The organism is Microcoleus sp. B4-C1 (assembly GCF_036705285.1).
GTDB lineage: Bacteria > Cyanobacteriota > Cyanobacteriia > Cyanobacteriales > Microcoleaceae > Microcoleus.
The window spans coordinates 36,950-139,157 of record NZ_JAUBUC010000004.1 but is presented as its reverse complement, the minus strand read 5'-3'; the positions used below and the strand labels follow the sequence as shown (position 1 = coordinate 139,157).

69 protein-coding genes, 1 pseudogene and 1 CRISPR repeat array are annotated in these 102,208 nt (G+C 45.6%); of the genes and pseudogenes, 19 read left to right on the top strand and 51 right to left on the bottom strand.

Features of this window, described 5'->3' with window-relative positions:
- Nucleotides 1–92: 92 nt before the first annotated feature.
- A complete protein-coding gene (locus tag QUB26_RS02900; protein WP_333212627.1) occupies nucleotides 93–626 on the bottom strand; it encodes a dual specificity protein phosphatase family protein in 534 nt (177 codons plus the stop codon).
- Nucleotides 627–683: 57 nt separating this feature from the next.
- Between QUB26_RS02900 and QUB26_RS02895 the strand changes: the two genes are divergently transcribed.
- Complete coding sequence (locus QUB26_RS02895) at nucleotides 684–1,322, top strand: pentapeptide repeat-containing protein (protein WP_333239222.1); 639 nt, start codon at nucleotides 684–686, stop codon at nucleotides 1,320–1,322.
- Between the two features lie 97 nt (nucleotides 1,323–1,419).
- Here QUB26_RS02895 and QUB26_RS02890 read toward each other — a convergent pair whose 3' ends face one another.
- Nucleotides 1,420–2,484 carry a TIGR03032 family protein gene (locus QUB26_RS02890; RefSeq protein ID WP_333239220.1) on the bottom strand — a complete coding sequence of 355 codons (1,065 nt, stop codon included), beginning with the start codon at nucleotides 2,482–2,484 and terminating at the stop codon, nucleotides 1,420–1,422.
- Between the two features lie 284 nt (nucleotides 2,485–2,768).
- Between QUB26_RS02890 and QUB26_RS02885 the strand changes: the two genes are divergently transcribed.
- Nucleotides 2,769–7,052 (top strand): FG-GAP-like repeat-containing protein, encoded by a 4,284-nt coding sequence (locus QUB26_RS02885; protein WP_333239217.1) that lies wholly within the window; start codon nucleotides 2,769–2,771, stop codon nucleotides 7,050–7,052.
- Between the two features lie 88 nt (nucleotides 7,053–7,140).
- Here the strand turns inward: QUB26_RS02885 and cruG are convergent, their stop codons facing one another.
- The 9 genes from cruG to QUB26_RS02840 form a co-directional block, all read right to left on the bottom strand.
- The gene (gene cruG / locus QUB26_RS02880; RefSeq protein WP_333316492.1) at nucleotides 7,141–8,343 is read right to left on the bottom strand and encodes a 2'-O-glycosyltransferase CruG; all 1,203 of its coding nucleotides are present in this window, start codon (nucleotides 8,341–8,343) and stop codon (nucleotides 7,141–7,143) included.
- A gap of 232 nt (nucleotides 8,344–8,575) precedes the next feature.
- Nucleotides 8,576–9,517 (bottom strand): gamma-carotene 1'-hydroxylase CruF, encoded by a 942-nt coding sequence (cruF, locus tag QUB26_RS02875; protein WP_333239214.1) that lies wholly within the window; start codon nucleotides 9,515–9,517, stop codon nucleotides 8,576–8,578.
- Nucleotides 9,518–9,759: 242 nt separating this feature from the next.
- Complete coding sequence (locus QUB26_RS02870) at nucleotides 9,760–12,375, bottom strand: CHAT domain-containing protein (RefSeq protein ID WP_333316490.1); 2,616 nt, start codon at nucleotides 12,373–12,375, stop codon at nucleotides 9,760–9,762.
- A 119-nt stretch (nucleotides 12,376–12,494) separates the two neighbouring features.
- Complete coding sequence (locus tag QUB26_RS02865) at nucleotides 12,495–15,392, bottom strand: two-partner secretion domain-containing protein (protein ID WP_333316488.1); 2,898 nt, start codon at nucleotides 15,390–15,392, stop codon at nucleotides 12,495–12,497.
- A gap of 65 nt (nucleotides 15,393–15,457) precedes the next feature.
- A complete protein-coding gene (locus tag QUB26_RS02860) occupies nucleotides 15,458–18,349 on the bottom strand; it encodes a two-partner secretion domain-containing protein (RefSeq protein ID WP_333316486.1) in 2,892 nt (963 codons plus the stop codon).
- A 65-nt stretch (nucleotides 18,350–18,414) separates the two neighbouring features.
- Nucleotides 18,415–21,366 carry an S-layer family protein gene (locus QUB26_RS02855; RefSeq protein WP_333316484.1) on the bottom strand — a complete coding sequence of 984 codons (2,952 nt, stop codon included), beginning with the start codon at nucleotides 21,364–21,366 and terminating at the stop codon, nucleotides 18,415–18,417.
- 106 nt (nucleotides 21,367–21,472) lie between these two features.
- Nucleotides 21,473–22,090, bottom strand: a complete 618-nt coding sequence (locus tag QUB26_RS02850) for a Uma2 family endonuclease (RefSeq protein ID WP_333316482.1) — start codon at nucleotides 22,088–22,090, stop codon at nucleotides 21,473–21,475.
- A gap of 244 nt (nucleotides 22,091–22,334) precedes the next feature.
- Nucleotides 22,335–24,500: a ShlB/FhaC/HecB family hemolysin secretion/activation protein gene (locus tag QUB26_RS02845; RefSeq protein WP_333316480.1), complete on the bottom strand. Its 2,166-nt coding sequence runs from the start codon at nucleotides 24,498–24,500 to the stop codon at nucleotides 22,335–22,337.
- Nucleotides 24,501–24,758: 258 nt separating this feature from the next.
- Nucleotides 24,759–24,917: a hypothetical protein gene (locus QUB26_RS02840; protein WP_333302889.1), complete on the bottom strand. Its 159-nt coding sequence runs from the start codon at nucleotides 24,915–24,917 to the stop codon at nucleotides 24,759–24,761.
- A 1-nt stretch (nucleotide 24,918) separates the two neighbouring features.
- Here QUB26_RS02840 and QUB26_RS02835 point away from each other — a divergent pair, with 1 nt between their 5' ends.
- Complete coding sequence (locus tag QUB26_RS02835) at nucleotides 24,919–25,080, top strand: hypothetical protein (RefSeq protein WP_333302891.1); 162 nt, start codon at nucleotides 24,919–24,921, stop codon at nucleotides 25,078–25,080.
- Nucleotides 25,081–25,103: 23 nt separating this feature from the next.
- Here QUB26_RS02835 and QUB26_RS02830 read toward each other — a convergent pair whose 3' ends face one another.
- From QUB26_RS02830 to cas5d, 9 genes are all read right to left on the bottom strand, one after another.
- Nucleotides 25,104–26,111, bottom strand: a complete 1,008-nt coding sequence (locus QUB26_RS02830) for a protochlorophyllide reductase (RefSeq protein WP_333239199.1) — start codon at nucleotides 26,109–26,111, stop codon at nucleotides 25,104–25,106.
- 259 nt (nucleotides 26,112–26,370) lie between these two features.
- A complete protein-coding gene (locus tag QUB26_RS02825) occupies nucleotides 26,371–27,489 on the bottom strand; it encodes an alkene reductase (protein ID WP_333316478.1) in 1,119 nt (372 codons plus the stop codon).
- Between the two features lie 115 nt (nucleotides 27,490–27,604).
- Entirely contained in the window at nucleotides 27,605–27,766 is a 162-nt protein-coding gene (locus QUB26_RS02820; protein WP_333239195.1) for a transposase, read from the bottom strand.
- A gap of 124 nt (nucleotides 27,767–27,890) precedes the next feature.
- Nucleotides 27,891–37,253: a CRISPR direct-repeat array (repeat unit 37 nt; unit sequence GTTTCAATCCCTGGTAGGGGTTTAGGTTGATTGCAAT).
- A 304-nt stretch (nucleotides 37,254–37,557) separates the two neighbouring features.
- The gene (gene cas2, locus QUB26_RS02815) at nucleotides 37,558–37,830 is read right to left on the bottom strand and encodes a CRISPR-associated endonuclease Cas2 (RefSeq protein WP_333121065.1); all 273 of its coding nucleotides are present in this window, start codon (nucleotides 37,828–37,830) and stop codon (nucleotides 37,558–37,560) included.
- Nucleotides 37,831–37,851: 21 nt separating this feature from the next.
- Nucleotides 37,852–38,856, bottom strand: a complete 1,005-nt coding sequence (gene cas1d / locus QUB26_RS02810) for a type I-D CRISPR-associated endonuclease Cas1d (RefSeq protein ID WP_333239742.1) — start codon at nucleotides 38,854–38,856, stop codon at nucleotides 37,852–37,854.
- A 22-nt stretch (nucleotides 38,857–38,878) separates the two neighbouring features.
- The gene (gene cas4, locus QUB26_RS02805; protein ID WP_333316476.1) at nucleotides 38,879–39,472 is read right to left on the bottom strand and encodes a CRISPR-associated protein Cas4; all 594 of its coding nucleotides are present in this window, start codon (nucleotides 39,470–39,472) and stop codon (nucleotides 38,879–38,881) included.
- 345 nt (nucleotides 39,473–39,817) lie between these two features.
- On the bottom strand, nucleotides 39,818–40,660 hold the full coding sequence (gene cas6 / locus QUB26_RS02800; protein ID WP_333316474.1) for a CRISPR-associated endoribonuclease Cas6: 843 nt from the start codon (nucleotides 40,658–40,660) through the stop codon (nucleotides 39,818–39,820).
- A gap of 3 nt (nucleotides 40,661–40,663) precedes the next feature.
- Nucleotides 40,664–42,958: a type I-D CRISPR-associated helicase Cas3' gene (gene cas3 / locus QUB26_RS02795; RefSeq protein ID WP_333316472.1), complete on the bottom strand. Its 2,295-nt coding sequence runs from the start codon at nucleotides 42,956–42,958 to the stop codon at nucleotides 40,664–40,666.
- Complete coding sequence (cas5d, locus tag QUB26_RS02790; RefSeq protein WP_333316471.1) at nucleotides 42,939–43,727, bottom strand: type I-D CRISPR-associated protein Cas5/Csc1; 789 nt, start codon at nucleotides 43,725–43,727, stop codon at nucleotides 42,939–42,941. Before cas5d ends, cas3 begins: the two co-directional genes overlap by 20 nt.
- 25 nt (nucleotides 43,728–43,752) lie before the next feature.
- Between cas5d and QUB26_RS02785 the strand changes: the two genes are divergently transcribed.
- Nucleotides 43,753–44,328, top strand: a complete 576-nt coding sequence (locus tag QUB26_RS02785) for a Uma2 family endonuclease (protein ID WP_333316469.1) — start codon at nucleotides 43,753–43,755, stop codon at nucleotides 44,326–44,328.
- 40 nt (nucleotides 44,329–44,368) lie between these two features.
- Here QUB26_RS02785 and cas7d read toward each other — a convergent pair whose 3' ends face one another.
- The 5 genes from cas7d to QUB26_RS02760 all read right to left on the bottom strand — a co-directional run bounded on the left by cas7d (nucleotide 44,369) and on the right by QUB26_RS02760 (nucleotide 49,400).
- Nucleotides 44,369–45,382 carry a type I-D CRISPR-associated protein Cas7/Csc2 gene (cas7d, locus tag QUB26_RS02780; RefSeq protein WP_333316467.1) on the bottom strand — a complete coding sequence of 338 codons (1,014 nt, stop codon included), beginning with the start codon at nucleotides 45,380–45,382 and terminating at the stop codon, nucleotides 44,369–44,371.
- An 11-nt stretch (nucleotides 45,383–45,393) separates the two neighbouring features.
- Nucleotides 45,394–48,120, bottom strand: coding sequence for a CRISPR-associated protein Csc3 (locus tag QUB26_RS02775; protein WP_333316465.1), 2,727 nt, complete (start codon nucleotides 48,118–48,120; stop codon nucleotides 45,394–45,396).
- A 43-nt stretch (nucleotides 48,121–48,163) separates the two neighbouring features.
- Nucleotides 48,164–48,607, bottom strand: coding sequence for a type VII toxin-antitoxin system HepT family RNase toxin (gene hepT / locus QUB26_RS02770; RefSeq protein ID WP_333316463.1), 444 nt, complete (start codon nucleotides 48,605–48,607; stop codon nucleotides 48,164–48,166).
- Nucleotides 48,604–49,056, bottom strand: a complete 453-nt coding sequence (gene mntA, locus QUB26_RS02765) for a type VII toxin-antitoxin system MntA family adenylyltransferase antitoxin (RefSeq protein WP_333316462.1) — start codon at nucleotides 49,054–49,056, stop codon at nucleotides 48,604–48,606. The genes hepT and mntA overlap by 4 nt, the downstream gene beginning before the upstream one ends.
- A gap of 137 nt (nucleotides 49,057–49,193) precedes the next feature.
- On the bottom strand, nucleotides 49,194–49,400 hold the full coding sequence (locus QUB26_RS02760; RefSeq protein ID WP_333316460.1) for a hypothetical protein: 207 nt from the start codon (nucleotides 49,398–49,400) through the stop codon (nucleotides 49,194–49,196).
- A gap of 407 nt (nucleotides 49,401–49,807) precedes the next feature.
- On the opposite strand from QUB26_RS02760, the gene QUB26_RS02755 reads away from it, so the two are divergent.
- Nucleotides 49,808–50,683, top strand: coding sequence for a WYL domain-containing protein (locus QUB26_RS02755; RefSeq protein ID WP_333316458.1), 876 nt, complete (start codon nucleotides 49,808–49,810; stop codon nucleotides 50,681–50,683).
- Nucleotides 50,684–50,857: 174 nt separating this feature from the next.
- On the opposite strand, the gene QUB26_RS02750 is transcribed toward QUB26_RS02755, so the two are convergent.
- The gene (locus QUB26_RS02750) at nucleotides 50,858–51,073 is read right to left on the bottom strand and encodes a hypothetical protein (RefSeq protein ID WP_190731630.1); all 216 of its coding nucleotides are present in this window, start codon (nucleotides 51,071–51,073) and stop codon (nucleotides 50,858–50,860) included.
- Nucleotides 51,074–51,324: 251 nt separating this feature from the next.
- Here QUB26_RS02750 and grxC point away from each other — a divergent pair, with 251 nt between their 5' ends.
- Complete coding sequence (gene grxC, locus QUB26_RS02745) at nucleotides 51,325–51,639, top strand: glutaredoxin 3 (protein WP_333239750.1); 315 nt, start codon at nucleotides 51,325–51,327, stop codon at nucleotides 51,637–51,639.
- 121 nt (nucleotides 51,640–51,760) lie between these two features.
- Here the strand turns inward: grxC and menD are convergent, their stop codons facing one another.
- Nucleotides 51,761–53,965 carry a 2-succinyl-5-enolpyruvyl-6-hydroxy-3-cyclohexene-1-carboxylic-acid synthase gene (gene menD / locus QUB26_RS02740; protein WP_333316456.1) on the bottom strand — a complete coding sequence of 735 codons (2,205 nt, stop codon included), beginning with the start codon at nucleotides 53,963–53,965 and terminating at the stop codon, nucleotides 51,761–51,763.
- Between the two features lie 15 nt (nucleotides 53,966–53,980).
- Complete coding sequence (locus QUB26_RS02735; protein WP_333239715.1) at nucleotides 53,981–55,414, bottom strand: isochorismate synthase; 1,434 nt, start codon at nucleotides 55,412–55,414, stop codon at nucleotides 53,981–53,983.
- 385 nt (nucleotides 55,415–55,799) lie between these two features.
- On the opposite strand from QUB26_RS02735, the gene menA reads away from it, so the two are divergent.
- From menA to QUB26_RS02715, 4 genes are all read left to right on the top strand, one after another.
- Nucleotides 55,800–56,696 carry a 2-carboxy-1,4-naphthoquinone phytyltransferase gene (gene menA / locus QUB26_RS02730; protein WP_333239712.1) on the top strand — a complete coding sequence of 299 codons (897 nt, stop codon included), beginning with the start codon at nucleotides 55,800–55,802 and terminating at the stop codon, nucleotides 56,694–56,696.
- A 133-nt stretch (nucleotides 56,697–56,829) separates the two neighbouring features.
- Complete coding sequence (menH, locus tag QUB26_RS02725) at nucleotides 56,830–57,630, top strand: 2-succinyl-6-hydroxy-2,4-cyclohexadiene-1-carboxylate synthase (protein ID WP_333239710.1); 801 nt, start codon at nucleotides 56,830–56,832, stop codon at nucleotides 57,628–57,630.
- Nucleotides 57,631–57,641: 11 nt separating this feature from the next.
- Nucleotides 57,642–58,676: an o-succinylbenzoate synthase gene (locus QUB26_RS02720; RefSeq protein WP_333316454.1), complete on the top strand. Its 1,035-nt coding sequence runs from the start codon at nucleotides 57,642–57,644 to the stop codon at nucleotides 58,674–58,676.
- Nucleotides 58,677–58,752: 76 nt separating this feature from the next.
- The gene (locus QUB26_RS02715) at nucleotides 58,753–60,174 is read left to right on the top strand and encodes a 2-succinylbenzoate--CoA ligase (RefSeq protein WP_333239706.1); all 1,422 of its coding nucleotides are present in this window, start codon (nucleotides 58,753–58,755) and stop codon (nucleotides 60,172–60,174) included.
- Between the two features lie 120 nt (nucleotides 60,175–60,294).
- Here the strand turns inward: QUB26_RS02715 and QUB26_RS02710 are convergent, their stop codons facing one another.
- The 4 genes from QUB26_RS02710 to QUB26_RS02695 all read right to left on the bottom strand — a co-directional run bounded on the left by QUB26_RS02710 (nucleotide 60,295) and on the right by QUB26_RS02695 (nucleotide 64,046).
- Entirely contained in the window at nucleotides 60,295–61,266 is a 972-nt protein-coding gene (locus tag QUB26_RS02710) for a putative 2-dehydropantoate 2-reductase (RefSeq protein ID WP_333239704.1), read from the bottom strand.
- Between the two features lie 212 nt (nucleotides 61,267–61,478).
- The gene (locus tag QUB26_RS02705; protein ID WP_333239748.1) at nucleotides 61,479–61,904 is read right to left on the bottom strand and encodes a thioesterase family protein; all 426 of its coding nucleotides are present in this window, start codon (nucleotides 61,902–61,904) and stop codon (nucleotides 61,479–61,481) included.
- 152 nt (nucleotides 61,905–62,056) lie between these two features.
- Complete coding sequence (locus tag QUB26_RS02700) at nucleotides 62,057–62,503, bottom strand: tellurite resistance TerB family protein (RefSeq protein ID WP_333052618.1); 447 nt, start codon at nucleotides 62,501–62,503, stop codon at nucleotides 62,057–62,059.
- A 238-nt stretch (nucleotides 62,504–62,741) separates the two neighbouring features.
- A complete protein-coding gene (locus tag QUB26_RS02695) occupies nucleotides 62,742–64,046 on the bottom strand; it encodes an ATP-binding protein (RefSeq protein ID WP_333239702.1) in 1,305 nt (434 codons plus the stop codon).
- A 126-nt stretch (nucleotides 64,047–64,172) separates the two neighbouring features.
- Between QUB26_RS02695 and QUB26_RS02690 the strand changes: the two genes are divergently transcribed.
- Nucleotides 64,173–64,496: a TMEM14 family protein gene (locus QUB26_RS02690; RefSeq protein ID WP_190735279.1), complete on the top strand. Its 324-nt coding sequence runs from the start codon at nucleotides 64,173–64,175 to the stop codon at nucleotides 64,494–64,496.
- Nucleotides 64,497–64,829: 333 nt separating this feature from the next.
- Here the strand turns inward: QUB26_RS02690 and QUB26_RS02685 are convergent, their stop codons facing one another.
- A complete protein-coding gene (locus QUB26_RS02685; RefSeq protein WP_333239700.1) occupies nucleotides 64,830–65,855 on the bottom strand; it encodes a hypothetical protein in 1,026 nt (341 codons plus the stop codon).
- A gap of 77 nt (nucleotides 65,856–65,932) precedes the next feature.
- Here QUB26_RS02685 and QUB26_RS02680 point away from each other — a divergent pair, with 77 nt between their 5' ends.
- Entirely contained in the window at nucleotides 65,933–67,345 is a 1,413-nt protein-coding gene (locus tag QUB26_RS02680; protein ID WP_333316452.1) for a hypothetical protein, read from the top strand.
- 368 nt (nucleotides 67,346–67,713) lie between these two features.
- Here QUB26_RS02680 and QUB26_RS02675 read toward each other — a convergent pair whose 3' ends face one another.
- Together QUB26_RS02675 and QUB26_RS02670 are read right to left on the bottom strand one after the other, a co-directional pair.
- Nucleotides 67,714–70,215, bottom strand: a complete 2,502-nt coding sequence (locus QUB26_RS02675; protein WP_333316450.1) for a protein kinase domain-containing protein — start codon at nucleotides 70,213–70,215, stop codon at nucleotides 67,714–67,716.
- The gene (locus QUB26_RS02670; protein ID WP_333302550.1) at nucleotides 70,209–70,643 is read right to left on the bottom strand and encodes a hypothetical protein; all 435 of its coding nucleotides are present in this window, start codon (nucleotides 70,641–70,643) and stop codon (nucleotides 70,209–70,211) included. Before QUB26_RS02670 ends, QUB26_RS02675 begins: the two co-directional genes overlap by 7 nt.
- 603 nt (nucleotides 70,644–71,246) lie before the next feature.
- Here QUB26_RS02670 and QUB26_RS02665 point away from each other — a divergent pair.
- Together QUB26_RS02665 and QUB26_RS02660 are read left to right on the top strand one after the other, a co-directional pair.
- A complete protein-coding gene (locus tag QUB26_RS02665; protein WP_333239691.1) occupies nucleotides 71,247–71,615 on the top strand; it encodes a glycosyltransferase family 2 protein in 369 nt (122 codons plus the stop codon).
- 93 nt (nucleotides 71,616–71,708) lie between these two features.
- Complete coding sequence (locus QUB26_RS02660) at nucleotides 71,709–71,978, top strand: hypothetical protein (protein ID WP_333239688.1); 270 nt, start codon at nucleotides 71,709–71,711, stop codon at nucleotides 71,976–71,978.
- On the opposite strand, the gene QUB26_RS02655 is transcribed toward QUB26_RS02660, so the two are convergent.
- Together QUB26_RS02655 and QUB26_RS02650 are read right to left on the bottom strand one after the other, a co-directional pair.
- Nucleotides 71,968–72,171, bottom strand: a complete 204-nt coding sequence (locus QUB26_RS02655) for a hypothetical protein (protein WP_333239686.1) — start codon at nucleotides 72,169–72,171, stop codon at nucleotides 71,968–71,970. The two genes, QUB26_RS02660 and QUB26_RS02655, sit on opposite strands and share 11 nt — an antisense overlap.
- A gap of 32 nt (nucleotides 72,172–72,203) precedes the next feature.
- Nucleotides 72,204–74,477, bottom strand: coding sequence for an FdhF/YdeP family oxidoreductase (locus QUB26_RS02650; protein ID WP_333239683.1), 2,274 nt, complete (start codon nucleotides 74,475–74,477; stop codon nucleotides 72,204–72,206).
- 227 nt (nucleotides 74,478–74,704) lie between these two features.
- Here QUB26_RS02650 and QUB26_RS02645 point away from each other — a divergent pair, with 227 nt between their 5' ends.
- Nucleotides 74,705–74,917 carry a hypothetical protein gene (locus QUB26_RS02645; protein WP_333239681.1) on the top strand — a complete coding sequence of 71 codons (213 nt, stop codon included), beginning with the start codon at nucleotides 74,705–74,707 and terminating at the stop codon, nucleotides 74,915–74,917.
- Nucleotides 74,904–75,176, top strand: coding sequence for a type II toxin-antitoxin system RelE/ParE family toxin (locus QUB26_RS02640; RefSeq protein WP_333239679.1), 273 nt, complete (start codon nucleotides 74,904–74,906; stop codon nucleotides 75,174–75,176). Before QUB26_RS02645 ends, QUB26_RS02640 begins: the two co-directional genes overlap by 14 nt.
- Nucleotides 75,177–75,247: 71 nt before the next feature.
- Here the strand turns inward: QUB26_RS02640 and QUB26_RS02635 are convergent, their stop codons facing one another.
- From QUB26_RS02635 to QUB26_RS02595, 9 genes are all read right to left on the bottom strand, one after another.
- Nucleotides 75,248–80,458, bottom strand: a complete 5,211-nt coding sequence (locus QUB26_RS02635; protein ID WP_333316448.1) for an nSTAND1 domain-containing NTPase — start codon at nucleotides 80,456–80,458, stop codon at nucleotides 75,248–75,250.
- A 475-nt stretch (nucleotides 80,459–80,933) separates the two neighbouring features.
- Complete coding sequence (locus tag QUB26_RS02630) at nucleotides 80,934–81,293, bottom strand: hypothetical protein (protein ID WP_333316446.1); 360 nt, start codon at nucleotides 81,291–81,293, stop codon at nucleotides 80,934–80,936.
- A 1,112-nt stretch (nucleotides 81,294–82,405) separates the two neighbouring features.
- Nucleotides 82,406–83,098, bottom strand: a complete 693-nt coding sequence (locus QUB26_RS02625) for a response regulator transcription factor (protein ID WP_333052586.1) — start codon at nucleotides 83,096–83,098, stop codon at nucleotides 82,406–82,408.
- Between the two features lie 205 nt (nucleotides 83,099–83,303).
- Nucleotides 83,304–84,131, bottom strand: a complete 828-nt coding sequence (map, locus tag QUB26_RS02620; RefSeq protein ID WP_333052584.1) for a type I methionyl aminopeptidase — start codon at nucleotides 84,129–84,131, stop codon at nucleotides 83,304–83,306.
- A 451-nt stretch (nucleotides 84,132–84,582) separates the two neighbouring features.
- Nucleotides 84,583–86,622 carry a response regulator gene (locus QUB26_RS02615; protein ID WP_333316444.1) on the bottom strand — a complete coding sequence of 680 codons (2,040 nt, stop codon included), beginning with the start codon at nucleotides 86,620–86,622 and terminating at the stop codon, nucleotides 84,583–84,585.
- A gap of 7 nt (nucleotides 86,623–86,629) precedes the next feature.
- On the bottom strand, nucleotides 86,630–87,355 hold the full coding sequence (locus QUB26_RS02610; RefSeq protein WP_333240473.1) for a chemotaxis protein CheB: 726 nt from the start codon (nucleotides 87,353–87,355) through the stop codon (nucleotides 86,630–86,632).
- Entirely contained in the window at nucleotides 87,309–88,136 is an 828-nt protein-coding gene (locus QUB26_RS02605; protein ID WP_333239670.1) for a protein-glutamate O-methyltransferase CheR, read from the bottom strand. The genes QUB26_RS02610 and QUB26_RS02605 overlap by 47 nt, the downstream gene beginning before the upstream one ends.
- A gap of 165 nt (nucleotides 88,137–88,301) precedes the next feature.
- Nucleotides 88,302–94,118: a HAMP domain-containing protein gene (locus tag QUB26_RS02600; RefSeq protein WP_333316442.1), complete on the bottom strand. Its 5,817-nt coding sequence runs from the start codon at nucleotides 94,116–94,118 to the stop codon at nucleotides 88,302–88,304.
- A 292-nt stretch (nucleotides 94,119–94,410) separates the two neighbouring features.
- A complete protein-coding gene (locus tag QUB26_RS02595; RefSeq protein ID WP_333316440.1) occupies nucleotides 94,411–96,669 on the bottom strand; it encodes an FAD-dependent oxidoreductase in 2,259 nt (752 codons plus the stop codon).
- A gap of 245 nt (nucleotides 96,670–96,914) precedes the next feature.
- Between QUB26_RS02595 and QUB26_RS02590 the strand changes: the two genes are divergently transcribed.
- The 3 genes from QUB26_RS02590 (at nucleotide 96,915) to QUB26_RS02580 (ending at nucleotide 99,053) form a co-directional block, all read left to right on the top strand.
- Nucleotides 96,915–97,343, top strand: coding sequence for a hypothetical protein (locus QUB26_RS02590; RefSeq protein WP_333239746.1), 429 nt, complete (start codon nucleotides 96,915–96,917; stop codon nucleotides 97,341–97,343).
- A gap of 88 nt (nucleotides 97,344–97,431) precedes the next feature.
- Nucleotides 97,432–98,196: an aldolase/citrate lyase family protein gene (locus QUB26_RS02585; RefSeq protein ID WP_333239662.1), complete on the top strand. Its 765-nt coding sequence runs from the start codon at nucleotides 97,432–97,434 to the stop codon at nucleotides 98,194–98,196.
- 188 nt (nucleotides 98,197–98,384) lie between these two features.
- Nucleotides 98,385–99,053 (top strand): 2OG-Fe dioxygenase family protein, encoded by a 669-nt coding sequence (locus QUB26_RS02580; protein ID WP_333156802.1) that lies wholly within the window; start codon nucleotides 98,385–98,387, stop codon nucleotides 99,051–99,053.
- Nucleotides 99,054–99,542: 489 nt separating this feature from the next.
- On the opposite strand, the gene QUB26_RS02575 is transcribed toward QUB26_RS02580, so the two are convergent.
- The 5 genes and pseudogenes from QUB26_RS02575 to QUB26_RS02555 form a co-directional block, all read right to left on the bottom strand.
- On the bottom strand, nucleotides 99,543–99,956 hold the full coding sequence (locus QUB26_RS02575) for a nuclear transport factor 2 family protein (RefSeq protein WP_333183336.1): 414 nt from the start codon (nucleotides 99,954–99,956) through the stop codon (nucleotides 99,543–99,545).
- A gap of 188 nt (nucleotides 99,957–100,144) precedes the next feature.
- A pseudogene (locus QUB26_RS02570) lies at nucleotides 100,145–100,270 on the bottom strand (Uma2 family endonuclease); the annotation flags it as partial.
- A gap of 74 nt (nucleotides 100,271–100,344) precedes the next feature.
- Nucleotides 100,345–101,340 (bottom strand): AEC family transporter, encoded by a 996-nt coding sequence (locus QUB26_RS02565; RefSeq protein WP_333316438.1) that lies wholly within the window; start codon nucleotides 101,338–101,340, stop codon nucleotides 100,345–100,347.
- 374 nt (nucleotides 101,341–101,714) lie between these two features.
- Complete coding sequence (locus tag QUB26_RS02560) at nucleotides 101,715–101,921, bottom strand: glycogen debranching protein (RefSeq protein WP_333038077.1); 207 nt, start codon at nucleotides 101,919–101,921, stop codon at nucleotides 101,715–101,717.
- A 94-nt stretch (nucleotides 101,922–102,015) separates the two neighbouring features.
- Nucleotides 102,016–102,208, bottom strand: a 193-nt coding sequence (locus QUB26_RS02555) for a hypothetical protein (protein ID WP_333316436.1), incomplete at its 5' end; no start/stop codon positions are given.

Sequence of the window (102,208 nt, the reverse complement as noted above, 5' to 3'; positions counted from 1 at the left end):
CCGCCCAGAAAGGACGGGCGGGACGCCCATCCCACAACAGTCATGAAAAGTGGATTTTATTTAATTCTCATCCCTAACGGTGCAACCGGAGTTCATATAACAGGACGACCATCATCTAAAAGAGCATTAAGTTCTCCGGCAACTTGCCAAGGGTTTCGACCTTTGAACAAAGCAGCAAACACGGCTTCATAGGGATTTCTACCAGTTTTTTTTACTGCTGCGATCGCCTGTTTGTTAGATAATCCCCGCCCGCTAACCAACCAAGCAGCCAAAACCTGTCCTGTACGTCCGATCCCCCCAGAACAGTGAACTACGACCCGTTCGCCTTTGCTATTTGCAGATGCCAAAAATGGTAATATGCGATCGAGCAAAATATCCCTATCTACCAATTCAAAATCGGCAATCGGAGCCCAGCAAACTCGATCGCACCCAAAGATATTCCGATACGTTCCCAGTAAGTCCCCGTAGCGGATGAGTTGGGAATCGGGAAGCAAACAGCAAACTTGCTTGATATTGTGCCCCTGCATAAATTCAATCCACTCAGCAATTTCTGCATCGCGATATCCAGGTCTCGCTGCACCAAATACAATTAATTCAGTCTCCGAAGCCGCCGCAAATTTGTGCATAATGTTTTCAATAATTTTACCTATAATTAAGAAATACCAACAAATCCTGAATCAACAGTGAAAAACAAGAGTTCGATCGCCCTAATGAACTGGCTGCAACCCAAACCAGAAACCGTTTTGCTATGCGACTCAAGTGCAGCAGCTTCTGACATGGCATTTATGCTCAACGGTGAGTGGGATGGGTGCAATAGTTTGGTGCTCCCTAAATCCGACAAGGTAGCAATTGAAGCAGCCGCTAGTTTGCTGGAGACATCGTGGTGCTACCAAAATACTTGCGAACCGGTTTTAATTCGGCTGGAAGTTGACGAATTGCTGCGCCGTTATGGGATTGGAGACAGGTTTTTTATTAATGCTAACTTGCGATGCGCGCAATTGAGCGAATTTTGCTTGGAAAACATTGATTTGAGTTATGCTAAATTAAATTTGGCTAACCTCAGTGGCACTAATTTAAGCAAAGCAAACTTAATGGCGGCACAGATGCAGTCGGCAAATTTGAGTGGCTGTAACTTGAGTAAATCGCAACTTGTGAGGGCGAATTTATTAGGAGCAAATTTATCGGATGCTAATCTCAGAGGTGCCGATCTGAGTTATGCAGATTTAAGCAATGTTTGCTTAACAGGTGCTGACTTAAGAGGTGCAAATTTAGCGAGAACAGACTTAAGAAAAACAAGCTTAGATGGGGCGATTTTTGAGTAATACCAAATCCCGCTTAAATACTTTCTCTCACACCCCGTGGGTAAATCCTGTAAACATTTATCTGCGTTAATCCGCGTATATCCGCCCCCATCTGCGGTTAAAGTTCCAAAGTAATTAACTGAGCAATTTCATCCGTTTGAAAACCCAACGCCATCGGCTTTTGTACTTGAGGAATCACCTGAACATCATAGAGTTCTGTGACAATTCCTTCAAAGCGCAACCAGTGAACGATCGCCCCATTCGTCAAATCAATCACCATCATACCACAGCGAGCCTCAGCATCCTTGGCCAGCAACAGCTCATCCAATTCTAAACCGCTAAAAGTGTTGTCACCTCCCCGAGGTTTCGAGAGTCCGACAATTGCCCAATTTTGCCAAAAAGCTAGTCCTCGCACGTATCCCGGACAAAACGTAATCGCCTCAAATTTCCCTGTATCTAAATCCACATAACCGAATTCTCCTCTCCCCGAATTCAGCAACCACAACTTGTCTTGATACCAGCGGGGTGAGTGCGGCATTGACAATCCCGTAACGATAATATCATTAGATTCAATATCAATAACTATACCGCCGTTTTGTCTGCGATCGCGCCAGCCATCCACCACATCCGACTGACTCGACGCTGTGACATATTTCGCCTCCCCAGCTACCATAGCCAAACCGTTGAGGTGACAGCGGTCTTCGTTGATGTATTGTGAGATAAAACCTGGTTTCCAGACAGGTTTGCAACTGTGGCGATCGCTCAAAGTAGCGATACAATTAAACAAAGTGCTAATAAAAATGATTTGATTATTTTTATCGACTGCGATATCGTGAATGTCGATATCTCCTGTAGTATAGCCGATTCTTGGTATATATAATTTATCGTATCCTTGGTATAATTTCCCGGCTTCTAAGACATTATCTAATTGCCAAAGTTGATATTTTGAACTTAAATAAATGCGTTCCGGCGTGTAGTAAAGCCCCATTGCGCGATCGAATATTCGCCAAAAAGCCGAGATTCTGTTGGTTTCTGGCACAGCACCAATTAACATTAACCTACTGGTTTGATAGGTAGTGCAAGCGAGGCTGATTTGTTGTTGGGTTAACCAAGATGGCAAATCGCGATCGCCAAAAATCTCGTGTTCGGAGACTTTATTGAAATTTGTGCGATCGTTATTCATAGAATCACTGAGCGTAATTGCCTAAAATCAATAATCTCATAAAGCCGTCGCCGCGCCACTGTAAATAGCTGCGGGTTTTGATGATTCGTGTAAAATTACTTAGAAAAACATAAAAATTTGTAAATAAGGGAACTAAAGCATTGACAGTGCGCTCCAATCCTACTAAGTAGTAGTTAAAAATCTAGCCTGCGATCTGCCACCCGGTAGAAATCCCGCATCTCAACTCAAATCAGGTGAGAGAGCCTTTGGTGCTGGCCAAAGCATTTTAGTGGAAGTAAAAAGATATGAAAACTCTCGTTCAAATTAAGTCTCAAAAAAAAGTTTTTCCCAAGGCTTGTGACATTAGCAACCAACAAAGGGAAATAGTCATCCTTGACCCCACAATACCCGACAGCAACCACATAGCCTCTGGTATCAAAAGGGGTACTGCAACCTACATCCTCAAAAGCCAGCCGGATGCCCTAGAGCAAATCACCACACTTTTAGCTCAGCATACAAGCATCGAAGCGCTACACATCATCTCACATGGTACCCCTGGCAGCCTATACCTAGGCACAACAGAACTTAACAGCAGCAACATACACAACTACGCCCAACAGTTGCAACAGTGGCGAAACAGCCTCATTGCCAATGCCAGCATCATCTTATATGGATGTAACGTAGCAGCAGGCGACAGAGGACACCAATTCCTGAATCAACTTTACCAACTCACAGGCGCAAACATCGCCGCTAACCCCACTACCACGGGTAACAGCAAACTAGGCGGCAACTGGGATATCTCTCAACTCATCCCCCCATCCCCGCAAGCGCCCAAACTTGCTCTGACAAAAGCCACCCTCAAAACCTATACCGGCGTACTAGGCTTTCCCACCCATGTCACCTTCGCAACTGGCATTAGCCCCATCTCCCTCAGCATCGGCGACATCAACGGCGACGGTAAACCGGATTTAGCTGTGGCCAACAGAGACAGCAACAACGTCTCGATCCTGCTCAACACCACCGCCCCCGGAGCCACCACCCCCACTTTCACCACCAAAGTTGACATCCCTACTGCCACTACCTCCACCTCCGTCAGCCTCGGGGATTTCAACGGCGACGGCAAACCGGATTTAGCTGTGGCCAACAGAAACAGCAACACTGCCTCGATCCTGCTCAACACCACCGCCACCGGAGCTACCACCCCCACTTTCGCCCCTAAAGTTGACTTCCCTACTGGCACTAACCCCTGGCCCCTCAGCATCGGCGACATCAACGGCGACGACAAACCAGACTTAGCAGTGGCGAACTATATCAGCAACAACGTCTCCATCCTGCTCAACACCACCGCCACCGGAGCCACCACCCCCACTTTCGCCACCAAAGTTGACTTCCCTACTGGCACTAGACCCGAATTCGTCACCATCGGCGACCTCAACGGCGACAACAAACCAGACTTAGCAGTGGCAAACGAGAGGAGCGCTAGCGTCTCCATCTTGCTCAACACCACCGCCACCGGAGCCACCACCCCCACCTTCGCCACCAAAGTTGACCTCCCTACAGGCTCTCAGCCCAGATCCGTCAGCATCGGCGACATCAACGGCGACGGCTTCCCAGACTTAGCAGTGGGAAACTGGGGCAGCAACAACGTCTCCATCCTGCTCAACACCACCGCCACCGGAGCCACCACCCCCACTTTCGCCACCAAAGTTGACTTCAGTAGTGGGGGTGGCCCCAGATCCGTAAGCATCACCGACATCAACGCTGACGGTTTACCAGACTTAGCAGTGGGAAACCAGGGCACCAGATCCTCCATCCTGCTCAACACCACCGCCACCGGAGCCACCACCCCCACTTTCGCCACCCCAGTCACCTTCCCTACTGACACTGACTCCAGATCCGTCAGCATCACCGACATCAACAGCGACGGGAAACCTGACTTAGCTGGGGCGAACCTTGGTAGCAACAACGTATCCATCCTGCTCAACAACACCGCCAAAGTTACTGCTGTCAGCGCTACTACCGCCAACGGCACCTACGGCGTAGGTACGACAATCCCCATCACCGTTACCTTCGATGAAGCTGTCACCGTCACCGCTACTCCCCAACTGCAGCTAGAAACCGGTACAACAGATCGCTTTGCCACTTATGTTAGTGGTAGCGGGAGTACAACCCTCACCTTCAACTATGTAGTGCAAGCAGGAGACACCTCCGATGACTTGCAATACCTCGCCACCAACGCCCTCACCCTCAACGGCGGCACCATTAAAGATAATTTGGATGTAGATGCTCTCTTAACTCTCCCCGCCTTAGCCTCAGCTAACTCCCTAGGCGGTAGTAAAGCCATAGTTATCGATGGTGTTGCACCCACTGTTACTATCAACCAAGCAGCAGAACAAACCGATCCGACACCTTCTGAACCCATCAACTTTACCGTCACTTTTAGCGAACCAGTCACAGGTTTTGATTTCCGTGATATCGACTTAACTGCAAGTACAGCACCGGGAACATTAAGGCCAATCATCACAGGTAGTGGCCCTATTTACACCGTCGCTATTAACGGGATGACAGGTAGCGGTAATGTGATTGCTAGTATCAAAGCTAACGGCGTTACTGATATAGCACGCAATAACAATACTGCCAGTACAAGTACAGACAATATTGTTGTTTATAACAACACATTCCCCACAGTTACATCCATCAACCGCCTTGATCCATCTCCCACTGCGGCAGCTACTGTTAATTACGAAATTAAATTCTCTGAGGATGTTACAGGGGTTGATGTTTCTGACTTTATTTTAGTACCACCTGTTGTAACTGGTGCAACTATTGGCACTGTAACTGCTGTTGATGCTAACACTTACCAACTGCAAGTTAATACAGGTACGGGAAGTGGCGCGATCGAGTTAAAGTTGAAAGATGATGACAGCATCAAAAATAGCTTGGGAGTTGCATTAGGCGGTGCAATTACTGGTAATGGTGATTCAACAGGAGAAGTTTATAGCATTGACAAAACTGGGCCCGGTGCGAGTTTAAATGGTGTGGCTGGCATTACTAACACTGGAGGATCGAGTGAAAGTTTGAGGCTCACTTTCAGCGATAATAATGGTGTCGATGTTTCAAGTTTGGATAGTGCTGATGTTGTGCTAACTTGGTCTGGGGGTGAGATTCCTGGAGAATTTGTCAGTGTCGATACTAATACTAATGGTACGCCTCGGACAGCGACTTATTTGTTTACTCCCCCAGGGGGCAATTGGGAGAATAATGAAACTTACACTATTCAGTTGCAAGCAAATCAGGTTAAAGATAGTTTTGGCAATTTGAATGCTGCCACCAATTTCGGGACTTTAAACGTTAATATTGGCGCGGAAACACCGACACCAAGCCCTGCGGAAACACCGACACCTGCACCCGCACCCGCACCCGCACCCGCACCTGCACCCGCACCTGCACCCGCGCCTGCACCCTCACCTGCACCTGCGCCCGCACCCGCACCCGCACCCGCACCCGCACCTGCACCTGCACCCGCGCCTGCACCCGCACCCGCACCCGCACCCGCACCCGCACCCGCACCAAGCCCTGCGGAAACACCGACACCCGCACCAAGCCCTGCGGAAACACCGACACCCGCACCAACGCCGACACCGACGCCAACACCATCGGTAACGCCAATAACTAATAACATCCCGAATGATGACTGCATCTGTGATGAGATTGCCTATCCTAATTTAAACCAACCGAATAGGGTTGAAAACACCATACTCGGTGTATCGGGAATTCAAATAGGCACTGCCAAAAACGATGAATTACTGGGTAGCAACTTTGGCAATATATTCGATGCTTCTTCTGGGGATGACAACTTATATGGTGGCGACAGCAGCGACATCCTCAACGGCAACACAGGCAATGATTTTATCAGCGGTGGCACAGGGGATGATATCTTATTTGGAGATGAAAATAATGACATTATTCTTGGCAACTTGGGCAATGATTTAATCTTTGGCGGCAAAGGCAATGACTCTATCAATAGCCGCGAAGGTGATGACATCATTTATGCTAATAGAAATGATGACTTCATCGATGGTGGCAAGGATAATGACACTTTATTTGGAGGCAAAGGAAATGACATAGTGCTTGGTAGTCAAGGTGATGACTACCTGTTTGGAAACCAGGGCTCGGATACCATCTGCGGCGGTGAAGGTAATGACTTAATCAGTGGTGACGAAGGAGCAGATATCCTGGGAGGATGTGAAGGAAATGATACTCTTTACGGAGGCGAAGACAACGATACTCTCACTGGTGGGAAAGGCGATGATATTCTGTACGGAAACATGGGGAATGATAGTTTGATTGGCGGTAGCGGCAACGATATCTTTGTCTTAACAACTGGTCAAGGATTTGATATCATCGCTGATTTTACAATCGGCCAAGACTTGATTGGATTAACAGGTGGTTTGACTTTTAGCCAGTTAGCAATCACTCAAAATTCTCAGGGAAGTCTCATCAAAAATGTCTTGACAGGAGAGGAGTTAGGTGTGATGATTGGAGTGAGTGCCAATTCGATTACATCGGCGAATTTCCGGTTGATTTAGGAAATTAAGAAAAGTACGATCGCCCATTCGATCCAAAAGGGCGATCGCACTTCTACCAATTTTAAAAGAACTAGCAAAAATTTAATGATTATTCATACTTTCTGCCGCGCCACTGAGTAGGCTGATTTAAAGCCGAAATTAGAATTCGCAAAAACGCCAGCGGATCGGCTAAAGGTGACAGCCAAAACAGCCATTTACCAGATGCCCCAGTTGTATCGTAAGAAGGTGCGATCGCCAAACACAAAGCCGATCGCACTGCAACCAAAAATACATTCAATCCCAACAGCCAAAAGTGCGGAAATACACCAACCGGCGGCAGCGAACCAAACAGCAAATAGCACAACACAATCGGCACCGGCAAACCTTGAACCGCCAGCAACAGCCATAAATCGCCCCAGATTTGACCGCCCGAAGCAGCATCTTTCAAATCGAGCGATCGACCCCATTCATTCCAAGTCTCGATCGCCCCCTCATACATCCGCACCTTCAACACCTTAGCCCCATCCAAAAAGCCCACCTTAAAGCCCTTAGCAGCCGCATAGCGAGCCAAAGTCACATCATCGCAAAACGAACCTTTTGCGACCTCATAGCCCCCTAATGCCACCAAAACCTCGCGCTTACACAAGAAACACTGACCGTTCGCCATCACCCGTTCCGGCACATCCCCGCCAGTCCCCGTCGGCCCGAACCGATAAACCAAAGTCATTAACAAAGCCGGTTGCAGCCACAACTCCCCCGGATATTTGAGGATAAACTGTGGTGACAGCGAAATCAAATCGTAATTTCCAGCCGCCGCCGTCTTCAGCAAACTCGCAATCAAACCCGGATGCGGCACAGTATCCGCATCAATCCCCAAAATCCACTCGCACTTCTCCGAACTTGCCAAAAAACCCGCATTCAGCGCCCACGGACGCCCTACCCAACCCGCCGGCAGCGGATCGTCGTTAATCAAGCGAAACCGGGGGTCTTTTTGTGCTGCTGCTTTGACTAAATCTCCGGTTCCGTCTACCGAATAGCTGTCAACCACGATCGCTTCTCGGAGTTCGTAACTTTGGCTGGTTAATCCTTCCAAACAAGGCGAAATTCGATCGGCTTCGTTCAAAGTCGGTACTACCGCAGTACAACTACCCAACAAATCCAGCGTCGGCGAATCCGGTTCCAGGGGCGGGATGCGCGATGGGCCTTTAATCAAACGCGACATCAGAAGGGCGGCGGCGGGCAATTGTAGCAGCAGGAGTGCGACAGGGATGATACTTGTCAGCGATTGGGGGAACAGGTGAGGGGCGATCATGGGATTTTAGATTTTAGATTTTAGATTTTAGATTTTCAATTGAAGAATTGGGAATTACGGTTGGTGTCAATTTAAAAATTTAATAAAATTTTGACCTCAAACATATTACAGGAATTGGGAATGAAAAAATCGCCATTGAAAAACCCGGTTTCTTGTAGAAACCGGGTTTTTAAACTAGCTCAAAATTTAGTGTAAATTTTTGCTAAATCAGCCGGGGTTGCTCGCTAGTAACTTACTTACGCAAAACGCCCACGGGCTCAGGTGGAATTTGGGCCGTGATAACAGATGTATCCAAAGACGGCATTGTTTCGGTTACGTCACCTGTTGCGGGTTTAGCGATCCAGCATAACGCGATCGCCGGAACTACACCCAGAAGCACCGCTAGCGATGTCGGGAACCAGAACCGAGAATCCAAGGAAACTACAGTGATAATTGCTCCGAAAGCAAAGTTTACCAAATAAACAATTAAGGGCAAACCCAATTCCGATCGCTCTAATTTAATCGGTGTTTTTTTCCACAAGAAAGCTGCTACAGACATAAATAGCGCCCCCGTACCCATCCAACCAGCCAAATTGCGGTAAGGCATTCCAAAGAAAGCCCCAAGTTCCTCAAACTCCCAAAAAGGCACAGCAGTTTGACTCATCGCCGGATCTAGTACAAAATCCCAAGCTGTTAGCAGCAAAGCACCAAGGGCGATCGCCCCTATTTGGCGCACCCAGTTGAGTTCACCTTTACCGCCACCTACTCCAGCGCGAGCAATTATGTATGAAACCAGTCCCAAATAAAACCACGAGAGGGGGATTGTAAACGGAACCAGCCCTGCAATTTTGTAACCCAAACCGCTCAAATAATGGTAGTGGCCGAAGGGAAAACCCGTACTCGTTCCCAACAACTCGCTACTCAAGGACAAAAACACAGAAGGCACTAAAAAGGCCAGAGTTGCACCCCAACCCAACGTCCGCAAGGAATAGAGAGCAACTGCTGCTGCACCAAAGATGATATAAACTACTCCACCCCCAGCCATCCCCCACTGGAATAGCGTTTGCCCTGCTGGTGGCAAATTCATCACCAATTCGGGACGGGGTAAAATCAGCAGCAAGCCTGCCAATCCAAAAGCCATTGACAAGACGTGGGCAATTAAGCAAAAGCGCTCAGCAATCAAAAGTTGCTTCATGGGACTCCTCGAAAAAATATTAGATGCAAAAAGCACTCTTAACAGTTTACAAACTTTAACAAAAAACCAACTGCATTTCAGTTAGTTGTCTGTTGTCTGTTTTCTGTTGACTGTTGACTGTTGACGGTTGACGGTTGTCCACCGCCCGCCGATTCCCAATGCCCTGAGCAATCTAAAATCTAAAATCTAAAATCTAAAATTGTCAGATGCCCCATGCCCCATGCCCGATGCCCCATCTTAAATTACTGCCAATTGCCCACAAGCACAAAAGGTGCCCAGAAATACGGATTCTGATACTGTGGGTTTTGCAACAGCGTTAATTGAGCGTTGCGGAGGGCTTCAGCTTTGCTGGTTTTAGAAGAAGCCAGTTGCTTGTAAAACTCAGTCATAAATATAGCTGTAGATTCGTCGTTGACTTGCCAAAGGGTGGCGGCGGTGCTGCGGGCACCCGATCGAATTGCGGCCCCGGCCAAACCCAAAGCTGCGCGGTTATCGCCCGAAGCAGTTTCGCAAGCACTCAAAACCAAAAGTTCGATCGCCTGTTGTTCCTCACCAGTGCGGGCTCGCAGCAGTCGATCGAACTCCTTAACATTCACCCGATCGTCCCAAGTCACAATAAAAGTATCCGCCGCGTTCGAGCTAAATTGACCGTGAGTTGCCAAATGGACGATCGGGTAAGACAAAGCTTTAATTCGATCGTGCAACCGCCCGCTGACAAAATCTTCATTCAGCAGCGAACTCGCCGGCATCTCGGCTGCAATTTGCTGAACTTCCTCCTTCACCCCCGGCAAAGCCGAGAAGCCTTGACGCGCTTCCGAGAGGCCAGCGGTGAGCACTTTTAACTTGACTTTGTTCAGCGGTTTCGGTGCCAGCAATTGCAATCCCGGCGCCAAAGCAATATTGTATTTTTCTACCAAAAACTTTTCACCGTCGTGCAGCACAGCCATCGGCAGATTTCGCAAGTAACCGTCGAGCACAAATACCAGGGTTTTAATCCCGGCGGCGGTCAAATCCGCCTCTGCGGGGCGGATTAACCAGTCATAAACCTGTTCGACGGGTTGCCTCCTGTTGCGGGGGAAAGCAGCAGGCCTGATGAGATTTTTGGCTTGTCTGAAGGCAGTTTCCAACTCAGCTTGAGACTTCACAGTAGTGTAGCGGCGCAGGGGTTTGCCGGGAATTGACAAAATTACCTCCAAACGATCGCTCAAAATAATCGGATAAATCACCGCTGCAGTCGGATCAATTTCCTCGATCGACTTTGGTTTAGCATCAGCGCAAGCATCCCGAAAAAAGTTGTCCAATTCCGCCAACTGCAAAGATTCCACAGTTTGGCGCGCCAGTTTCAATTTAGCTTGACTGGGAGATTCCTCTTGCAAAAGCAGCCCGACTAATTCCCGATAAACCGGTTCGGCACTTTCCCGAAACGAAAATTGCACTTCGGGATTGACTGTCACCAAATCGCCCCGCAAAGAAGATAGTACATTCACAGCTTGAGTATATTGAACGATCGCCCCTTCTGTATTTCCCTGAGCTTTCCGAATCCGTCCGAGTTGCCAAAACAATTGGTAAGCAATATCGGGAGATTGAAAAGCCGGTGCTAAAGTCAAAGCCTCTGTTGTGAGATTTTCTGCTTTCTGATACTGCTGTTGGATTTCCGATAGTTTGCCTTTTGCTGCCAGAATATAAGCTTGTATCCGTTTATCGCCCAAACTGTTTGCTTTTTCGACAGAGCGATCGAGCATTGTGTCAATATCGCTTAAACTCACAGTTTTCGCAGGCGACTGAGCTAATTTCATCAAGCTTTGAGCTAGATTAATTTGAGCGTAAAGTCCGGCGCGATTCGAGCCAAATTGATCGGTTTGAGATTCGAGAGAACGCCACAAAGCCTCTGCTTCCGACCAATCTTGGCGATCGACTAACAAACTCAATTGATTTAACTTTGCCTGAATTTGTAGGGGCGATCGATCCGGCATCGCCTGGATCGATCGACCATAATACTCTAGGGCAAAGCGTTCCCAATCCGCCCGCTGTTCTGGTGTCAAACCCGGTTTATTGCTTTTAGCCCGTACCGTATTGCCCAGATTAAGATAAATTGCAGCCTCCTCTGGCCGGCTACCTAATTTTTGGGCTGCTTCGAGTCCCGCCGAAAGCACATCCTGCGATCGTTCCAGTTGTCCCAAAACCCGCAGTACCCGCCCTAAAGCATGAGTTGCCCGGACTTGTTCGAGAGAAACAGGCTGATTTTTCAAAGTTTCCAAACCCGCTGCCGAAATTTCGCAAGTTTGGTTTTCCAGCTTGAAAGAAGCTAACAGCATTTTGCAAGCCCTGGGATAAAGTCCGAGAGTTTCCCAAGCCCGACTTTGATTAATTTGAACTTGAAAAAGTTGGTTCTTTCTATCAATTTGCTCGAAAATTTTAGCAGCTTGCGTCCAAATCTCGATCGCATCTTGAGTCTGCCCCCGTTCGAGTTGCAACTGTCCTTGAATGTTGAGAGTTTCAGCTAAAATCCGCTGCTGTTCGGGAGTTTTGGCTTGTGTTCGCACAGCAGACAAACTCGAATTTACAGCTTTTTCTGCTTCTTCCCAAAGCCCCAACTGCCCATAGGTTGCAGCTAAATTGCTCAAAGCTGTGGCGCGATCGAGATTTTCGCCTTTTGCCTCAAACTGCGCCGCCGCTTGCTGCAACAAAGGTACAGCTTCCGAAAAACGTTCCTCTTGGTACAGAGTTCGAGCTTGTCGAACAAGCTGCACCGCTGGTGGTGGATTAACCTGAGCCATTCCAGGAGGAATCGCAACGGATAGCAGACAGGAAATCACAAATAACAGAATTACTTGTCGGAGCGATCGGGTAAACTTCATAGTTAGAAAATAAAATTACAAGCGCAGACACACCTACTAATTAACCCAAATACATCTTATTTTTGATCTGCGTTAATCCGCGTTAATCCGCCTACATCTGCGGTAAAAAAAACCTAATTTCAACGCGGCACACAAACAGAACTAGGTCGAGGATTGCGAGAGTCAGCAGCATTACCCGGATTATATCCAACAAGCATAACTTCTCCTTGAGCATTCACCACCCAACCTTGCGCCGGCACAACTTCGCGATCGGGGATTTCTCCTTCTTCCTTCTTCTTCCCTCGATCGGTTACATCGGTTAAACCCTCTACATTCGTTGCCGAACTTCCTGCCTCTTCCACCCAATTAAACTGGCTAGAATTGCTGCTGAGGGCATCATTGGGACTGGGTGGCACTCCTCCTTTCCCAGTGACGGTAAATGCGCTCTCGGCCTCTTGCGTGCAGGGATTTGCCGCAATTAACGCAGCCGAATCGACCACATTTTGCGGCAGTTCCACTAAACCTTGAGCCGGATTCACTCCAGAAGCACTAAATGTTACAGTACCTTGCAAAGCCGGGCCGCTACTTTGGGAAATCGCCGCAATATCGCTGGTAGGATTTAGAGAAGTAGGACTTACTTGCAACGCTGCAAATTGAGCATCTGTTAATCCCAAAGTCGCTCGAACCTGTTCGCGAGTGACTGATGTAAACCCGAAAACATTGGGGACATTAATATTAACCCGCCCACCTTGGGCCGATCGCGCATTAGCCGTAATATCGCTATTTTCGTTGGGAAGAGTAACCAGAATATCGCTTTTAATGTTGATATTGCCGCCGTCGGCAGCGCCCGCATCGGTGGTGATGCGGCTCCCCCGGCGCAATTGGATGTCGCGCGATCGCAAGTTAATATTAGCCCCGATACCCGATACAGTCGTGCCGTCAATACTGCCTTTGTTGTTGAGGGCGATCGAATCTGCGACAACATTGATGTTGCCAGCCGGCCCGGTTCCATAACTCTGGACGCTAACCGCTGCGCCGTCTCGGACACTCAATCGGCCCGCCGCAATGCTCAAGCTTCCCGCCGCACCAGATGGAGGTTGCAGCCCCAACAAAGTCTGGTACAGCAAATCTCCCGAAGCTGTGCCGATCGTGCTGGGAAAGATCCCGTCTCTGGTAGTTCCGGCTATTTCCATCGATTCCGAAGCAGCGACAGTCACATTTCCCCCTTGTCCCGCACCGAGAGTTGAGGCTCCGATAGCTCCTCCGTCTCGGACAATCAACCGTCTGGCATTCAACGTCACATCACCGCCTTTGCCGCCCCCAGCCGTTCCCGCAGCGATTAGACTTCGGGAAGGAATTTCGCCCGGTGCGGTGCCGATCACTTCCACCGAGTCTGAGGCGTTGACGGTGATGTTTCCGCCGGGCCCCCCCGCAGGAATCACCTGCTCTGCAGTTCTCACCCCGCTCGAAGAAGTGATGCTAGCCCCTGCTTCTACGCGCAGGGAGCGAGTATTAATTTCAATGTTTCCTGCCCTTCCCGTGCCGCCAATACTGTTAGCGGCTAGAGCCGTACTCAGGGGGCTATCCGATCGCTCTCTCGCTACTATTACCGAGTCAGAAGCTCTCACGCTCAGATTTCCGCTGTTCCCGGCACCAAAAGTCGAGGGCGAGATAATGGCTCCGTCGCTGACACTCAGTTGACCGGTTTCGATGGCTATACTGCCTGCATTTCCGCTGTTAAAAGTTGTGGTGAACAGCCCGGAGGCGTTGATTTCTACCGATTCAGAGGCTCTAATTGTCACACCCCCGCCGTCTCCCGTACCGACTGTAGGGTTGAGTATTACCGCTCCGTCTCGGATAGTTAATCGTTTGGTGTCGATCGCGATATCCCCGGCTCTGCCGGCACCGAGGGTTCCGGTAATGATGCTGCTTTCGCGGGAGGCGACATCTGGCGGCTCTTGTGCTGCACCAGGATCGAGAATCCGTCGCCGAAAGTTCTCAAATCCTATTCCCTTGAGTTCTACATCCTCGGCGGTTCGGACATTGATCGGGCCTCCGGCTCCGCTTCCGGTAGTGCTGGAGCCGACAAAGGCTTGGTCTAAAAGGCTAAAGCGCACTGCTTCGATATTGATGCCCCGGCCGTCAATGCTTCCCAAGGTATCGGATACTAGGCTCGATCGATCGCGCAAAATCACATTTCCTCCCCGGAGTGCGATCGCTCCTCCTCCTGGCCCACTGGCTGTCACCGCCGATAAACCTGATAATTCAATGTTGCCAAAATTGGCAACATTTGTATAATCTAAACCTAATCCTATGGGCGTGATGTTGAAGCTTACAAAACCCGGACTTGCCACACTTCCTAATTGAATGTTGCCACTAAAAGCGCTGGCAAAACCATTGTTAAAGATTAAATCTCCTCCTACCAGTGCTAAGGTTTGACCGGGAGGAACTGCTAAACCTACGGGGATTGTTGTGCCTTCAATAACTTGGCTGACACTGGAAGAGTTAACAATTGTGCCAGGATTTTCTCTAAAGCTTAAACCCACAGGAATATTAATCGCTAACAATGGCACTGCATTAGAATTAGCTGCACTAAATTCAAAGCCATTATCAAAGAGAACGCCGCTACCAGTAGAACCGATAAATGAGCCGCGCAAATCTAACCGAGCATTGGGGCCAAAGACAATCCCTTTGGGGTTAATTAAGAATAAATTGCCGTTTCCCAAAACTCCCAGAGTTCCTAAAATATTAGAAGGGTTGCCACCAGTAACGCGGGTGAAGATATTCGCAATCCCGTTAGGATTGGCAAAATATGCTCCCCGCCCCTCACGGATGTTAAATTCGCGCAAGCTGTGAAATAGGTTAACGCCACGAGTTGCACCGCCTTCTATTCTGTCCGATGGTAAGTTATTAATCGTGTCGGGAACTGTGCGCGAACTTTCCGCGCCCAAGCTGCTATCGGGGATGATTTGGGCGACGGCGGGGATAGGAAACAGCAGTAAAAATGCAAAAAATAGGGCGGAAGATTGGCGGGGCATCTTTTAATTCCTGTTAATTTACTCTTAGGAAAATACCGACGGGTTAGCTAAAAACTGAAGAGTACCTATTGAGGTACGCAAACACCCGTCGGTTTCGGACTGCGAAGAGATGCACCATTACTTGAATTATACGCTACCAGCGTTACTTTTCCTTGCTCATCTATTACCCAACCTTGAGCGGGAATAATTTCTGTTGGTCGAATTTCTATGGATGCTCTTGGGCTTTCTACTTGCTGACTTCCACCTACCGCTGGTTCCACCCAAGGCAACGGCGATAGAGGGCTGCTGAGGACATCATTAGGACTGAGTGGCACTCCTCCTTTCCCGGTAGCTGTAAACTCGCTCTCGGCTCCTTGGATGCAGGGATTTGCCGCAATTAAAGCAGCCGGATTCACCACATTTTGTGGCAGTTCCACTAAACCTTGAGCCGGATTCACTCCAGAAGAACTAAATGTTACAGTACCTTGCAAAGCCGGGCCGCTACTTTGGGAAATCGCCGCAATATCGCTGGTAGGAATTAAAGATGTAGGACTTACTTGTAAGGCCGCAAATTCAGCATCAGTCAGTCCTAAACTACTTATAGCTTGGTCGCGGTTAAGGCTTGTAAAGCCAAAGATATTTGGTACATTGACCGTAACTTGACCACCTCTAGCTGTGCGAGCGTTAGCTGTAATATCGCTATTTTCTCTTGGTATAGCTACCAAAATATCGCTATTAATTTTGATATTTCCACCGTCAGAAATACCTGCATCCGTTGTAATTCTGCTACCGCGCCGCAACTGTACATCTTGCGCCCTGATATTAATATTTCCACCCCCGCCAGAGTCAGTTGTACCGTCAATACTAGCTTTATTATCCAAGGCAATTGAGTTAGCTATAACATTAATATTTCCAGCCCTTCCCGTTCCCAAAGCCTGAACATTCACCGTTGCCCCATCTCTGATAATCAATTGATTAACATTCAAATTTAACGAACCGGCATTCGCCGTAGCATTAGGATTGACAAAGATAGATGTACTGCCAGCCGAAGCTTCAATTCTACTCCTGAAGCGACCGTTATTCCCAAGTCCTTGTACTTCTAAGCGTTCGGCATCAATTGTAATATTTCCCGCATCTGCTGCACCCAAAGAAGCAGCCGTAATTATTCCCCCATCCCGCAAAGTCAGTTTTGGTGTCGAGAGGTGGATATCTCCACCTGGAGCAGAGCTAAAAGTTTGAGTGGAAAAACCACTAGGTGCGAAACCCGCAGTGCCCAAAACTCCAGAAACGCCAATCGCTTCTATTGACTCTGAAGCTCTCACAGTTAAATTTCCTCCTGGGCCTCCACTCGTAGAGCGCACGGATTCGCCAATATTCGCACCCGTGGATAAAGCAATTCCGGCTCCATTAGAAACAGTCAATCGTTTAGTTTCAATCGTAATATCTCCGGCTTTCCCATTCCCATTGGCAGTGGTAGTGCCAATTATAGTTTGCGTTGTAGTTCCAGGGATTCCTCCCGACAATTCTACAGATTCATTCGTTTTAATGACGATATTCCCTGATGCTCTATTACTACGGCTGAGGCTGAGGAGATAGCTACCATCGCGCATGATTAACCGCTGTGCTTCAAGATTGATGTTTCCGCCTTGACCGGTACTTACCTTTGTTGTTTCGTTGTTTAACAAGGAACTGACAAACTCCACCGTGTTGGCGCGGATATTCAGATTTCCGCCATTTCCTGCACCCAGGGTGGCGGTACCGCCAACCACTCCATCGCGCAGCAGTAGCCGTCCAGTGTGAATGTTAATGTCTCCGGCGGCTCCCCTGCCAACGGTACCAGAGTTCATAACAATTTGCGGGTCAAAAGGGTTGACTGTTCCTGAAGTCAAATATTGGTTGTAAAGCTTCTGATAGCCCTGAATTCCCAGCCCACTCATTTGTAATGAGTCAGTAGCGTGGAGGTTGATATCACTCCCCTTGCCATCTCCCACTGTCGGGGTGAAAATTTGTGACCCTCTATCTACTCCCAAATTTTGAGCATTGATGTCAATGCCTCTACCATCAATATTTCCCAGTGTTAGGCTATAAATTCCCGAACTACTGACGGTGACATTCCCACCTCGGATGTCAATTTTTCCACCTCCTAATCCACTGGTATTTATCAATGCACCGTTCATTTCTATATTGCCGAAGTTCTGAATATTTCCGTAGTTTAAATTCAGACCTAAAGCTGTTGGCTCAAATTGCACTAAACCTGGACTTTTCACACTTCCCAGTAATATTTGTCCGGTATAAGCTGTTAAAATTCCACCTGGGATTTGAATGTCTCCGCCAATTAATGCTAAAGTTTGGCCGGGGTCTACTGCTAAACCAAGTTTGTTAGAAACAGGAATTTCTACGGGCAAGGGCGGTAAGGTTGGTGTGGGGCCGATTGCTTGGGAAGAGTTAACAATTGTGCCGGGATTTTCTCTAAATCTTAAACCCACAGGAATATTAATCGCTAACAATGGCACTGCATTAGAATTAGCTGCACTAAATTCAAACCCATTATCAAAGAGAACGCCGCTACCAGTAGATCCAATAAATGAGCCGCGCAAATCTAACCGAGCATTGGGGCCAAAGACAATTCCTTTGGGGTTAATTAAAAACAAGTTACTGTTTCCCAAAACTCCCAGAGTTCCTAAAATATTAGAAGGGTTGCCACCAGTAACGCGGGTGAAGATGTTGGCAATCCCGTTAGGACTGGCAAAATATGCTCCCCGCCCTTCACGGATGTTAAATTCTTGGAAACTATGAAATAAATTTACTCCGCGAGTTGCACCGCCTTCTATTCTGTCCGATGGTAAGTTATTAATCGTGTCGGGAACTGTGCGCGAACTTTCTGTTCCCAAGCTATTATCGGGGACAAATTGAGCGACGGCGGGGAAAGGAAACAGCAGTAAAAATACAAAAAATAGGGCGGAAGATTGGCGCTGCATCTTTGAAGTGTGGTTAATTTAATATTATAAAAATAGCGAGGGATTAGCTAAAACGTGAAGATTACTTATTGAGGTACGCAAACACCCGTCGGTTTCGGACTGCGAAGAGATGCAACACCACCAGCATTATAGGCTACCAGCGTCACTTGTCCTCGATCGTCCATTACCCAACCTTGAGCGGGCATAATTTCTCTTGGCCGAATTTCTATGGCTGTTCTTTGGCTTTCTACTTGCTGACTTTCACCTACCGCTGGTTCCACCCACGGAAACGGCGAGGGAGCGCTGCTGAGAACTTCATTAGGACTCGGTGGCACTCCCCCCCGACCAGTCACAGTAAACTCGTTGTCGGCCCCTTGGATGCAGGGATTTGCCGCAATTAACGCAGCCGGATTGACCACATTTTGCTGCAGTTCCACTAAACCTTGAACAGGATTAACTCCAACAGAACTAAATGTTACGGCTCCTTGCAACGCCGGGCCACCACTTTGGGAAATCGCGGCGATGTCGCTGCTATTAAGCAGAGATGTAGGACTTACTTGCAACGCTGCAAATTCGGCGTCACTGATCCCCAATCTGTTTCTGACTTGTTCGCGACTCGCTGCTGTAAAGCCGAAAACATTGGGGACATTGATATTGACGCGGCCGCCGCCTGCTGTGCGGGCGTTGGCTGTGATGTCGCTGTTTTCTTGCGGGAGGGCGACAAGAATGTTGCTGTTGATGTTGATATTGCCGCCGTCAGAAGTGCCTGCATCGGTGGTAATTTGGCTGTTGCGGCGCAATTGGATGTCTCGCGCTTGCAGGTTAATATTTGCTCCAGTACCGGATACAGTCGTACCGTCAATACTCGCTTTGTTATCAAGAGCGATCGAATTTGCGACAATATTGATATTACCAGCGCGTCCGGTTCCCGTAGCCTGCACCGTGACTGTAGCTCCATCTCTGACAATTAGTCGATCGGCATTCAGATTCAACGAACCGGCATTTGCTGTAGCATTAGGATTAGTACCAAATATCTTGCCCACGGAAGCATCAATTGTACTGACAAACAAACCATTATTTCCGCTGCCGCTGACTGAAATGCGATCGGCATTAACAGTAATATTCCCCACATCTCCAGAGCCCAAAGAACTCGTAGAAACTATCCCCCCATCCCGCACAGTCAGGCTGGGCGTATCAATCCGAATATCCCCGCCCCGACTCGAACTCAAAGTTCCAGAAGTCAGCGCGCTAGCATTCTGAATTCCGCTGGTCAAAACTTGGGAAATACCAGAAATTTCTACTGATTCACTAGCCCTAACAGTTAAATTTCCCGCAGGCCCGCCCTCCTGAGAAAACAAAAACCTGCCAATTAAAACACCCGTTCCTAAAGTAAAAGCAGAACCATCAGAGAGAGTCAACCGCTTCGTATCAACGTTAATATTCCCCGCCCTTCCGTTAGAACCGATACTCAGCGTGCTGATTCCAGTTGACACAACAGTTCTCGGGCCGGTGTTAGACAATTCTACTGATTCAGCAGCTTTAATGTTGATATTCCCCGACGGGCCACTGCTGTAGCTTGTGGTACCTAGAAGAGAACCGTCGCGCATAATTAATCGATTGACATCAACACTAATACTTCCTCCCGCACCGGTACTTTCTTTAGCCGTCCCGTTGTTAATTCCAGAACCTACCATCTCAAAAGTATTGGCGCGAATGATTAAATTGCCGCCCCTTCCACCGCCAAAAGTGATACCGCTACCTACTACGCCATTGTTGAAGAGCAGGCGGCCAGTGTCGATCGTAATATTCCCCCCCGAACCAGCACCAGCACTAGCATTAAACAGCACAAATAGGGGGTCAAAGGGGTCTGCGGTTCCCGATACCAGATACTTAATTACAACTTGTTGATAGCCATCAACTCCCAGCCCGCTCATTTCTACAGAATCAGCAGCGCGCAAGTTGATATTACCTCCTGCACCATCTCCTAGAGTCAAAGTAGAAAATTGCGTGCCGTTTTCCACTCGCAACTTTTGAGCGCTGATATCGATACCTCTACCATCAATATTTCCCAGTGTCAGCCCATAAAGTCGCGCATTGCTGAGGGCGACATTTCCACCTTTTAACTCTATTCGGCCACCACCGATTCCGCTAGTGTTGATAAGTGAGCCATCGGATATTTGAATATTGCCGAAGTTTTGAATATTGTCATAATTTAAAGTTAAATTTCCCTTTTCCCCCGCTGTCATTGCAAAATTAACTAAACCGGGACTCGTTGCGCTACCGAGTAAAATTTGTCCGCCGCTGGCGGTTAAATTGCCGCCTTGAAGTTGGATATCGCCGCCAATGAGTGCTAAAGTTTGACCTGGTTCTACTGCTAAACCAACTCGATCGCTAATCGGGATGGGCACAGCAGAGGCTGGCAGGTTTACCTTTCCTAAAGCCGTCGATTGGTTGACAATTGCACCGGGATTGTCTCTAAATCTTAAACCAACGGGAATATTAACGGTTAACAGCGGGGATGTTTGCGGGTTTGTGCTGCTGAATTCAAAGCCGTTATTAAACACAATACTGTCAGCCGTTAAACCGATAAACGAACCGCGCAAATCTAACCGCGCATTCGGCCCGAATATAATTCCTTTTGGGTTAATTAAAAATAAGTTGCCGTTGCCTAAAACTCCCAGAGTTCCTAAAATATTTGAAGAGTTTGGGCCCGTAACGCGGGTGAAGATGTTGGTAATTCCGCTGGGATTTTCAAAATAAGCTCCCCGCCCTTCACGGATGTTAAATTCGCGCAAGCTGTGAAATAGGTTAACGCCGCGAGTTGCACCGCCAGTGATTCTATCTGAGGGTATGTTATTGATAGTATCGGGAACTGTGCGCGAACTTTCCGGGCCCAGGGTATTATCGGGAATGATTTGGGCAAAGGTTTTCGAGGGAAATAGCAATAAGAAAACAAACAGTAGGGAATAACTTACGGGCGGCCAAAATGCCCAACCCCTACTCCCCACAATAAAATCTACTCTTTGTGGAACAGGCATCTTGCCTGTTCTTGAGAATGGTGAAAATAGTAAAGAGTAATGGACGGGAGGCATAAAAACACTCTTTCCAGGATAAAATTTATCGAGGTAATCTCATCTCGTTTCTCTAAATGTTTTGAATTTGGCTGCTGAGTACAAGTTGCTCGACTGTGATTTCTAGTTCGGGAAAAGTTTTAGAGATAATGCGCTCATTACCTGTAAAACTTTGAACTAAATAACTGCCATTTTCCAACGAGTAAACGAAAACTGTGGGAATTTTGGGATTTCCTAGATAAGCCCTAGAAGCGATCGCTAAATAGTCCACAATCCAATACTCACAAATGCCGAGCCTTTGATACTCGTCTAGCTTATCAACATAGTCGTCTTCCCAGTTAGTTGAGGTAACTTCTACTGCTAATTGGATAGGTTCGGTAAGGGCTCCGTAGCCACGTACATTACTGTTCCATACTGATGCCTTAACCACGCCAACATCAGGATTTCTGCCTTGTTCTTGTCCTGAAGCTGTGACAGTTCTGAAAACTATATCTTTGTCAACGATATAGTCAAGTCCCAAGCGCCTGATTTCATCGTTAAAGCCAAATACTAGAAATCGTGCCACATTTTTATGAGCTCTGGTTGCTTCCACTTTGACAATCTCTCCCTTTACAAGTTCGTAGATGCCCGATCCGTCTGGGTAATTTTGCAGGAAGTCTGCAAATGTTAGTTTAGTTTTTGTCTGAACCATAAGACAAGCCCTCTTTGGTTAACTAGATTTTAGATTTTAGATTTTAGATTGAAGGAGAGCAGGGAATTATATCAAATCCGGTAGCATCGCAATTATTTATCTCTCTGTTCTCTGACTCTGTGTTCTCTGTGTCCTCTGCGGTTTAATCATTCCAATGAAACCGGAATTGATATTAGCTAACCTATATTTAGTCCTCGGTTAAGGACTGTCGCGATTAGACGACTTTAATCGCCGACAGAATTAGCTAGAAAGCAAAGTAATTAATCCGAAAGTATAGGCCTTTTTCCTGCAAAGTTCGATCGCCCGATCGAGCATTTATCAAAGGAATACCATAGTCTAAACGCACATTCAACCGATCGCCCATCTGCCAAACTAAGCCCAAACCCGCACCCAGAAGTTTATCCGACTCAGGATTCGGCTTTTCCTCCGACTGGTTCCACCCTAGCCCAAAATCGATAAACGGAGCCACTTGCAACAATCCTTCGACTTCCGGGACACGCCAAACCGGAATTCGCACTTCAGCAGACGCGATCGCACCGCTATCAGTTAACAGCAAATCTTGGCGGTATCCGCGCACGCTTTGAACGCCACCGATCCCAATTTGTTCGAGGGAAAGCAGCGGGCGATCGGCTAATTGAATGTCTGAACGCACTATCAGCAAGGTTTCTGGCGCTAACAGCCGCACGTATTGGGCTTGTCCGCGCCACGCCAGAAAACTGCTGTCAGGGCCGCTATCGTTCGCAGTAGCGCCGAACAGATTAGTGCCGAGGGAAAACTGCGATCGCGCCGCGAACACTTGGCTGGAACTCCGCTGCACGTATTCTTGAAAAAACCGCACAGCCGAAACCCGCGTTTCGCCGCGCTCATTTGCTCCCGCCGAAAGCGCAAATCGTTCCCCTGACAGGAATGTATCGCTTTCTTGCCGCGAAAAACTTAGTCCCAAAGCCAAAGTGCGATCGGGCTTTTCGACAATCGGCTGGCGGTAAGTTAATTCGTAAGTCCGCGATTTCCCCTCAATTTCAGCAGCATCAAACGGTTCCTCGATGATATTGGTGCTAGCAGCACTCGCAGCCAACCCAATCGTGCCGTTGCGCGCGTTGACGGGGACTGTGTAGCTGCCGTTGAATTCATTGCTGCCGTCGGTGTTAGCATAAGATACCTCTAATCCGTCGCCCAAACCGAGCAAATTTGCTTGATTGATGCGAACACCGCGCCGAAAACTGCCGACGCTGGGCGATCGATTGTTGTCTGCGAACACTTCAGCGCTAAAGCTGTCTGCTTCTTTGACGCGCACTTCTAATCGGCTGTTTTCCGGGCGGCTTCCGGCTTGCAATTCGGCGGAAATATTGCCAATTAAGGGGTCTAGTTGCAGCATTTGCAAGGCTTCCAGCAACCGAGATCGGTTGAGGGGCCGTCTGGTGGCGCGTTCTAGGCGCGATCGCACGTAATTTGAATTTAAGCGCCTGTTTCCAGTAATCACAATTTCATCTAATCCGCCTTCTACAATCCGCATTTTCACCACACCTCCTTCTCTCGGAAAGGTTTGGTTGGCGGGAATTACAGCGCCGGAATTGATGTATCCGGCGGCTACATATTTTTGAGTAACGGCTGCTTCGGCTGCGATCAGTTCGGCAAAGGTGATTTCGCGGCCCGCAAACTGTTGCGTAACTTCTGCGAGTTCGCGATCGCTAAAAGCTGTGTTGCCCTCAAATTCAAAGCGATCGACCCTAATTGTACCCATAATCCCCGGTCTATCATCGCCGGGAACAGGTGTTAGCGGGGTTGGTTGGAGGGGAGATGGCGGGGGAGGTTCCGGTGCTGTTGGTGCAGGTAATTCCGGCTCTCTGGGCAGAATTGGGTTGGGCAGTTGGCTTAGTTGCAAAGGTCGATCGATACCCAAATCAATTTTTTGTCGGTCAATATTTTCTTCTAGCTTTTGATCTGAGTTAAAAAGCTCGGTTTCTGGAGTTTTTGTGCTGAATGTGCGATCCTCTCCGAGGGCTTCGCTAACGGGCTGAGATGTTGCACCATTGTCAATCAGCCTTGTACCGGCGGGCACGATGCCCACCCCACAATCAAACTCACTCGTTGTGGAACAGGCATCTTGCCTGTTCTTGAGAATGGTGTAAGATGTCACATCGACTGAATTTGCCGAGGATGGCGGTAAGTCGGGAGTTTCCGCCGCCACCGAGTGTTCTGATTCAGCGGGTAAATGCGTCTTCTCGTCAGCCGTGGCTAAGTCTTCGCGACTGTCAAGATTAGTGTCGCCTGCGCTGCTAACTGCTGCCAAATCCTCAACATTTGAGGTCAAAATTTCAACTGTGCTAGCGGATGTTTTTGCTGGTTTTGCCAACAAAACTAACCCAAAAATTCCAGCGAGTAAAAATAGTTTTTGTGAGGGACCAGCCATAGGATATAATTATTATCTCGCTTAAGTGGGGGAAAATATTTTCAGGAAGTCAGCACCCTCAAGTAAAAATCAATCTTAACAGCAAAAAAGGAAACAGCCGTCCCAGACCACAGTTTCGGCGACGGCTACAAACCAAAAGGTCGATCGACGGCTGTTCATTTCCCAAGACTTACGCTTCAATCGGGTGATTATCCGAAAAAATATCCTGTAAGTCGATCGTAAACGGTAAAAAAAACCAAATTTTTTTGGTTGCAAAACCTACGCTTTCATGGTAATGCAGCGACCAGAAGAGTCCTGGACGCCAGGGTAAACCAGAAACGCGCTACAACTGAGATATTGCACCATTCTCAATAATCTTTTTATGAACAGGCAAGATGCCTGTTCCACAATAAAATTCATCTTTTGTGGAATAGGCATCTTGCCTGTTCTTAAGAATAGTGCAAGATGTGAGTTACAACCCGCAGAGCCACTAAAAAACCCGGTTTCTTTGATTTTGGTGCATCATCCCAAATCCGACTTTATTATTGAGTCAGCGTCTACCCACATCCTGTGCGTAGACGCCGTTTCAACCGCCCTGTGATCAAGGGGGTTTCTAACTATGAATTATGCAGAGTGGCCCGCACCAGCCGCAGCACCCATTTGAGCCCCGTCAGTCAATCCCACCAACTTAGCACTCAACTCCCACATCCGCTCGCCTTTTTCATCATCGCGGGCCTGGGGAGAAACCTTCTGTACAAAAGACTTACCATCTTTTTTCTGGCGGTTCCCCCAACTCCAATAAGCCCCAGATTGCTTGTATTCTGGATCAGCAACCACCATCGCCAGCCTTTCGCCCGCCAACTCCTGCGACACGTAACCGCCGGTGATATTCTTCTGAAACAGCGGGAACAGCTTCTGAAACAAAGGATAGTGGTTGCGGAACAGCGGCGTATCCGCAACGCATCCCGGATACAGCGAAGTGAAAGTAATCCCCGTGGATTCATGAAAACGGCGGTGCAATTCCCGCATCGTCAGCACGTTGCAAACTTTGCTATCTTTGTAAGCCTTGACCGGTTCAAACTTCTTGCCATCAACCATCGAAATCGGGTCTTTGAAACCCGCTTCAAAACCCTCAAACTTGCCTAAATCCGGGCGCGGCGGAATCTTCCCGCCCAACTCGTCTGGATTGTGAGTCACGGTTCCCAAAATCACGATTCTGGCATCGGAATAATAGGAAGGCTTCATATTTTCCATCATCAGGTTGCACAGCAGGAAATGACCCAGGTGATTGGTAGTCATCGTCAACTCGTAACCCTCCGGGCTCCGCAGCGGTTCCTTAATCAAAGGCATATAAATGGCCGCGTTGCACACCAAAGCGTCCAGAGGCCTGCCGCTTGCCTTAAATGCCCGAGCAAATCGGCGCACGCTTTCCAAATCGCCCAAGTCAATCTCCATGATGGAGAAACTGCCTTCAGGTATGCCCAACTCGCGGGCGGCGTCTCCGGCTTTCCGCACGTCCCGACAGGCCATGACTACGTGCCATCCCTTGTCTGCGAGAGCTTTCGCGCCGTACAAACCGACGCCGGAGGAAGCGCCGGTGATGATAACCGTTGATTTGTGATTTTGTGCCATCTTGTTAAAAGCGCTTCCGCTATTGATTATTTTCAGGCACTCAAACGCTGAGCTAGCAGCTTGGATGTTTTAAAGTACCCTATGGTTATTAGGATATGGGGAAACGTTCTCGATCTCAACCGGCGATGACAATTAAATATCGTTTCTACTCCCACTCCTACTTGTGTGAATTAACTATAAATCCCGTTGGGGCGAGTTCACCATTATCTATGATGCACATACTGGGTATTTATTGATAAACCCGCCCCAACCAACTCAACTAAGAAATAGCGGCCGATTCCTGATATCTAGGGAAATCGATATAACCTTCAGGCCCAAAAGAATACCAGACGCCCATTTCAGCCGGCGGATTGAGCGGCCAACCATTAGTAAAACGCTCTACCAAGTCAGGATTGCTGATAAAATCTCGACCAAAAGCTATTAAATCCGCAACTTGGCTGCTCAGAGCCGTTTCAGCTTGTTCTTGAGTATATCCGCAGTTGCCGACGAGCGGCCCTGCAAACACATCGCGAAACTCTCCTATCATCATCGGCGTTCCCAATTCATGAAAACCAAAAGCCAAACCGTCCACCAAGTGAAGGTAAGCTAAATTATAGGCATTTAACTGCCCTGCGAAATACAGAAAATCTTCTCGATAAGTGGGAGAACCCATATCATTGAAATTACCGTTGGGAGAAAGTCTAACTCCGACTCGGTTTGCCGGAAATACTGTGATAATCGCCTCTACAATTTCCTTAAGAAAACGGTAACGGTTTTCAACTGTGCCGCCATAGGAATCAGTGCGATGATTGGTTTTGGTTTGCAGGAATGTGTCAATGAGATAGCCGTTTGCCGCGTGAATTTCTACACCGTCAAAACCTGCCATTTTTGCTCGTTCCGCCGCTTTGCGATAATCTTCTACAACCAGGGAGATTTCATGGGTTTCTAGAGCACGGGGAGTTTCGTAGGGTTGTTTGCCTAGAGGAGTATGAATGCCTTCTCCGTTTATTTTGATGGCAGAGGCTGCAACTGGCAATTGATTGTTTTGATGAAAACTGCTGTGGGAAGCCCGCCCGGTGTGCCAAAGCTGCATGAAAATCGGTGTTTGGTGGGCATGAACCGCAGTCACAATTTGTTTCCAAGCTTCGCCTTGCTCGTCTGAATAAATACCGGGCGTATTGAGCCAACCATTACCTTGAGTAGAAACTACTGTGGCTTCTGTAATGATTAAACCAGCGGAGGCTCGCTGAGTGTAATACTCTGTCATCAAGGCGTTGGGCATCCGCGCTTCACCGGCTCTGGATCTCGTTAGGGGTGCCATGACTACCCGGTTTTTTAAGGGTAAATCTCCGATTTTGAAGGGGCTCAGTAGGAGTGGAGAAGTTGTTTGATTGGTCATGATTTTGGTATTTTCTCAACTGAATAATCTGGGAAATCACATATAGCAACTGCCCGTGTTAGGATGCAAAGCGCAAGACATCCAAGGGTGGCCAAAATGTAAGCAATCAAACTCATCAAGATGTTTGCGAATTTGATTTTTTAGCCAAGACTCTTCTTTGTTCAATTTTGTTAAACTCTGGAGAGTATGGGCGTAAATATAATAGTCTACACCGTGCTGTTTGAATCAATTCCTGAATCCGACCACTTTTATCAAATGTGAGATTATCTATGACCACTGCCTGTGCTGTGACAAGTGTTGGAAGTAAACTTGTTTCCGGCGAAGAAGGAGTCAGGAGTCAGGAGTCAGGAGATGAATACCCTCTTTCTTCCTGTCTCCTCCTCTGGTGAATACTTCCGAAAGTTTCAATCTCTGATAGGGTTTTAGGTTGATTCCGGCGAAGCTGCTGGAGTAAAGTTTGTGTGGGCTTCAGTGATGGTTTCAATCCCTGATAGGGTTTTAGGTTGTTTCCGGCCATCAACGCTGAAGGGTTGGCAAGGCGGGCTAGCAGTGTTTCAATCCCTGATAGGGTTTTAGGTTGTTTTCGGCAAGAAACTTAAGAATCAATTGCTTTGTAAGCTGGTTTCAATCCCTGATAGGGTTTTAGGTTGTTTTCGGCACGCGATCGACAAATCACGGGTACTCGCACAAACCGTTTCAATCCCTGATAGGGTTTTAGGTTGTTTTCGGCAAAGGTATGACGCTGTTCAGAGAGAAATCAAAGGCGTTTCAATCCCTGATAGGGTTTTAGGTTGTTTTCGGCGCAACTCTCGCCAAGCATTATCTCGACTGGATGATGTTTCAATCCCTGATAGGGTTTTAGGTTGTTTTCGGCGAACCAAAGCTTTTAATTGTTCGCCTTGACCTTCTGTTTCAATCCCTGATAGGGTTTTAGGTTGTTTTCGGCCTATAATTTAAAGATTAGCCGCAAGGGTGCTGCAGTTTCAATCCCTGATAGGGTTTTAGGTTGTTTTCGGCATGATACTCAACGACGCCCAAAAAGAGTGGATGCGTTTCAATCCCTGATAGGGTTTTAGGTTGTTTTCGGCTTCCGAAGATGTGCCGCTGGTAATCAAGAATTTTGTTTCAATCCCTGGTAGGGGTTTAGGTTGATTGCAATGGAAAAAAAGGTGACGAGGGGCTACGGATTGACACCGTTTCAATCCCTGGTAGGGGTTTAGGTTGATTGCAATTTGCCCTGTATACCTTTCAGCCATTTGTATCACGTTTCAATCCCTGGTAGGGGTTTAGGTTGATTGCAATGGGTGTAGCTATTGCGATTTTGATGGGGTGTATATTTGTATCACGTTTCAATCCCTGGTAGGGGTTTAGGTTGATTGCAATTCTGCCAAACAAACTGATAGTTAATGAGTTTCTGCGTTTCAATCCCTGGTAGGGGTTTAGGTTGATTGCAATTCAAAATTGTCCTCAGTTTCTAGTGCATAAATCCCGTGTTTCAATCCCTGGTAGGGGTTTAGGTTGATTGCAATACACGATCGACTCGATATATTCGTCAGTCTCAGGCGTTTCAATCCCTGGTAGGGGTTTAGGTTGATTGCAATTCTATAGAGTTGATCCAAAAAATGCGTTCTGAACTGGTTTCAATCCCTGGTAGGGGTTTAGGTTGATTGCAATTGCGCCGTGATTCTGTCCCCTGCTTGCGGGAGCGTGGGTTTCAATCCCTGGTAGGGGTTTAGGTTGATTGCAATAATAGTTCAGCCCCTCGCCGCTGGCGCTCGTGTCGTGTTTCAATCCCTGGTAGGGGTTTAGGTTGATTGCAATCTGTACTTTGATATGTAAAAAATTCGTAAAGTCTGTTTCAATCCCTGGTAGGGGTTTAGGTTGATTGCAATCCAGATGGCTACCCAACGGTTGATAATTCCTGCGACTGTGTTTCAATCCCTGGTAGGGGTTTAGGTTGATTGCAATATCTTGAGTCCCCTTAACAAGGGGTAAAGTGTCTGTTTCAATCCCTGGTAGGGGTTTAGGTTGATTGCAATCTGAGCTTCGTAAGTTAGTGGATAAAGTGTCCGGTTTCAATCCCTGGTAGGGGTTTAGGTTGATTGCAATTTGGCTTTGGCACAATCCGGCCGCGTATTTCATGTTTCAATCCCTGGTAGGGGTTTAGGTTGATTGCAATATTTGATTTTTGAATTACCCCACAACAATCGCCCATAGTTTCAATCCCTGGTAGGGGTTTAGGTTGATTGCAATGCATCCTTACTGACCTACCCTGCTGACTGGATTTTAGGTTTCAATCCCTGGTAGGGGTTTAGGTTGATTGCAATAAGCTGAAAAGTTTGACCCCTAATTGTGAATTGCGGTTTCAATCCCTGGTAGGGGTTTAGGTTGATTGCAATTTGTTACGTCCTGTTTTAATCGCATCATGTTTAGTTTCAATCCCTGGTAGGGGTTTAGGTTGATTGCAATTTCGCATGGATGCCTAGCGCGATTTGCTGCTGGCACGGCGTTTCAATCCCTGGTAGGGGTTTAGGTTGATTGCAATTAGGAGTTGAAAATGATCACCGAAGATACCCGCATTGTTTCAATCCCTGGTAGGGGTTTAGGTTGATTGCAATTTGATTGCAGGCGATTTGAGCTACGGCTATTTTTTGGTTTCAATCCCTGGTAGGGGTTTAGGTTGATTGCAATTCGCCAGTGTTAAAGTTCTTTTGATGGATAATCTCGATGTTTCAATCCCTGGTAGGGGTTTAGGTTGATTGCAATGCAAAAGTAACCGCTACTGCACTTGTACACAGTGAAGTTTCAATCCCTGGTAGGGGTTTAGGTTGATTGCAATCTAAACGTCAGTGTTTTATGGCTACCTGTTTTCAAAGTTTCAATCCCTGGTAGGGGTTTAGGTTGATTGCAATCCAATAGCCAGCGAGGCAAGTACATGGGAGCCTGGTTTCAATCCCTGGTAGGGGTTTAGGTTGATTGCAATGAAGAGGGTAAAAGTTTACAATTAGTAATTGAAGTTTCAATCCCTGGTAGGGGTTTAGGTTGATTGCAATCGAAATTTGCTCACTACTACAAGATATGGGCGTCAGTTTCAATCCCTGGTAGGGGTTTAGGTTGATTGCAATCCAATATCAGATCCTGATTTTGGAAATTTTGGAGAGTTTCAATCCCTGGTAGGGGTTTAGGTTGATTGCAATTTTTTTTTCTACCTCTTGCCAAAAATGCTTGGCATGTTTCAATCCCTGGTAGGGGTTTAGGTTGATTGCAATGGAACCGCAGCGAAAAACCCAAACAATTTACGATATTTGTTTCAATCCCTGGTAGGGGTTTAGGTTGATTGCAATTTGAAGTACAAAGTAATTTCTGGAATACCACTGTGTTTCAATCCCTGGTAGGGGTTTAGGTTGATTGCAATAATTTACAAATTGTTTTTGATTGATCCAACTTTGTTTCAATCCCTGGTAGGGGTTTAGGTTGATTGCAATGCCCGATCGCTGAAAATCCTAGAATTCGCGAAATTGAGTTTCAATCCCTGGTAGGGGTTTAGGTTGATTGCAATTAGCGACGATTTTTGCCTATGTACTCGGTTCGCCGAGTAAGTTTCAATCCCTGGTAGGGGTTTAGGTTGATTGCAATTTTTGTGGTCTGGGGTAATAGGTTGTTACGTGCAGTTTCAATCCCTGGTAGGGGTTTAGGTTGATTGCAATATTGGCTGGATTACTTTTACCGAAACCCCCTACAAAGGTTTCAATCCCTGGTAGGGGTTTAGGTTGATTGCAATCAGTACGAGCAGCCCAAGGAGCCAAGCCAGCAGCAAAGTTTCAATCCCTGGTAGGGGTTTAGGTTGATTGCAATTTGATGCAGTTTTAGGTGGGAATAACCCCCCATGTTTCAATCCCTGGTAGGGGTTTAGGTTGATTGCAATAGAGTTGGAGTATTTAGAGAAATTGAAAGTTGCTCTAGGTTTCAATCCCTGGTAGGGGTTTAGGTTGATTGCAATTAGTCACACTCAGCAGCCGTCACAGATTGCACAGAAGTTTCAATCCCTGGTAGGGGTTTAGGTTGATTGCAATGATATTTACTCGGGCAAAACCGCCAGAGCTATAAGTTTCAATCCCTGGTAGGGGTTTAGGTTGATTGCAATCCAAGTCTGGCGGCATCTTAATGTCTGGGGAAACGTTTCAATCCCTGGTAGGGGTTTAGGTTGATTGCAATATAGCCGCCAGCCCGTCCGGCAGAGGACATTCAAGTTTCAATCCCTGGTAGGGGTTTAGGTTGATTGCAATTCTTGTGTTTCGCGTCTTTTTGGATACAAACTAACTCAAAGTTTCAATCCCTGGTAGGGGTTTAGGTTGATTGCAATTGCGGGTGAGCCATAAGCTGTCCGCTTGGCGATCGGTTTCAATCCCTGGTAGGGGTTTAGGTTGATTGCAATAAATCTGCTTTATCTCGTAAGGGATTTAAGTGGCAATCGGTTTCAATCCCTGGTAGGGGTTTAGGTTGATTGCAATTCTCTCCAATTTCCTCACCGTCAGCATTGAGCTTTGGTTTCAATCCCTGGTAGGGGTTTAGGTTGATTGCAATATTAATAATTGAACTAATGGCTCAATTATTTTTGTTTCAATCCCTGGTAGGGGTTTAGGTTGATTGCAATTATATAGGAGACAAGAAAAAAACAGCAGGCGCTAGTGTTTCAATCCCTGGTAGGGGTTTAGGTTGATTGCAATTTTAGAAATTGCAGACTGCTGGATGGTCGGCGATCGCCCCGAAGTTTCAATCCCTGGTAGGGGTTTAGGTTGATTGCAATTAAGTGATTGCAAGTGATAGCAGTCTCTGCCTTGTTTCAATCCCTGGTAGGGGTTTAGGTTGATTGCAATTCACGCTTAATTGGAACGATATCGCTAATAAATGGGTTTCAATCCCTGGTAGGGGTTTAGGTTGATTGCAATGCTAATCGCAATAAATTAACTTAATTCTTTGCCACGTTTCAATCCCTGGTAGGGGTTTAGGTTGATTGCAATTTTGGTGTTAGTGTTTTGTAGCACTTAGAACCTCTGCTGTTTCAATCCCTGGTAGGGGTTTAGGTTGATTGCAATTCTGCGGCCGTAGCACCAGTTTTAATACCAAAAGGTTTCAATCCCTGGTAGGGGTTTAGGTTGATTGCAATGTTGTTCAATCCGCAACTGATACAATTCCCATTTTGTTTCAATCCCTGGTAGGGGTTTAGGTTGATTGCAATGACCCAGCGACATCCTTAATGTATTCTTGAGCGAGGTTTCAATCCCTGGTAGGGGTTTAGGTTGATTGCAATTTTGGAGTATCCTATAATGGAAGAGTGCCAGGATAAAATTGATTGGCTGTTTCAATCCCTGGTAGGGGTTTAGGTTGATTGCAATGCAATTCTTGCTACTCAGGATTCCGGTCCCCAAATTATCAAGTTTCAATCCCTGGTAGGGGTTTAGGTTGATTGCAATTATCTCGAATATCACATTTGATAATACCAAGTTCGACGTTTCAATCCCTGGTAGGGGTTTAGGTTGATTGCAATTGAAGGATTTGTTACCTGTGCTCACAAGGCTATCAAAGTTTCAATCCCTGGTAGGGGTTTAGGTTGATTGCAATTCCAAGTATCCAACAAGTGCTGGTTAGTGGCGGTGTTTCAATCCCTGGTAGGGGTTTAGGTTGATTGCAATGTCAGGAGTGCGTACTGTTGATTTTTATCCCGATGCTGATGTTTCAATCCCTGGTAGGGGTTTAGGTTGATTGCAATCCAGCAAATCAGGTAAATCCTCGATCATCGACTGGTTTCAATCCCTGGTAGGGGTTTAGGTTGATTGCAATGTACCCGACAATGATGGATTTAACTACAGTGGTAAGTTTCAATCCCTGGTAGGGGTTTAGGTTGATTGCAATTAAATTGTCATTGAGATTAGGTGGTGGTAGGTGGTTTCAATCCCTGGTAGGGGTTTAGGTTGATTGCAATGCTGCTTTTTATGGAGTTAATGCGGAGTTTAAGTTTCAATCCCTGGTAGGGGTTTAGGTTGATTGCAATCTGCCAGAGTTGAATGAATTCATCAAAAAGAAAACTTTAAGTTTCAATCCCTGGTAGGGGTTTAGGTTGATTGCAATGCAGTGATTGCATAAGTGATAGCAGCCTCTGCCTTGTTTCAATCCCTGGTAGGGGTTTAGGTTGATTGCAATTTGAACTTAAAACTACTGCTGGTTTGCGATTGATTGGGTTTCAATCCCTGGTAGGGGTTTAGGTTGATTGCAATTCACGGTCAAAGCAGTTCAGAAAATCTTGGAGGGAAGTTTCAATCCCTGGTAGGGGTTTAGGTTGATTGCAATAGATTAATGTAATTACTCCTTGGGGTCTGGGTGGCGCAATGTTTCAATCCCTGGTAGGGGTTTAGGTTGATTGCAATAACAACAACATCAAGGATAATTATGGATGCTCATTGGTTTCAATCCCTGGTAGGGGTTTAGGTTGATTGCAATTTTTGCGAATGTGTGATTTTTTCATGCCAACTCCTTGTTTCAATCCCTGGTAGGGGTTTAGGTTGATTGCAATTTGGGCTTGCTGGTGTTGGTGCTGTTTCTCTAATTGTTTCAATCCCTGGTAGGGGTTTAGGTTGATTGCAATCGAGTTGCGATCGCAAGTCTGCAATTTGTTTTTCGCGTTTCAATCCCTGGTAGGGGTTTAGGTTGATTGCAATAGCCACAGCGCAATGCCCCCAGTCGGCTCCCAGTGGTTTCAATCCCTGGTAGGGGTTTAGGTTGATTGCAATCTGAACACGCTTACCGCCTCAATTACTCAAATTGCGTTTCAATCCCTGGTAGGGGTTTAGGTTGATTGCAATTTAAGCTACTGCTGCACAGTGCAGGTGTAAATTACCAAGGGTTACGTTTCAATCCCTGGTAGGGGTTTAGGTTGATTGCAATTGCCAGCTCTAATCTTGCGGATAGAAACTGATGGTTTCAATCCCTGGTAGGGGTTTAGGTTGATTGCAATTTCATCGGTAAGCAAGCAGTCGTAAGCGAGTTGCCGTAGTTTCAATCCCTGGTAGGGGTTTAGGTTGATTGCAATCCGATTTTCGGTATGTGGCAAAACCAGGGAGAGGTTTCAATCCCTGGTAGGGGTTTAGGTTGATTGCAATCAAGATTCGGGAAGATTCGATCGCCGGATTCCTCAACGTTTCAATCCCTGGTAGGGGTTTAGGTTGATTGCAATGTGACTTGCTTAGGCAGTGCTTTCACTTCTTTTCGCGTTTCAATCCCTGGTAGGGGTTTAGGTTGATTGCAATCCACGCCATAGATAAATCTCGCGTACTTGCACAAACCGTTTCAATCCCTGGTAGGGGTTTAGGTTGATTGCAATTGGTATGTTACCAGGTTTAGATGGTGTGGTAATGTTTCAATCCCTGGTAGGGGTTTAGGTTGATTGCAATATAAGTAACTTACAGGTAACTGTCAAGGGTTACAGAGGTTTCAATCCCTGGTAGGGGTTTAGGTTGATTGCAATCTAACGGTAAAAATTTTAACTACTAGGCAGCAAGGTTTCAATCCCTGGTAGGGGTTTAGGTTGATTGCAATTTTGGACGGTTGATTAAATGCCCGTAGGTTTGAGCGTTTCAATCCCTGGTAGGGGTTTAGGTTGATTGCAATAGCACTCGCTACCCATTCCAATGAGCACCGCCGTGTTTCAATCCCTGGTAGGGGTTTAGGTTGATTGCAATTTCTCACAAGTTGCCAGCTCCGTTGTTGCCTCTGTTTCAATCCCTGGTAGGGGTTTAGGTTGATTGCAATGTTACTAGGATAAATAAATGAGTGCTGAAATTGGTTTCAATCCCTGGTAGGGGTTTAGGTTGATTGCAATCTCACATTCGTAAGAAAAAACTTGCTAGACTTTTAGTTTCAATCCCTGGTAGGGGTTTAGGTTGATTGCAATTGGATCGGCCCAGCGTAAACGATTGACGTGATTTTTGTTTCAATCCCTGGTAGGGGTTTAGGTTGATTGCAATTTAGTGTTAACAGCTTGCTATTAAATTAATTAAAATGTGTTTCAATCCCTGGTAGGGGTTTAGGTTGATTGCAATGAATTAATGGTGATGGATTGGTTGGATGACCGTGTTTCAATCCCTGGTAGGGGTTTAGGTTGATTGCAATAATCTCAAACGATTTGTCAAAGGCAGGATTATTGTTTCAATCCCTGGTAGGGGTTTAGGTTGATTGCAATTTGATTTTTTTGACATTAATCATCGGCTCATAATCGCGTTTCAATCCCTGGTAGGGGTTTAGGTTGATTGCAATTATAGGATACCAACAAGCAAGCGAGCCTAGTTCTACGTTTCAATCCCTGGTAGGGGTTTAGGTTGATTGCAATCTGAAACCCTTACCCAGTATACATTCTTGCGAAAATGTTTCAATCCCTGGTAGGGGTTTAGGTTGATTGCAATCGAGGGCAGTGCCGTGATGGGTGAGAAGTAGGGCTTGTTTCAATCCCTGGTAGGGGTTTAGGTTGATTGCAATTGGAAGTAACTATGCAACGTACCCGACTTCCTGGTGTTTCAATCCCTGGTAGGGGTTTAGGTTGATTGCAATAATACCCTTTGGAAGGGCCATTTATAGTACCAATGTTTCAATCCCTGGTAGGGGTTTAGGTTGATTGCAATCTTTGCCATCCATTTTGTTTGCTTAGCATACATAGTTTCAATCCCTGGTAGGGGTTTAGGTTGATTGCAATGGTGTGGAATGAGTGAGTGTGTATTCAAGCGCGTGTTTCAATCCCTGGTAGGGGTTTAGGTTGATTGCAATCATGGAAATGCGGATGCACCATTATTTCATCATCAACTTTGTGAGTTTCAATCCCTGGTAGGGGTTTAGGTTGATTGCAATCATCCGCTACCCTGATAGCTTTGCTAGCCACATCGGTGTTTCAATCCCTGGTAGGGGTTTAGGTTGATTGCAATGTGCAAGCATTGATGAGGATGAAGGAATTAGAGGGTTTCAATCCCTGGTAGGGGTTTAGGTTGATTGCAATTGCAGCCTGTGCAAACATTAAATCTTGAATTTCGTTTCAATCCCTGGTAGGGGTTTAGGTTGATTGCAATCTGAAGGTAATTATTATTGCGAAACTTGTCACAAGTTTCAATCCCTGGTAGGGGTTTAGGTTGATTGCAATGTGCTTCTTATGCTGTTTTGGCTACTTTCACTGGTTTCAATCCCTGGTAGGGGTTTAGGTTGATTGCAATTCTATGATAAAGGAACGTCCCATGTTTTATTTTGATGTTTCAATCCCTGGTAGGGGTTTAGGTTGATTGCAATATAAAATATTCTGATGTCGGGGGGGGGGGGAAATATGTTTCAATCCCTGGTAGGGGTTTAGGTTGATTGCAATTTGGATACAAACTAACCCAAAAACAGCGCGATGCTGTGAGTTTCAATCCCTGGTAGGGGTTTAGGTTGATTGCAATGGGTGATACCGTTCATTTTGTATCAGATAATGAGTTTCAATCCCTGGTAGGGGTTTAGGTTGATTGCAATGTGCGGCTATTGCTCCTTTGACTTGAGCGTCGCTGTTTCAATCCCTGGTAGGGGTTTAGGTTGATTGCAATTCCAAAAGTTCCAACACTTCGGGACTTTCGTTAGTCCAGTTTCAATCCCTGGTAGGGGTTTAGGTTGATTGCAATTAGCGATCGCCTTTTTCTTGCAGAGTTCCAAAAGTTCCGTTTCAATCCCTGGTAGGGGTTTAGGTTGATTGCAATAGCAGGTTTCTGGAAGCCTTACTCTATTTAATTTTCAAGGTTCGTTTGCGATGACCTAAACTAAAAGTATCATTTCAGCCTCTGGGTTGTCAAGGGGCTACCGCCCAAAATCTCTGAAATCGTTTCCCAGTAACCCTTTCAGCGTTTGCGACGATCGATTTTGACTCCAGACAGGCTCAACCCCTTATCCCTCATAGAATCCAGCCACTTTTTTTCAGGCCCGCTTTTTTACACCTACCCATCGTCGCAAAATACAAAAGAGGAGCCCCGCGACTCCTCTCTCCAAACCCTCCAAACCAGTCTCTCAAACAAAAAATACCGTATTGTCCCTCGGAGGATCTCCACCAATCCGTTCCACCTTACCCTGACAGCAAGCGCACAGAGAATAGAAGCGGATATTATCTCGATCGCACTTAAGGAGCTTACTCAAGCGCGATCGCAACTTAGCATACTGAGTCGGAGTCAGTTCGCACTCAAAAATACTGTACTGTACCCACTGCCCGTAAGACTTGAGAATGCTGTGTATCTTAGTCCGCCGCTTATCATCGGAAACATCGTAACTCACAACAAAATACATAATAAACCTCCGCGATCGCTCTTATCTGATTACCAAAGGCGGATATTTGTCAATTTCCCCCATCAAATACTTCGCCAACAGCCTCCCCTGAATTTCAAAAGCTTCTTGGTAAGTATGCTGAACACCCATCACCGGATGCTTAAATTTAGATTGCTTCTTTTCTTCGTACAGGCGCAGAAAAATTTTCAACCCATCCTTAGTCAAAGAAACAGCCCCGCTCAAAGGTTCAGTTATAAAATCATCAGGACTCAACTGCCCCTTATTTACAGCCGAAAATACCAATGTATCCACAACCAAAGGTCGAAACTCTTCCATCAGATCCAAAGCCAAAGAAGGGCGGCCGTAGCGTTCCAAATGCAAGTATCCTAAATAAGGGTCAAACCCTACAATATTTACAGCACTTTGAACGTCATGTCGCAGCAACGAATAGCCTAAACTTAACAAAGCATTAACCGGATCGGTTGGAGGACGGCGGCGGCGGGCTTCAAATTGGAACTTTGAGGATTTAATTAACTGGTTGAAACAGCCAAAATAAGCCGCACTGCCAGCCCCTTCCAAACCTCTGAGAGAAGCGATCGAGTTAGTTTTGTCAAGAGGCGCGATCGCTCCATCCAGCCGCTTAACATGAGATTGCAAATCCAGTTGAGAATCTTCCCGTCCTCGTCGCAATAAAATAGTGCGGTAATTTTTTAGCTTCCCGCGTACAAACCCCCTAACTAAATGTATAGCCATCTCGGATTCCCCTGCTGCTTTCCACTGAGCAGATCGCACAAAAATGTTCTTAGTAACTTCAGGCTCCAGCCTGCCTAAATATCGCCCCGTTCCCGTGAGAAAAGTCAAAGGAATGTGACGGCTGAGCAGTTCAAAAACCACAGCAGGCGAGACGGTAGCACGTCCAAAAACAACCACACCATCAACTTTAATTAACGGCACATCCAAAAGATTTTTTTTCTCCGCTTTGACAGTGAGGCGTTCGTCAGTTTTGCCAATAAACGCATCATCTTGAGTAATATAAACAGTCCCCATTTTGAACTCTCCTGTGAATAAATTAACTAACTTCCTGATACCGGCTTACCTTCTCAGTAGCTTGCGGCAAACATTGCGAATAAAGGCTGCATCCTTTGCACCGGGGTTTGTAAACAGGCTGGGGGATAATCCCTTGGGTAAAAAGAGCCGTTATAGCAGAAATAGTTGCGATCGCTTCCTGTCTTAAACCCTCAGAAATCTCGACTAATTGCCGCTGATGCGACTGCGCGTAATACACATATCCAGTGGCAATATTTTTCCCCGTCATCTCCTCTAAACAAAGCGCTTGGGCGCAAACTTGCAACTCGTCGTTATCCCATTCCCCCTTCCGGCCGCGCTTGTATTCCACCGGATAAATCTCACCCTCCGCCGACTCAATCAAATCCGATTTACCAATCAGTTTGTAGCGCTCGGATTTCAGCCAAATCGCCCGCACCTGCCAAGTTTCATCCCGGTTAATCTCGCCCATCGTGTGAACGCGATCGTGCAAACTTGTCCCTTCTATGGTATACTGATTATCGGTGAATTCTCCCGCACAAGACATTCGCCAGCAGCGGTGAGGACAGTAAGAATACTGGTTGAGAGTTGCGATCGAAATGTAATCAAAATCGTTCATGTTTTTGATGGTTTGTAGGAGATTAGTAATTGAGAATTAATTAGTGATGCCCCAGTCCGCCAGGGGTTGAAACCCCTGTCTCATAGCTAAAGTCGGTTGAAACCGACTGAAGAAGTAATTTAATCATTGACGGGAGCGTCTAAGCCCCAAGATGAACTTACCGGTTGAAACCGACTGAGAAAGTAATTTAATCATTGATGATATTTTGAGCTTCTCGGTAACGGTAAGCGCCAAGGTTGAAACCAACTGAAGAAGTAATTTAATCATTCCTACTTCCAGTCCTCTTAAGAGGACTTGAGCTTTGAGGCAGGGGTTTCAACCCCTGGCGGACTATGGGTTTTACGTTCAGTTATCAAGAACTTTTTTAACAACAATCCGCCGAGTCATTCCCATCCCCATCGGAGTTTTCCTCCCCACCCCGCAGTAAACAGCAAAATCAGCCAAAGCATTAATTTGCTTAATCGCTAAAGGCTCGACATCTCCCAAAATCCGATAACTAACCTCCCCAACCATGCCGACAAAATCGCTTTGATAGTTAGTCAATCTTTCACTTTTGATGTTGACAAATGTCGAAAAAAGTGCATCGAATGACTGATCGGGAATTGCGATCGGGCTGTACTTATTCCACCGACTGAGGAGACTGTTAAAAACGCAGTCTCTAGTAGGAATCACTGAATCAAATTTTCCCTGTCGAAAGGTAGTAGGAGTTGCAAAACTGAAGGCAATTAAGCGATTAGTTTCGGAAGCGCGATCGTACAATTGAGAGTAATCGCAAGCATTAGCCCAAGGCTGATCTACTTGGGGCGTTCCGAGAATCTTAGTAATCATCAAATCGGCGGGTCCGAGATGCCACGGCTTCGAGGGATTGAGATTCAGCCAAAGATTAGTTAATTTGCCGAATAGAGTGTCATCAAGCAGAGTAATCCGCCACCAACAGAGGGTATGTTCTGGAATCGGTTCTGTGTGTTCCCATTGCAGGAAATGGTGTTTTTTGAATGGGCATTTTTTAGTTTGCAAAGGGCTGAGGGTGAAGGATTTTTGGGCGGTGGCATCGTGGAGGCGATCGCCGAGTTTTTTGTCAACGGAGCTCACGAGGGTGAGGAACAGGGCGTGCAGGTGTCTTCCGGTGAGGTATCCGGGGGGAATTGGGGCCAGGGGGAGGATGTTGAGGACTAGGCTGTGCGGCATAATTTAAACTACCCAGAATTCTTGATTGTCAGGACATTTTAAGGTGATGCCAGCGGAGGCGATCGCCAAAATGCCGGATAAACTCGGAAAGAATGTATATTCTTGTTCGTTAGCAAAGCTATCTTTGACCATAATCGGATAGCATTCGATTCCTTGTTTTCTGAGTTTGAGAATTGCCCAGCGATTTTTGCGATGTTCTCGGACAATCACACCGGGCATTAAGGGCGGTGTAAGCTGGGAAATTAGCGCTGTTGGACGCACGCAGTTGTCGATCGTCCGTTCGATCGTACAATTTTTAAAAGCATACAGTTTGCAAAGATAGTTGTTTGCAAAATCTTCTAAATCTGCAACTTGCAATGCAAATTTTAGTCCGTAAGTTTCGGTGGCGCGATGGGTAAGTACAATCCCATTTTCATCTGAGGCAAATTCAAAAAATCTCAGCAGGTGAATGGGGTCGAGATTGGTTTCGCCGACTTCATCGAGTAAAAAATTATGGGGGTCGTAAATTTTGACATTTTCAAATAAATTTTGTCGAAATTGGAAAAGGGGAGACCAAACCGTTTTCCAGAAAATCGCAAACTCTTTAAGTTTGGCGGCTGAATTCTCATATTGACGAAAGTCTTTCTCTATCTCATCCATCGTAAGTTCTTTACGATTGAGAATATCTGGATGTTGACACTCCAGAAACTTTTCTATAAACTGCTTTCTCAAAAAAGGAGGCTGTTTAAACAGAACTTTAACAAAAGACCACTCATTTTTGCGTCGAGGTTTCAGTGGGGCTAAGGCAAGTTTCTCTGCCGTCCGAATTAAAGTCATTCGGTATTTATAGTCGTCCCAACGGCGAGAACCACCTAGCAATTTTTGAAGCGTATAATAGAGTTCGTGAACACAACTTTCTTGCTCTAAATTGTGTAGGCTATCTTCAAGTTCTAGTAGAGGTCGAGCAATTTCTAGAAAGGCTTCGGAACGCCAGTAAATATCGAGAAAGGGACGCTTCATGCACTCTAGACTTTCTAACATTTCTGTCAGGGTTTTGCGTCCACCGCTACAGTCAAGTTGTTCGATACCTTGTTCCCAAGCGCGATCGGGCAAATAGGCGATCGCCTCAGAAGGAATTTCGGTTTGCGTTCTCCCTAAAACCCTTCCGACACGCCCGATGCGCTGCCAGAATGAAAAGCGATCGCGCGTGGAAAAAATCAACCAATCGAGATTTTGCCGGGGTGTTTCTTTCTCCCGATCAAAGTTGAAGCCCACATCGACGGTACTCGTAGCTAGAATCACTTGTTTTTGGGCGGCCAGCGGGCGTTCTTCCTTGGGTGTATCCCCCGTAATCCGCCCGCAGAAATCGGCAAATCCGCGATCGCGCAATTGGTCAGAAATGCGCCCTAGGGTATCTTTGGCATCAAGAATTACTGCCCCATTTTGGTCGGGATTTTCTCTGAGTCGCCGCAGAACTTCTTGCACAATTTCTGCGATCGTAGTTTCTTTATCAACCTGCTTGCGAATTTCTAGGTTGACTTCAGTTTGAGAAGGACGTAGATAACTAATTTGACTTTTGCCATCGATTCGAGCAATTTTTACCCCATTTTTTCCTAAGACATTTAAGGCTTCTTCGCAAGCCGGTTCTGGCGTTGCCGTCAACAGAACAATTTTTCGCTTGTGCTGAAAGTAGCCAAACTCTTTCGATAAAGCGAGATAGAAAAACAAGCTAACTAATTGTTTGGCATCGTAAAGATGAAATTCATCGAAAATTACAGTCGAGAAACTGCTGTAAAATTCACTAGCGATATTGCCGCGATCCAGTGGATTGTATTGAAAAAATGCAGCGTAGTAGAAAATATCCGGGTTGGTCACCAGCAAAATAGGTCTACCGCCACCGCATTCGGGAAAAATAGTTGCAGGTTCGCGCAAAACATTATAGATTTTCTCGCCCGAACGTTTCCCAACGCGATCGTCGGGCCAGGAATTGACTTGTCTAGCAGAAGCAGCTTTTACGAGATGAGGTAAACCCGCATCCCGAACAAATTTTTCGGCGGCTTCCGTTTGCTGGTCAATTAAGGCATTTGTCGGGGCGATATAGATAGCATTGCGCTGAGAATTGTGCAGCAAAACGCTCAATCCGGCTTTGGTTTTTCCCGTTCCAGTCGGTGCGAGGTCGAGAATGATATCATTATTTTCAGACGCTTCATAAACATCGACTTGATGCTGCAAGGCTTGTCCCAAAAATTCCAGTTGTTTAGGCAACTTATCACAAGCAGAAATGCTGGCCGGTTCGAGTTTAATTTTCAGATGATCCATTGTTGTTTCCACCACAAAATTCAAGGTTAGCTGGGAAAATGAAATCGCCGACTTGTAGCGCCTCACCGCGAAACGAAAGATTTTTCAATAACGATGCGGGTGGCATCGAAATTAAGTCGAAAGCAAGAAGTTCGATATTTGCAGGCAAATCAGCGGCGCTGAGATAGGTATTGCAGCGATAATCGCCTCTAGGAAGTTGCACCACATCGAATTTTTTAACGATTTCAACGCGGACTTTGCTGGTGAATTTGCCGACGCGGATGTATTCGGGTAATTCGCGATCGCCAAATACTAATGTCTGAAACCGATTTCCCCGTTCAATTACTCGCAATCGCCCGGTTTGGGGGAAGTTGCTAGGGCGATAGGTACTGGGTTTTTTTCCCGTTCTACTGAGGGGTAAATCTTCCCGCGCCGTTGCTACTCGGTTATTTGTCATCGCATACCAATAGGAGTCAGAAAGGGCGTTAAACCGCTCAAATCGGAAGGATAAAGTGCCGCCAGCCGGCCATGCGGGGAGGATGTAGCTATTACCGGAAAGGGGCGTTAAATCTTCTATATACCGAGGTCTGCTGGTGTCTTGGCCGGTGAGGCGATAGGGCGATCGCGCCCAACCTAAAGCATAGGCTAGTGCATAATTGCCGATCGCCCCTTCGGTATAATAAGTATCAGACAATTCCCGCGAGGCAAAAAACACCGGTTCGGCGCACCAGAGTTCGATTAAGCGTGCCGTGGAATGTGTCAAAATGGAGTTGGATGGGTTTTGAGTCATAAATTAATAAGGATGGATTAAGAATATGATTGCAAGTCAAAATTCAGGCTATCTTTCTCCCGAAGAGTATCTGCAATTAGAGGAAACCAATTCGGTTAAACATGAATACAGGCAGGGCGATATATACGCAATGGCAGGGGCAAGTAATACTCATGTGCTAATTACTGGAAATCTGTATGTGTTGCTGAGAAATCATCTGCGCGGACGAGGTTGTCTTCCATATATTTCCGATACCAAAGTTCGGATTGAGACGATTAACACCTATTACTATCCAGATATTGCGGTTACTTGCGATCGTCGGGACAGAGAGTTTAGCAATTTCTTGCGCTATCCCTGTTTGATTGTGGAAGTTTTATCTGAGACAACAGAAGCTTTCGATCGCGGGGACAAATTTGCAGATTACCGCAATTTAGAAACCCTGCAAGAATATCTCCTCATCAGTCAAACTCGCATCCAAGTCGATGTTTTTCGCCGCAACGAGTTCGGACAGTGGATGCTCTATCCGCATATAGCAGGAGATACAATTCATCTAGCTAGTATTGACTTTTCTTGTGCAATCGAGGATTTGTATGAAGATGTAGAGTTTTCTCCTGTTTCGTAATTGCAGGAAGGGCGAAAGGCTTTCCCCTTCCCTACAATCGCTATTCTTCCGATTTTTTACCTTTTCCTTTCTTCCCGCCTCCTTCACTCTTCACCTTCCGCCAAGGTGCATAGGATTCATCCAAGCGTTTGAGGAAGGTTTCTTGTTCCGGTAGTGACCAATGGCGATCGACATCGGCAATCAGCGCGTCACATTCTGTTGGGGAAAGCTGCATCGAAATACCTCGTTTATTTGTCCAAGTGCCGATTATTTCCTGAGTTGCATCTACTAAAGATGCGGTTTTTAAAGGATGTTCTAGGGCGGTATTTTTGGCTTTCAGCTTGTCATAAATTCCTTGTACCAATTCTAGGGAACTCGGCAGTTCGGCAATGCCGCCAAATACACCGAGAATTTGATTGTCCATGCGTCCGACGCGGCTGGAAACGGCACCGTAACGAGTGGTTAATAAAATGTTGCCGATGGTGTAGCGCAGTTCGTCAGCGGTGACATCTTTGAGGGTGACAATATCGAGGAAGTGAACCCCAGGCTTGATGTATTCGCTGGTGTTGAGGGCCGTCGAAGCATTACCTTTTTCATCGCGCATCGTTCCGGTTTCAAAGATAGCATTGATGGTGCGATCGGCAATTAGTTCCGTCGAATGCAACACGCTAAACGCATCCTCTGTCCACACCCGACTTTTTTGCGCCCCTTCTCCCCCCGCTGCGAAGCCGTAGAGGAAGCAATCAACGCACATTTCACAAGGCGCATTGGTATTGAGAGCACAAATTGCATCGTTTTTTGCAGTATAGAGAAGATTGTGCGATCGCAAAAACTCTCGTCCTTTCCGCCTTTCTGGTGCAACTTGTTTGCGTTTTGTCATCACCAACCGAGGAATTGATTCGGTATCTTCAATGCCAGCTTGCACGTATTCACTACACATCGGTTCGCCCGTTCCCTCTGTCCGAAAAATGGTTTCCGATTGCGTGGTACGAAGGACAACAATCCCAATTGTGCGGCCTTTGGGGAAGTTTTCGTAGTTCGGGGCGAGGAATAGTTGCAATTTTGCGATCGACATTTTGAATTCTCCTAATTGTTTACAGATGTGGTTGCAGATTCAGTTTCATGTGAGAGCTTTAATTCTTGTCTTGCTTCTTCAAAAAAGAATAAGTAAGCTGCTTCAAGAGTTTTGCGATCTATCAATAAGCGATCAGCCCGTTCATGATAAACTTCTTGAAAAAGCTTTCTCAAAATTTGATAGTATTGCTTGACTTTCTCTGCTCGCTCGTCACTAATTTGTGACTGTCTAAGAATTCTTGCTAAGCGGACGCGATACTCTTGTGTGAGTGCAGCAAATAGAACATCCCAAGACATATGAGCTTTTCGAGATCTCACAGCTTGCAAGAAAGCAGTAAAGGGTTCTGTTTTGGCAGTACGTTTATGCGAACTTCCCCGCAAATTATATTGGACTGCCATTTTTGCAGATTCCATGATGTACTGTTTAATTAGTTCGTGTTCTTCTGACATGAGACTCCTCAGTAAAGTATTCAAAGGTTCTTTTATCCGAGACCAAATTGCCTCCAAATTGGGGTCATCTTGTTCCCGCAGCAGCCAGCGCAGCAGGACATAATAGAAACTTAACGGACGAGTTGCCGCCCGCGCCAAGTCATACAAACAGTCATCTTTTTTCTGAATACTTGCCACCGAAATAGCTAGCTTTCCGATACAGCGCAGCCGTTCTAAAACTTGCTCTGCCGTGACAGTCGTGCGCCGTTCTTCCTTGGATAAATGACCGTTTCGCCGATACTGGCCGCTGCCTAATAGTGGCTGCAAAGATGACGGAATTCCCTCAACTTTTCCGAAAAAATCCCAAGTTGGTTCGACTTCCAGATTTGCACCCAAAACAAAGGGAAATCCAAACTCAAATGCCAAACTCATTTCCAATGCCAACCTGAGAGATTTCAGCAACGCGACGGAGTTATTAACTTCTCCCCACAGTACGGGAATCGTTACAGTTGAGTTGATAAATTCAGGACGTTTTGGCAGTGCAAACCCAACCATTTTGTTGGATTGAAAAACCATCTCGTTTTCGCGGTAAAGTTTAATTTCGTCAACTGTTACTGTCCCATCTTCATTGTGGGCTGCGGTATTTTTCAGAAAATTTTGCCAAATTGTTCTGAGTTCAATACTCGATCCTTTTGGCAGGGCAAAGTGAAGATATAGCGGGTCTTGTTTGACAGAGTTCGGGAAATTTGCACCAACCGCCATCAACTGATAACCCAATGCCGATAAGTTATCTGCCCGCCGTTTGGGTTCAGCAATCATGCCGCCGGGAAGACGATTGGAAAAAGCTTGGACTTTGGTTCCCGGTGGCATTTTTGGGGAACTCAATTCGCCGATTTGTAGCGATGTCGTCCCCAAGGAACAGCGCTGGCGCGGGTTGGCTTCAATGTAGGCTGTGAGTTCGTTAAAGCCTTGCCAGTTCGTAGGTGTAGAAAAGTTGAGCAGTTGCCGAACGGCATTTACTAATTCTTCAGATACGTCTATCTCTTCGGCTTTGCCGCGCAGTTGAAATGAGTCTTCTAAGGTGGCAAATACCTTTTCTAACTTCTGTTCGCGATCGCCCTCGATGGATTTAGCCGCAAACAAACAGCGTCCGTACTGGGCGTTAAACGGTTCCAATGCCGATCGCTGTTCTGGGGATAATCCGACTTGTGTCGCAATTCGGTCCCAAACATCCTTGGGGCTGAGTTCGGCGGCCCGATAGCTGAGGTAAGCGGTTTTTAGCCCTTCAGAAATGGCAAATTCATCGGCAGTTGAAACTGGATGCAAGCCGACAGCAGCGGCTGCGGTAACGGCATTTTCTCCAGCATCTCCGCCATATTTTTCAATATCCTTGGCGACTTTTTCGACTTTGTAACCGCTGGCTTTTTTTAGCAGTAACTTATCTACTTCGTCTAAAGTTGCATCGGGGTTTTGTTGGATGGCTTGCGGGTCGATTTTGATGCCGTCTTTGGTGGCGTTCACGAGTTGTTCGACGTTGCTGCTAAAGACGCGATCGATCTTTTTTTGCCATTTTTTAGCAATGATTGGGCTTAAATCGCCGTCGGGAAAGGCTGATCCGACAAAAATTTGACCGTTGGGATCGATCGCGAGAGTATGCAAATTGCGATCGTGCAAAACCTCTTCACAAGCTGACAGCAACAGCGAAGTTAAATAACCTCGGTCTTCGGAAAGAGTGACATGAAACAACTTACTGTCACGCTGCAATGCAACGGTTAACTCGGTTTCAACTTTGCGAATGCGCTGATTTTCCTCAATTCCTAAGTCAAATAAGTCGCCCCCAATCAACATCGCGGCCCAACGTTTAATATTGGGGTCTTCAGGCAAAAAACGTATTCCATCGCTGGCGCTGTGGCCGGAATGGCGTTCTATCAGGCGGCGGACGAGTTCGAGTTGTTCGTCGGTTTGGGCGAATTGGGCAACACAAGCGCGATCGAGTTGTTGTAGCAAAAAAGGGCGATCGCGTGCCAACGTCTTAACATTGCGTCCGTCGTCTGCCAGCTTATTCAAATCGTGAACGGCAGTCGCGGCCAGAATACAAGCGCGTTTGTCATCGGGAACTCCGGCAATTTTGCTAACTGTTAAAACGAACTGACAAGCCGAATCGAGGTGTTCGGCAAGGGTACGTCCTTGGCGAGTGCCATACTGTCCGTGATTGGTATGCAGTTGGTAAAGTTTGGGACGAACTTCCCTAAAGTAGCGGTGGTCTAAAGTTTGAGGCTCTTCGTCAAAAAGCAGACTTTTTAGTGACATAATTCGCCCTCATAAGTTCATCATTTTTTAGATTAATTACTATTTAGCTATTATTCTCTCTAAGAGAATCTAGATAATTAGTGACTTGCCGTTGATAAATCGGGTATTTATGCAATACAAGATCGATGGCTTGATGCACTTTGACAGGATCGATTTCGTCAGACAAATGTACCAGACGGTTACGCAAAACACCGGATTGAGATAGGATTTTAGCTAACTCCGTTGTTATAATGCCACAGTTGCTAACTTCTATAAAAACATCAAAGTTGCTATTCGGTTGCTGGACTTCTAAGCGCTTGAGCAAATATCTATTGACATCAAGTGCAACTTGAATAATTAGTTGCAACAATCGTTCTACAATTAACTGGTTTCCTCGATTTGTGAGATATTCTTCTAAAGAAATTGACTCAAAAGAACTTAAACTCTCTAGATAGTCTGTCATAAAATCCAGCTTAGCTAGGACGATGGCAGGCTCAATCTCCTTCATACTCCCCTCCTTTGCAACGCAACCTCGATTTTTTGTCGCAGATTCTGACGCAGCACTTCTAATTCTGCATCAGTCATGAAACATTGTTGTTTAAAAGCTTCAAATTTACCTAATTCTGTTTCGTACAGTAAAATTCCATCTCGCGCTACAAAATGAGCAATTAGCGACGAACAGCGATGTAATTCCACCACATCAATATCGTCACTATTTATTCTAAAAAGTTGACCCAAAATTCCTTGAACTTCAAACCAAGAAAATCCCCGGTCTTGGCAATATTCTTCCCTAAGCTTTTCATCGTAAAGTGCGGCAAAATCCCAATCACTTTTTGGGTGAGTATCACCTCTGGCACGAGAACCAAAGAGGATTAGCATTTTGAGGTAAGGAATTTGTTCGGGAAGTTGTGAAGCAATTTCCTGAAGTTCAGTCAGTGTTGGGGAAATTTGGAGCATGGTTAACTTTTGTAGGGTAAACAAATTTGACGACTAGGACAGCCAATTTTCTGTTGTCAGAATAGTTTGTCTCTAGCACTCTATCTTTAGAGGGGTAGAAAGAGAAAAATTCCTTCAAACCCCCTGACAAAATAGCATTACATCCTATTATTGACGTTCAGCAATAGTCGGTATTCGTGCTGTTGTCCGCTCAGGCGACGTTTCTCAAACTGATAGCCTTGCTTTCGCAGAATGTGCATGGTTGCTGAAAACCGATGGCTAACGCTCTCGATTAGCTCATGGGCGCTATGCCATTGCCCATCGGACATCAGCCGAAGCATTTGATTCGGAAGATTATCTGTCATGGTTGTATTTGCGTAGGTTTACAACCAGACCAGCCATGCTCTATTCTAAGAGTTAAGTAATTTAAACACGGGCGAGCTGGCTTTATGTCTGGCTTGCTTTTTACTCTACCATGTATTTTGGGTTAGTACAGCGATAAAGTAATTTTTTTGAACCAATCGATCGCTTTCACGCTAAGATAGATACACAAATGCCTTTCAGGAATTGAAAGAGTACCGCGATCGAGACAATAACCTTGTCTTTCACACAAATACCTATTAGGGCTTGAAAGCCGGAGCTAGCCTCTGGCTTTTTTGTTGGCTCTAGAATTTGCACAGCAACATTTGTTATCTATGAGATTTGTAATTGCACTAAGATTATATTTACATTTAAAACCCAATCTGTCAAGTATGTAAGTACATTTAATTTGATGTCCCGCAAAAAAGATACAATTACACTGTCAATTCCTGCCGGAACCAAGGAACAGCTAGAGGCGATCGCCCTTCGCCTCGGTATCAAATGGGGCAAAAGTCCCAGTGTATCTGGGTTATTGGTCGCGATCGCCCAGCACAAGTTAGAAGTTGGTGAACCCTTCACCCTCAACTCCACCGAAGTCGAAGCCTTACGGCAAGCTGCTAAACTCCTTGTTGATTCAGGCCATCTTCGAGACGCAGAAGTCCTGGCAGCATTAATGTTAGATCGGGGCAACCTTGATGCTCCGCTGCGTCAATCAATTCTGCAACTGGTTAGTCAACCCAGCGAGGGATGGCGTCCCCGCGTGGATCAGCTCCGGAAGGCTCAACAGCCATTTCACCTCCTCTACCGCAATAACCAAGGAGAGGACTTAGAGTACACCGTGCGATACGCCGAGGTGTCTTTTGAAGAAAAACGCTTTTACCTCAACATCTGGTGCGAAGAGACTGATGACATCAAAAATCCCGACTTTGCCGAACTCATCCACAACCGCTGTCTGCGCTTCGACAACATCAAAGCGATCGTCCCTATAAGTGGACACTGGCGGTGCGAAGGCTTAGATTATCTGGTAGTGTACTTACACTTTCGGGGCGGACTGATCAAAGCCTATGAACGCAGAGTGGACAAGGATATTCAGGATGAAGTCTTAGGAGAGGGAAAAACCAAGGTGCGACAAGTTGTGCGGCGCGTCTCTAATCCCTTTTGGCTGATTCGGGAGGTATTACGTTACGGCAAAGACTGCGTGATTGTCTCGCCCCAGAATGTGCGCGATCGCTTCCAACAAGAACTGATCGACCTCTGCCGCCAGTACAACCTCGAAATCCGCGATTAGATCAAAAAAAAGCAGCCGGTAAAGGCTGCTTTGACAAAAAAACCGTTGTTGAGTTAGAGGAGAAAACTTTTAAATCGAATTCAAATTACCGCTGCTTCCACTCCTGCCTGAGTTTCCACTATTTTTATCTACCGCTGACTCACCTTGCCTTCAGAACAAAACTTCAAATCCCGATTAGAATGCTGCTGAAAGTTCGTTGACTACTTTCACTCGGCCTCTGAGCACAGCCCGCAGCAAGCGGTTGACACAGCCTCTGTCTTCGTCATTCAGAGAGTCGTCGAAGGTGGCGGCCATCAAACCGTAGCGATCCGCCAGAGTCAAAACGCCTGTATCGGTTACAGAAGCGAGGATTTCAGAGATAGCGCCGGGGAGGAGTTGTACGGGGTGCATGGCAGTGCGGTTGAATTCGATATATTTATCATCTTCTGGTTTCCTCAAAAGATCGGTGATATTAATGAGGCCGCGAAGGTGATTGTCAGGGGTGAAAGCAAGTGATCCGAGTAGAGTAAAGTTGTGACTTGGGTCACAATGCGATCGCCCGACAGCTTAAAACCCACCTCTGGCAGATGCGCCCATACCAGCGGAATTTATACATTGGGTATGATTTCTAAATGAGTTCCACTCTTACCCCCGTACTAAAAATGCTTGATTTTCTCAATCCCATCTTGGGCCGCAAGCCCGATCGCATCAAAGCCAATGTAGAAATCTATACTTGGCAAACCTGTCCCTACTGCATCCGCGCCAAAACTTTGCTGTGGTGGAAAGGCGTAAATTTCACGGAATACAAAATTGATGGCGACGAAGCGGCTAGAAAGGCAATGGCCGATCGCGCTAACGGACGCCGCAGCGTGCCCCAAATTTTCATTAATAAGCAACACGTAGGCGGCTGCGATGACATTCACAAACTTGATGCAGATGGAGAGTTAGATTCGCTGCTAGCTCAACCAGCAGTTTAAACTGAGATATTGCAGCATTTCCCGGAACAGGCAAGATGCCTGTTCCACAAAGAGTGAATTGTCTGCTTGTGGGTTGGGCCGGAAAGCCCGCCCGCGAAAGGCTTATTGACAAAACTCCTGACTACAAATCTTTGGCAAATCTACTTAGATTGTCTTGCCGCCATTTAGCATCCGATCGCCTGTCTGTTTGCAATTCTAAGACGCGAATCCCGCTATTTGGCAAAAAACTTAATTTTTGTTTGAACTGTTCCCAATCGTCTATTATCTCGTGTTCCACGCCGTAAGTTGCACACAACTGAGCAAAATTTATATGCTGCGGCGTGGCAAAAAACTCTTCAAAGGGCGGGTCAAACTTGGCAACCGGCAACATTTCAAAAATTCCGCCGCCGTTGTTATTAATTAATATGATTGTCAGATGACCCACAAATTTGTTTTTAATTAAAAAACCGTTTGTATCGTGCAAAAGTGTTAAATCGCCTGTTAGCATGATGCTGCTTTGATTGCGGTGGGCAACTCCCAAAGCTGTTGATAATGTGCCGTCTATACCGTTAGCGCCGCGATTGAAAAACGGTTTTATTTCTAAGTTGTTCGGCTTCCAGAAAAACTCTACATCTCTGACTGGCATACTGTTGGCAATAAATATCGGTGTTGCGGGCGGCAAAATTTGGGAAAGCAGCCAGGAAACTTTGGGTTCTATTATGTTGTTAATTGCTGATATTTTGTGGTCTATTGTTTGTCTGACTTGGATTTCGGTGTTGCGCCAAAGTTGGAGGTATTCGTTTGATGGAGAGGTTTGAACCCCCCCTAACCCCCCCTTGCTAAGGGGGGGGACAAGAGTTGACTCGCTCTTGCTAAGGGGGGGGATTTGAGTTGATTCGCCCTTGTTTAGGGGGGGGATTTGAGGGGGGATATTAGTGGTAGCAGGGGCTCGCTCCCCCCCTAACCCCAGGGCTGTTTCATTCTCTGTAGGGGCCGTGCCCCCGTGCCGGCCCTCTTGGTCTGAGGGGCCGATCGAATCCTCTAGATCGGGGGTAGGCACGGGGGCACTACCCCTACAAAATTCATGTTTTTCGGGAGAATGAAACAGCCCGGCCCCTAACCCCCCCTTGTTTAGGGGGGGGATTTGAGGGGGGATATTAGTGGTAGCAGGGGCTCGATCCCCCCCTAACCCCCCCTTGCTAAGGGGGGGGACTTGAGAGGACTCCTCCTTAAGCAGGGGGGGGACTTGAGTTAATATAGTTGCGAGATTAGTTGCGAGATTTTCTACGGAGGTTCGCAGGTGAATTGTTTTGCCGTGTAGGGGATCGAAGTTGTGGTGGCTGGGGTCGATTATGTAGCGTTTGGGTTGGGTTTTTTCTAGCCAGTTTCGCAGTTCTTTGCTTGTGGGTAAGTCTCCGATTTGAATGGCGATTTCTGGGGTTAATTTATCTGCTAGTTGGCGGTTTCGCAGGATTAAATCGTAGGTGGAAATTAAATGGGGGTTTAGTTTGGCGTAGTTTCTGACTGGGGATAGTCCTTCTGCTAAAACTGGCCAGTTTAAGGATTTGGAAATTTGGGCGATCGCACTACAGTATTTTTCTGCAAATTGAGGCTGTGCAACGCCTGCAATAATAATCCCTTTGCTGCACTTTTGCCATTGTTGCATGGTACTTTCTTCTCCCCTCCTTAACAAGGGGGGGCTGGGGGGGGTAGAGCTTTCTCCGGCAAAAATTGGTTCTAATCCTGCAAAGAAATGTTCGGGATTGAATTGTGTTTCTAAAGCTTCTACAGCTATGTCTGGAACGGGTACCAGCGGGTCACGGAAGGGGATGTTGAGGTGGACGGGGCCGGGTGTTGGAAATTGCGATCGCTCCCAAGCATACATTACCGTCTGCCGCAGATAGTCTAGCATTCCTCTGGACGCAGAAGGTATCGCTAATTCGGCTTGCCAGTTCGGATAATTGCCGTATATTTTCATTTGGTCGATCGCTTGTCCGGCGTGACAGTCCCGCAGTTCTGGAGGTCGATCGGCGGTGAATATTAGCAGTGGAATTCGACTTTCTCTCGCTTCTATTATTGCAGGATAAAAGTTGGCTGCAGCGGTTCCCGATGTGCAAATTAGTGCGGTTGGAAAACCGGATTTTTTGGCAATTCCTAATGCAAAAAAGCTGGCTGAACGTTCGTCGAGTATGGGAATAGTTTCTATTTTTTTGTTTTGAGCAAAGGCTATTGTTAATGGTGCCGATCGCGAACCGGGACAAATCACGGCTGTAGTTAATCCCAGTCGTTGCAATGTCTCTGCTAATATTGAAGACCAGAGAGTGTTGGTATTGCGAAAATCAATCATTTTTATAATAAATTGCTAAACTAAAGCATTTAAAAGTGGTTGTAATTTGAGCTGAATTTCTGCTAGTTCTTTTTCGGGTTCGGAACCTGCCACAATACCAGCACCAGCATAAAGTATAGCCCGATCGCCGTCGATTAAAGCCGATCGAATGCCGACGGCAAATTCGCCGTTGCCGGTGCGATCGATCCAGCCGAGGGGTGCTGCGTACAAAGAGCGATCGCAGCTTTCGCAGCCGCGAATTTGCTGTAGGGCAATGTCTCTCGGTACGCCCGCCACCGCTGGCGTTGGATGCAGTTGAGCTAAAATCTTTAATAAATGAATATCACGGGGAATTCTAGCCCTTATGGGTGTCCACAAATGCTGAATGTTTGACAGTTGCAGCAGCCTGGGAACCGGGGAAAAGTCGGGATTGATACCGAGACTCGACAGGCGATCGACTATAAAATCAATTACAACTCGATGTTCTCGAATATCCTTTTCGCTGTTGAGTAAACCTTTGCCTAAATTCGCATCTTCCACTTCATTTTTCCCCCTCGGTGCAGAACCAGCTAAAGCATCTGTTACTAATTCATTTTTGTGAATGCTAATTAAGCGTTCTGGACTGGCACCTATAAAATTTTGACCTTGGCCGTTACTGGTGGAAAATACGTAGCAACCGGGATAAGTAAGGCGCAAGTTATTTAACGAATCTATTAAACTGAAAGGGGTTTGGGAAATGACATTTATTGCTTGGGATAAAACAATTTTACTGAAATATTGAGAGTGGATCAAGTCTAAAGCCGACTTGACAGATGTTTTAAATTGAGTGGCATCGTTCACAGGAATTTGTTTTAAAAATATCGAGCCGTTTCTAATCGAAGTTATTTTTTTGTAAGAATGAGACGCAATTTTATCAAAATTTTGCCAAATATTATCCGTAATAATATTAATATTTAAATCTCGGTGAATGATGGCATTTGCGACAATTGTGCAGCTATCTTTCAGGCGAGTAATCTGCCATTTTGGTAAAAATACGGTGCCAGGGGGAAAGTAAGAATTGGTGGCGACATTCTCATCGAAGAAAGCAAAGCTACAAAAAAAGTGCGGCCCGCTGAAGGGCAAGCGTTCTGTACCGATGGTAATTGTTCGGGCAAGACAAGATTGAATAAAATTTTGAGCTAGGGCAAATCGATCGCTTCCGGCTACTGTTAGATGGATTGCCGAATCTAGGGCGGCGATCGCAAAACTGTTGCCGGAAATCGGGTCTCTTTTTTCAAAGTAAAAGTGCCGCTGGCAAGGTTCGGAAATCTCTTGAAGTAAAACTAGCGGATCGACGGGGGCAATCTCCTGAGAAATACTAACTATCTTGGTTTGATCTTTTTCGGTTAAAGACTGCTGGCAATCTAACAGAAACTGATGCAGTTGATTGCGGTCTTGTAAAAGATTAGCGCGGTGCGGTATTACTGTCATGAAAGCGAGAATAGCAGATTTGTCAGAAAGAGTGCGGTTTTGTCCCGCTAGAACCCCTATTTCGATCTAAGCACGGGAGGGCGATCGCACAACATGACCTTTCGAGTTTCCCGGAAAGTTTGGGCTCAGCGGCGGGGCGAAAACAGACTATCGCGCGATCGATCGAAACATTTAGACATAAAACTTTAAGATTGAGCGACTCAATCTCGACTCTCATACGATCGCCCCCACAGAGGTTTGCAGACGGGCATTACCGGGCGCGCGATCGCCCGCAAAGCCTGTCAACGGATACCCCCCGCGCACTAAACCCGATGCAGAGTAGAGTTTCTTCACCAATAAAATTGTAAAATTACTACGCTGCTATCAATTGCATCAAGTTTGTGTAATGACAACAAAGTTAATTGAACGTCCAAATAGTAAATTGTGGCTGGCGGCAATCAAGCCGCCCATGTACAGCGTTGCGGTAATTCCTATTTCAGTAGGAACAGCAGTTGCTTTTGCCGAAACTCAAACGATTAATTCGTCAATTTTTTCGACATTTTTAATGTCAGCCATTTTGATTATAGCATGGCTGAATCTCAGCAATGATGTATTTGACTCAGAAACAGGCATCGATAAAAATAAAGCGCATTCCCTAGTTAATTTAACCGGAAATAAAGCTTTAATTTTCGGGCTGGCAAATCTATTTTTAGCAGTGGGAGTGTCGGGAATCTGTGCCATAAGCTGGTGGCAAAAAGACCCAACAGTAATTTTGCTAGTAGTTTTGTGCTGTGCTCTCGGCTACACTTACCAAGGGCCTCCATTTCGTCTTGGCTATCAAGGTTTGGGGGAAATAATTTGCTTTTTTACCTTTGGGCCGCTAGCCTTCGCCGCTGCTTATTATAGTCAGACTCAAACTTGGTCTGCAACTAATTTTGCGGCTTCGGTAATCGTGGGAATTACTACGAGTATCATCTTATTTTGTTCCCACTTTCATCAAATTGCGGATGATTTGGCGGCGGGAAAAAAATCGCCGATTGTGCGACTCGGTACAAAGAAAGGTGCTCAGTTGTTGCAGTGGTTATGCGGCAGCGTTTATGCTTTGACTGTGCTATTTGTGGCTTTGGGAATGTTCCCAATTTGGACGCTGTTGATTTTTGGAAGTTTGCCATTTGCGATCGACCTTTGCCGCCATGTCACAGACTATCACGACCAACCTGCAAAGGTGAGCAACTCTAAGTTTATCGCAGTTACGCTGCATTTTTCGAGCGGATTGCTGCTGGCGTTGGGCTTTGGTTTGTAGATCGGGCGATCGAGAATTCCGGTAAACTGGAGGTATGGTTTGCTAAGTTGAAGGAGTTGGTGGAGTTGGGTGACTTCTCAAAATCTTCTTTAATTCAGCAATCCGTACCTCACATTGAATCGTATATTTGTATATGGACAAATTTAATAATTATAACTTTTACTATTCCTTAACGCGCAACAATAATCAGCAGACCATTCTATTTTTGCATGGATTTACTGGAAATTTTCAAGATTTTAGCCGCGTCATTTCCTTACTATCTAAAAATTATTGCTGCCTAGCAGTTGACCTTCCCGGTCACGGAGAAACTAGAGTCAGCGACGACGAAAGTTGCTACAATATATCAAATACAGCCCAAGCATTGATACACTTATTAGATGATTTACAAATAGGCAAATGTTTGTTGTTGGGGTATTCAATGGGCGGGCGATTGGCACTTTACATGACATTACATTTTCCAGAAAGATTCGAGAAAGTAGTGTTAGAGTCAGCTTCTCCGGGATTGAAGACAGAAAAAGAGCGATCGCACCGCCTGGAAGCCGATTCACAGATAGCACAAAAGCTGGAAAATAGCAACATTAAAGATTTTTTATTCAACTGGTACGAGATCCCTTTATTCAAATCTTTAAAAAACTCTCCTAACTTCGACAAACTCATAGAAACCCGCTTAGCAAACAATCCCTTAGAATTAGCCAAATCCCTCCGCAATATGGGAACCGGCAACCAGCCCTCTCTCTGGGAAAAACTCGCACAAAATCAAATCCCCATCCTCTTGCTAGCGGGAGAATATGATGATAAATTTATAACTATAAATACCGAAATGGCCAGCTTGTGTCCGGCGGCTACTCTGGAAATTGTACCCAAAGCTGGTCACAATATCCATTTTGAAAATATTGATACGTTTGTCGCACTTGTGAGACAATTTTATGATTAACTAAAAAACTAATGCTTTATCAATTCGAGTTTCGCACTTATCAGCGAAAATTTAAGCGGCCCTTGCAAACAAGTCACGGCATCTGGGATATTCGCGAAGGAATTATCCTGCGACTTGTGGACGAAAATAATCGAATTGGTTGGGGAGAAATTGCCCCTTTGAGTTGGTTTGGTTCCGAAACTTTTGACCAAGCTTTAGATTTTTGTAACTCGTTGCCCGGTAATATTTCATCAGAGATGATTTTTGCTATTTCCGGTGAATTGCCGGCTTGTCAATTTGGCTTTGAGTCAGCACTAAACGAGCAAAATTTACCCCCCCCAGCCCCCCCTTGCCAAGGGGGGGAGAAAAGCGAAAATTTAACTTACCTTTCCCAAAAGGGGGAGAAAATGCAAAATCGGTTCAGCGGTTTATTGCCAGCAGGTGAAACAGCTTTGCAGGCTTTACCAATGCTTTGGTTAGAGGGATATCGGACGTTTAAATGGAAAATTGGTGTGGCTGCAATTGAGGAAGAATTAAAGATTTTTCAGCAGCTAATCCAAGTAATGCACAATTTGTGCGATCGCGAAAAAGCATTTTTGCGGTTAGATGCCAACGGGGGACTTAGTTACTCGCCGGCTAAAACATGGCTGGAAGCTTGCGACAAGGTAAAAGCAACTCCCGACTTTTCTGCGGACATTGAATTTTTGGAACAGCCGCTGCCAGTAACACAGTTTCAGGAAATGGTAGAATTGAATGCTATTTATGCAACTGCGATCGCCCTTGATGAATCTGCCGCCAACCTCGATCGCATCCAAGAGTGCTACAGCCAAGGCTGGCGGGGAATTTTCGTCATTAAACCTGCGATATGCGGTTCTCCATCCCAACTGCGAAAATTTTGTCAAACTCACAATATAGACGCTGTTTTCTCATCAGTATTTGAAACCGAAATCGGCAGACAAGCAGCATTAAATTTAGCAACCGAATTGTCTTTAAATAAGAGAGCACTCGGCTTCGGCACCGATTGCTGGTTCGATGACAATCATTCGATTTTAGATTTTAGATTTTAGATTTTAGATTACTCCCAAAACTAAATCAAGCGGGTTAGGTAATTGTTTTGAAGCGAGAAATTTGGTGAAAGCATCTATGGCAACAAATCTAACAGTAAATATTCGGGATCTCGCGGCTGGCTTGCCCGATAATTGGCTTATCGGTTGTGACAGTCGCGAATTTGCCCGAATTGTCGATCGGCTATTTCAAGAAATCACCCAAAATCCCGCACAAAAAACACCCCCAAAAATTTGCCTCGCCGAACCAGAACCAGTGCAATTTCTTGCCAGTTTCATCGCCGCCCGCGCCGCCAAATGCCCGATTTTTCTGTGCAATCCCAACTGGGTAAAACCCGAATGGCAACAAGTCTTTGATTTAGTTCAACCAGACATATTTTTAGGACAATACCCGCTTCCCACCACTCCCCATATCCCAGTCCGCGAAGGCGGACTTCGTTTGTATAGCCGCGAATTCCATTCGCCGACTCAAAACGGTTTTGATACAATCATGATTCCCACCGGCGGTTCTTCAGGAAAAATCCGTTTTGCCATCCACACTTGGGAAACACTAACCGCATCAGTACAAGGTTTTCAACAATATTTTCAAGTTGACAAAATCAACTCTTTCTGCATTTTGCCATTATACCACGTCAGCGGTTTAATGCAATTCATGCGATCGTTTACGACGGCGGGAAAACTGGCAATTGGGTCTTTCAAAGCACTGGAAGCAGGCGAAAAATGCGATATAGAACCAGAAGAATTTTTCATTTCTTTAGTTCCAACTCAACTGCAACGGCTGTTGCGGAACCCAGATACAGCTAATTGGCTTGGACGGTTTCGTGCCGTACTTTTGGGCGGTGCTCCGGCTTGGCCGGAACTTTTAGAAACAGCTAGAAACTATCAAATTAAATTAGCGCCTAGTTATGGCATGACAGAAACAGCCTCGCAAGTTGCTACACTAAAACCCGAAGATTTTCTCGCTGGCAATAACAGTTCCGGTCAAACTTTACCCCATGCTAAAATAACGATTCGCAGTGCAAAAGGTGATATTTTGTGTTATAATAAAATCGGCAATATTGCGGTAAATGCTAAATCTTTGGCGTTGGGTTATTATCCTGAACAATTTGGCGATCGCCAATACTTCCAACTAGATGATTTGGGATTTTTCGATAAAAATAACTGCTTAAATATCGTCGGACGCAGCAGCGACAAAATTATCACAGGCGGAGAAAATGTATTTCCGGCGGAAGTTGAAGCCGTTGTGCGATCGACTAATTTAGTTGCAGATATTGCTGTAATTGGCTTGCCAGACAAAGATTGGGGTCAAGTCGTTACAGCTATCTACGTTCCCGCTAATTCCGAGGTGACTGTCAAAAATCTGCAAGCGGCAATAGAACATAAGTTGAGCAAGTTTAAGCGGCCGAAATATTGGGTAATCGTCGAACAATTGCCGCGCAATTCTCAAGGCAAAGTCAATCGAGAACAATTGCAAGAAATTGCGATGTGTCATCGTCGGTGAATCGATAGAATTAACCGGATTTGACAGTAATTCCTGTAGGGGCGGGTTCACCAATATCTACAACACCAGCGAGAAATCTCACAAACCCGCCCCGCCCAATTGCCAATTGCCAATTGCCAATTACGACAAACCTAACAGCCTTCTCGTCCTCTCCGCTTCTTGTCTTTGAACATCCACAAACTTCAACATTCGGTAAAGTACCTCTATTTGGGGCAACTTAATACCTGCTTGCTGCGCCACCCGTATCGGATTACCAAAAATCGCCTCAACTTCCAGGGGCCGCGATTCATCATAATCGATTTTCATGCTCGTGCGGTAAGGCTTCATTTTCTGAGTGTATTCGAGCATCTGTGGGATAAAGTCATCGGGAATAATGCGATCGCAACTTTTGGCGCCCGCTATCACTTCCCCCATGATTTCCTTGACTAAAATCAGAGTATCGGGATTAGCCATCAGTTCATCTGTTCTGGCATCCAACACTACAGACAGCCCGTTATAAGGAATATTCCAAACCAGCTTTTTCCACCTTGATAATAGCAAATCTTCGCTCATTTTAATAGGAATATGAGCACGTTTAAAGTCCGCAGCAATTTTGTGCAATCTATCAGTAATACCGATGGGCTTGTAGTCTTGGGCATATTCTCCCAGCGTGATAGTGCCGTAATCTAGGTGGCAGATATGACCGGGCCCAACTTTATAAGAACACAAAAAACACAGCCCGCCCACCACTCGTTCTGCACCAACAATTTTAGCTATTTCCGGTTCGACATTCAATCCGTTTTGCAATACTAAAACTGCGCCATTCTCCTTTAATAAAGGAGGCAAAATTTTGGGCAACAAGTGATTTTGAGTTGTTTTCAGCGCTACAATTACTACGTCGCACTGAGGCATTTTGTGCGCGTCGTGGTATGCGCGGACGTGGGGTAGGGTGAAGTCGCCTTGGGGAGACTCGACAATCAAACCGTGTTTTTTGACCTGATCGTAATCGCTGCGTAGCAAAAAATTGACTTCTAAACCTGCTTGTTGCAGTCTAGCACCGTAGAATCCGCCTAAAGCTCCCGTGCCCACAATGGCATAATTGCGATTTGACATAATATCAAAAAGTCCGAAAAAATTCTCAACCTAAAAGAAATTAGACCCCGCTCAAAAACGGATACCGTGCCACGTACTTAAGTCGCGATCAGTCCAAAATTTTAGACCAAATTTGAAACTCCCAGATTCAATGCTGCAAGTAAATCTAAAATCTAAAATCTAAAATCTAAAATCGACTGACTGTCATACCCTGCTATTATTTAAAGATAGAACTAATCGGAAATCTCACTCTCAAATTTTCTCATCCACTCCATCAATTCTTCCGATAGCTGTTTTCTAGTTCGGCTAACTGCATCGATGCAGACGTGCTTAGTCAGAGCTTTAGCAGCGCTTCTTTCTGCAACTTCCTCAGAAAATAGTTGATAGGCAATTTCAAATTCATCGCCAGTAACTTGTTTAGGCGTCAATTGAATCATCAGCCGATCGCCCGCAAACATTGGGCGATAAAAATCTACACTAGCATGAAGTATGGGAAAGGCAACCTCGGAATTGCTGAAAAATGCTTTGAGATTGATTCCCGATGCTGCTAGAGATGCCTCGTAAGCTTCGTGGCACATCGCCAAAACGTTAGCAAAGTAAACGACTCCAGCAGCATCGGTATCTTGAAAGCGAACAGTGCGGGTGTAAGTGAAAGGCATTTGAGGTAGTAACGGCGATCGCAAATTCGATCGCAATTTTACCAACCATCATATCGGTAAACCCGCACTTTTGGAGAAGTTGTCAGCTAAGTAAGTAGGCACTAATTTTTTAGATTGTAAAATTCGCCCTCCTCACTCCTTCCCCTGATTTCTTAACCTTTGTTCTTAATCAACATCACGTCTATAATCTTGAGGGCAATATCTTCGGAAATCCCCAATGCACTGTAAAGATCGTTCAAAAGTTGTTCTTCTTCTTCTGAAACCTCGCCATCTGCTAAAGCGATATCAGTTGTCACAGCAAAAACTGTTTCTTTAAGTTCGTCGGGAAGCATTGCCAAAGCGGCATTAAACAGTACCTCCACTCCTTGCCGTTGCATAATCATCAGCAGGCGATCGAGCATTTTTCTCATCACGTCATCGGGATAGCTGCGGAACAGTTGCATCCGAGATAGCGTCATGCTAATCGCTTTACTTTCGCTGTCATTGATGTAACCGTCGGCTGCTACGGCAATTAGCGCGATCGCCGCAAATGATTCGGCCGGCCCTAAAGTTACTTCCGTTTCTTGGCGAGTCTTCGATACTTTATCAAATAAACCCATGATATTTTCCTCTTTATTTAGTGGTGGATTTATGGAGTCAGGATTGGTTCTGGCTCTGGAGGTTTCTTGGGAGATTTTGATAATTATATCAAATTTGGTTAGTTATTTATTATCAATAAAATTATGAAAAAATTAAGAATTTTTATTTCGCCCTTCGGCGCTGCAATGGCGGGTTTATTCAGATCCTGAATTGCCTTCCTATATTTCAGTTAAAACCCGCCCTCGCAGCGCAGACAATCTACTTGTCAAAAAGGGCTAAATCTGCTTTCAGGAAATCAACAAACTGCCGCGCAGTCCTGCCCGATCGCCCATTGCGACGAGTTGCCCATTCTTTAGCGCGGTGTTCCAAATCCTCAGCAGCGAGTTTAATTCCAGCAAGTTCTGCCAGGTGTCGGACAATTGTTAAATAAGTGTTTTGATCGGCCGGTTCAAAAGTTAAAGTCAAGCCAAACCGATCGCTAAATGAAAGTTTTTCCTGCACAGTATCCCAAGCGTGAACTTCATCTCCGTCGCGGGGGCGAGGCCTGTCGTCAAAAAACTCTCGAATTAAATGCCTGCGGTTAGATGTGGCATAAACTACCACATTTTGAGAGCGGGCAGTCACATTCCCCTCCAACACAACTTTCAGAGCTTTAAAAGCATCATCATCTTCCTCAAAAGACAGGTCATCCACAAAAATAATAAACTTTTGAGGAACTCCCCGCAACTGCTCGACAATTAGCGGCAAATCTTGCAAATCCGATTTAGATACTTCAATCAAGCGCAGATTGCGAGATCCAAACTCATTTAATAGCGACTTCACCAAAGAAGACTTGCCCGAACCGCGGCTGCCGTATAGCAAGACGTGCAAAGCCGGATAACCTGCTAGCAAAAACTCCGTATTTTTCACCAAAGCATCCCGCTGCCAATCGCAGCAAACCAACTCTTTTAAAGTTATGCGATCGGGATGCGAAATAGTCGTCAACTCCCCTCCCCGCCACGCAAAAGCGCGATATTCGGCAAACAAACCAGTGCCAAACTGTCGGTAATAAGCTGCCAAAGATTCCGTAGCGCTCGACCATTTTTCCAGTTTCCCGTGCAGGGGCAAATCTCCCTGTTCTGCTACAGTTTCGGAATGCCAAATCGGAGGCACTGCGTCAAGTTGACCCGCTACCCGTACCCACTTGCTCAACTGTTCGCTGCTGCATTCGTAAATATTTTGCAGCACTTCTAAATCATGTCGGGCGGCCTCCACCAACGCGGGGGGCAAACTTGCAAAATCTGTTTGCTGTGCTCGGCGAGAAAAGGGGTTTTCGTCTTTGAGAATTTCGGAAATCAGAGAATCTTTCCAGCTTAAATTTTTAGCAGCCTGAAGTTTGAACCAGTTCCCGTAAGCTACCTGACATTCCAAACCGCTGACTTCGCTGTGGTGGAGGGCTTGCAGCAAATCGAGAAAAGCTTGACCGGCGGGGCTTTTGAGAACCGATTGATACAGCAGCAGGGATGCTGCGAGGCGCTGGAGGTAACGGATTTGGGCGATCGCACCAGAAGTTAGGGCTGACATAATGGCAATTGTATAACAGTTACATATCCTGACTGGCTTTAATAAATTTTCTAACAATTCGTGACACTAATTGCAGGCCGCGCTGTATAAATTTAGATGCAAAGAGTGAAATCGGGAGGATTAAAAATGAATTTAGGGACAGCAGCGGCGATCGGCTACGGCATTTTAACACTGGTTGGCGGCATCATGGGTTATATCAAGGCAAAAAGCCAAGCCTCGCTCATTTCGGGCTTGATTAGCGGTTCCCTGCTAATTTTTGCCGGCACCGCCCAGCTTATGGGACAAAGTTGGGGTTTAACATTAGCAGCAGCCATCTCCGCTGTTTTAGTAATAGTCTTTATTGTGCGCCTTGTTAAAACTCAAAAATTCATGCCGGCCGGAATGCTAATTTTAGCTAGCTTAGCGTCTTTGGGCGCGATCGTTTACGAAATCAGCGGTCAATATCAATAATCATTCGATTTTAGATTTTAGATTTTAGATTTTAGATTTTAGATTAACTCCCCAGCCTTGAGTGGGAAGTTGAACTAAAGTCTAATTTTTTATTTCCCTGACTTAATTCCGGGGCTTGTATCTATTTTTAGCAGGACTTACGCAAAAAGTGGTTTGACGCGCTAATTATAGCGCTAAGGTGCGGTGTGCATGGAGCCGTAAATAATCAATTAGCTTCTGTGTAAGTCCTGTTTGGGTGAATTCAACAGTTAGGGGTCAGTAATTAGTAGTTAAAACACTAATTACTAACTCCTAATTACAAATTGCCAATTACTAATAACTAACCACTAATGACTAATGACTAATGACTGCATCAATATACTGCTGAATTTCCCTGAGTTGCTGCCGCTGGCCTTCAATCCAATCTTTTTCCGCCGCTCGCTGTTGGGGCGTTTCTTTCTGATACCGCGCCTGCTTCTCTAAAAAATTATTGTAGAATTTAATCGCTTTTTCAACTGTTTCAATTGCCAGTTTCAGACGCTCCTCAAAAATTGCTAAAATCACATTTTCTAGAATTAAGTCAATCACTTTACAGCACTCTTCAAAATCGATCAAACTGATTCCCATCTTGCTTTTATGAACCAGAGTTTCTACAGGTTCTTTCAGCGTTTCTTTAAAACTCTTCATATAAGAATCCGGCAAATATTTCAGAGGCTCCGTAAACTTCGATACAATCTCCCCGCCTATTGATTGTAGTCGCTCTCTAAATTTAGACTGACTGTTTAGGTCAAAGCATTCAATACAAAGTTCAATTTTTTCTATATCAATAGATTGTAATTCTTTAAAAATTAAATTTAATTCATTTTCCATAATTAAAATCACTCGCTCTGCCTGGGAATCAACTTCATTCCGCAACTCTTTGTGCAAATTATCTTTTTCAAAAAAACCAATAGTATCTCTTTGAAAGACTTGAGAGTTTTTATCCCACAAAAACCAATGATTTTTTAACTTGGTTGCCTTGTCGCTCCAAGATTTGCGAACTTTAGCTACAGCATCATATTTGCCCTGTTTTCCTAAAGTGCGAATTCTCACATCGCATCCGCTTAGTTCGCCAATTTGCTCCCAGACATCAACAGGCGATGCTCCAGCAATTCTCGGCTTGCTATTCCAGACATCCTCAGCCTGAGATACATCTTTGAAACATACCTGAAGTAGCTCTTTGAGCCTGATGGCAGATTGCTTAATTTCGTCAATACAAGGTTCCACATCTAAATTGAGTTGGGTAGCTGACTGTTTAATCTCCACGGATTGATATTCGTCTGCCAACAATCGATCGCTAAACAGGTTAATAGCCTGGAATGCCTTGAGATACTCATTCATTTCCTTTCATCTCTCGTTTCCATAAACAGCATACAATACAAAACATCTGCCTTTTTGAATGGAAACTGAGCCACAACATGGATTATATATTCACCCCTGCAACTCAGGCGCGACTCAATAGTGGCAACCTTGTACAGCCTGCTGCCAAAACAGGAAAATTGCTCCCCGCAGCTAGAGATCCGGTGACAGGGGAGTTTGTGGAGCTCGCAAAAATTTTTTATCAATCAAGAAGTGAAACTCTATCCTCGCGGGGAGTTATAGGATTGCTCGCACAGTTAGCCGGAGGTGGCCCCATACAGCCGCTGGTAGCTCCCGTGTACGTGACTGTGGCGCCGTTGCAGGTGGCTCAAACTCATCAGGGGTTTCAAAAAACATACAGAATGCTTAACTGTCTGAAAATTAATTTGGCAGTGATGCAAGCGACTGCTGCTGTCATTGGTATTGGCGCTGTATCGAGCACAGTTTTGTCAGCAGTAAACCTCAACCAAGTATTAAAAATCCGAGAAGAGGCAAAGCACCAGAAGCTAAAAATTAAAGACGGATTTATTGATCTCAGACACATCCTCAAAGATAGGGGAGTAGAGGTAATCCAGCAGATTTTTAAGGTAGCTCACGACTCTAGTTTTGAAATGCACCGCCAGAAACTGGTTAACGGTTATGAGATTTTTTCTAAAGCTATCAAACGCTGTCAGTCAGCCCTAACAGTGCCAGATATTAAACTTCGGAATTCCGAAATTAATAGCGGGCGGGATATGCTATTTGAGGCTTTAAAAATTTATGATAATTCTAGTTTGTTGGAGGGGCTGTGTTCTGCTGGACAGCTCAGACAAATGGAATGTGTTTGGGCGATCGAGCAGGCGATCGGGGTCACGTTTCACTTGCAGCGGGCCTACGATATGGTGAGCGATCGCCTGTTGGAACTGCAATCAAAAATTCGTCAAAATCTTCTAACTGTTGTTAAAGGATGTCAATCAGAACCTGAACTAGATTTTTTATTTCCCGAAGTTACTAGGATTCTGGGTCATGATTTAAGTGTAATAGAATTTTGGCAAAATGAGGTTGATTGGATGCAAACTTTGTCTCCAAAAGAGCAGCATCAGTTAGCTAGTTTAGATAAACTCACCGGCGATAGTTTAAAAAGCAGCGTTTACACTACATTCGCGGTATTAGCTGCGGAACCTTCACTTTATGAAAGTTTAAAGCAAAAGTCTCACTTTTTATCCTTGCGCGACCAGCTAACCTTCGCTGTGTCGCCGGAAATCCGCCGGAGATACGAATTTTATGTCAGCCAGCAGGCGATCGCTACTGGCTATCAAGGTTTAGCTGCCTCGAATTGGCAAGAAATATCCGATTTAACTGTGGCTAACCTCTACCACTTTTTTCAAATCCGAGAGGAATCAACTGAAAATTATCCAACTGAGGACGAATTAGAAACGCCTTATTGGCACTTTCCCAAAACCTTAAAAAACGAGCTGAATTATACCAATTAAATGACCAATGACTAATGACTAATGATATCATGTACGATCGAGCGATTAAAAGGGCGGGTTTTTGAGATTGTCAATTATTGGCATATATTTTTGGTGAACCCGCCCCTACCGTATTATATTATGTCCGGTCAATTAACCCTGATTCCTGTAGGGGCGGGTTCACCAAGATATTGAATAGAAACGGGAAAATCTGTAAACCCGCCCCGGCGTTTAATCACGGTCAATGGCTCGGACATGATATTAGGGGTAATCGACCGGAATTGATAGTACACCAGTTCCTCAAAAGGATGCAACTGTAGGGAAATTCCCAACCATTATGCAGTAAGTCATTCCCATCTAAAATCTAAAATCTAAAATCTAAAATCGTATTACCTCAACCACAACTTAATAGTATTGTCTTTAGAACCGCTAGCAATAGTTTTGCCATCAGGACTAAAAGTCACCACATAAACCTCATCGGAATGTCCCGTCAAAGTATTCAGCAATTCTCCAGTAGCAAAATCCCAAACTTTAATAGTTTTATCCTTGCTCCCGCTCGCAATAAAATTCCCATCCGGGCTGATAGCAACCGAGACAATATCGTCAGAATGTCCCTTGATCGAGCGAATTAAATCTCCAGTTTCGATATTCCAGATTTTAATACTTTCATCGTAGGAACCGCTAACAATTGTCTTGCCGTCTGGGCTAACAGCAATCGACCTCACCGCGTCGCCGTGTCCCTCAATAGTTTTGAGCAACGCCCCTGTTGCGACATCCACAACTGTAATTTTTTTATCCTTAGAAGCGCTAACCAAACTTTTTCCATCTGGAGTGAAAGCAACAGAATAAACAAAATCTGTATGGTCTGGAAAACTCTGAATCAAACGACCACTTGCTGCATCCGAAATCTTTGTGGTTTTGTCTCCGCTGGCACTAGCCACAAGCTGTCCGTCGGGGCTAAGAGCAACAGACCAAACAGAAGCAGTGTGGTCGAGACTGCGAATCACTTGCCCTGTTTTCAAATCCCACAGCATGACTCGCCAAAAACCGGTGCCAGTCGCCAGTTTGGTACCGTTTGAGTCAAAAGCAACCGACCAAATAGTGGAGGAATCTCCTGGAAAAGTGCGAATCGACTTGCCTGTAGCTAAATCCCAAATTTGGATGGTTTTGTCTTTAGAACCGCTGGCTAACATTAAGCCGTCTGGACTGAAAGCAACAGACCCAACTGCATCTAAATGCTGAGCGAAATTTTTGACTTTGGCGTTCTTCCACCGCAAACCTGCTTGGCACTGTTCTTGTAACTCCTGAGCGGACGAATAGGTGCTGGAAGTGTCGGCAATTGTTGGTATTTGGCTGATGCAGCCTTCATAATTGCTGGCTGTATAAAGAGCTTCAATTTGATTGAGCTGTTGGGATTCTTTCTGGGCTAGCTGCTGCCATTCTTGCCATTTGAGATATCCGTAAATTCCGCCGATCGCAGCTAAGATAGCCGCAATTGTTGCCCCGGCAAGATAAGGGTTGAATTTGCGAGTTTCTTTGGGGACAAGTGCTGCTGGGCTGGAGTTCGACAAATCGGTTTTTCCGTTCAGATTTACCTGCGAGGATACCGCCGGACTTGCCTGCAATTCGAGGTGAGGGGCGCTACTCGCTGGTGGCAGATTGGGGTTGCGATGTCCCTCCAAAACTGTGGATATCGCCTTGTACAATTTAGCAAATAAAGATTTAGGAATGACTAATTCTTCGATTTTCGCGGCATCTTCGTCGGTAAGCCCTAAAACTTGCTGCAAGCGTTTTAATTCGTCGCGAGTTTCCAGAGAAAAGGGATATTCTTGCTGCATTGCTTCTTGCAGTGATTGTTCGTAGCGTTCGCCTTTTTCCCTGTATTTCCGGTAAGGGTTCAATACCTCATCTTCGATCGCCTCTGCTTCTTCTGGCAGCAATTCCAAACTGACGCGCAGTTCATCTAATATTCTTCGACCGACGACTGTAATATCACCCCGGCTGCTGCTACGCCGATCGACTTCTTCGCGATATATTGTTAGCTTGGGAATCCGTGCCCGCGAGCGATCGCCAATTTTCCTCAAATCGGCTAAAGCTTCCGCCGCCGACTGGTACCTCTCCCGAAAATCGTAGCGCACCATATTATCCAAAACATCTGCCAGCGCTTGGGAACACGTGGCTAAATGCCGCCAAACAATTTCGCCTTTATTAGAATTTTTCAAATCCCGCAATTTCGGCAAATCGTAAGCCGGCAAACCCGTCATTGCTTGGATGCCAATCATTCCCAAAGCGTAGATATCGCTGTTGAGTTGCGGGTTGTATTGAAATTGTTCGATCGGCATATATTCCAAAGTGCCAATCCGCACCGTTACCGGCGCTTGTCTTTGAGCGATGTGAATTTCTTTCACCGAGCCAAAGTCGATCAAAACTAACTTGTTGTCTGAATAGCGGCGGATTAAATTTGCAGGTTTAATATCTCGGTGAATTACTCCCTGTCCGTGTACAAACACTAAAATTTCTAACAGTTCCTTCAGCAAAGGAATCATTTTTTCTTCAGTTAGAGGCTTGCCCGGTACAATCTCGGTTGATAGCGAGTGACCGGCCACAAAGGATTCAACTAAGAAAAATTCCTCATTTTCTTCAAAATAAGCGAATAGCTGAGGAATTTGGTCGTGTTGACCGAGCTTTTCTAGAACTTCTGCTTCTTTTTGAAAAAGACGGCGCGTAGTATTAATTAATTTCGGTTCGGTGGTACCGGGACGCAGGTGCTTGACAAAGCACTGCGGTTCTCCCGGACGGCGAATATCTTTGGCCAGATAGGTTTGCCCAAATTCTCCTGTTTCTATGACTTCAATGATTTGATAGCGTCCATCTAAAAGTTGGCTCACCATGATAATAACGCAGCCTTTTTTTGGTTGATTTTCGCAAGAAACAGTTGCACTGTTGAGTCAGTTGTATAGCCTTTTTCAGGTAAATTAGGTGTTCCGGGGCATTGGCAAAACAGGGCATTGGGCATGGGCAAAACAGGGCATTGGATATTCCGAATAGTTGTTTTTTTCCTTCTTTTTTCTTTCCTTATTCCGACTTCCATCGGACTTCTTCCCTCAGACTTCTTTCCTTCTGACTTCTGACTTCTGACTTCTAACTGAGATATTGCACCATTCTCAATTACTTGTTTATGAACAGGCATCTTGCCTGTTCCACAAGAAAACTCACTCTTTGTGGAACGGGCATCTTGCCCGTTCTTGACAATGGTGCAACATCTCAGTTCTAACTGAGATATTGCACCATTCTCAATTACTTCTTTAGGAACAGGCAAGATGCCTGTTCCACAAGAAAAATCATTCTTTGTGGAACGGGCATCTTGCCCGTTCTTGACAATGGTGCAACATCTCAGTTCTGACATACTTTATTTTTTCAACATCTGCAAAGCTTGATATCCCAAAAAGAAAAAACCCAAAGCGCCGAGTACCGCTATCGTGTTCGCAAACACATCGACTGTAAAAAATTCGCCCATTGCAATCTCCTCTGACAACTGATATCTATCCTCGGCTTTTCGGTCGCTGTCTGGGTGAGGGGTCTTGCCCCTCGGTGCGGGCGAGCCGAAAGATGCTCACAAATTATAGCAAAAGAGGTGGTCAATCGATTTTAGATTTTAGATTTTAGATTTTAGATGGAAGCATTGACTTGCGCGAGATGAATCCGGGGGCTTGTATCCTGGATGCGAGGGGGTCAATCGATTTTAGATTTGAGATTTGAGATTTTAGATTGAAGCATTGACCCCAGGGATGAATCCGGGGGCTTGTATCCTGGATGCTTTCGGTCAAAATAACTTTTCGGGCGATCGACTAGCTTTTTGTTTTAATATTTTTTAATATTTAGGGAGACAAATCGTGTACCGAAATTTTGAGGTCAGTTCGCTTTGATATTGTTAACCCTGCTAATTTTTTCTCTGATTGTAAGTAGAGCTTACACGAAGAATTTGCGCCGATCGGTCAAAAATGCGCCTCGAACCGACAGAAGTTCGGCGAGGCCATCACCGGAACCGGCCGCGCAGTTCCCTAAAGTTTCGGTAATCGTACCAGCATACAACGAGGCAGAGAATATTCGGGATTGCGCGATCGCCATTTTGGAGAGTACACCGCTGTCTGTGGAAAACTTAGAGGTTTTAATTGTAGACGATCGATCGACAGACGACACACTAGCGATCGGGCAAACCCTGCAACAGCATCTCAACTACCCCCGGCTTAAAATATTAGCAGGTCAATCGATTTTAGATTTTAGATTTTAGATTTTAGATTAAAGAATTGACTTGCGCGAGATAAATGCTCTTTCTTGAGGATTTTCGATTTTAGATTTTGGATTGATTCCACGGATAAATCACATGGCGGATACCACCTTTGAAATTCGCTTGTCAGCCGCGACCAACCAACCAATTACCTGGTTAACTATTTGTTTATCCGTAATCGTAATTTTGCAGCATTACACTTTGCGCCCCTTGGGTGCCGAGATTTCTGAATGTCCGACGAAATACTGGTGGTTAGGAGGTTTGGGAGGTGCGTTAGTGGCGGCAATGGCGATCGGTTCTGCGATTAAAACTGAAACCAGTTGGGGATGCACTTGGCGCGGTAGAACTTTGCCAATTAAGAGTTGATTAAAACTTGCATATGGGCAGGCAAGATGCCCACCCACAAAAAATTAACCCCTTGTGGAACAGGCATCTTGCCTGTTCTTAAGAATAGTGTAATTTGTGGAACAGGCATCTTGCCTGTTCTTGAGAATGGTGTAATTTGTGGAACAGGCATCTTGCCTGTTCTTGAGAATGGTGTAATTTGTGGAACAGGCATCTTGCCTGTTCTTGAGAATGGTGTAAGATATTCTATACTTCCGCATAAACAAAAGCAGGTACGCGCTTGTAAGCAGGCGTGCCAGATCGCTTTTCAATCTCCGGGTGAAAAATTACATTAACTTCAGGATAAAACATCAAAGCAGCACCCTCACGAACCGCCCCGTAAATCACCTCGACATTTTCCATTTTCCCCACATTTCCCTGCACCGTAACCCGTTGATGTTCATGCAAACCCGTGCTTTCTGCATCCGCACGATTCATCAAAATGCAGTTGCGGTGCGGCATTCCCCGGTACTTGTCATCAATTTTGTAAACCACAGTATTGTGCTGAGAATAGCTGCGTCCCGTCATCAAGGCTACAACAATACCCTGTGTTGATTCCGAGACTCCAAACTCTTTCGCTTCCGGTAATTTCAGCGTAGGTAAAGGCGTGATAAACATCTTCGCTTTCCCAGATTCCGTAGGGAATTTAGGTTCTGTAAAAATGCGACCGCTGATGGTGAATTCCTCTTTGGTTTCATCAATTGTAGCTATTTTTTCATAGCCCGGAATAGTTTTAGCAATCAATTGGCGCACGTATTTTGTGTCTTGAAGTCGGCGCCAATCAACCGGAAAATCGCCGTGGATTCTGCTGGCTAATTCCGTCAAAAAATGCACTTCAGGAATCAAATCCGAATTCTGGAGATGAGTTTCGCCCTCATCATTTAAACGCACAAAGTTATTGCCAGATTCCACCGTTGTTTTGTGGGGGTTTTCAAAGCGATTCAGCACGGGGAGCACAATTGTATTGTGCTTTGCCAATCCGTGAAAATGCCCTAAATTCGGTTTAGTTGCGAGGTATATAACGGTTTCAACATTGCTTAAAGCGCGTTTTGCCTGAGTTAAATCTGGATTTGCCCCATACAAGTTGCCGCCCAGACAGATCAGGGTATCAACTTTGCCTGCTTCTGCTGCTTCAATGAGCGATCGAGTGTCGTAGCCCTTAACAGGACTGAGGGGACGATTCAATAACTTTTCTAAAGCTTGTTGAATTTCTTTTTTCAGCTTCACAGTGACGCCCATAGAGCCGAATCCTTGCACGTTTGAGTGTCCTCTCACGGGCATTAATCCCGCCCCTTCTTTGCCGACATTTCCTGTCATTAAGGCAGTATTGGCGATGCTGAAAACGTTATCTACACCGTTATCGTGTTGGGTAATTCCCATCGCCCAACCGAAGACAACCCGCTGTGAAGTGCCGATAATTTTGGCTGCAGCCTCAATTTCTGCGCGGGAAACTCCGCAGGTTTCAGTAATAGTTTCCCAAGAAGTTTCGCGGGCGTGCTGGACTGCTGCTTCCCAGCCTTCTGTATGAGCTTGCAAATAGCTTTCGTCCAGCAAACCTTGTTCGATTATAGACTTTTGAATGCCTACAAATAGCGCCGTATCGCTGCCGGGAATTGGTTGCAAGTATAAGGAGGAAATATCGGAACCGGGGATGAGCGACTTGACGGGAAATGCGGGAGAACCAAACTTGACTAAGCCGATTTCCATCACCGGATTGATTACAATTATTTTACCGCCTTTGTCGCGAATTTTAATCAATTCGTTCATCAAACGGGGATGGTTGTAGGAAGAATTGCTGCCCGCGAGCACGACGCAATCTGCTTCCTTCAAGTTTTCTAGACTCACTAACGAGGTGCGGGTGGCAAACATTTCGCTTAAGCCAGTTGTCGAGGGAGCGTGGCAGAGATCGGAACAATCTGCTAAGTTATTGGAACCCATCGCCCGCATCATCAATTGCAGCAGAAAAGCGGCTTCGTTGGAAGAACGACCGGAACTGTAAGATGCCACTCTTTCGGGGGTTTTGCGAAAAGCAGCTTCGGCAATTTGATAAACTTCTTGCCAAGAAATGCGATCGTAATGAGAGGAACCAGCCCGCAAAATCATCGGAAAACTCAGCCTTCCCAACCTATCGGCTTCCATTGAAGTTAATTGCTGAAGTTGTGCAATACTCTGCTGTTCAAAAAATTGAGTTGAGATAGCCGGCTTGATTTCAGCGGAGATTGCTTCGACGCTTTTCATGCACCGCTGAAGTTTTTCGCCCTCTTCATTTGTAAAACCTCCTTTCTGTCCGCCCGTGCCCCAAGAACAGGACAAACAAGCACTTTTGTGCAGCAAAGTTTTCCAAAGTTTCGGCCCTTCCGGGGACAATGTATGTTCTGCCCAATATTCTATTACGGGCAAACCGCCACCTATCTCTGGTGTTTCCTCGTTTGTCTCGTTGAATGGCGGGATTGGTTGGAGATTTTGGGAGTTGACATCCATGTGGTTTACCTCGGGTTTTGATTGCTAATTAATTCGGTGGGGAATTGCCAAAAAGGTTAAGCTTGTCAGTCGAATTCTAGCGCAATTTTACTGCCAATACAATTAGCCAGTAGATAGATTTATTTAACCTATCGGTTGAGTAACTCGACAGGCAGACGCGATCGCCTCTTGACAAAAAAAATGTATCTATTATAATAATTCATATACTCAGATATAAACACTACAAAATGCTAGAACTACATAAAAGTTATGTGATCGACGAAAATCAGCAGCCGATTGCTGTTCAAATCCCCCTTGAACAATTTGAGAAAATAGAGGAGATTTTGGAAAACTATGGTCTGGATAAACTTATAGAAGAAACTGAAGGTGATGAGAGATTATCAAAAGAACAAGCACTAAAGTATTATAACTCAATCAAACAAAATAATGTGGCAAGTTGAATATACAAATCGGTTCCTCAAAGAACTAGCTGCTTTACCTGCTGAAATTAGAAGTAGGATAGAACCTATAGTTTTTCAATTCTTAGAATCAGACAATCCCTTTGCATTAGGATATCTGGAAAAAATGAAATGTTATCCAGATAAATATAAAATTCGTGTTGGTGACTACCGTATTGGACTCACAGTTGATGCACCGACAAAAACTTTAATTTGTCAGCGAGTAGCGCACCGCCGAGACATATACAGAATTTTTCCATAAAATTATGTTGATTAGAATTAGCAAAATATAATTATGTAGGGTGTGCAGCCCGCAACTTACCGCTGTCAATTTCACCGCTTCCCCTTATTTAAAGCCTGCTTCCCAAACCCAAGACAAAGCAGTCGATCGCCCTCAGCAACATTCGGGTCATTCTGCAAATAATCTCCTAACCACTCGCAACTGCGAGCAATAATATTATTCAGTTCCAAATTCTCCACAGGCAACAGAATTACATTCCTATCCCTACTAGCAAAACCCAGAGTTTTGCTATCAGAACTAAAAGAAACACTCAACACGCGATCGCTCGATTCCAAAGTCTTAGATAGCAGCGCCTTCTTGCCGTCAAAATCCCACAGCTTAACAGTATTTCCCCCACTCGCCGCCGCAATCAACTTGCCGTTGGGACTAAAACTCACGCTTTCTACAGTATCGCTGTGGTCGAGTTTTTCAGTTAAATTCGCCACCTTTCCATCAAACCCCCACAAGTAAACTTTTTTGTCAGCGCAAGCAGCAGCAATAGTCTTGCCGTCTGGACTAAAACTAACATTTTTAACGCTGTCTTGGTGGTCGAGAGTTTTCATAATTTTTGCCGACGAACCGTTAAATTGCCACAGGTAAACTCTCTTTTCTCCGGTAATTTCAAAAGCCTTTTTCTTCCCGCTTGGCTTGTCCTCAGCAGCGGTAGCAGTAGCAATAGTTTTGCCGTCGGGACTGAAGCTAACGCTAATTACTGGATTGCTGTGATCGAGTTTTGCCAACAAAGTTGCTTTAGCACCATTCCAGCGCCAGAGGTACAATTTGCGATCGGCACTTGCGGCAGCAATTATCTTTCCGTCTGGACTAAAACTCACGCTTTTAACAATGCCGCTGTGGCTGAGAGTATTTAACAGTTTGCCGTTTAAACTCCAGACTTTCACGGTTTTGTCATCGCTCGCGGAAGCAACAGTTTTATCATCAGGCGAAATGCTAACCCAGGTAACAGAATCCTTGTGACTTTCTAAGGTTTTGAATAAACTGCCGTCAGCACGCCAAAGTCTCACTGTTTTGTCCCCGCTAGCAGAAGCAATTGTTTTGCCGTCAGCGCTAAAACTGACTTTGTAAACCCAGTCTCCGTGTCCTGATAAAATCTTATTCAGCGGAGTGCTGTCTGGTTTCCAAATTTTCACTATTTTGTCCTTACTTGCGGAAGCAATAGTGCCGTCGCCGCTGAAACTTACGGCCCTCACGTCGTCTTGATGTCCTCGAAAAGTGTTGAGCAAAGTGCCGCTGCGACTCCAAACTTTCACCGTATCGTCTGCACTGCCGGTGACAATTTTTTCGCCGTCGCGACTGAAAGTCGCGCTGACAACTTCATCGTTGTGTCCTTTGAGAGTTCTGATTTCCTCACCGTTTCGGTTCCAAATTTTGGCTGTGGTGTCGGCACTTGCTGAGACGAGTTCTCGACTGTTTGGACTGAACTTAATGCTGTAAACAATGTCAGAATGTTTGGTTAATGTTTTGGGATTAATTCTAAATTTCTGCGTTTTACTTTCTCGGTTCCAAAGTTTGACAGTTTTGTCAACACTTGCTGAGGCAATTGTTTGGCCGTCGGGACTGAAACTGACGCCGAGCACCCAGTCTTTGTGTCCGGTTAAGGTTTGCAGCAATTTTTTGTTCGCAAGGTTCCAGATTTTGACGGTGTTGTCGTGACTGGCGGAAGCTAGGGTTTTGCCGTCTGGACTGAAACTGACGCTGGTGACGATATCGCGGTGGCCGGATAAAATGCCGTGAAGCGGAGCTATCCCGTAGGGAATCGCACTTTTGTCGTTATCTACTTGCCAAATTCTAATTGTACGATCGGCACAACCAGTAGCGATCGTTTTCCCATCAGGACTAAAACTAACACTCGTCACGCTATCTGGGTGATTGAAAGTTTTTAATAACTTACCTTCTTTGCTCCACAATTTAACAGTTTGATCTGCACTTGCCGAAGCAACTGAATTGCCGTCGGGACTAACACTTACATCCAAAACAAACTTGCTGTGCTGCTCGAAACGGTTGCGTTCTTGCACCCCGGAAACTGCTTGTCTGAGTCTTTCAGCAATTTGATTTTTAGTGTCCACAGGCAGCGCCGTACTTTTCAGAGAATCACGACCAATTTTGATACTATTTCCCAACACTCCTAATTGATTTTTTTCATTAGAAAGCACCAAAGCTTCCGACGCCGAATTTAGGGCATCAGTCCGACTGGTTTCTGCTTCTTGCCGTGCGCTTTCTGCTAATTTTGCTTGCTCGAAAGCCATCCCCGAAACACCTCCGAGTACAAGCACTCCTAGAACCGCCGCCTGCAATTGCCATCTCCGAGTGTGGTAAAGTTGAGCTTCTGCTTGGTACTGTTTGTCTCTAGCTTCCGACAGCAAAGCATCTTGCTCTCTGTCTTTGCGAATTTGTTCAATTTCATCTCGGTTAATTTGGTTTTGCTTTCGCAGTTCCTCAAATTCTGCCTTTTTATCTAATTCTTGCTGCTGGCGAATGAAGCTAACTAAATAATCGTGAACGAGCTGATAAAGCTCAGCAGGCAGTTCCATCCATCGAAACACTAAACCAGACTTTACTAACAATTCTAATACTAAATCTAATTTGTCAGCTTCAGCAAATGTCGCTAAACTTGAAGCTAATTCTGCGCGGGTTTTTAGGGGACGAATCTGTTCTTCATCTGTGAGCAAATACAAAACTCGGCGCGCCGCTACTTCATTCTCTGGCCCGCAATCTTTGATAACTTCTTCGAGAAACCTTTCGACTAATTTTTGTTGCGGATTGTTGCCAAGTTCCTGATATTGAGTTAAAGTTCTAATGTTCTCTTGTTGTAGTTGAGCGCCGACAAGTTGTAGTTCGATCGGGCGAACTTCTCCTAATTCTCCAGCTAAATCATTGACTAATTCTTCGATCAGCTCCGGTTCTAAGTAAAACTGCGCTCGCTCAGTTAAAGTGCGAATTACCGATCGCGCATCGATCAGCGAAAAATTTCCCAAATAAAACAGAATGTTTTTGCTGAGAATGTCATCTAAAATATCATTGTTAACGAATCCTGTCTGGTTTTTTGGTCGAGTAAATTCCAGCACATAGTGCAGGTAATCTTCCCGCAAACACAGGACGACTTTTAAGTATTTGATTTTCAAGCATTCCCGCAAAAAATCAAAAAATATTTGTCTTTCCGCTGGCTCTTTCCACACGAAAAAGAATTCTTCAAATTGGTCAAATATCAGAACAGTCACTAAATGTTCTGAATTTCTTTGCAGCTCCTTGATAATGTTTTCGTATTCGATCGCCTGTTGTTGTATGATTAATTCTACTGGCTGTGACTGCTCCCTTTGCTCCTCATTTTTCGCAGCCGAGCCACCGTGCAATCCCGAAATAAGATTTCCCTTGACTAAGCTTGCTTCTACGGTCAAATCTACCGGAGCAGTTTCTGGTACTGCTTCGGCAATTTCAGGATCGAATATTTCAGCTTTTCCAGCAGATAACTGTCTGGTCAATTCCCGCGGCCAGTTGTTATAAACTTGCAGCACTACGGGCAAAACAGTCCGCATTTCTATTTTTTTTTGTTTAAGAGCTGGTACTAATCCTCCCGTGACAATTGAACTTTTGCCAACTCCAGACTGACCGTAAATTACTGTCAGTTTGTCGGGGGTATTGTTCATCCTATATATCAAGCGGTTGAGGTCTTCCTCTCTGCCGGAAGCTGTAATCTCGTCAGCAATAGTAGCAGCGCCGGCAAGAGTTTCGGCGACGGAATTAACCGCTTCTCTGTGCGGCTGCAACTTTCCGGCTCCAATAAAAGCTCGGAACCGATACGTGTGTTCCACCGCTCGATAATCTTGCTTAATTTGAAATGCTTCGAGATATTCTCCCCGCTGAAAATAGAGCGATCGCAGCATTTCTAAAACCCGCAAATACAGTTGCGGGTTGTAACAAGGTTCGGTTTCCGAGCGAGCAAGTTCTAAATGCGCGATCGCCTCCTGCACCTCACCCAAATGACTCTGGGCCTCTGCTAAAATTAACAGATACAAGCCTAAATGCTGCGACTTTACAGGGGTTCCCTGTCCCGTCGCTTCTAAATTTGAGTTGAGAACGTCTAGAGCCACTAAAGCCCATTCTTTCGCCCCTTGCCAGTTCTTTTGCTCTAAGGCTACTCTAGCCAAAAAGCCGTAATCTTGAGCCAAATTAACTGCTGAATTTTCCATATTTTGATGTAACCTCCGAGCTTTAATAGCTAAATTCCAGAGTGCATCCCAATCTTCTAAATGCTGCAATACTTCCCCAAGTTGATTGATGAATATACCCACGGCATCCGGCCGCCCCACGCGTTCTAAAACATCAATACATTCCTGAAAATAATTCTTAGCTTCCGTCCAGTAAGGACGGTTGCCGCTGCGGTGTTTTTCTGCTTGGAAGCGGTAGCAAAGACCGATGTGGAATAGCAGAATTCCCTCTAACACCGGTGCAGGGTGAACGGTAAATAACAAATCGCTAAATTCTGTTTTTTGTCCAATAAATGCTACTTGATACTTCCAAAAACTGAGACTTTTTTGATATAATTCAATAGCCGCAGAGATGCGGTGACAAGCATATTCGTGCCTACCGCGAATAAATTGCAAACTTGCTTCAATAGCTGGTTCTAATCTGATATTGCAAGTTTGCAAGTCTTGGCTAGCTGACTCTAGTTCACTCAAAGAATTGGCTCCGAGAATGGCAGAATTAGTTAAACGCCAATTGCCACTTTCTAAAATGTTGGAAAAAATGCGATCGGCACTTTTGCCCAAAAAATCTACCAAGTCGTCCGGGCCCATCACAAATTCAACACTTGTCGTCCAAGTTTCGATATCTGTTACTAACCGAATCAGTTTTTTTAATATTTTGTCTGTCACCCACAGCACCACCGGGAAAGGAAAATTATTCCGAAATTCTTCCCTCACGTAGTTGGTAGAAGTCAGCAGGCGATCGATCGCACTTACCGATTCCAATCCAAACACCATTAAAGCTGCCGGATGGGTGCAGGAAAGTTTGGTTTCTATCGTCGTGTAAAGAGTTTTAACAGATGGCGGGAGGACAATTTCTCGAATCTCGATCCCAGACTCGGCCCGCAATTGCCTTACAATTTCCTCTCTCATAGCGCTGTAATTGCACCGTACCAAAATGAGCGAAAATTGCCCGTGAGACATTCTCAGAGTCCGGGAGAGAGTTTGCAGCGAACTTTGGTTTTGCTGTGCTGCGGTTTCTTGCTGGTAGTGCGAATTAATCATAATTAAGAGTTGAAAAAGTTTCTGAGAATAGATGCTGTAAACTGCAGAAAAAAGGAATTTCGGCAACGGATTTTTTAACGGATATCACGGATGTCAGGAATCGACGGCAGGGGAAAGTGAAATTAAGAACTTCCTAACTATTGTGGCGGTTGATATAAGTTTACTCTGACCCGTTTTCACTTTAGCAGATCACTGCGAAGAATCCTATGATTAATTTTATTTCTGCCCTGGTGGGCGATTTCCCATCAAGTGCAACTATCAATTAGTTAAGTTTATTTCAGCCTGCATACTTATTATTTTAGCCGATCGCAATTAAAGCATACCCAAAAAAATACATACTCTGTTATTCGCATATTTCCAGCAAAATCAACCGGATTTTACTGAAATCTTGATAATTGCTCAAATTCTACCCAGCAAAAAAGTCTTTGTTTGCGGGGTTCCCAGCCATCGCCAAAATCGCACAAATCCGATTCAGTTATTCGCATATTGCTGAAATCCGGCATTCCTTGCTTGACTGACCCCTTGCAGCGCTCAGATAAACTACGGGGGGCGGCTCATCAATTACAGCTTGAAGATTTTTGGTCATAAATTTACTAATCTCCATATCTAAAGTAGCTGCAAAATCAGGTTCATCCCAATCCTCGCTTTCTTCAATGCTGATGGTTGTTGGTGGCCCAATATCAAAATCTAGCTCATCGCCAAAATCCGAAACTTTCTTAATGGGCTCTATTTTTTGATCGGTATCAGTCGCTAAAGCTTGAGTTGTATTGGCTATTAGTACGATCGGCAGTGCTACTATGGCACTTATTGTTTGTCGCGCCGTGATTTTCCTCATGGTATCCTCCTGATATAAACTAAACTTTGGTACTACTATACATTCAACATCTGCGGCTACTTTCCATCGCTGTCAGTCGATTTTAGATTTGAGATTTTAGATTGACTCCACAGATGAATCTGAGAGCTTGAACTAGGGTGTAAAATTTTAGCCTGGGGGCCCAGAAACGGTTTTTTTTTACGAAATACTTTGTTACACACCGTAAATTAGGTAAAAAACCCGGTTTCTTTGTAGGAGTGCGTCCAGAACTGTAATTAATAGTGGCTTGTTTTTCCACAGGATATAACCTTATCTGTGACTTTTCGTGGCAAGTTTGCTTAACGGAGCATATCCGGTCAAGTGTTTGCTTTTCTATTTACTACGTGAAAACTCTTAAACAGTCAGGTTTTCCCGCTAAGTAATTCCCCGGTGTTTGCGAGTGTTTATCTCAGACTCAAAGCAAAGTGGGTGAGAAGTTCGATCGCACACCAGTTTTCGCACACCAGTTTTCGCACTCCCGCGCTGCCACCAGCAAGCTGATGTGACATACCACAGCCGCCGGATACCTGTCAATACTTATCAGGAAATTGGGTTTAAAACCCCGTCCTTCTAGGGCGGCTTTAATTTCTTAAATCCCTTCCTAAAAATCAGGAATTGCTGGTATTTGTAGTATACTAAAATAGTCAAGGTTAAACTCCTTTACCATCGTGAAACAGTTAAGACACACTTTTAGGTATAAACCGGGGGACGCAGAGCGGCGAAAACTCTTAAAACAGCTAAAGGATCAACGCATCCTTAAACCAGTAACAACAAACAATTTCTTGATTTGTTAAGTAGGGTAGGGCATACCCAAACTCGCTTGCTTGTATCCTAGTACGCTTTTGGAGATAGACCCTCTGGGGTAACAGTGAATTAGACTCGTCAATTTGTACTATTGTACGGTTGAAAGGTTTAAGGACTGCCGCAAGGACATGGTGCTTAAAGGTCAGTCGATGAATTAAGAATCCCCACGCCTTTAGGCTGGGGAGTGTCAAATCTTAACATTTCTAATTTTTTGCATAATTCTCGTTACCAGGAAGAGCCTGGTAACGCAGCTCGGCAAGCCACAGCCTCCAGCCAAGTCGAGAGGACTCCTATTTCGTCAAGCCGTGTTCGAGGGCGAAGCGAACCAACTCAGTACGGCTGTTAGTACCCGTCTTGCTAAACAAACGGCTGACGTACTTTTCCACATTACGCACGCTAGTTTCCAAGCGGCGGGCAATTTCCTTATTCATCAAACCTTGAGCAACCAAATCCAAAACACTTTGTTCTCGCGGAGTCAAATCAATTTTAATCGGCGAAGGACTTTGGGCGATCGAACTCCGCCCACTCAGCAAAGACTCAATTCTCGCCATTTGGCTTGTCAAAGCAGCAATATCTGGACTTTCAGGATTTTCGCTTGTCTCCTTAGCAGCCGCGCGGCGGGCTAGCAAATTGGTTACTATTGCTACTAATTCGTCAGGATCGAAGGGCTTAGAAAGATAAGCATCGCAGCCTGCTTGATAGCCTTGAATACGATCGCTCGTCATCCCCTTAGCAGTCAAAAACACCACGGGCAAAGCTTTATAGCGAGGATCTTCCCGCACTTGCTTGAGAAATTGATAACCGTCCACCTGCGGCATCATAATGTCTGAAATCACCAAATCGGGATTAGTCTGCTGCAAGAGTTCCCAGCCATCGCGAGCATTACTGGCAACCTCAACCGCAAAATCGCTATCTTCCAAATAAGCTTGTACTGCTTCCCGCAAGCCCGGTTCATCATCTACCAATAATAATCGTGCTGACATAGTTGTTACCCTTACGCTTTACCACTATTTTTTAATTTAGCCGAATTTAACTCTTCTTGTCACTCCATCCATCGCAGGAACTAAAAAAATTATTGTTCAACTCAAGAGTTTTGAGTGAGGTTTTGATCTAACGATTAAAAACTGATTAAATCTTTAATTCAAAACTCAAAACTCAAAACTCAAAATTATTGTTGAACCCTTCCACTTAAACTTTTGAACGATCGGTCAAAATTTCATAGCCAGTTTCTGTCACCAACACAGTATGCTCAAACTGAGCCGACATAGCATTGTCAACGGTTACAGCAGTCCACTTGTCAGAAAGCGTCCGAGTGTATTTAGAACCGGCATTCAGAATTGGTTCGATCGCCAATGTCATGCCCGCTCGCAATTTCACGTTCGGCATTTCCCGCGTGCGGAAATTGAAAACCGACGGTTCCTCGTGCAAATTTCGCCCGACACCGTGGCCCGTAAACTCCTCAACGATGTTAAAACCGTTGCTTTTGACATGATCTTCGATCGCACCAGCCAGATCGAGCAAATAGGCTCCCGCCTTCACTTGTTCGATGCCTTTGTAGAGAGCTTCTTCTGCGACTCGGATTAATTTTGCCGATTCGGGAGTCACTTCCACAACTGCGATCGTAATGCAAGAATCGCCGTGAAAACCTTGATAATATGCCCCCGTATCTACCTTGAGAACATCTCCGGCCCGAATTACCTTTTTGGGACTGGGGATGCCGTGAACAACTTCGTTATTAATGCTAGAGCAAATCGATCCAGGGAAACCGTGATAGCCTTTAAAACTCGGAGTTGCCCCCATAGCACGGATGCGTTTTTCGGCATAAGCATCCAAATCAGCAGTAGTCATTCCCGGTTTCACCATTTGGGAAATTTCTTTGAGTACCGTTGCAACGATTTTCGCGGCCTGCCGCATAATTTCGATTTCGCGTTCCGACTTAATTTCAATGCCTCGACGCTGTTTTTTGACTTGGGGTGCTTGAGTTGGGCTAGAAAGCAGACTGCTAAAAATATTCATGAATTGATTGGCGAGTAATTTTGTACTTTGACGGCAGGTTGAAGCAAAAAAACGGCAAATATCCAGTTTTTTGTGGAAAAACGGGTGTCTTGTTCCGAACTGTCGATCGCGTGTCCTTTAAGCTAGCTTAATATTTTTCTCACTAATCGGCACGGGATTGGGGGTCAATCGATTTTAGATTTTAGATTTTAGATTTTAGATTGAAGCATAGAGCCCACGAATAAATACGTTCGGCAAGTTTCATCGGATACAGGTTTTTTATTTCTGGACGGATGAATCACGTGGCGGGTATCCTGGATGCTTTGGGTCAACAAAGCGGTTTTAACCGCCGAGTCCGTTGGAAATCACCGAAGAACACTATTGTCCATCAGCCTTCAGGGACGGGCTCTCCTGCCCAACCCCTACTCCCCACAAGAAAATTTACTCTTTGTGGAACAGGCCGAAAAGCCTGTTATTGAGCATGGTGCAAGATGTGAGTTGGATCGGGATTTCCGAGCATCCCTGTGAGGTTAGCAATTGCGGCAATTAACTTATTTATGTCAACTGGTTTAGATAAGTGCATCTGGAAACCCGCTTCCAGCGCTTGCTGGCGCTCTTCCTCTCTCGCGTAGGCCGTCAGGGCGATCGCAGGCATCTTTCCACCCCTGAGCACTTCCATTTCTCTCACGCGCGCGATCAACTCATAGCCGTCTGCTTCCGGCATTCCAATGTCGCTCAGCAGCAGATCCGGCCAATAACTCTCCAGTGCAGCTAGAGCCCCGGCCACCGATGCCGCCGATCGCACTATAGCTCCTTCGTCCTCGAGTAAAGCAATCAAAAACTCCCGCGTATCATCGTCATCATCCACCACCAGCAATTGCAAATTAGTTAGAGTAGGAAGGGTCTCTGTCCTGTCATTGAGATCCGACCAATCATCGTCAGCAGCGACGGCGTTCCTCTGTACCACAGGTAAAGCCACCGTAAATTTCGCACCCTCGCCCGGATTATTCTCTGCTTGCACCTTACCGCCGTGCTGTTCCACCAAGTGACGGACGATCGCCAATCCCAGTCCCAAACCCCCGTAAGACCTAGTTGTGCTGCTATCAGCTTGGCGGAAGCGATCGAAAACATAAGGCAAAAAATCAGGAGCGATACCAATGCCGCTATCAATTATCTGAATTTGAGCCTCATCTCCAACAGACTCTAAGCGCACCTGTACTTTACCCTCTTGCGGACTAAACTTAATCGCATTTGACAGCAAATTCCACACAATTTGCTGCAAGCGATCGAAATCGCCGATAACTTCACCTACATTGGGACTGCACGTTAATTCTATGACTATTGATTTTTCCTCAGTCAGCGGCTGCAAAGAATCTATTGCCAGCTTGATCGCAGATTCCAACCGAATCGGATGCTTATTTAAATTTAGTTTCCCCCGCAGAATCCGCGAAACATCTAAAATATCTTCGATGAGTTGAGATTGAGATTTAGCATTGCGCTCTATTGTTTCTAGGGCTTTCTCTATAGTGTCTTGGTCAAATGTTTTGGTACGAAGCAGCCTAGACCAGCCGAGAATTGCATTTAAAGGAGTACGGAGTTCGTGAGAGAGAATAGCTAAAAATTCATCCTTCATCTGGTTAGCTCTCTCCGCTTCTTGCCGCGCCACTTGTTCGCGGATTAGTCGGCCGCGTTCTTCCTCTGCTTGCTTGCGGTCTGTGACATCTCTAACCGTACCCACATGACCGATCAGTTTTCCCAAATCCGAAAACATTGGCGACGACTGCACATTAATCCAACGCACAGTTTCGCTACCAGCTAATCGAAACTCGTTAGAATATTCCTTGCCTTCTTTAATCCAAGCTAACCAATGTGCTACTACGCGATCGCGATCTTCTTCATGAACTTCCCGCTGCCAAATATCTGCTAAACTTTCCTCCAGTGTTAACCCGCAAATTGCTTGACAACGGGGATTAATGTATGTACAGCGCCCTTCAACGTCAGCTAAGTAAATTCCCAGCGGCGAACAAGCACACAAAGTGCGAAACCGCTCTTCACTTTTACTTAGTTCACTATTAACAGCAGCTAACTGTGTTGCTTGCTGTTTCACCTCCACTGTTTTCTGGAACAATTCCACAAATACCCCCACCTTCGAGGTCAATATTTCCGGTTCCAAGGGTTTGAACAGGTAATCCACCGCACCCAGAGAATAACCTTTAAACACGTGGGTGTCATTACTGCTGAATGCTGTGATAAAAATAATCGGAGTCGATCGCGATCGATCTCTAGAGCGAATCAATGTTGCTGTCTCAAATCCATCCATTCCCGGCATCTGCACATCAAGCAAAATTACCGCAAAATCTTCATTAAGCAGACATCTCAGAGCCTCCGCGCCCGAATTAGCTTGTACTAGATGATAAGAGGGGCTGTTGAGGATAGCTTCTAGAGCTATCAAATTTTCTGGGCGATCGTCAACTAAAAGGACATTTACTCGATGGGGCGACTGCTGATTCATAATTTTTTTAATCTTTAATTCTTAGCAAATTGACTAAACAGGGAGCAATTTTAGAGAGGGGTAAAATCCAGTCTACTTCAACATTTGCGATCGCCGATGCTGGCATGGTTGGGCATAGAGCTGAAGCCGGTTCCTCCACGAATGTCAATCCTCCCTCAGCTTTAATTTTTGCCAGCCCTTCACTGCCATCCGAATTAGCTCCCGTTAAAATTATGCCGATAACTTTCTCCCCAAAGGCATCCGCAGCAGACTCAAACAGCACATCGATTGAGGGCCGCGCGTAGCAGACAGGAGCCTCAGTTGATAGTGCAAATGTAGGAGAAACGCGATTGGGAATTGGGGATTTTGAATTATGGATTGACTCCACTGCCACGCTCCCCCATTCTGTCAAGTTGTTTTCATACAGGCTAAACTCCTCCTCACAGGGCGATTCTATTAGCAAGTGATAGTCAGCAGGAGCCAAGTAAACCCGTCCAGGTGCGATCGGCTCTTTGTCTTGGGCCTCTGTGATTGGGAGAGAGCTGTGCTGTTGTAAAAAATCTGTCAGCCTATTCTGAGAACTCTTATGGCGGTGTTGGACAATAACTACAGGCAAAGGAAAGCTTTTTGGCAAATCTGCCAGCAGCACAGTCAGAGCCTCTAGCCCTCCCAAAGACGTGCCCACAACCACTATTTCAAAATTTTTTTTATTTAACTCTTCGGTAGAGTTTATCACTACTTTCAAGTGCTTCATAATATTTTTCATAAGGTGTAAAAATCAGAGACTCCTGATGACCCAGGCCTAAAACTCCAAACATTACCAGGCTCTCATAAAAAAGCTTGTGTACCCGCTCTTGGAGGTGTGAATTGAAATAAATCAGCACATTACGGCATAAAATAACATTAAACTCATTAAAAGAATTATCCGTTGCTAGGTTGTGGTGAGCAAAGACAATATTATCTTTAAGTGAAGAGCGAAAAATCGCATTTTCATAGGCAGCAGTGTAATACTCAGAAAACGCTTTCTTGCCCCCAGCTTGGTGGTAAAGTTGCGTATATTCTTGCATCTGTTTCAGCGGGAATATCCCACTTTTTGCGGTTTTCAAAACTAATTCATTCATGTCCGTAGCGTAAATCCGACAACGGTCATAAAGTCCTTCTTCTTGCAGCAAAATTGCCATAGAATAGACTTCTTCTCCCGTTGAACATCCCGCGTGCCAAATCCGAATAAAAGGATAAGTACGCAGCAGCGGTACCACTTTTTTTCTGAAACTAATGTAAAAGCTGGGATCGCGAAACATCGCCGTTACATTGACAGAAATGTCCAGCAGTAAACGGTCTAGGTAAGCAGGATTGTGGAGTACCTTTTCCTGAAGTGCAGACACAGTGGTGAGCCGTTCCGAGCGAATAGTGTTCCAAATACGGCGCTTGAGAGAGGCAAGAGCATAATTGCGAAAATCAAATCCGTAATAGCGAAACATTCCCTCTAGTAGGAGTTGAATTTCGATTGTTTCAAGTTCATGGCTTTCGGGCATTTTTAATTAGTTATTGGGAATTGGGCATTGGGACTTGGGGCATGGGGCATGGGGCAAACAGGTCATTGGTTAAACAGGTCATTGGGGATTGGGGAGTCTGTTATGAATAACAACTGCCAACTGCCAACTGCCAACTGACAACTGACAACTGACAACTGACTTCCCTTATCGATAAAGCCAGACACGCAGCAGCGAGAGCAACTGTTCCGTATCCACAGGTTTGGTAATGTAGTCAGACGCACCAGCTTCGATACATTTTTCCCGATCGCCCTTCATAGCTTTCGCAGTCAGAGCAATCATTGGCAACGAAGCAAATTGAGGCATATTACGAATTGCTTGCATGGTTTCGTAACCGTCCATCTCTGGCATCATCACGTCCATCAACACAATATTTATCTCAGGCGTATTTTGCAATTTAGCAATGCCCTCTCTCCCATTCTCAGCATACACAACTTCCATTTTATGGCGCTCCAGCATACTTGTGAGGGCGAAAATATTCCGCATATCATCGTCAACAATCAAGACTGTTTTGCCCGCCAGCGTCGAATCTGTTTGATACAATTGCTCTAGCATTTGGCGCTTTGGTTCCGGCAAATTTGCTTGGACTCGGTGCAAAAACAAAGCTGTTTCATCTAACAAACGTTCCGGCGATCGCACATCTTTAACAATTATTGTTTCCGCCATGCGCTTCAGTTGAGTTTCTTCGGATCTCGTCAACTCTTTGCCCGTATAAATAATAATCGGCAGACTTTTTAAAGCTGCATCTTGCTTGATCTGCTCAATCAGTTCAAAACCAGTCATATCTGGCAGTCCCAAATCGAGGACGATGCAATCAAAATGCCCCGATTTCAAAATTTCTAGCGCCTGTGCACCACTCCCCACAGCCGTTGTAGAAACATCGTGATTGCCGATTAAATCCACAATGCTCAGACGCTGTGTTTCGTCATCTTCCACGACTAGCAAATTCTTCACGGGCCGCTCCACAAACCCCTTAATATCAGTCAAAGCTTTGCTCAAAGCTTCGCGGCTGACAGGCTTTTGTAAGTACGCGATCGCCCCTAACTGCAAACTGCGCTGCCGCCCTTCTTCAACTGATACAATGTGAACCGGAATGTGGCGCGTACTTGGGTCGTGCTTCAAGCGATCGAGCACAGTCCAGCCATCCATCACAGGCAAATTTAGATCCAGCATAATCGCAGTTGGCTTGAACTCTCGCGCCATCGCCAAACCGATATCGCTCCGCAAAGCCACTAAACCTTTAAAACCCTGTTCCCGCGCCATATCCAACAGAATCCGAGCGAAGTTCACGTCATCTTCAATAATCAACAGCACGCGATCGTCCGGCTCAACATTTTCCCGGTCATCAGCGATAATAGGTGATGGATAAGGGGCGATCGGCAAGTTGAAATTCGGCGAAGGAACTGCTGAAGAAATAGCAGGCGGCAATTGAGCCGTTTGCTTACCCGTTCCCGATTCCTGATCGTTCATTATTCGCGATTCTTGGTAAGTTTGCGGCAGATAAAGCGTGAACTTACTACCCTCACCAGGGCGACTTGTCAATTTAATTTCTCCCCCTAACAGATTAGCGATTTCTCTACTAATTGACAAACCCAAACCCGTGCCCCCGTATTTGCGGCTAGTGCTACCATCAGCTTGCTGGAAAGCCTCAAAAATAACTCTGTGTTTTTCAGCAGAAATCCCAATCCCCGTATCGCTAACTGAGAAAGCCAAAACCGTAGGGGAACTCCTTAAACTTTCTATCTCTAAACTCCACCCTTCCCGCGCTACTTCGACACACAATTTCACCTCACCTCGCTCTGTAAACTTAAAGGCATTCGATAGGAGATTCTTCAAAACTTGTTGCAGCCGTTTAGCATCAGTATAGAGACCTTTTGGCAGCCCACCCTCAAGCTCTATTTGAAAACTTAACTTCTTATCCTGGGCGATTTGGCGGAAAGTTCGATCCAAATGATCTCGCAAGTCCGCAAACAACACTTGCTCAATTTCCACTGACATCGTGCCTGATTCAATCTTAGCGAGATCCAAGATGTCATTAATCAGCCCTAACAAATCTGTTCCCGCCGAGTAAATTGTGCGCGTGTATTCAACTTGCTTCATAGTCAAATTGCCTTCAGTATTGTCAGAAAGCAATCGAGCCAGAATCAACAGCGAATTTAGCGGAGTTCGCAACTCGTGAGACATATTTGCCAGAAACTCCGACTTATACTTAGAAGTTAGAGCCAACTGTTCCGCTCTTTCTTCCAACAACCCCCTCGCCTGTTCGATATCTCGGTTTTTCCGCTCAACTTCCTTATTTTGCAGCGCTAGCAATTCAGCTTGTTCTTCTAGTTCTTCATTCGTTTGTTGCAACTCTTCCTGCTGACTCTTCAACAGTTCCTCCGATGCGCGGAGTGACTGCGCTTGTTGTTCGAGACGCTTGTTAGTTTCCGTTAGTTCTTTTTGCTGAGTTTGCAACTCTTCTGCCAAAGACTGTGACTGTTTTAGCAACTCTTCCGTCCGCATACTCGCCGCAATTGTATTTAAAACAATGGCGATACTTTCTGTAAGTTGGTCGAGAAATGTCAAGTGTATTTCGCTGAAGCGGCGGAACGAAGCTAACTCGATTACTGCCGTCACTTCTCCCTCAAATAGTACGGGTAAAACCACGACATTCAACGGCGTCGCTTCTCCCAGTCCCGATCCAATTTTAACGTAGTTTTCCGGCACTTCAGTCAACAGTATTCGTTCCTTTTCCAGGGCGCACTGTCCTACCAAACCTTCGCCTAAATGAAATCTATTTCCTAACTGTTTGCGTTCGCGGTATGCGTAGGTACTTAACAGTTTGAGAAACGGATCGTGATCCACACCTTCCATCATAAAGAATACGCCATGCTGAGCAGAAACCAGCGGCGTCAATTCGGAGAGAATTAGTTTAGAAACAGTTTCTAAATCCCGCTGACCTTGTAGCATTCGAGTGAACTTAGCGAGGTTTGTTTTCAGCCAATCTTGCTCAGTATTCTTCTGCGTCGTCTCCCGGAGATTGGCGATCATCTGGTTAATGTTGTCCTTAACAATGGCAACTTCTCCTTCAGTGGCGACGGAAATTGACCTCGTTAAATCGCCTCTGGTAACAGCAATTGCCACTTCCGCGATCGCCCGCAGTTGAGTAGTCAAATTCGCAGCCAATTCATTCACATTATCCGTCAAATCTCGCCACGTCCCCGCCGCGCCCGGAACCTTCGCCTGGCCACCCAATTTCCCTTCAATTCCCACTTCCCGCGCCACAGTAGTAACTTGATCGGCAAACGTCGCCAGCGTATCAATCATCTCATTAATCGTATCTGCCAGAGTCGCAATTTCTCCCTTAGCTTCCAGCATTAATTTGCGCTTCAAATCGCCATTCGCCACCGCCGTCACAACCTTAGCAATACCCCGCACTTGCGCTGTCAAATTCCCCGCCATCGAGTTTACATTGTCGGTTAAATCTTTCCAAGTTCCCGCAACTCCTTTCACCTCAGCTTGACCGCCCAATTTACCCTCTGTTCCTACCTCCCGCGCCACCCGCGTCACCTCAGAAGCGAAAGAATTAAGCTGATCCACCATGACGTTAATAGTGTCTTTCAACTCCAGAATTTCGCCTTTGACATCAACGGTGATTTTCTTAGACAAATCGCCATTTGCCACCGCTTTCGTCACTTCCGCAATATTCCGCACCTGCGCCGTCAAATTCCCCGCCATCAAGTTAACATTATCAGTTAAATCTTTCCAAGTTCCCCCTACACCCCGCACGTAAGCTTGCACACCTAATTTGCCTTCGGTTCCTACTTCCCTAGCAACTCTGGTTACTTCAGATGCGAAGGAACTCAACTGATCCACCATGATGTTAATCGTGTTTTTCAGTTCGAGAATTTCACCTTTTACATCTACTGTAATTTTCTTGGACAAATCGCCATTTGCCACAGCGGTTGTCACTTCCGCAATGTTCCGCACTTGGGCGGTAAGATTTCCCGCCATCGAGTTAACTGAATCCGTTAAATCTTTCCAGGTTCCGGCAACTCCTTTAACTTCAGCTTGCACGCCTAATTTCCCTTCGGTTCCCACTTCCCTAGCCACCCGTGTTACTTCCGATGCGAAGGAATTTAATTGATCCACCATCGTGTTTACGGTGTTTTTTAACTCCAGAATTTCACCTTTCACATCGACAGTAATTTTCTTAGATAAATCGCCATTTGCCACAGCAGTAGTAACAGCCGCAATATTCCGTACTTGTTCGGTCAAACTACCCGCCATAAAATTAACTGAATCCGTTAAATCCTTCCAAGTTCCTGCTACACCTCGGACATCGGCTTGACCGCCCAATTTACCTTCGGAACCCACTTCCCTAGCAACTCTGGTTACTTCTGATGCAAAGGAATTAAGCTGATCCACCATCACGTTAATGGTGTTTTTCAGTTCTAAAATTTCGCCTTTAACCTGTACCGTAATTTTTTTAGATAAGTCACCGTTAGCAACCGCCGTCGTCACCTCAGCAATGTTGCGAACTTGTGCTGTTAAATTGCCGGCCATTGAGTTAACAGAATCCGTTAAATCTTTCCAAGTTCCTGCTACTTCTTGCACTTCAGCTTGGACGCCTAATTTCCCTTCGGTTCCCACTTCCCTAGCCACCCTAGTTACTTCCGAAGCAAAGGAATTCAACTGGTCAACCATCGTGTTGACGGTGTTTTTGAGTTCGAGAATTTCCCCTTTCACATCGACGGTAATTTTCTTGGATAAATCGCCCTTTGCCACAGCGGTTGTCACTTCAGCGATGTTGCGGACTTGTGATGTCAAACTGCCTGCCATGAAGTTAACACTATCAGTTAAATCCTTCCAAGTTCCCGCAACTCCTTTAACTTCTGCTTGACCGCCGAGTTTGCCTTCGGAACCCACTTCTCTCGCCACCCGCGTTACTTCAGATGCGAAGGAATTTAACTGATCCACCATGATGTTAATCGTGTTTTTTAACTCCAGGATTTCACCTTTAACATCTACTGTAATTTTCTTAGATAAGTCACCATTTGCCACAGCAGTCGTCACTTCTGCAATGTTCCGTACTTGTGCGGTAAGATTTCCCGCCATCGAGTTAACTGAATCCGTTAAATCTTTCCAGGTTCCTGCAACTCCCCGCACTTCAGCTTGCACGCCTAATTTGCCTTCGGTTCCTACTTCCCTAGCAACTCTGGTTACTTCAGATGCGAAGGAACTCAACTGATCCACCATGATGTTAATCGTGTTTTTCAGTTCGAGAATTTCCCCTTTAACATCTACAGTAATTTTTTTGGATAAATCGCCATTTGCCACAGCAGTTGTTACTTCCGCAATGTTCCGCACTTGGGCTGTTAAATTCCCTGCCATTGAGTTAACTGAATCCGTTAAATCTTTCCAGGTTCCGGCAACTCCTTTAACTTCTGCTTGTACGCCTAATTTTCCTTCGGTTCCTACTTCCCTAGCCACCCGCGTTACTTCCGACGCAAAGGAGCTCAACTGGTCTACCATTGTGTTAACAATTTGCGCTGTTTGGAGGAATTCTCCTTTGAGGGGTCTGTCTTCTATTTCTAAGGCGATGGTTTGCGATAAATCTCCTTTTGCTACGGCCCGAATTACTCTGGCCGTTTCAGAGGTTGGTTGGACTAAATCTGTAATTAAGGTATTGACAGAATTTACGCTAGATCCCCATGACCCCTCGGCGTTGCCGATGGTGGCCCGCTGGGCGATTTTGCCTTCTTTACCGACAACTGTGCCGATGCGATCGAGTTCGGCCGCCATTCTCTCATTGAGATCGATAATGTCGTTAAGTTCGTCAGCAATTTTTCCCGCTAGACCAGTCTGATCTATGGGCATCCGAACTGAAAAGTCCCCTTTTTTGACAGCTACTAAGGTTCTGAGTAACTGTTTGGCATAAGCATTATTGGAATTGGGGCTTGTTATCTGTGCAGTTGACATGACCGTTACCTTTGGGGAGTTTGAAGGGGGAGGGGGGAATATTTTTGAGATTATTGATATTATCGGACTAAAGCAGTGTCTGATTGCTTATATCGAAAGATAGATGACAAATTGCTCTTGATCCGATATTTAGTTCTTGGTTATTTTATACTGGTTAGCAGGTTGTTCTTGGTAACGAGTTAATTGTGGGGTGTCAGGAACAGGCCCGAAAGCCTGTTCCACCCTGTTCCACAAAGAGTGAATTTTATTGTGGGGCGGGCAGGATGCCCACTCTACAGATTACCAACTGCGATTATTTCCAATTTTGCCACGAACTATTGAAAATAGAAGTACCCGGAAAGGCGATGGGATTAGCATTTTGTTGCAACCGCAACTGCAAAACTTCCAAGTTCGGTTCGCGGGATGGCAATTCGTCCACTAATTCATAAGGGAGAATCCCCTTTTCTAGGGAAAAAGCAGCCGTAACTCCCGCCGCCACACCGGCAGACCATTCAAAAGAATGCACTCGATAAGCAGCGGCCGCTGTGTGGCTAACAGCAATACTTTTACCTGCCACTAACATATTGTCAATTTTCTGAGGAATCATTGCCCGCAGCGGAATTTGGAAGGGATAAGCTTGCCCTTGACCTTTGCGAGTGCCTTCGCGTTCGGTATTTCCCGGTGCTTCCGGCGGACTGTTGGTCATGCAGGGGTGAAAGTCGATCGCATAATGACCAATACCCACAGAATCAGGATAAATCGTAGCGCGCGATCGCGATTTTGTATCCTCAACAGATTGACTTCCCACAGCCAAAGCCGGCGCATTCAAACCACCCACAGCCAACCACAACTTCCGATACTCTTCCTCCGACAAATTCTGGCGGTAAAAATCAGCCCTAAAGTCAGTGCGAGACATATCAACTTCCCACACCGTAAAACCTTGAGCCTGATTGAAACTCGGCCGCCCAATAATGCGCCGGCCCTCCCGCATATAAGGATATTTAGAAAGTCCGTGCACCGTCCCCATCGGCGAATCCAACCCGCTCAAAAAACGATTGTTTGGATAAGGCTTTTTCACTCCATCTCCTAGCTGCGAGTCAGTAGTTCCTGTTACCAACCAGTAGAAAAATCCTTTGGCATTTTCCTCTCCTTTTCGCAAAGTTTCCGTTCGCAAACCGCCCATCCATCCCCCCGGTTGCAGTTGACCGGCTGCTGACAACTGCGCGCGAGTGTAAATTAAATTATCTTGAGAATTGCCGGGACGATAGTCATTGCCCCAAGTCCAGTTTTGCATCGAAATATCCCCCGGATAAATCGGGAATTGCTTCGGGTCTGAAGGTCGCTTTTGATCCGGTCTCATGCTCCTGATTTGGCGGTAGCTGAAAACTAAAGGAAAGCTAGCCAATCTCTGCAATTCGTAGCTGTAGTAAGGAGCGTATTGTTGATAAAAAGATGGCACTTGATGCTGCTGCGGTTCCTTCGTTGCCTCCATCGCAAAGGTGTAGGTAAAACCTTGAGTGCAGTAAGGGTCGCCGGTTGGGCTGGCGGAGGAAGGTTCCAGAGGGGAACGCGGGTCAATTCCGAGGCGGTAGGGAACATCGGCAAGTCCGATCAATTCACCTGTTTCTGTGGCATCTACAACATACCAATCAGCACCCCCCCTAGCCCCCCCTTGTAAAGGGGGGGAACTGGTGGAATTCCCCCCTTGTAAAGGGGGGGAACTGGTGGAATTCCCCCCTTGTAAAGGGGGGGAACTGGTGGAATTCCCCCCTTGTAAAGGGGGGGAACTGGTGGAATTCTCCCCTTGTAAAGGGGGGGAACTGGTGGAATTCCCCCCCCTTGGCAAGGGGGGGTTAGGGGGGGTTCCAGATGCTTTAGGAATAAACCGAATAATAGTTTTGTTAAATCGTGCAGAATTTTCGTAGCGATAGGCATCTTCGATAGTCTGAGAAAGAGTTTCGCTGTTGATTGGCGGGGTGTTGGCGGCTGGTTTGTGTTGAATGGCGATCGCACTTTTAATTTGTTGGCCCCCAACCGCATTCCCCGCGACAGCAGGAGTAATTGCTAGTTCTTTAATAACTGTATTGGGAAACCACTTCAGCGTGCCTTTGCCTTTTCTAGCGGCATCCTGCAAGATGTTAAATAGAATTTTGTGACCGTCGTAGGGCATGAAACACGAATAGCTAACCCAACAGCCTCCGGGATTTAGCCGCCCGTAATGTTGCTCGATCCGCCGCCGCAATTCGAGGTAGCCACGGGGGTAAAATAAGAGCGATCGCTGAGTATCTCTTTCATCGAGTGCGGAAGTTCCCTGGGAGGAAATTTGACCGCCTACCCAGTCAGTAATTTCAGTCAGGCAAACTGTGCGCCCCGCCAGCAAACCTTCGTAAGCGGTAGCAGCGCCTGCGAGCCCGCCGCCTGCTACTAGAATGTCGCAAGTTTCTGCATTGTCTGGATTACGCCCAGGTTCGGCAAATACTGGCGAAATGCTCCCTATCGCGGAAATTATGCCCAGGGTGAGGCTAAGGATCGATCGACCTTTGAGCACCAATAGATACTGTCGAAGTTTCATCGGAGATTGTGGAATTAATTTTGACATAGCGCGAAAAACACTCATCCCATCTAAATGTTTATTTTGCAGTATACTGGTATTTCGCGCTGTTGTCAGGGAAAACTTTTTTAGAGAAGAGGCATTAATACCAGCAACAACTATTGAACAGCCGGATGAACATTATGCTCAAGATAGTCAAATTTTTTAGGTTATTTATTCCGTTTGAGAGTTTAACAATTACTACCAGTTTAACTTTTTCGGAAGTTGTGTCCCGGTTGGAGGAAGTTGTCACTCCTCCCAAACTTTTTAGAGTAACACTACCCTTTGGCCCGCCACCTGCAAAACCCTATGAAGGAACAATCTCTGGCAAAAAATTCAAAATCAATCGCATCATCATCGGTCGCAAGTCATTGATCCCAATTATACAAGGAGATATACATCCTCAAAAGTTTGGTTGTTATATAAAAATTAGGATGACTTTACATAAAATAGTTCTAGGATTTCTGATTCTTTGGCTGTGGACAACGGGCAGTATTGGAATGTTTTCTTTATTTGCTTGGTTAGTCGAACCATCCGTGGGAGCCATATTTTTACCAATTTTAGGAATGTTTCTTTTTGGCTGGCTTTTGTGCTTGATTCCCTTTAAGATAGAAGCAAAAGCAGCTATAAAATTTTTGTCTATTCTCTTAACATAAAGTAATTTATAACTGCAATAGTGTAGCTGTATTATTAAAAATAATCTGGGTTCATCGGCATTCCCCCCAGTTAAAAAACTCCAAATTTATGCGTCAAAACCAACTGAAACAAAAAATTAAACAAGGCGAAACAGTCCTCGGTTTATTTATGAACTGCCCTTATCCCGCATTCATAGAAATCTGCGGTCACGCTGGATTTGATTTTGCCGTCATCGACATGGAACACGGCCCCCTGCACCCGCTTGCTGCTGAAGATTTGTGTCGCGCCGCCGACTGTACCGGAATTGCACCGATTGTTCGCGTCAGCAAAAACGACGGGCCACAAATTCAACGAGCTCTCGACATCGGCAGTGCAGGGGTTCAAGTACCTCAAATTGAAAGCAAAATCGATGCCGAAACCGCTGTCAAAAGCGCTAAATACAGTCCTCTGGGTACGCGAGGCCTTTCCTTCGCTACGCGGGCCGGACTTTACACCGCCGCAGGTACAAATATCACCGACCGACTCAACGAAGAATCCTTAGTTGTGATTCATGTCGAAGGCAAAGGCGGCATCGACAACCTGGCAGAAATTGTTACTGTGCCAGAGGTGGACGTGATTTTTCTAGGGCCTTACGATTTGTCACAGTCGATCGGCATTCCCGGCCAAGTCCGCGATCCCCGCGTCATCGACATGATGCAGGAGGCAGTGCAAACCATCCGCAAAGCAGGCAAAGCCGCCGGTACTTTTGCCGAAAACCCCGAAATCGCCCAGCAGTGGATTGATGCTGGCGTTCAGTACGTCACACTTGGGGTCGATGTTGCCGTTTTCCTGCGGGCCTGTCAGTCGCTGGTGAAAGCCGTCAATCGATTTTAGATTTTGGATTTTGGATTTTGGATTAAAAGAAGAACCAGCCACCGGATTCATTTTGCAAGCTTTACGATATCTTTGCAATTTTTGTAGTGTCTTTTACGACACATACAAAAAACCTGCGCTAGAGTAGAAGCATACACCTCCTCCAGGCAAAATTAGGGAGGGGAGCAAGGCTTCAGGGAGTAAAATCTATGAAAACCGTATTAGAATCCATTCATTTGGATTATGCCTTCATGTTTACTTTCAAAAAAGTAAACTCGATTAAGCTAGAAGGTTTCAAGGAATTTTTTGACGATATGCCTGTCGATCCGTATGTGAAAGGTAAGTATCGTTCGAGAAGATTATCGCGGTTTGCAGTCAACGGAAATGAGTTAGTTAAGTTACCTCACGGCTATTTGTATCAAAGCAAAACATACAATCCGCTAGTGGGTGATATCAGGCGGGAATTTGCCGAATTGGACGATCGACTAATCGCCCTCGATAATTTCAAACAGATGATTTTTGCTTTTTTCGATTCCTGCAAAATTCACCCGGAAGCTGAAATCGGCATCCATCAAATCAGGACGACTTGTTCGCCAAACAATTTCGGCAACCCCGCACCGGAAGGCATTCACCAAGACGGTACTGACTTTATCGGGATTTTCTCGGTGGACAGAACTAATATTGTAGGCGGGGAAACGCATTTGTACTTGGCTAAAAAAGAGAAGCCTGTTTTTAATAAAATTCTGCATCCGGGAGAATTGCTGCTAGTTAACGACCATGAGTTTTTCCACTTTACTACGCCGATTAAACCGGAATCTGAAGGAGTGGGAACCAGGGATGTCTTTGTGCTGACTTCTCCGAGTTTGCTTTGCGATTGAGGAAAGTTGAGCAATTGCGCGTCTTTCGTTCGTAGTGAGGGCTTTACTCCTCTCTCTGGCGTTTAATCAATAGAGTTCTTGCAAAAGTCAAATTCACCCCCCTTAGTCCCCCCTTATTAAGGGGGGAAACAAGAATAATCTTGCCTCTTCCCCTGATTAAAGAGGAGGGTTGGGGTATGGTGCTTTGTATTTTTGCAAGAGTTCTAATCATGACTCAAGTCCTTACTACAAACCTTTCGTTCGTAGTGAGGACTTTAGTCCTCTTTCTGGCGTTTAGGATCGCGAATTAAATAATTTACACAAGTTTGTGGGTTGGGCGTCCCGCCCGCCCTTTCTGGACGGGCGGGACGCCCATCCCACAAGAACCATCACGCATTCTAAGTTATTTAATTCTCATTCCTTAGTCAATCATGACTCAAGTCCTGACTACAAACCTGCGTATTTTCCTAAAAAGCCAGGTTTATGCCTCTAACAACTCACAGATAAATCTTATCGAAACTTCCGTTCTGACTCTTGAATGGGAACATCATTAATACTAGCTTCACGTCTTCGCATTAACCCATTTTCTGCAAATTCCCACTGTTCATTACCATAGGCGCGATACCAGTAGCCAGAATCATCGTGCCACTCATACTCGAAGCGCACAGAAATCCGATTCTCTGTAAAACTCCACAGTTCTTTCTTTAAACGATAATCTAATTCCTTTGCCCATTTTCGTCTTAAAAAAGCCTTGATTTCTTCCCGTCCGCTGAAGAATTCGGCACGGTTTCGCCACTGAGAATCTTCCGTATAAGCTAAGGCTACTCGTTCTGGATCGCGGGTATTCCAGGCATCTTCAGCAGCTTGAACTTTGGCTTTAGCCGTTTCCAACGTAAAGGGCGGTAGAGGTGGTTTAGTTTCCATCAGCTTTGTTTTTTGTGATTAAAAAAGATAAGGTACGGGATGCTCGCGCTACAGAGAGAGTTTTGGGAATTTGATATCAATCCTCAGCATCGGGATCGATTCCCATTGCTCGCAGTCGCTAACTACAGCCAACGGAGTACAATCGCGCTCTTGCTCTCCATTACGGCTAGCAAATCCCAAAACATCCAATCTGCCAGAATGATGCTCTGGGGATGCTCGTAAAAATTTTTCACAAACGTACCGTTGGAGTCTGGCAGTTGGGCATAGTCGGGGAATGTACGAGGCCGACTTCTAGCAGTTATTGTCTCGTTCATCGTCTTTTCCGTACAGTTATTGTTTATTCTACTGCGAAATTTTAGATCCAGCCGATTGTAGACTCCAGCTAATATTAACTAAACCCAGCTAACCACAAGGGAAGCATCAACAGCAACCCGACAGAAGTGATGGCGATGCTACTAGCTAACAAATCGCGATCGAGCTCGTAGACTTCTGCTAAAATCAGCACAGAAAGAGCTGTGGGCGTTCCCGACATCAACACCAACACGAACCTCGGATCGCCGCTCAATCCGAAATAACTAGCACCCAATCCGATCAGCACCGGCACAATTACCACTTTTAACAGCGACGGGATTAACGCCAGTTCAAAACTTTCCCATTTTTTAATAGACCTCAGCCGGATGCCAACCAGCAGCAAAGCACTGGCAATTACCACCCAAACAGCAGTCTGCAATCCCGATTCCACTATTTCGGGCAGGGGGATGTTTCTAGTATAAAAACCAATTAAAAATGCCCACAGGGCGGGAACTGTCAGCACGTCCCGGATCTGAGTCCACCAGTGATTTTTTTGCTCGGAGTTCCCAAAATAGCTAGCAATAAATACACCGAAACAATAAGTGCCAATAACGTTGTTAGTGACGCTGTACAAGACAGCCCAGTTGTTGTTATCGGTGCTGATGATAGACGGGGTGATTGCTAATCCAACAAAGCCCGTATTCCCTAACATCGCAGCTAGGAGAAAACTGCCTTGGCTCGATCGCTTCAGGGAATTAAAATTTACTAAAAATAAATTTACTAGAGAATTTTTGCCCTGAAAATAGGGCTTTTGGATGTGGGCCGCACTCAGCCTACGCAATAATACCCAAGTCAGCCAAGCAAAACTCGTACTCAGAAATAACACGAATATGGCGATCGCCGGTGTGAATCCCACAGCACCAGAAAATTCGCTGTGACGGGCTAAAACTAGAATTTGCAGCGGTATCCCAATCCAGAAAAGAAAGTAGCTCAGCAGCTTGGGAAAATTAACTGGGATGTACCGAAACAGCAGCAGTCCCAAGCCCGTCCAGATAACTAGAGGCGTATAAGCGTGAAATAAGGTTTCAATCATAAAAATTTAACTAGACAATTGGAAATGCCTCTATCTATTAATAGTAATGCTAAAATCAGTTTAAAAAATGCAAATTGTCGTTAGCGGAGCCCTCGAAAAGGACCGCACTGGCACGCTTTTTCGTCCTAGCGTGTTCGCAGCAGTGCCAGCCCGAAAATTTCCGCCCAAATTCCCGCAGCTTCCAGGGCACAATCCTCAGATTCTCCGCGCCAAATGATGGCAGGTTTTTGCCTTCAGATTCACAAAACTTCTGTTAATTTCACAAGTGTGCGATCGAGCTATCTTACCTTGGACGAACAGATTTCCCACGTTTTCCTGCCGTTTCAAGCGAACGGAAACAGGGGGAGACTAAAGCTGCTGATGACTTGCACTCATTAATTCAATTTCAAAGCATTAACAGGCACCTCATCCCAAGAACTAACAGTCCGCAAAGTAGCAACCCAGCCCTGCTGTTTTTGCTCTGCCGTCAAATTCTTCTCAAAAGATTCGTGGCAATCCTTCGCTTGAGTCTCATCGCAACAAGCAATGCAAGAATAAAGAATGCCCGACGGATCGATTTGCTCGTTTACCCAAATAATCACGATCTACTCTCCCAATTAACTTAACTCTTATCTAAATTTTCCTATATTTTTGTCAATTAATTAGGTAGGTATTAATTAACCCCAGTGCGGCATTTTAGCTTAACAGGCAAGATGCCTGTTCCACATACAGGCAAGATGCCTGTTCCACATACAGGCAAGATGCCTGTTCCACACACAGGCAAGATGCCTGTGCCACACACAGGCAAGATGCCTGTTCCACACACAGGCAAGATGCCTGTGCCACACACAGGCAAGATGCCTGTTCCACACACAGGCAAGATGCCTGT

Bases quoted from the DNA above. Each gene is read 5' to 3' on its own strand.
- QUB26_RS02900 (WP_333212627.1), bottom strand. From the start codon at position 626: ATGCACAAATTTGCGGCGGCTTCGGAGACTGAATTAATTGTATTTGGT.
- QUB26_RS02890 (WP_333239220.1), bottom strand. From the start codon at position 2,484: ATGAATAACGATCGCACAAATTTCAATAAAGTCTCCGAACACGAGATT.
- QUB26_RS02885 (WP_333239217.1), top strand. From the start codon at position 2,769: ATGAAAACTCTCGTTCAAATTAAGTCTCAAAAAAAAGTTTTTCCCAAG.
- cruG (WP_333316492.1), bottom strand. From the start codon at position 8,343: ATGATCGCCCCTCACCTGTTCCCCCAATCGCTGACAAGTATCATCCCT.
- cruF (WP_333239214.1), bottom strand. From the start codon at position 9,517: ATGAAGCAACTTTTGATTGCTGAGCGCTTTTGCTTAATTGCCCACGTC.
- QUB26_RS02870 (WP_333316490.1), bottom strand. From the start codon at position 12,375: ATGAAGTTTACCCGATCGCTCCGACAAGTAATTCTGTTATTTGTGATT.
- QUB26_RS02865 (WP_333316488.1), bottom strand. From the start codon at position 15,392: ATGCCCCGCCAATCTTCCGCCCTATTTTTTGCATTTTTACTGCTGTTT.
- QUB26_RS02860 (WP_333316486.1), bottom strand. From the start codon at position 18,349: ATGCAGCGCCAATCTTCCGCCCTATTTTTTGTATTTTTACTGCTGTTT.
- QUB26_RS02855 (WP_333316484.1), bottom strand. From the start codon at position 21,366: ATGCCTGTTCCACAAAGAGTAGATTTTATTGTGGGGAGTAGGGGTTGG.
- QUB26_RS02850 (WP_333316482.1), bottom strand. From the start codon at position 22,090: ATGGTTCAGACAAAAACTAAACTAACATTTGCAGACTTCCTGCAAAAT.
- QUB26_RS02845 (WP_333316480.1), bottom strand. From the start codon at position 24,500: ATGGCTGGTCCCTCACAAAAACTATTTTTACTCGCTGGAATTTTTGGG.
- QUB26_RS02840 (WP_333302889.1), bottom strand. From the start codon at position 24,917: ATGCCTATTCCACAAAAGATGAATTTTATTGTGGAACAGGCATCTTGC.
- QUB26_RS02830 (WP_333239199.1), bottom strand. From the start codon at position 26,111: ATGGCACAAAATCACAAATCAACGGTTATCATCACCGGCGCTTCCTCC.
- QUB26_RS02825 (WP_333316478.1), bottom strand. From the start codon at position 27,489: ATGACCAATCAAACAACTTCTCCACTCCTACTGAGCCCCTTCAAAATC.
- cas2 (WP_333121065.1), bottom strand. From the start codon at position 37,830: ATGTATTTTGTTGTGAGTTACGATGTTTCCGATGATAAGCGGCGGACT.
- cas1d (WP_333239742.1), bottom strand. From the start codon at position 38,856: ATGGGGACTGTTTATATTACTCAAGATGATGCGTTTATTGGCAAAACT.
- cas4 (WP_333316476.1), bottom strand. From the start codon at position 39,472: ATGAACGATTTTGATTACATTTCGATCGCAACTCTCAACCAGTATTCT.
- cas6 (WP_333316474.1), bottom strand. From the start codon at position 40,660: ATGCCGCACAGCCTAGTCCTCAACATCCTCCCCCTGGCCCCAATTCCC.
- cas3 (WP_333316472.1), bottom strand. From the start codon at position 42,958: ATGGATCATCTGAAAATTAAACTCGAACCGGCCAGCATTTCTGCTTGT.
- cas5d (WP_333316471.1), bottom strand. From the start codon at position 43,727: ATGACTCAAAACCCATCCAACTCCATTTTGACACATTCCACGGCACGC.
- QUB26_RS02785 (WP_333316469.1), top strand. From the start codon at position 43,753: ATGATTGCAAGTCAAAATTCAGGCTATCTTTCTCCCGAAGAGTATCTG.
- cas7d (WP_333316467.1), bottom strand. From the start codon at position 45,382: ATGTCGATCGCAAAATTGCAACTATTCCTCGCCCCGAACTACGAAAAC.
- QUB26_RS02775 (WP_333316465.1), bottom strand. From the start codon at position 48,120: ATGTCACTAAAAAGTCTGCTTTTTGACGAAGAGCCTCAAACTTTAGAC.
- hepT (WP_333316463.1), bottom strand. From the start codon at position 48,607: ATGAAGGAGATTGAGCCTGCCATCGTCCTAGCTAAGCTGGATTTTATG.
- mntA (WP_333316462.1), bottom strand. From the start codon at position 49,056: ATGCTCCAAATTTCCCCAACACTGACTGAACTTCAGGAAATTGCTTCA.
- QUB26_RS02760 (WP_333316460.1), bottom strand. From the start codon at position 49,400: ATGACAGATAATCTTCCGAATCAAATGCTTCGGCTGATGTCCGATGGG.
- QUB26_RS02755 (WP_333316458.1), top strand. From the start codon at position 49,808: ATGTCCCGCAAAAAAGATACAATTACACTGTCAATTCCTGCCGGAACC.
- QUB26_RS02750 (WP_190731630.1), bottom strand. From the start codon at position 51,073: ATGCACCCCGTACAACTCCTCCCCGGCGCTATCTCTGAAATCCTCGCT.
- grxC (WP_333239750.1), top strand. From the start codon at position 51,325: ATGCTTGATTTTCTCAATCCCATCTTGGGCCGCAAGCCCGATCGCATC.
- menD (WP_333316456.1), bottom strand. From the start codon at position 53,965: ATGATTGATTTTCGCAATACCAACACTCTCTGGTCTTCAATATTAGCA.
- QUB26_RS02735 (WP_333239715.1), bottom strand. From the start codon at position 55,414: ATGACAGTAATACCGCACCGCGCTAATCTTTTACAAGACCGCAATCAA.
- menA (WP_333239712.1), top strand. From the start codon at position 55,800: ATGACAACAAAGTTAATTGAACGTCCAAATAGTAAATTGTGGCTGGCG.
- menH (WP_333239710.1), top strand. From the start codon at position 56,830: ATGGACAAATTTAATAATTATAACTTTTACTATTCCTTAACGCGCAAC.
- QUB26_RS02720 (WP_333316454.1), top strand. From the start codon at position 57,642: ATGCTTTATCAATTCGAGTTTCGCACTTATCAGCGAAAATTTAAGCGG.
- QUB26_RS02715 (WP_333239706.1), top strand. From the start codon at position 58,753: ATGGCAACAAATCTAACAGTAAATATTCGGGATCTCGCGGCTGGCTTG.
- QUB26_RS02710 (WP_333239704.1), bottom strand. From the start codon at position 61,266: ATGTCAAATCGCAATTATGCCATTGTGGGCACGGGAGCTTTAGGCGGA.
- QUB26_RS02705 (WP_333239748.1), bottom strand. From the start codon at position 61,904: ATGCCTTTCACTTACACCCGCACTGTTCGCTTTCAAGATACCGATGCT.
- QUB26_RS02700 (WP_333052618.1), bottom strand. From the start codon at position 62,503: ATGGGTTTATTTGATAAAGTATCGAAGACTCGCCAAGAAACGGAAGTA.
- QUB26_RS02695 (WP_333239702.1), bottom strand. From the start codon at position 64,046: ATGTCAGCCCTAACTTCTGGTGCGATCGCCCAAATCCGTTACCTCCAG.
- QUB26_RS02690 (WP_190735279.1), top strand. From the start codon at position 64,173: ATGAATTTAGGGACAGCAGCGGCGATCGGCTACGGCATTTTAACACTG.
- QUB26_RS02685 (WP_333239700.1), bottom strand. From the start codon at position 65,855: ATGAATGAGTATCTCAAGGCATTCCAGGCTATTAACCTGTTTAGCGAT.
- QUB26_RS02680 (WP_333316452.1), top strand. From the start codon at position 65,933: ATGGATTATATATTCACCCCTGCAACTCAGGCGCGACTCAATAGTGGC.
- QUB26_RS02675 (WP_333316450.1), bottom strand. From the start codon at position 70,215: ATGGTGAGCCAACTTTTAGATGGACGCTATCAAATCATTGAAGTCATA.
- QUB26_RS02660 (WP_333239688.1), top strand. From the start codon at position 71,709: ATGGCGGATACCACCTTTGAAATTCGCTTGTCAGCCGCGACCAACCAA.
- QUB26_RS02655 (WP_333239686.1), bottom strand. From the start codon at position 72,171: ATGCCTGTTCCACAAATTACACCATTCTCAAGAACAGGCAAGATGCCT.
- QUB26_RS02650 (WP_333239683.1), bottom strand. From the start codon at position 74,477: ATGGATGTCAACTCCCAAAATCTCCAACCAATCCCGCCATTCAACGAG.
- QUB26_RS02645 (WP_333239681.1), top strand. From the start codon at position 74,705: ATGCTAGAACTACATAAAAGTTATGTGATCGACGAAAATCAGCAGCCG.
- QUB26_RS02640 (WP_333239679.1), top strand. From the start codon at position 74,904: ATGTGGCAAGTTGAATATACAAATCGGTTCCTCAAAGAACTAGCTGCT.
- QUB26_RS02635 (WP_333316448.1), bottom strand. From the start codon at position 80,458: ATGATTAATTCGCACTACCAGCAAGAAACCGCAGCACAGCAAAACCAA.
- QUB26_RS02630 (WP_333316446.1), bottom strand. From the start codon at position 81,293: ATGAGGAAAATCACGGCGCGACAAACAATAAGTGCCATAGTAGCACTG.
- QUB26_RS02625 (WP_333052586.1), bottom strand. From the start codon at position 83,098: ATGTCAGCACGATTATTATTGGTAGATGATGAACCGGGCTTGCGGGAA.
- map (WP_333052584.1), bottom strand. From the start codon at position 84,131: ATGAATATTTTTAGCAGTCTGCTTTCTAGCCCAACTCAAGCACCCCAA.
- QUB26_RS02615 (WP_333316444.1), bottom strand. From the start codon at position 86,622: ATGAATCAGCAGTCGCCCCATCGAGTAAATGTCCTTTTAGTTGACGAT.
- QUB26_RS02610 (WP_333240473.1), bottom strand. From the start codon at position 87,355: ATGAAGCACTTGAAAGTAGTGATAAACTCTACCGAAGAGTTAAATAAA.
- QUB26_RS02605 (WP_333239670.1), bottom strand. From the start codon at position 88,136: ATGCCCGAAAGCCATGAACTTGAAACAATCGAAATTCAACTCCTACTA.
- QUB26_RS02600 (WP_333316442.1), bottom strand. From the start codon at position 94,118: ATGTCAACTGCACAGATAACAAGCCCCAATTCCAATAATGCTTATGCC.
- QUB26_RS02595 (WP_333316440.1), bottom strand. From the start codon at position 96,669: ATGAAACTTCGACAGTATCTATTGGTGCTCAAAGGTCGATCGATCCTT.
- QUB26_RS02585 (WP_333239662.1), top strand. From the start codon at position 97,432: ATGCGTCAAAACCAACTGAAACAAAAAATTAAACAAGGCGAAACAGTC.
- QUB26_RS02580 (WP_333156802.1), top strand. From the start codon at position 98,385: ATGAAAACCGTATTAGAATCCATTCATTTGGATTATGCCTTCATGTTT.
- QUB26_RS02575 (WP_333183336.1), bottom strand. From the start codon at position 99,956: ATGGAAACTAAACCACCTCTACCGCCCTTTACGTTGGAAACGGCTAAA.
- QUB26_RS02565 (WP_333316438.1), bottom strand. From the start codon at position 101,340: ATGATTGAAACCTTATTTCACGCTTATACGCCTCTAGTTATCTGGACG.